General features: G+C 42.9%; 84 protein-coding genes (1 of these 84 running past the window's edge). 45 read left to right on the top strand and 39 right to left on the bottom strand.

The window, feature by feature from the left end:
• The 9 genes from E0F88_RS12105 to E0F88_RS12065 all read left to right on the top strand — a co-directional run.
• On the top strand, positions 1–623 hold the end of the coding sequence (locus tag E0F88_RS12105) for a CusA/CzcA family heavy metal efflux RND transporter (RefSeq protein WP_131958523.1). 3,736 nt of this gene lie to the left of the window's left edge; 623 of the gene's 4,359 nt are visible here — the last part of the coding sequence; the start codon falls outside the window, past its left edge; the stop codon is at positions 621–623.
• 14 nt (positions 624–637) lie between these two features.
• Complete coding sequence (locus tag E0F88_RS12100; protein WP_131958522.1) at positions 638–1,768, top strand: efflux RND transporter periplasmic adaptor subunit; 1,131 nt, start codon at positions 638–640, stop codon at positions 1,766–1,768.
• 59 nt (positions 1,769–1,827) lie between these two features.
• On the top strand, positions 1,828–2,334 hold the full coding sequence (locus tag E0F88_RS12095; protein WP_131958521.1) for a heme-binding domain-containing protein: 507 nt from the start codon (positions 1,828–1,830) through the stop codon (positions 2,332–2,334).
• A gap of 356 nt (positions 2,335–2,690) precedes the next feature.
• Positions 2,691–3,218, top strand: a complete 528-nt coding sequence (locus tag E0F88_RS12090) for a Rieske 2Fe-2S domain-containing protein (RefSeq protein WP_131958520.1) — start codon at positions 2,691–2,693, stop codon at positions 3,216–3,218.
• 15 nt (positions 3,219–3,233) lie between these two features.
• The gene (locus tag E0F88_RS12085; RefSeq protein WP_131958519.1) at positions 3,234–3,671 is read left to right on the top strand and encodes a thioredoxin family protein; all 438 of its coding nucleotides are present in this window, start codon (positions 3,234–3,236) and stop codon (positions 3,669–3,671) included.
• A 1-nt stretch (position 3,672) separates the two neighbouring features.
• Positions 3,673–4,602, top strand: a complete 930-nt coding sequence (locus E0F88_RS12080) for an FAD:protein FMN transferase (RefSeq protein ID WP_131958518.1) — start codon at positions 3,673–3,675, stop codon at positions 4,600–4,602.
• Positions 4,603–4,631: 29 nt separating this feature from the next.
• Entirely contained in the window at positions 4,632–4,829 is a 198-nt protein-coding gene (locus E0F88_RS12075; RefSeq protein WP_131958966.1) for a DUF4266 domain-containing protein, read from the top strand.
• A gap of 21 nt (positions 4,830–4,850) precedes the next feature.
• Positions 4,851–6,068: a DUF3570 domain-containing protein gene (locus E0F88_RS12070; protein WP_131958517.1), complete on the top strand. Its 1,218-nt coding sequence runs from the start codon at positions 4,851–4,853 to the stop codon at positions 6,066–6,068.
• A gap of 335 nt (positions 6,069–6,403) precedes the next feature.
• On the top strand, positions 6,404–6,814 hold the full coding sequence (locus tag E0F88_RS12065; RefSeq protein WP_131958516.1) for a response regulator: 411 nt from the start codon (positions 6,404–6,406) through the stop codon (positions 6,812–6,814).
• A 70-nt stretch (positions 6,815–6,884) separates the two neighbouring features.
• Here the strand turns inward: E0F88_RS12065 and E0F88_RS12060 are convergent, their stop codons facing one another.
• A complete protein-coding gene (locus E0F88_RS12060) occupies positions 6,885–10,892 on the bottom strand; it encodes a hybrid sensor histidine kinase/response regulator transcription factor (RefSeq protein WP_131958515.1) in 4,008 nt (1,335 codons plus the stop codon).
• 222 nt (positions 10,893–11,114) lie between these two features.
• Here E0F88_RS12060 and E0F88_RS12055 point away from each other — a divergent pair, with 222 nt between their 5' ends.
• The 9 genes from E0F88_RS12055 (at position 11,115) to E0F88_RS12015 (ending at position 22,931) form a co-directional block, all read left to right on the top strand.
• Positions 11,115–14,111 carry a SusC/RagA family TonB-linked outer membrane protein gene (locus tag E0F88_RS12055; protein ID WP_229213749.1) on the top strand — a complete coding sequence of 999 codons (2,997 nt, stop codon included), beginning with the start codon at positions 11,115–11,117 and terminating at the stop codon, positions 14,109–14,111.
• Positions 14,112–14,134: 23 nt separating this feature from the next.
• A complete protein-coding gene (locus tag E0F88_RS12050; protein ID WP_131958514.1) occupies positions 14,135–15,862 on the top strand; it encodes a RagB/SusD family nutrient uptake outer membrane protein in 1,728 nt (575 codons plus the stop codon).
• A gap of 27 nt (positions 15,863–15,889) precedes the next feature.
• Positions 15,890–18,883 (top strand): PA14 domain-containing protein, encoded by a 2,994-nt coding sequence (locus tag E0F88_RS12045; RefSeq protein ID WP_131958513.1) that lies wholly within the window; start codon positions 15,890–15,892, stop codon positions 18,881–18,883.
• 412 nt (positions 18,884–19,295) lie between these two features.
• On the top strand, positions 19,296–19,580 hold the full coding sequence (locus E0F88_RS12040) for a hypothetical protein (RefSeq protein ID WP_131958512.1): 285 nt from the start codon (positions 19,296–19,298) through the stop codon (positions 19,578–19,580).
• Position 19,581: 1 nt separating this feature from the next.
• A complete protein-coding gene (locus tag E0F88_RS12035) occupies positions 19,582–19,932 on the top strand; it encodes a hypothetical protein (RefSeq protein WP_131958511.1) in 351 nt (116 codons plus the stop codon).
• Between the two features lie 180 nt (positions 19,933–20,112).
• Positions 20,113–20,883 carry a YqjF family protein gene (locus E0F88_RS12030; RefSeq protein WP_131958510.1) on the top strand — a complete coding sequence of 257 codons (771 nt, stop codon included), beginning with the start codon at positions 20,113–20,115 and terminating at the stop codon, positions 20,881–20,883.
• Positions 20,884–21,094: 211 nt separating this feature from the next.
• On the top strand, positions 21,095–21,817 hold the full coding sequence (locus tag E0F88_RS12025) for a hypothetical protein (RefSeq protein WP_131958509.1): 723 nt from the start codon (positions 21,095–21,097) through the stop codon (positions 21,815–21,817).
• A gap of 24 nt (positions 21,818–21,841) precedes the next feature.
• The gene (locus E0F88_RS12020; protein WP_131958508.1) at positions 21,842–22,318 is read left to right on the top strand and encodes a hypothetical protein; all 477 of its coding nucleotides are present in this window, start codon (positions 21,842–21,844) and stop codon (positions 22,316–22,318) included.
• Positions 22,319–22,331: 13 nt separating this feature from the next.
• Positions 22,332–22,931 carry an immunity protein Imm33 domain-containing protein gene (locus E0F88_RS12015; protein WP_131958507.1) on the top strand — a complete coding sequence of 200 codons (600 nt, stop codon included), beginning with the start codon at positions 22,332–22,334 and terminating at the stop codon, positions 22,929–22,931.
• A 216-nt stretch (positions 22,932–23,147) separates the two neighbouring features.
• Here E0F88_RS12015 and E0F88_RS12010 read toward each other — a convergent pair whose 3' ends face one another.
• From E0F88_RS12010 to E0F88_RS12000, 3 genes are all read right to left on the bottom strand, one after another.
• The gene (locus E0F88_RS12010) at positions 23,148–23,360 is read right to left on the bottom strand and encodes a hypothetical protein (protein WP_131958506.1); all 213 of its coding nucleotides are present in this window, start codon (positions 23,358–23,360) and stop codon (positions 23,148–23,150) included.
• Between the two features lie 109 nt (positions 23,361–23,469).
• The gene (locus E0F88_RS12005) at positions 23,470–23,817 is read right to left on the bottom strand and encodes a hypothetical protein (protein ID WP_131958505.1); all 348 of its coding nucleotides are present in this window, start codon (positions 23,815–23,817) and stop codon (positions 23,470–23,472) included.
• Positions 23,818–24,094: 277 nt separating this feature from the next.
• Complete coding sequence (locus tag E0F88_RS12000; protein ID WP_131958504.1) at positions 24,095–25,252, bottom strand: acyltransferase family protein; 1,158 nt, start codon at positions 25,250–25,252, stop codon at positions 24,095–24,097.
• A gap of 198 nt (positions 25,253–25,450) precedes the next feature.
• Between E0F88_RS12000 and E0F88_RS11995 the strand changes: the two genes are divergently transcribed.
• On the top strand, positions 25,451–25,948 hold the full coding sequence (locus E0F88_RS11995) for a DUF1579 domain-containing protein (protein ID WP_131958503.1): 498 nt from the start codon (positions 25,451–25,453) through the stop codon (positions 25,946–25,948).
• Between the two features lie 48 nt (positions 25,949–25,996).
• Here E0F88_RS11995 and E0F88_RS11990 read toward each other — a convergent pair whose 3' ends face one another.
• From E0F88_RS11990 to E0F88_RS11980, 3 genes are all read right to left on the bottom strand, one after another.
• On the bottom strand, positions 25,997–26,362 hold the full coding sequence (locus E0F88_RS11990) for a hypothetical protein (protein ID WP_131958502.1): 366 nt from the start codon (positions 26,360–26,362) through the stop codon (positions 25,997–25,999).
• Positions 26,363–26,483: 121 nt separating this feature from the next.
• Positions 26,484–27,068, bottom strand: coding sequence for a TetR/AcrR family transcriptional regulator (locus tag E0F88_RS11985; protein WP_131958501.1), 585 nt, complete (start codon positions 27,066–27,068; stop codon positions 26,484–26,486).
• 79 nt (positions 27,069–27,147) lie between these two features.
• Positions 27,148–27,900, bottom strand: a complete 753-nt coding sequence (locus tag E0F88_RS11980) for an SDR family NAD(P)-dependent oxidoreductase (RefSeq protein WP_131958500.1) — start codon at positions 27,898–27,900, stop codon at positions 27,148–27,150.
• Positions 27,901–28,148: 248 nt separating this feature from the next.
• Here E0F88_RS11980 and E0F88_RS11975 point away from each other — a divergent pair, with 248 nt between their 5' ends.
• The 4 genes from E0F88_RS11975 (at position 28,149) to E0F88_RS11960 (ending at position 31,822) form a co-directional block, all read left to right on the top strand.
• A complete protein-coding gene (locus E0F88_RS11975) occupies positions 28,149–28,298 on the top strand; it encodes a DUF2256 domain-containing protein (RefSeq protein ID WP_131958499.1) in 150 nt (49 codons plus the stop codon).
• Entirely contained in the window at positions 28,285–29,766 is a 1,482-nt protein-coding gene (locus tag E0F88_RS11970) for a cryptochrome/photolyase family protein (RefSeq protein ID WP_131958498.1), read from the top strand. Before E0F88_RS11975 ends, E0F88_RS11970 begins: the two co-directional genes overlap by 14 nt.
• A 97-nt stretch (positions 29,767–29,863) precedes the next feature.
• Positions 29,864–30,625, top strand: coding sequence for a helix-turn-helix domain-containing protein (locus E0F88_RS11965; protein ID WP_131958497.1), 762 nt, complete (start codon positions 29,864–29,866; stop codon positions 30,623–30,625).
• Between the two features lie 30 nt (positions 30,626–30,655).
• Positions 30,656–31,822 (top strand): FAD-dependent oxidoreductase, encoded by a 1,167-nt coding sequence (locus E0F88_RS11960; RefSeq protein WP_131958496.1) that lies wholly within the window; start codon positions 30,656–30,658, stop codon positions 31,820–31,822.
• Positions 31,823–31,848: 26 nt separating this feature from the next.
• Here E0F88_RS11960 and bla read toward each other — a convergent pair whose 3' ends face one another.
• The 4 genes from bla to E0F88_RS11940 form a co-directional block, all read right to left on the bottom strand.
• The gene (bla, locus tag E0F88_RS11955) at positions 31,849–32,715 is read right to left on the bottom strand and encodes a subclass B3 metallo-beta-lactamase (RefSeq protein ID WP_374756316.1); all 867 of its coding nucleotides are present in this window, start codon (positions 32,713–32,715) and stop codon (positions 31,849–31,851) included.
• 214 nt (positions 32,716–32,929) lie between these two features.
• On the bottom strand, positions 32,930–34,375 hold the full coding sequence (locus E0F88_RS11950; protein ID WP_131958494.1) for a TolC family protein: 1,446 nt from the start codon (positions 34,373–34,375) through the stop codon (positions 32,930–32,932).
• 34 nt (positions 34,376–34,409) lie between these two features.
• Positions 34,410–35,762 carry an HlyD family secretion protein gene (locus E0F88_RS11945; protein ID WP_131958493.1) on the bottom strand — a complete coding sequence of 451 codons (1,353 nt, stop codon included), beginning with the start codon at positions 35,760–35,762 and terminating at the stop codon, positions 34,410–34,412.
• On the bottom strand, positions 35,755–36,759 hold the full coding sequence (locus E0F88_RS11940) for an ABC transporter transmembrane domain-containing protein (protein WP_131958492.1): 1,005 nt from the start codon (positions 36,757–36,759) through the stop codon (positions 35,755–35,757). The genes E0F88_RS11945 and E0F88_RS11940 overlap by 8 nt, the downstream gene beginning before the upstream one ends.
• A gap of 647 nt (positions 36,760–37,406) precedes the next feature.
• Between E0F88_RS11940 and E0F88_RS11935 the strand changes: the two genes are divergently transcribed.
• Positions 37,407–40,133: a PQQ-dependent sugar dehydrogenase gene (locus E0F88_RS11935; RefSeq protein ID WP_229213748.1), complete on the top strand. Its 2,727-nt coding sequence runs from the start codon at positions 37,407–37,409 to the stop codon at positions 40,131–40,133.
• An 18-nt stretch (positions 40,134–40,151) separates the two neighbouring features.
• Here the strand turns inward: E0F88_RS11935 and E0F88_RS11930 are convergent, their stop codons facing one another.
• The 7 genes from E0F88_RS11930 to E0F88_RS11900 all read right to left on the bottom strand — a co-directional run bounded on the left by E0F88_RS11930 (position 40,152) and on the right by E0F88_RS11900 (position 51,792).
• Positions 40,152–40,562 carry a hypothetical protein gene (locus E0F88_RS11930; protein WP_131958491.1) on the bottom strand — a complete coding sequence of 137 codons (411 nt, stop codon included), beginning with the start codon at positions 40,560–40,562 and terminating at the stop codon, positions 40,152–40,154.
• 621 nt (positions 40,563–41,183) lie between these two features.
• Entirely contained in the window at positions 41,184–42,359 is a 1,176-nt protein-coding gene (locus E0F88_RS11925) for an acyltransferase family protein (RefSeq protein WP_131958490.1), read from the bottom strand.
• Positions 42,343–44,589 (bottom strand): alpha-N-acetylglucosaminidase, encoded by a 2,247-nt coding sequence (locus tag E0F88_RS11920; RefSeq protein ID WP_131958489.1) that lies wholly within the window; start codon positions 44,587–44,589, stop codon positions 42,343–42,345. The genes E0F88_RS11925 and E0F88_RS11920 overlap by 17 nt, the downstream gene beginning before the upstream one ends.
• 117 nt (positions 44,590–44,706) lie before the next feature.
• Entirely contained in the window at positions 44,707–46,323 is a 1,617-nt protein-coding gene (locus E0F88_RS11915) for a RagB/SusD family nutrient uptake outer membrane protein (protein WP_131958488.1), read from the bottom strand.
• Between the two features lie 16 nt (positions 46,324–46,339).
• Positions 46,340–49,603 (bottom strand): TonB-dependent receptor, encoded by a 3,264-nt coding sequence (locus tag E0F88_RS11910; RefSeq protein WP_131958487.1) that lies wholly within the window; start codon positions 49,601–49,603, stop codon positions 46,340–46,342.
• 256 nt (positions 49,604–49,859) lie between these two features.
• On the bottom strand, positions 49,860–51,050 hold the full coding sequence (locus E0F88_RS11905; RefSeq protein ID WP_131958486.1) for a FecR family protein: 1,191 nt from the start codon (positions 51,048–51,050) through the stop codon (positions 49,860–49,862).
• A gap of 148 nt (positions 51,051–51,198) precedes the next feature.
• Complete coding sequence (locus E0F88_RS11900; protein WP_165940050.1) at positions 51,199–51,792, bottom strand: RNA polymerase sigma factor; 594 nt, start codon at positions 51,790–51,792, stop codon at positions 51,199–51,201.
• Between the two features lie 294 nt (positions 51,793–52,086).
• Between E0F88_RS11900 and E0F88_RS11895 the strand changes: the two genes are divergently transcribed.
• Positions 52,087–52,863, top strand: a complete 777-nt coding sequence (locus E0F88_RS11895; protein WP_131958484.1) for a phytanoyl-CoA dioxygenase family protein — start codon at positions 52,087–52,089, stop codon at positions 52,861–52,863.
• A gap of 20 nt (positions 52,864–52,883) precedes the next feature.
• A complete protein-coding gene (locus tag E0F88_RS11890) occupies positions 52,884–54,167 on the top strand; it encodes a sugar MFS transporter (protein WP_131958483.1) in 1,284 nt (427 codons plus the stop codon).
• Here the strand turns inward: E0F88_RS11890 and E0F88_RS11885 are convergent.
• The 10 genes from E0F88_RS11885 to E0F88_RS11840 all read right to left on the bottom strand — a co-directional run bounded on the left by E0F88_RS11885 (position 54,157) and on the right by E0F88_RS11840 (position 71,952).
• The gene (locus tag E0F88_RS11885; protein ID WP_131958482.1) at positions 54,157–55,074 is read right to left on the bottom strand and encodes a helix-turn-helix domain-containing protein; all 918 of its coding nucleotides are present in this window, start codon (positions 55,072–55,074) and stop codon (positions 54,157–54,159) included. The genes E0F88_RS11890 and E0F88_RS11885 overlap by 11 nt on opposite strands.
• Before the next feature lie 38 nt (positions 55,075–55,112).
• Positions 55,113–56,432: an MFS transporter gene (locus tag E0F88_RS11880; RefSeq protein ID WP_131958481.1), complete on the bottom strand. Its 1,320-nt coding sequence runs from the start codon at positions 56,430–56,432 to the stop codon at positions 55,113–55,115.
• A gap of 59 nt (positions 56,433–56,491) precedes the next feature.
• On the bottom strand, positions 56,492–57,292 hold the full coding sequence (locus E0F88_RS11875; protein WP_131958480.1) for a glucosamine-6-phosphate deaminase: 801 nt from the start codon (positions 57,290–57,292) through the stop codon (positions 56,492–56,494).
• A gap of 47 nt (positions 57,293–57,339) precedes the next feature.
• Entirely contained in the window at positions 57,340–60,177 is a 2,838-nt protein-coding gene (locus E0F88_RS11870; RefSeq protein WP_131958479.1) for a TonB-dependent receptor, read from the bottom strand.
• Positions 60,178–60,209: 32 nt separating this feature from the next.
• Positions 60,210–61,460, bottom strand: a complete 1,251-nt coding sequence (locus E0F88_RS11865) for a glycoside hydrolase family 88 protein (RefSeq protein WP_229213747.1) — start codon at positions 61,458–61,460, stop codon at positions 60,210–60,212.
• Entirely contained in the window at positions 61,447–64,053 is a 2,607-nt protein-coding gene (locus tag E0F88_RS11860) for a glycoside hydrolase family 20 zincin-like fold domain-containing protein (RefSeq protein ID WP_131958478.1), read from the bottom strand. Before E0F88_RS11860 ends, E0F88_RS11865 begins: the two co-directional genes overlap by 14 nt.
• Positions 64,046–66,931, bottom strand: a complete 2,886-nt coding sequence (locus E0F88_RS11855) for a hypothetical protein (protein ID WP_131958477.1) — start codon at positions 66,929–66,931, stop codon at positions 64,046–64,048. Before E0F88_RS11855 ends, E0F88_RS11860 begins: the two co-directional genes overlap by 8 nt.
• Positions 66,932–66,960: 29 nt before the next feature.
• Positions 66,961–68,499: a glycoside hydrolase family 28 protein gene (locus E0F88_RS11850; RefSeq protein ID WP_131958476.1), complete on the bottom strand. Its 1,539-nt coding sequence runs from the start codon at positions 68,497–68,499 to the stop codon at positions 66,961–66,963.
• A gap of 425 nt (positions 68,500–68,924) precedes the next feature.
• Positions 68,925–70,802: an ulvan lysase-like protein gene (locus E0F88_RS11845; RefSeq protein ID WP_131958475.1), complete on the bottom strand. Its 1,878-nt coding sequence runs from the start codon at positions 70,800–70,802 to the stop codon at positions 68,925–68,927.
• A gap of 76 nt (positions 70,803–70,878) precedes the next feature.
• Positions 70,879–71,952 (bottom strand): LacI family DNA-binding transcriptional regulator, encoded by a 1,074-nt coding sequence (locus E0F88_RS11840; protein WP_131958474.1) that lies wholly within the window; start codon positions 71,950–71,952, stop codon positions 70,879–70,881.
• Between the two features lie 307 nt (positions 71,953–72,259).
• Here E0F88_RS11840 and E0F88_RS11835 point away from each other — a divergent pair, with 307 nt between their 5' ends.
• Entirely contained in the window at positions 72,260–72,811 is a 552-nt protein-coding gene (locus E0F88_RS11835; protein WP_131958473.1) for a dihydrofolate reductase family protein, read from the top strand.
• A gap of 339 nt (positions 72,812–73,150) precedes the next feature.
• On the opposite strand, the gene E0F88_RS11830 is transcribed toward E0F88_RS11835, so the two are convergent.
• Positions 73,151–74,029, bottom strand: coding sequence for a c-type cytochrome (locus E0F88_RS11830; protein WP_131958472.1), 879 nt, complete (start codon positions 74,027–74,029; stop codon positions 73,151–73,153).
• A gap of 515 nt (positions 74,030–74,544) precedes the next feature.
• Here E0F88_RS11830 and E0F88_RS11825 point away from each other — a divergent pair.
• The 10 genes from E0F88_RS11825 (at position 74,545) to E0F88_RS11780 (ending at position 89,762) form a co-directional block, all read left to right on the top strand.
• Entirely contained in the window at positions 74,545–74,859 is a 315-nt protein-coding gene (locus E0F88_RS11825; protein ID WP_131958471.1) for a hypothetical protein, read from the top strand.
• 31 nt (positions 74,860–74,890) lie between these two features.
• On the top strand, positions 74,891–75,760 hold the full coding sequence (locus E0F88_RS11820) for a response regulator (protein WP_131958470.1): 870 nt from the start codon (positions 74,891–74,893) through the stop codon (positions 75,758–75,760).
• Between the two features lie 257 nt (positions 75,761–76,017).
• Positions 76,018–78,321, top strand: a complete 2,304-nt coding sequence (locus E0F88_RS34990; RefSeq protein WP_131958469.1) for a sensor histidine kinase — start codon at positions 76,018–76,020, stop codon at positions 78,319–78,321.
• A 259-nt stretch (positions 78,322–78,580) separates the two neighbouring features.
• A complete protein-coding gene (locus E0F88_RS11810) occupies positions 78,581–79,204 on the top strand; it encodes a hypothetical protein (protein ID WP_131958468.1) in 624 nt (207 codons plus the stop codon).
• Positions 79,205–79,470: 266 nt separating this feature from the next.
• Positions 79,471–80,424 (top strand): hypothetical protein, encoded by a 954-nt coding sequence (locus E0F88_RS11805; RefSeq protein WP_131958467.1) that lies wholly within the window; start codon positions 79,471–79,473, stop codon positions 80,422–80,424.
• A gap of 6 nt (positions 80,425–80,430) precedes the next feature.
• The gene (locus E0F88_RS11800) at positions 80,431–81,366 is read left to right on the top strand and encodes an OmpA family protein (protein WP_131958466.1); all 936 of its coding nucleotides are present in this window, start codon (positions 80,431–80,433) and stop codon (positions 81,364–81,366) included.
• A 125-nt stretch (positions 81,367–81,491) separates the two neighbouring features.
• The gene (locus E0F88_RS11795) at positions 81,492–83,966 is read left to right on the top strand and encodes a hypothetical protein (RefSeq protein WP_131958465.1); all 2,475 of its coding nucleotides are present in this window, start codon (positions 81,492–81,494) and stop codon (positions 83,964–83,966) included.
• 2 nt (positions 83,967–83,968) lie between these two features.
• Positions 83,969–85,294 carry a type IV secretion system DNA-binding domain-containing protein gene (locus E0F88_RS11790; RefSeq protein ID WP_131958464.1) on the top strand — a complete coding sequence of 442 codons (1,326 nt, stop codon included), beginning with the start codon at positions 83,969–83,971 and terminating at the stop codon, positions 85,292–85,294.
• Between the two features lie 492 nt (positions 85,295–85,786).
• On the top strand, positions 85,787–87,601 hold the full coding sequence (locus tag E0F88_RS11785; protein ID WP_131958463.1) for an OmpA family protein: 1,815 nt from the start codon (positions 85,787–85,789) through the stop codon (positions 87,599–87,601).
• Positions 87,602–87,749: 148 nt separating this feature from the next.
• Positions 87,750–89,762, top strand: coding sequence for a T9SS type B sorting domain-containing protein (locus tag E0F88_RS11780; protein ID WP_131958462.1), 2,013 nt, complete (start codon positions 87,750–87,752; stop codon positions 89,760–89,762).
• Between the two features lie 121 nt (positions 89,763–89,883).
• Here the strand turns inward: E0F88_RS11780 and E0F88_RS11775 are convergent, their stop codons facing one another.
• Positions 89,884–91,242 carry a TlpA family protein disulfide reductase gene (locus E0F88_RS11775; protein WP_131958461.1) on the bottom strand — a complete coding sequence of 453 codons (1,359 nt, stop codon included), beginning with the start codon at positions 91,240–91,242 and terminating at the stop codon, positions 89,884–89,886.
• A 315-nt stretch (positions 91,243–91,557) separates the two neighbouring features.
• On the opposite strand from E0F88_RS11775, the gene E0F88_RS11770 reads away from it, so the two are divergent.
• The gene (locus E0F88_RS11770; protein ID WP_131958460.1) at positions 91,558–96,951 is read left to right on the top strand and encodes a S8 family serine peptidase; all 5,394 of its coding nucleotides are present in this window, start codon (positions 91,558–91,560) and stop codon (positions 96,949–96,951) included.
• Positions 96,952–97,074: 123 nt separating this feature from the next.
• Here the strand turns inward: E0F88_RS11770 and E0F88_RS11765 are convergent, their stop codons facing one another.
• On the bottom strand, positions 97,075–98,736 hold the full coding sequence (locus E0F88_RS11765) for an FAD-dependent oxidoreductase (protein ID WP_165940048.1): 1,662 nt from the start codon (positions 98,734–98,736) through the stop codon (positions 97,075–97,077).
• A gap of 811 nt (positions 98,737–99,547) precedes the next feature.
• On the opposite strand from E0F88_RS11765, the gene E0F88_RS11760 reads away from it, so the two are divergent.
• The 6 genes from E0F88_RS11760 to E0F88_RS11735 all read left to right on the top strand — a co-directional run bounded on the left by E0F88_RS11760 (position 99,548) and on the right by E0F88_RS11735 (position 106,607).
• Entirely contained in the window at positions 99,548–100,306 is a 759-nt protein-coding gene (locus tag E0F88_RS11760; RefSeq protein ID WP_220466278.1) for a glycosyl transferase family 90, read from the top strand.
• Between the two features lie 51 nt (positions 100,307–100,357).
• The gene (locus tag E0F88_RS11755) at positions 100,358–101,194 is read left to right on the top strand and encodes an alpha/beta fold hydrolase (RefSeq protein ID WP_131958457.1); all 837 of its coding nucleotides are present in this window, start codon (positions 100,358–100,360) and stop codon (positions 101,192–101,194) included.
• 231 nt (positions 101,195–101,425) lie between these two features.
• Positions 101,426–102,832: a TlpA family protein disulfide reductase gene (locus E0F88_RS11750; protein WP_131958456.1), complete on the top strand. Its 1,407-nt coding sequence runs from the start codon at positions 101,426–101,428 to the stop codon at positions 102,830–102,832.
• Between the two features lie 418 nt (positions 102,833–103,250).
• Positions 103,251–103,826 (top strand): hypothetical protein, encoded by a 576-nt coding sequence (locus E0F88_RS11745; protein ID WP_131958455.1) that lies wholly within the window; start codon positions 103,251–103,253, stop codon positions 103,824–103,826.
• 2 nt (positions 103,827–103,828) lie between these two features.
• Complete coding sequence (locus E0F88_RS11740; protein WP_131958454.1) at positions 103,829–105,955, top strand: cation:proton antiporter; 2,127 nt, start codon at positions 103,829–103,831, stop codon at positions 105,953–105,955.
• A 211-nt stretch (positions 105,956–106,166) separates the two neighbouring features.
• Positions 106,167–106,607 (top strand): hypothetical protein, encoded by a 441-nt coding sequence (locus tag E0F88_RS11735; protein WP_131958453.1) that lies wholly within the window; start codon positions 106,167–106,169, stop codon positions 106,605–106,607.
• 322 nt (positions 106,608–106,929) lie between these two features.
• Here E0F88_RS11735 and E0F88_RS11730 read toward each other — a convergent pair whose 3' ends face one another.
• The 3 genes from E0F88_RS11730 to E0F88_RS11720 are packed head-to-tail and all read right to left on the bottom strand — an operon-like array spanning position 106,930 to position 109,251.
• Positions 106,930–108,333 carry an alpha/beta hydrolase family protein gene (locus tag E0F88_RS11730; protein WP_131958452.1) on the bottom strand — a complete coding sequence of 468 codons (1,404 nt, stop codon included), beginning with the start codon at positions 108,331–108,333 and terminating at the stop codon, positions 106,930–106,932.
• On the bottom strand, positions 108,330–108,920 hold the full coding sequence (locus E0F88_RS11725) for an HAAS signaling domain-containing protein (RefSeq protein WP_131958451.1): 591 nt from the start codon (positions 108,918–108,920) through the stop codon (positions 108,330–108,332). The genes E0F88_RS11730 and E0F88_RS11725 overlap by 4 nt, the downstream gene beginning before the upstream one ends.
• A 4-nt stretch (positions 108,921–108,924) precedes the next feature.
• Complete coding sequence (locus E0F88_RS11720; RefSeq protein WP_131958450.1) at positions 108,925–109,251, bottom strand: PadR family transcriptional regulator; 327 nt, start codon at positions 109,249–109,251, stop codon at positions 108,925–108,927.
• Positions 109,252–109,946: 695 nt separating this feature from the next.
• Here E0F88_RS11720 and E0F88_RS11715 point away from each other — a divergent pair.
• Positions 109,947–110,267, top strand: coding sequence for a hypothetical protein (locus E0F88_RS11715; RefSeq protein WP_131958449.1), 321 nt, complete (start codon positions 109,947–109,949; stop codon positions 110,265–110,267).
• 27 nt (positions 110,268–110,294) lie between these two features.
• Here the strand turns inward: E0F88_RS11715 and E0F88_RS11710 are convergent, their stop codons facing one another.
• The 5 genes from E0F88_RS11710 to E0F88_RS11690 form a co-directional block, all read right to left on the bottom strand.
• Complete coding sequence (locus E0F88_RS11710; protein ID WP_131958448.1) at positions 110,295–110,753, bottom strand: hypothetical protein; 459 nt, start codon at positions 110,751–110,753, stop codon at positions 110,295–110,297.
• Positions 110,754–111,396: 643 nt separating this feature from the next.
• Positions 111,397–112,758 carry a hypothetical protein gene (locus tag E0F88_RS34985; protein WP_229213746.1) on the bottom strand — a complete coding sequence of 454 codons (1,362 nt, stop codon included), beginning with the start codon at positions 112,756–112,758 and terminating at the stop codon, positions 111,397–111,399.
• A 536-nt stretch (positions 112,759–113,294) separates the two neighbouring features.
• A complete protein-coding gene (locus E0F88_RS11700; protein ID WP_131958447.1) occupies positions 113,295–113,873 on the bottom strand; it encodes a hypothetical protein in 579 nt (192 codons plus the stop codon).
• A 541-nt stretch (positions 113,874–114,414) separates the two neighbouring features.
• Positions 114,415–114,939: a hypothetical protein gene (locus E0F88_RS11695; protein ID WP_131958446.1), complete on the bottom strand. Its 525-nt coding sequence runs from the start codon at positions 114,937–114,939 to the stop codon at positions 114,415–114,417.
• 170 nt (positions 114,940–115,109) lie between these two features.
• On the bottom strand, positions 115,110–115,343 hold a 234-nt coding region (locus tag E0F88_RS11690), incomplete at its 5' end, for an integrase core domain-containing protein (RefSeq protein ID WP_165940047.1).

The following is a 115,343-nucleotide window of genomic DNA, read 5'->3' as shown; positions in this document are numbered from 1 at the left end:
ATGCACCTGAAGCGCTTGAACCGGCCGAAACGGACAGCAAATTTACCCCGGTGATCGCCAACGATTCGGTGCCTTTGGACAATCACCCTCAAATGCGACTGCTTAAACAACAGCAGCGGACCGCAGCGGCGACGATTGATACGGAAAAAACCAAGCTTTTACCACAGGTGAGCCTGGGTTACAACAACATGAGTATGCGCGGAACAGGCGCCAACGACAAAACCTATACAGCTTCCCAGAGATTTCATTCCGGGCAAATCGGTATTGGAATACCCCTTTTCGCAGGAGCGCAAAGGGCCAGAGTCATTTCCGCCAGGATAAATAAGCATATCGCTGATCAAAATTACGTGGCTGAAAATCAAATTTTCAGATCAGAATATATTTCAGCCCGAACCGAATACAGAAAACTCCTGGCAGCGGCACAGTATTATGAAACCGAAGGATTACAGAGTGCCGAAATGATTGTCAGAACGGCCAATGAACAACTTACCGCCGGAAGCATCAATTATCTTCAATGGGTGCAGCTTGTAAACCATGCAACATCTATCCGCAGTCAATACCTGGATGCACTGATGAACCTGAACAGTAAAGCAATTGAGCTAAACGCATATCTGGAAAATTAAAACAGCCACTATTTATGAAAATGATCATATATGCAGCAGTTGCCTTCTTGACGCTGAGTTGTTCAAAAAACAATGAAAAAGAACAAAATGCGCCGAAAACATATGTCAACCAAAATCTTGCGATCCTGACTTTCAAACAAATTCAAAACGCAGGAATAAAAACGGCTTTACCTGAAAAAAAGCAGATTTCATCCACCTTGAAGTTATATGGGAAAATTGATGTCCCTCCACAAAACATCGTTTCAATAAGCGTTCCGCTTGGAGGTTATCTTAAAACCACAAAATTGCTGCCGGGAACACGGGTAAAAAAGGGAGAAATTCTGGCTGTGATGGAAGACCAGCAATACATTCAGCTTCAGCAGGATTATCTGACCGGAAAAGCGCAGTTGAAATATCTTGAAAATGATTATCTGCGGCAAAAAGAACTGAACAAAAGCAAATCGAGCAGTGACAAAATTTTTCAACAGGCTGAGTCTGACTATCAAAGCCAGCAGATAATGATCAGATCGTTGTCTGAAAAGTTAAAATTGGCGGGAATCAATCCTGACAAGTTGTCGAAGGAAAATATCTCCCGAAGTGTCAATATTCTCTCACCCATCAATGGTTATGTGTCAAAAGTAAATGTAAACATTGGCAGATACGTCGCTGCTACCGAAGTGCTTTTTGAACTGATCAACCCAACCGATATTCATCTTGCCCTCAAAGTTTTTGAAAAAGACCTTGATAAAGTTAAGATTGGCCAGCAAATTCTGGCTTACACCAATGACAATCCTGAGAAGAAATACGAATGCGAAATCATCCTGATCAGCAAGGACCTATCCGTGGAAAGAACCGCAGAAATACATTCACACTTCAGGCGCTACGAACCGGATCTGCTGCCGGGCATGTTCATGAACGCTGACATCCAGTTGCAAAACCGGTCGGTGTTAGTTTTGCCAGATAACGCAATTGTTACTTATGAGGATAAACAGTACATCTTTATTCCAAAAGGCAAAGGAAAGTTTGAAATGAAGCCGATTCAGACCGGAACTGCGGAAAATGGCTTTACCGAAATCCGTTCAAGCGAAAAGCTCGGCGGCCAACAATGTGTTGTGAACGGGGCCTATTCACTGCTGATGTTTCTTAAGAATAAATCGGAAGAGTAAAATTTTACTAACACACTAAAACAGGCAGGTCAATTTTCCAATTCTAAATCGTTGATAACATGTTTAAAAAAATCGCCCTTGGTTTGCTGTTGGTGTTAATCACAATCCAGTTTATAAAACCAGAAAAAAACCTTTCTGACAACCAGACGCACAATGTCGCTATGAAGTATCCGGTTTCAAATGAAGTGAAAGAAATACTCGAGCTTGCATGTTACGATTGCCATAGTAACAAAACTACCTACCCCTGGTATGATAACATTCAGCCGGTTGCCTGGTTTCTGGATCACCACGTACGGGAAGGAAAAAGAGAGCTGAACTTTTCCGGGTTCACAAAACTGCCCATCGCCGTTCAGAATCATAAATTCGATGAAACGATTGAAATGGTGGAAAAAAAAGAAATGCCGTTGCAATCCTACACCTTTCTGGGACTGCACAAAGGGGCCAATCTCACAGATCAGCAGCGGCAGGTACTTATAAGTTGGGCCAGGAATCAAATGACGTTACTCAAAAATCAATACCCGGCCGATAGCCTGGTTTTAAGACGAAAGAAAGTAACAACAAAATAAGCTGGTGAGGGATATTAATTTTCAATTAAAATTAAAAAATATTAGACTATTTTATTAGAATAATTCTAAATAAAATAATGGAGTTTAGTCCAAATAAAACAATCGACTATACGGACATATTATTCGTAAATTACTAATAATTAAACACTTACAAAAATAAAATTCTCATCAAATAGAAATCTCATCTCACGTTGACCAGCCAGACAGTATCAGATATATCCAAACTATAAATTGTCACCAAAAGTTGCAACTTAAAACGAGAAGTCAGGGTATTTCAGACCGCCGATGGTGCGCAACAATAACGGGTTGGTATTCGTAATGGCTATACACTGAGGAACAATTAAAAACCCAAATTTATGACAAGGATTGAGTTTCTGAAATCCGTCGGTTTTAAGGGGCCGGCTTTGATGGCGTTGTTGACTTCCTGCGTAAATCAGCAGGACACAGTTGTGGATGCACTTTCCATCCTGGCCACGACCGACACCCAGGTGACAATAGACACGGCAAACATTTCCGGCACAGGAGCGGTTTCGGTGAAGTTTCCCACGAAACTGGCCATAACAACGGATGCATTAAATAAACTGAGCGCAAAACTTAAAATTGACCTTACGACAACTTCTAATGCTGCACTTTTAAAGGTTGGAGGTTATCTTGTAAAAAGCGGCATCGTGGTGGCCCAGTCTTCATCCGGCGTGCTGGTAGCGGCTACCCAAACGTGTTCGCATGAACCTAAAAAAGCAATCATTTTTAACAAAACAGAATTCTATTGCACCCAACACGGGGCCCGGTTCAGCCTGACAGGATCCGGATTAAATACCTATGGAAAAAACGGTCTTACCATTTACAAAGTTGCCACAGACGGCAACACTGTTGTCATTTACTAACCCTGCTGATTTATTATGAAACTGCTGAGTACTATTGTTTTGACTATTATCTCCATCTTTGGCTCAGAATGGAAGCTTGATTTTTCCGAAGCCAAATCTCAGGCCGCGTCCGAGCATAAAATGATTCTGCTAAGTTTTTCGGGATCCGACTGGTGTGGACCTTGTATAAAACTTACGAAGGATGTTTTCGAATCTACTGAATTTCAGACCTATGCCTCCCAGAAGCTTGTGATGGTAAGGGCTGACTTTCCAAGACAAAAGAAAAATCAACTTGAAAAAAGCCAGGTAGCAAAAAATGAAGCTCTGGCCGAAAAATACAATCCCAAAGGCCTGTTTCCGCTGACGGTCCTAATCGACAATAAGGGAAATATTGTCAAAGAATGGGAAGGCTATCAGCCGTCGATTCCAAACTTTATCGCAGACATTCGTTCTCATTCCGGCTCGGTTAATTAGTATGAAAGAAAAGATATTCAAAAAAGTTGTCCGCCTTATGGGCAACCGTTTTGAAATTAGCGTAGTTGACCGCAGAGAGGATTGGGCGATTCAAATTATTGATATTGCCATCACTGAAATTAAAAGGATCGAAAAACTTCTGACCACATTTAGTGATGACAGCCAGACCCAGCTTATTAATCAAAATGCCGGAATATGTCCGGTGCAGGTCGACCAGGAAGTGTTTGATCTTATTGCAAGGGCCAACCGCATTTCAGAGCTGACACAAGGTGCGTTCGACCTTTCTTACGGCTCAATCGACAAGTCACTGTGGAATTTTGATCAGAATATGACGTCTTTACCAACTCCGGAAGTGGCAGGAAAAATGATCCGGCTCATCAATTATAAAAACATCGTATTGGGCTCAGATCAAAAAACGGTTTTTCTGAAAGAAAAAGGTATGCGTATCGGCTTCGGAGGAATTGGAAAAGGCTATGCAGCTGAAATGGCAAAAAGAAAAATGACAGAACATGGAGCATTAAGCGGAGTGGTCAATGCATCCGGCGATTTAACCACCTGGGGCAAGCAACCCGACGGAGCTGAATGGACCATTGGTATTGCCGATCCTGACAAAAAAGACAAGCCCTTTTCCTATATGAAGATCAGCAATATGGCGGTTGCCACGTCGGGAAACTATGAAAAATTCGTAATGATTAACGGCAAAAGATTCTCACATACGATCGATCCTAAAACCGGGCTACCGGTCAGCGGAATCAGGAGCGTAACGATCATCTCACCGAATGCGGAATTATCGGACGCATTGGCTACACCCGTAACCGTAATGGGAGTCAAAGTTGGCCTGAGTCTGATCAATCAGATGGAGAACATCGCATGTATGATCATTGATGACCAAAATAAAATATTCACATCTAAGAACATAAGAGTCACATGAAACGTATACCGAATAACGTTCAAAACGCAATGCTGATTTGTTTCCTTTGCCTGGCAACCCTTGGTTGTGTCTCTGTGAAAGAGTACCAGAAAAACAGAATTAATGATTCTGAAATGGATTTGGCAGCCAGAAAGGCTGAAAAATTTGAGCAAAGTTTTTATTTATACCGCGAAGGTGCCTCGGGAGCGAACGGCGGAAAAAGCGGAGGCGGCTGCGGTTGTAACTGAATCACTTCATAAAATATCCAAATGAAAAAAATCACCCTAACTGTCGCTGCTTTGCTTGGTCTTTTTGGTTCACTGACTGCACAAGTTCAGGATAGTGTTTCGACAGCTTACAAAGCAAAAAAACTAAAGATTGAAGAGGTTAATTTCGTCTCAGCGTATTACAGCCAGAATGGAGATAATTCGGCCATTACCGGGGGTATTGGAACGGAAAAACTGTTTGACATAGCTAATTCGCTTGAAATAAAACTCGTTAAAACAGACAGACTGAACCGCGTTCACAGCATTTCGGCTGACCTGAACATCGACTATTATTCATCTGCGTCTCAGGACAATATAGACCCGCTGACGATTTCCTCCGCATCGCGAACGGATATTCATCTTTACCCGACAATCTCCTGGAACATGAAAGACGACAGGAATCATACCAGCCGTGGCGCTATGCTCTCCTACTCGACCGAATATGATTATAAGTCCTACGGATTTAATCTGAATTTTTCAAAATCGTCGAAGGACAACAACCGCGAAATTACCTTTAAAGCAGGAACATACCGCGACACTTACACAGCTATTCTGCCCTCGGAGTTAAGGCCTAATGGTTATAGTTCAGGTGCAGAGGGAGATAAAGCCAATCTTTATCACAAGCCAAGAAATACCTACAACGGTTCGGTCTCGTTGTCTCAAATTGTAAACAAGCGTTTGCAGGTACTTTTTATCGTCGAACCAACCTATCAGGAAGGGCTTTTGAGTACGCCTTTTCACAGAACCTATTTCACAGACGGGTCGGAAAGAGTCGAAAAACTTCCCGGCAGCAGGTTTAAGATTCCTATTGGCCTACGGTGCAGCTATTTTTTGGGCGACAAACTTATCATCAGGACTTTTTACAGATTTTACGCTGATAACTGGGGCATGAAGGCGCATACCTTCTCTTTGGAAACACCAGTTAAAATTACACCCTTCGTATCTTTGAGTCCATTTTACCGGTTTAGCACTCAATCCGCAATACGTTATTTTGCGCCCTATATGCAGCATGATCCCAGCTCGAAATATTACAGCAGTGATTATGACCTTTCATCTTTTCAGAGTCATTTTGCAGGATCAGGCATCCGGTTTGCTCCTCCCGGGGGTATTGCCGGCATCAGACACTTTGCATCACTTGAAATTCGCTATGGGCATTTTTACCGAAATGCGGGAGCCGGAATGCAGTCAAATATTATCACACTGGCTGCGAAGTTTAAATAATGCTGCTGTTACGCTGATAGCTTTCAAACTTGTTAATTTAGTTTGAAAGTTATTTTGCTGTATCTCAATTGACTTAAATACAAATTACCTTTCTTAAGAGAATCTTAAGGATATATTTAGCATGGGTTACCGGCGAACGAACTACATTTGAAAAGATTCGAGACATGATCTATGTCTCCAGTTACCATTTTATTACAAATAATCCGCAGTTTAGAAAAGAGATGCCAAAATCGGAATCACTACTGATATTGATTTTATAAAGGTTAGCACCTGACTCAACAACCTTCGTTCTGACCACAATCAAACCAGCATATTTAAAAGATTTCGGGGCACTGATGACTGTTGACAAAAAAGTAAAAAGCACGATCTTTCTGGTAGACGATGACGCCGAGGACCGCATTTTTCTTAGAGAAGCCTTTCTCGCTATAACCGAAGACCTGCGGATTATTGAATTTTCCAGCGGTGAAGAATTCCTTGATTTCGTGCCACAGCTCATTCCACAACTACCGCCTTCACTGGTTGTCATGGACATGAATATGCCGAGAATGAATGGCCTGGAAACATTGATTTCTTTAAAGTCTATCCCAACCTGCGGCCAGCTCCCTGTTGTAATTTTTTCCACCGCCTCCAACCAGGTCCACATACAGAAAACATATGCTCACGGCGCGAGTGTATGTTTAAAAAAACCATGCTCTTTTGAAGAATATTTAAAAATTGCAGGGGATTTGATCGTTGATTTCTTATAATATTCGCAAATCCTATAGATGCCTGTTAAATCAGAACCAAAGGTTCTGGCTTTATGTAATTTTTAATACTCTAAACCTTTTGCTGTAAAGAAGCTACATAATGCGAAGGACTCACACCGAACTGTTTTTGAAAATCCCTTGAAAAGTTAGTTGGAATACTGTATCCGACCATATCGGCTACTTCATTGATTTTGTATTTACTTTCTGCAAGAAGTTCCGCTGCCCGTTTCAGCCGGGACAAATTGATAAGCTCATTAGGCGTCATGTCAGAGATCCCTTTTATCTTGCGGTACAAAGTAGGCCTGCTCATGTTCATCATTGAAGAAAGCATATCCACGTCCAGATCACTATCTGCAATTTGCGAAGAGATGATCGAATTAAGCTGTTCTAAAAATTCCTTATCTGCCTTTGAGAAGGCAATTCCTTTAATATGCGTCAGCGGCGAGCGGGCAAAGTATTCTTTAATGATGTTTCGGTTATTGATCAGATTCGTTATCTGAGCAGAGAGATGATCCAGTGAAAAAGGTTTTTCGATATAGGCATCTGCGCCAACTTCGAGACCTTCGATTTTTGAATTGATCGAATTTTTCGCCGTTAACAGTATGATAGGAATGTGACTGAACTGTACATCGTTTTTCATTCTCCTGCAAAGCTCAATGCCATCCATTACTGGCATCATAATGTCACTGATCACCAGGTGAATATTTTCCCGCTGCATCACGTCAATTGCCTGCTGGCCGTCTTCAGCCTTAAAAATGTTATAAGCCGAAGCTAATTCCCGGCTCAGATACATCAGGATTTCCACATTGTCTTCCACAATTACGATAGCAGGTTTTGAGGGATCCAATGCTTCCTGCGTATCGCCGTTCAGAAAGTAACTGGTTTGATCGGTAACACTTTCTCCCTTCAAATCCATTTCATAATCCTGATGAATTGGAAGAGACAATAGAAACGTGTTTTGCTGATTACCCTGCTGTTTGAGTTCCAGCTTGCCTTTATGTAACTCCGTAAGAGAACGTGCAAGCGGAAGACCGATCCCGGTTCCCTCCTGTTTCTGGTTTGCTTCAAGACGGTGAAACGGCTCAAAAATTTTATCTCTGTTTTCGCTTCCAATTACCGTTCCGTCGTTGCTGAACTCAATATGAAAAAGTAAATCATCACTATTAAATGGCAGCAGTTTGATCCTTACGACACTGTCAGCATATTTAACGGCATTATTGATCAGATTTGAGATAATCTTTTTACATGCTTCGATGTCGACATAAGCCTGCAAACCTATTCTGGGAAGCTCAATTTTATAGGAAAGATTTTTCTGTTCAGCAATTGGCCTGAAAGTGGAAAATACATCATTGAGAAGCTCATTGATATCCGTTTTTGTAAAGTTCAGGCTAAAATTATTGGCCTCAGCCTTTCGGAAATCCAGTAATTGGTTGGTCAGATCAATTAACCGATTGGTATTTTTGTTTATCATGTTGAGACTTTCGAGAGTTTGCACATCCGGATTTTTATCGGCAAGAAGTTTATCCAGCGGCATTTTAATTAAAGTAAGCGGTGTCCGTATTTCGTGAGCAACATTGGTAAAAAATTCAATTTTCGCATTGTAAATTTCCCGTTCTTTTCCAATTTGAAAAGCCTCTATTCCCCGCTTATTTTTTTCAGTCATAGCCAGATGGTAATAACGGAATACAATTATTACAATCGTAATTATAACTGTGCCATAAACCAAATAAGCCCAAATAGTGGCCCACCAGGGAGGCAGTATATCAATGTTTATTCTCGTTTCCTTACGATTCCAGAACTGGTCATTGTTGGAACCTTTGATTTTTAATACATAATGTCCCGGCGGAAGTTTTGAAAAAGAAATCTTTCTGCTGTTATTTAAAGTTATCCACTTATTGTCAAAACCTTCCAGCTGATAGATATAACTATTCATTTCCGGGTTTACGTAACTTAGCGAGGCAACATCAAAGCTTAACGACGAACTGCTGAATGGCAATGTGATTGCCTTTGTATGTATAGCTGAGGCAGTCAAAGGGGAATTTTTATCACCAATGAGCAGATCCTGATTGTTGACCTGAATACCGGTTATGTAAACAGGCGGCACATATTTGTTTTTAACAAAAGTCGAAGGATTAAAACTGATCAGACCCGCAACGGTTCCGAAAAACAGCGTTCCGTCGTCATTTTTATAGGAAGAATTGTAGTTAAACTGCTCGCTGGGAAGCCCGTTTGCTTTTGTATAATTGGTAAACTTCCCGGTTTTTGAATCCAGCATTGATAAACCTTTCGAGGTTGATACCCAGAAATTTCCCTGATCATCTTCCAGAACACGGAAAACCTGATTATCTGCCAGGCCCTCTTCTACGCGGTAATTAGTAAATTTTTTTGATGCAGGATCATACCGCGACAAACCGTGCTCGGTACAAAGCCAGATATGTTTGTCTTTGCTCTGATAAAGACTGTTGATATAATTATCCAAAAGTCCGTCCGGCCGCTGCTGATCAAACCGGAGCCTTCCTTTAAGATTACTTTTTTGATTAAAATAATACAACCCTCCCCCATAACTTGCCACCCACAATGTTCCCTGATCATCTTCATGAATTGACTGTACCTGCGATTCAACAAATGGTATCCGGGTAAAGTCATCGGTAAGGCGGTTGTATTTAAAAAGCCCGGTCCAGGTTCCGACCAGAATATCTGAATTTCTGGTTTTATACAAGGTTACAATAAAATTACTGTTGAATGATTTCTCATCGTTACCCGCGTTGTAGTGCCGGATGACCTTCTTTGTTTTCAAATCCATCACATCCAGTCCATGCTCATAGGTACCGATCCACAGCTCGTCTTTATCAGCCACCAGACCATGCAGGTTACGGTAGGAAATACTTCCCTTTTTGCCATCCGCCAAAAATGATTTGAAACGTCCCGTCTGCAAATCAAGCTCGTTAAGACCGGCATCCTCCGTTCCGACCCATAGCCATTTAGGATCATCGCCGTAAATGGTATGAATCAGATTTCCACTGATGCTGTTTACAGGCTGAGGAAAATATTTTTTGAAACGGTTATATTCCAAAGAATAATAATTTATTCCTCCAAACTGTGTACTGATCCAGATACCTCCCTCCCGGTCTTTAAAAATCGTATTAACAATGTTATCGGTAATCGAGTAAGGATTATAATACTCCTTTACGATGTGATTCACCTTTCCCGATTTAAGGTTTAGTGTATACAACCCTGATTCCGTACCAAGCCAGTATTCATATTTGTTCTTCTCAAAAACCGTGTGAATCTGAATCTCATCCTGCAAATGCAGCTCAGCAGACAAATCCCGAAAACTACCCGTTGTAAAATTAAACAGGATCACACGGCGCATCGTCCCAATCATCAGACTTGAATCACCGACGGTGTGTACGATCATGTTGTAGTAATCGTCATTTTTAGGCCCCAGCTTTCCTATATCATATACTTTGAAGATCCCTTTCTTATGGTCATAAACCTTAACTACTCCCTCTCCTGTTGAAATACACACATTACCCTTAGGGGAAATATCCATCGACACAATCCGGCTGCTTTCGCTGCTAAAATCTTTCAGCTGTCTGCTTTTACGGCTGTAACTGTAAAGATGGTTATCAGAAATAAACCAGATGTTATGTTGCTGATCGCTGCGGATACTTCTTACCTCGCCTGCCGGCAATGCCTTGAAAGCTGCAAAATTCTCGGTGACAGGATCATAAATATAAATGCCTTTGTGCGTTCCGACCCATAATTTTTCATCAGAATCTTCATAAAGTGAAAACACCGAATTGCTTCCAATGCTCAGCGGGTCGCCGGATTTGTTTCTGAATATTCTGAACGCTTTACCGTCAAAACGGTTGAGGCCGTTCCGGCTGGCGAACCACATAAATCCTTTTTTGTCCTGAACAATATCTCCTGTTGCATTGCCTGATAGTCCGTCAGAAACCTGATAATTTTTGAAATAAAAGGAATTGCTCTGACAAATACCCGCCAGAGAGAATAGTAAAAAAGAAAAAGTTAACAGGATATTTTTCACCACAACTTCCGACAGCCACCAGGCCATTTAGCGGCCATCAAATTGTTATTTTTTTATAAATATAATCCGCCTTTATCATAGCTAAGTTATAAAAACCAATGTTGAGACATTTTGATTCAAAATTGAGACACACAGATCATTTAGTTTATAAACAAAGCAGGAACTTCGCAAATCTTTAAATTAATCCAATATTTTAATCAGATAGTAACAACTTTTTAACTTAACTAATCTGCTTTACTAATAACTATAATGAAAAACCATTTTTACAAACAAAAACAAAACGCTGAAAAAACAAGACTGATGCAATGGCCGGTGAAAGCTGCGATGGCACTGTTTTGCAGCGTTTTTCTGCTGGCGTCGGTGATGGCGCAGACCCCGGCAGCAACATCAGTTTCCGGTAAAATATCCGATAGCCAGGGCGCGGTGCCAGGCGCTTCGGTTGTAGAAAAAGGTACCAGTAACGGAACCACCACCGATACAGAAGGAAAATTCACATTACAACTTTCGGCTGGAGCTAAAACACTTACTGTTTCCAGCGTGGGTTATATAGCCCAGGATGTGGATGTGACCGGCAAGTCAGATGTGCAGGTCATACTTATGGAAGACCAGAAAACGCTCAACGAAGTAGTTGTGATTGGTTATGGTTCTTTAAATAAAAGAGAAGTTTCCAGCGCGATCACCCACTTATCTTCCAAAGATCTTCTGCGTGTGGGAAGTAATAATCCGCTGATGGCCATTCAGGGAAAGGTGGCCGGACTTTCGGTAACGAACACATCAAGCGCCGATCCGAATTCTTCGCCCAGCATTCAGCTGAGAGGTGCATCTTCGCGCAGTGCTGGTCTGGGGCCCTTGTTTGTAGTAAACGGAATTCCGGGAGGTAACATCGACAACATCAACCAGAATGAGATTGAATCAATTGATGTTCTGAAAGGTGGTGCAGCTTCGGCGATTTACGGAACCAGAGGAAGCAACGGTGTAATTGTGATCACGACCAAAAAAGGGTCTACACAATCCCGGTTGTTTTATGATGGTTATACCACTTTTGATTACCCTACCAACCAACTCTCAGTACTTTCAAAAGATCAGTTTCTGGCAAACAAACGCGGCGTTGATTTTGGAGGAAATACCGACTGGATGAAAGAGGTTAGCCGTACACCTGCATTCTCGCACAAGCATACATTGCAATTTTCGGGAGGAAATGGAAAAACCAACTACTTTTCCTCGATAGATTACAGGGATGCAAACGGAATCGACCTGCGCTCGGCTAAAAGGGAATATGGAGGGCGTGTGAATATCAATCACGCTACGGAAAATAAAATTTTTGAGCTTACATTCAGCGCTGCGCCACGTTACGCAAAAACAAGCGGGGCCGATTACAGCGGTTTCAATTACGCATTGACCTTAAATCCAACTGTACCTGTTCGCGATACCTCCGGCAGATACAATTACATCAACTCAGGTTTTTTTGCAAACAACCCTGTTGAACGTGCTAAAAGTGTTTTGCAGGATCAGGAGATAAAGTACCTGGACATGAACGGGTCTGCGAAAGTGAATATACTTGATAACTTAAACACCATTGTTACCTTTGGTGAGGTAAGTTCATCGTTCCGCAACATGAACTTTACGCCTTCCGATATTACAACTGTCATCAATGGAAACGGACGCAACACGGCATCGCAGTCACTGGACGAAAACGACCAGAAGAGTCTGGAGTGGCTGGGTAATTATTTCCTGGATTTTAACAAGCATTCGGTTAAGTTATTGGCTGGTTACTCTTATCAGCTTTTCACTTCGTCAGGATTTAGTGCATCCAATGAAAATTTTCCTTCCAACGTACTCACCTATAACAACCTGGGCACCGGATTATGGAATCTGGAAAAAGGTATCAATAATGTGGGATCTTATAAAAACAGCTCCAAATTGATTGCTTTCTTTGGCCGTGTTAACTACGATTTCGATCAGAAATATTACTTCTCTGCCAGTTTGCGACGTGAAGGTTCGTCTAAATTCGGTTACGACAACAAATGGGGATACTTTCCGGCAACTTCGGTAGCATGGCGTCTTACACAGGAAAACTTCCTAAAAGATGTTTCCTGGCTTAACGAGCTGAAACTGCGTGCGGATTATGGCGAAACGGGTAACCAGGATTTTGGAAACTATCTTTCGCTGGACACTTATGGTGGCTACGGTTACTACCAGTACAACGGAACATCCTACCAGGTTTGGGGCCCGAGCCAAAATACCAACTACAATCTGCGTTGGGAAAGAGCCATCAACTTTAACGCCGGTCTTGACTTTGAAATACTAAGCAACAAGATATCGGGTAGTCTGAATTATTATGTAAGAACAAATAAGGATTTACTTGGCTCTTACAATGTACCGAACCCGCCAAACATTCAGGGTTCCACATTTGCCAACGTGGGAACCATGCGTAATACAGGTCTGGAATTACAGATCAGTGCTGCTGTGATCAATAAAGCTGATTTCTCCTACAATCTGGGTTTAACCGGCGCTTATAACGATAACAAATTTGTTTCGTTTTCCAACGAGCTTTTCAAAGGACAGACTTACATCGACGTTGTAGGATTCCCTGCTCCGGGAAGTCCCGGTAACATTCAGCGTTTGCAGGAAAACAAACGGATCGGTAGTTTTTATGCACTTAAATCTGCCGGTGTGAATGACAACGGTGCCCTGCTGGTTTATAACAAAAACGGAGATATCGTACCTGCCAATCAGACCAACAACGACGACAAGCAGTTTGTTGGCAACGGTCTTCCAAAATTCACGATGGGACTTTCCAATTCATTCAGATATAAAAACTGGGATCTGAGTGTGTTCCTGCGGGGTGCTTTTGGCTACAAGCTGTTTAACACCTACGCTTTCTATCTGGGTACACCGGCTACACAGGAAAATGCAAACGTGCTGACTTCTGCTTTTGACGGCGGTAAATATTCGAAGCTGACCAGCCCGACAACCTATTCATCACTTTCGGATTATTTCCTCGAACCGGGCGGCTTTGTTAAAATTGATAATGTAACACTGAGTTATACCCAGCCAATCAAAGCCAAATTCATACAGTCGGCGCGCGTATACGCAACAACCAGAAACCTGGCCACCTTCACCAAATATACCGGTGGTGATCCGGACCTGGTGCAGGTAAACGGATTATACCCGGGGGTCAACAACTCTCTGAACTATTATCCTTCGACTACGCAGCTTCTGCTGGGTTTACAGCTTACATTTTAATCTCCGACATATCAATTGTTAAAATGAAAAAATACCAGATTTCTAAATATATATACCGTTTCGCCGCCTGTGCATTGCTTTCGGTGACCGCCGGCTGCACCAACCTCGACGAGGTTTTATACGACCGGATCACTTCGGAAAACTTTTTGCAAACCCGTGCTGACGTTACCAGGGATTTTCTCAGAGCGTTTGAACACAGCTATTGGAGCATTCAGGGTGGCAGCACATTCATGCTGCAGGAGAACAGTTCCGACGAAATGATGACCATCAACCGTCAGGGTGACTGGTTTGACGGCGGACAGTTTCAGCGCGTACATTACCACACCTGGACGCCGCAGGACGGTTTTACGACTGATCCATGGAACGCACTTTATGGTGGTGTGACTTTGGCGACCAATTCGCTGGAAGACCTTGAAGGGATCACGGATCCAGCCAAATTTGAAATGACGCGGGCAGAGCTAGATGGTATGATCGCCGAGCTGAAAGTACTTCGCGCCTGGCTGAATATTCGTTTGCTGGATTTTTACCGCAACATTGTCATCGTAACCAAAGTAAAAGGACAGACCAGCGGCGGTCCGCAGGTTCCGCCTCAGGAAGCATTTGCATTCATTGAGCAGGAGCTGAAAGATGCGCTTCCGAAATTGTCAACAAATACGACGCTTGGCGACAACGTGGTCGGACGCTGGACACAAGGCGGAGCAGCTTCTCTTTTGGTTCGTCTTTACCTAAACGCAAAAGTATATACAGGTACCGACCGATTTGCCGATTGTGCAAAAATGGCTCAGGACCTCATTGATGGGAAATACGGAAGCTACGCGCTGGAAAGCCGCTGGGATGCACCGTTTGATTATACCAACCCGACTTCCAAAGAAACGATTTTCGGATTTCCCGGAAGCTTTGCTCAAACGCACTGGCAGTACGACGGCGGCATGTATTTCTGGATGCTGCCAAACCTGGCACCAAGCTACTTTGGCTTTACTGATTTTGGTAATGCAAACCCGAAATACGCCATGCAGCCGGGCCGCGATGTGGATAGCGTCGAATACAGCTTTACACTGGGAAAACCCTTTATCAAATTCCAGAAGTATAACGATGATCTTCGTTTGAAAAAATACAAAAACCTGGGCAACAGCAAACGTGAGGGAATGTTCCTGTTTGGTTATCTGCCTTACACCAATCCACAGGGACGAGCTGATACCGTAAGAGGCTTCAAAGGTCCATATGCGCTCTTTTTACGTGACCAGGTTGGTAAATTCCTGGACGCAAAACCCGGAACAAAAATAGCCGACAAAGTTTCCAACATGAATAACGGGGATAACAATTCGGGTCTTTATCCGGTGAAATATCCTTACTACCCAAGCACTGATCCAAACAAGATTTCATCTGCTTATGCAGAGGTACGTTATGCTGAAATTTATTATTCACTCGCTGAGTGTAAATACCGTGCAGGCGACAAGGCGGCAGCGGCTGAATTACTGAATACGGTTCGTAAACGTAATTATCCAGCAAGTTCACCAAGTCTTTACAAAGTAGACGGAAGCCAGCTGACCGACCAAGAAATGCTGGATGAATGGATGCGCGAGTTCCTTGCAGAAGGCAGAAGAAGAACGGATCTGGTTCGTTGGGGCGTGTTCAGTACAGGTGTGTGGTGGGATAAAAAGCCGGATGCCGACAACCATACAGACATTTTCCCAATTGGTCAGAATGTACTGAATTCTTCACCGCAATTAAAACAAAACCCTGGCTACTAGAGCCGGCATCATCTTAAAAAAGTTAAAATGAAATCATACAAGTCTATGGCTGTTCTGAGTACCGCAATTTTGTTTGCGGTACTCGGTTCTGCTTATACCTTTATTCATACAAAACCTGCTCAGAAAACAGATGAACAAAGACCCAGACAGGAATGGGTACTGCGTTCGGTACTGGATGCCAAACCAAGAATATTGAGCATCGCTCTAAACGATAAACTTTGGCTAGCCTACAATACAAAAACAGCATCATTGTATAAAGCCTGGATCGGAAAAATTACTTTCGGAGGGCCGGTTTACACCTCATCACACGGACCACAGCCGATCTCTTCAGGAACAACCTACATGGAAGAACCCGATGAAAATCCATGGCGGATTCAGGTGGACGGCAAGCAGCTTACACCGGATGTGAACTACAAAGGACACAAAATCGTCGACAATCAGGTTACGCTGAAATATGAACTGGCTTTTCAGGGCAAAAAAATTACCGTTGAAGAAAAACCGGAGTTCTTTGATGCCGCACATGGCAAAGCGGGTTTTGAACGTGTCTTCACTGTTGCCAATATTCCGGCCGGTACTGAACTGTCTTTGATGGTGCATTTAAATTCACTGTCTGCTCCTACCGACTACAAAACGGATGGAAAATTTTCTATCACCGATCAGCATGATGAAACGATTGAAAATCAGCCCTTCAAGGCCGTTACCGGAAAACTGGTTCTGAACAGCAATGGAAAAACAACGCTTTCTGTTTATTTAACAAAAAAACCTGAGCAGATTCAGTCGGAACAGAAAATGAGCAGATCAGATATGATCGCCGGACTTTTTGCCAAAAGCGATTGTAACACCTGTCACAACCAGGAAGTAAAAACGGTGGGTCCTGCCTACAAGGCCATTGCCGAACGTTACGAGAACAATGAGCAGAACAAAAATGCACTGGTTGCCAAGGTGATCAACGGCGGCGCAGGGAACTGGGGACTTATTGCGATGTCTCCGCATCCTGACCTGAAAAAAGACGATGCAGAAACGATGGTTTCCTACATTCTGAATCTGGATGCAGAAAAAGAAAGAGCACAGGCAGCCAGCAAGCTGATGCCAAAACCTGCTTATCCGGTTACACTGAAAATGGTCAATCCGTCCGGTGTTGCTACAGCAGCAGAAAAACCCGGTATAGCGGTTAACGTCTACCAGTTTTCTTCGGGGTTAAACAGTGTACCGGAGATCAATGATGAGATGCTGCCGGTAAAATCGGGGTCCATTAATGCGCTGCATCTGGATGACAACGACTTTGGCGATCTGAAAGATAATTTTGCCATTTATGCAAGTGGCTATATTAATATCAAAAAGACCACCAATATCGTTTTCCGGCTGGTTTGTGATGATGGCGGTAAATTGTTTATTGACAACAAACTCATCACCGACAATGGTGTTAATCATGCCTTACAGCCAACAGACGGCGAAATTATTCTAAAACCTGGCAAACATCCTTTCAAGGTGGAATTTTATCAGGGTGGATATGGGAAAGGCCTTTCGCTTCAATGGAGACCTTACGGCACCAAAGCATTTGTTGTGGTGCCGCCTTCCGTTTTCACCTACAAAGGTGCCGACATTAAAAGAACCGGTCAGGCGCCGATTGAGGTAAAAAAAGACGATTTCCCTGGTGACAAATCGCCGCTGGTTGCCGTGCATCCAAGCTTTACACTTTCGCAGGCACGTCCTGATAACTTCCAACCCAAAGCAGGCGGAATGGATTTCCTTTCAGACGGAAGAATGGTGATTAGCACCTGGGATTCGCTGGGGTCGGTTTACATCGTCGATGGCCGAAAAGCCGCCACGCCTAATGACATCAAGGTCAAACGCATTGCATACGGACTGGCCGAACCGCTGGGTTTAAAAGTGGTCGACGATGAGATTTACATCATGCAAAAGCAGGAACTGACAAAACTGGTGGATCTTAACAAAGACGAGATCATTGACGAATATCAGACCATCTGCAACGGCTGGAAGGTATCTGCCAACTTTCACGAATTTGCTTTCGGACTGGTTTACAAGGACGGATATTTCTACGGAACACTTGCCACAGCCATTAATCCCGGCGGAGCAAGCACAAAACCACAGATCCCCGACCGGGGAAAGGTAGTTAAAATCTCTAAAAAGGACGGATCTTTGACTTTTGTAGCATCGGGACTGAGAACACCAAACGGGATCGGACTTGGCGTGGACAATGAGATATTTATAGCTGACAACCAGGGCGACTGGCTGCCGGCAAACAAGATCATTCATCTGCAGGAAGGTGCCTGGTATGGTTCTCGTTCGGTGGATTTTGAGGGAACAGCCAATACAAAGGAAACGCCGCCCGTTGTGTGGCTTACCCAGGACGAGATTGGTAACTCTCCAAGTCAGCCGGCAAGGTTGAATGTGGGGCCTTACCAAAACCAGATGATCCATGGTGATGTAACCCATGGCGGGATCAAACGCGTGTTTGCCGAAAAGATAAACGGTGCTTATCAGGGAGCCGTATTCCGATTTACCCAAGGACTGGAAGCAGGTGTTAACCGACTGGTTTGGTCTCCGGACGGATCGCTTTACGTTGGCGGCGTAGGTTCTACGGGCAACTGGGGGCACAGCGGCAAATTGAGCTATGGCCTTCAAAAACTGACTTTTAACAACAAAGTAGCTTTTGAAATGCTGGCAGTGCGGGCAAAATCCGATGGGGTGGAAATTGAGTTTACCGAACCGTTGAAGGAAGGTGTCGGCGAGCTGGCATCGGATTACGACATCCGCCAGTGGTGGTTTAAACCGACAGCAGATTACGGTGGACCAAAGCTCGACAACGAAAGCCTGAATGTAAAAACAGTAAAAGTATCTGCCGACAGAAAGAAAGTAACCTTACAACTGGCAGGCATGAAAAACAAACATGTGGTGTATATTCACCTGAACAGAAAAACAATTACCAGCCAAAGCGGCAATACCCTGTGGACCACCGAGGCATGGTATAACATGAACAAAATACCGGGAAATATCTAAACCCTTAACCCGGTATAAATCAAGGCCATCATACCAGGGAGTGTAATGCTTTTTGGTGTGGTGGTTTTTTTGTTTTTGATGGAGTAGAATTATTGAATTGGCTTCTCTCCGTATGTGAGTTAACGGTTAATAAGATTATTTTGTGAGGAGTTCGTACGGCAGGGAATAATTTGTTGTTTGCTGGAAGGATGTTAACGGTTCTTGATGATGAAAAATTTTTGGTTTTGACTAGGCCAGCGGGTTCTTGATTGTGCTTTGTATAGCGACGTTTTGTAAACGTTGATTGGGTATTTGGCTTGTAAAAAACCATTGTCTTTGTATCGATAAAATTATACCAACTACTTACAAAACCCAAAATGAATACAGGAATTAATACAAAGCTTTTGTATCTTCCAGAGTTGTGCGCAATAGTATGACAGAGACCCTAATAATTCAAAAAGCGACAGAAGAGGTTTTAATCAAAAAGTTTGGTGTGACTGAACAATTCTTAAAAATCCATCAAGTTGTATTTATTGATGATAAGCCCAAAGGTGCAAGGGTTGACAGAGAGATAGACGACGGCAGTGCAATAGTTTATTTTCCAGTTGTCGACGAAAAATTTTACTTTGCCGTTTACCTTGACACTAAGCCAGAAGTTATGGTCCGTTTTTCGGGACAGAACCATATCATAATTTATTTATCCCCTTTCTTGACCTAAAATGATACTAAAAAAAATAGCTACATGTTTTAAGCGTCTTAGTAAAGTGGCCATAACTCTGACACTTGCCAGTTGTTTTCCTTCCTGCGACTGTTATCAAAACGTTAGTGGAATTGTTATTGACAAACGTACAAAACAAGTTGTGGATAGTGCCTACGTTCAAAATGTAAATAGAAATTATAATAACTCATTTACAAATGAAAAAGGACATTTTGAATTAAAAAGTATTTCCGGAGGTTTCAGAAATTGTCCACCAATGACAGTTTCAATAACGAAAGCTCACTACGAAATAAAAACATTAGAAATAGAAAACCGCGGCAATGACACAATCTACTTACAAAGAATCAATTGAAACGAAGCATAAAGCGGGGACAAAACCATCGTGCAATTTGGGTTTGGTGCCATGGGGCCAGCAAACATGGGCTGCAGTTCAGTATTTCAATTTATCTTTAGTTATGGCTGAGCAGATGAGCCTCGATTTCCACCACAGCACCAGGCCATTTACATTGCCTGCTATAATAACCAACCAGGAATGACAAACATTGATGACATAATTTCAAATATTTCTCACAGACCTTTTGAACTGCCAGTTGGACAATGGAAATATTATCAGGAATGGAATAATGCTTTGTTTTTTCATTGGACAGTCCCTTATCATATCTTACGAAAATGCGTTCCAGAGTATTTTAATATTGACACTTTTGACGGGCAATGCTATGTTTCATTAGTTGCTTTTACAATGCAGAAAATTAGACCAAAATATTTGCCTTCTATTTCTTTCATTTCGGATTTTGCCGAAATAAATGTAAGAACCTATATTAACAACGAAAATAAGAAAGGTGTTTATTTTTTGAACATCGAGGCAGAAAAATCCCTTTCTACTTTTATTGCAAAAATTTTATCGGGACTTCCGTATGAGAAATCGAACATTAAACGGACAGACAAAAAATATACATCCACAAACAACAAAAAGGGCTTTCACCTTGACACAGAATTTGAAATTAAGCAAGAATTAGAACAGAAAACCGAGTTAGATAAATGGCTTACGGAACGATATTGTCTATACCTTGACAAGGACGATCAATTTTATCGCTATGACATTCATCATAAAGAATGGAAGATAAAAAACATAGAAATTAAGAGGCTAAATTTAAATTATAAAATTGGTGAAATAAATTTAACGGACAGTCAGCCAATCTTGACACATTATTCAGACGGTGTAAAGGTAATAGCGTGGGGACGACAGAAAGCAGAAAAGTTCAGCAGGCAACATGGGTTTGACGTTATAGGGTCTGAAGAGTAAATGCTCAAGTTTAGTTTTTCAATGACATCGGCCATCCGACCACCGGTGGGCGTAGTTTCCAGACTACGTCCAGTTGTCATCGGTTTCCGACCGATTTCAACTATAAATAGCAGATTGCAGCTAAGGCCAGTAAGACTAAGCGTAACATAGATTTTATATTATATTATCAACATTACCATCTAAGAATACCGTTTAATCCAATCCCTTAAATATGTATAGTACTTACTTGATTAAAGCGGTATCTTTTTTACTTTGTTTTAGTCAACTTCATATTCTTTCACCTGAAAAACCGTCAGTTACTTTAAAGAACCAAGACCTTGTTCTGAACAAAACAATTACAGCGTTAAATAGTATTAAGAAAATAAAATATCAGCAAAAATTAAGTATAAATTCAGCAACCTCTGGTAAGTCAACCGAATTGATGTATGATATCTACATAGAATTTTTAAAGGAAGACCCGATTATTGGATTCAAGTTTTATCAAGATGCAATAGATCACAGTACTATATATGATGGCACAAAGCTTTTGTCCGTAGATAAAAAAAGAAGCAAAAAAAATCTGATAGAAAATCCGAATAAGTCCAATTTTAAAAGCTTAACCTTTCTTTTCAACTCCATTATTACGATTCGTTCGAATCTTTTAAGTATATCAAAAAATGAAAATATTGAAAAGGATATTAAAACGATCCATTTAAAAGGAAAGGATTTATATTCTATATCTTTTGTTTTGAAAAACAGCGCCTTGGATAGGCTTGGCGGTATAATGGCTACCAACAAAAATGAGATTTGGAATTACGAAATTTTAGTCGATCAAAAAACTTTTATTCCAGTTGAAGTCCGGCAGTCTGATATCCGTAACAAGGATTACTACATCACAACTTTTTCAGATATAGAAATTGACAAGGATTATGGATACCTTATCAGCAAAATTTAATGTAGTATTATAAAACTCAACCACATGAACTTCAAACAACTACTCATTGGGCTACTACTAGGCGCAATCCTGGGCTTCGGTGCAACAAAATATTTTACCAAACCAACAACCACTGACAATCCGTCATCTTCCGCAAAATGGACCTGGCCCGACAGTTTGGATGCGGCAAATGCGGCGCCTGAAAACCACCATGTTGTTTACGAAGATAGCACCGTGCGGGTCTTGCAGGTGCTTTTGGACGGGCATAAGGAGGAACCCATTCATACCCACAAATGGAAAAGCATCATGTGGATTTCAAAACCAGCCGATCCCTGCACCATTTACCAATACGATTTGGACAAAAATGGAAAATTCGCGGTTACAGACAGCGTAAACGTACCACACATGGACACCGACATCGGATTTCCAAATGACGCCGAAGGCCCGACAGGAATTAAAAATCTGGGCAGCGACAATGGTATCGCATACCGGGTTGAGTTTAAGAAGGAGTTTAAACCGTAACACTTTACCTTAGATGACCGTTACAAGACAAAATTTAATAAATATCTGCGACGATTTTATAATTGGAAAAGTTGACAAAGCCTTCATTAAGAACTTTGCATCTCACGCCCTGGTCATTGATGCGATCGAATGGGGCGAAGATGAAATTATAACAGAAACAATTTTTGATTGGGACAATGAAGACATTGGGTTCGAAATAAACAAAATCAACATTCAGCTTTGGAAAGACAGGCTTTCGACGGGTCGGGACGATTTGGTCAGTTACAATTCCTGGAATTCTCATATCATTAGTCAGAAACAAATCTGCTTGGCTCATGATTCTGAATGGAAGCCTGTAAACAAAAAACTAAAAGTTAGTGTCTCTGTAAACCTTGACACAGATCCGGTCAACGGTCTGCGAATTCCAGGCGAAAAAGGATCAACAGGTTGGTTCATTTGGTCGGGCGATTATTCAGAGCGTGAAGATTTTTTCAAACCCATGTGTGCCGAACATTTGTTACAAAAAAGACCTGATATCGTTAAATATTTGGGTCTGGATATCGGCTTTCGCTTTCTCGCAGATAGAAGTGACTATGGGGAGGTCTGGTTTGATGAGAAAATTGCTGGTACGTAAAGACGTCTGGTGAAATAGGTTACACATCAATAACACTTTATCAAAACGACAAGGCATAAAAAAAACGCACGGTTTTGATGTGCGGTTTTTCATTGAAGTGAATCTGTATAACTATTAGTCGGCATCTTTACCAATAGCAGAAATTTGTCGTTGGTTTATGTTTGATAAGATTGTTATGTTACAATTCTCACGAAACAACTTTATCAAAGTTGCTGATCATTTGCCAGAATTACCGGCGGACAATCTGGTATCTTCCTTTTCGCCCGCATCCTCTTCTGGTGAGGTCTTTTTCGCATTTTCTGCGGGATCATTGGGAAGCGATCCGGAATCCTCGCTCCCGGCTTTTGAATACGTTCCATCCGGATCGTTGTCATAAACCTCATTAACGTTTTTAATATCCCGTCTCTCGTTTTCGTGAGTCTTTTTCATACTGCTTTGATTTAAATGAATGTGATGATAAACAAAAAAATTTTGTGCCAATACATTGAGCTGTTGTTAGTAAAAGGTATCTGAACGTACCGATCACTGGTAATTGACATTATTGCTTTTCAAGATTTCCGACCCCTCGCAATGCCGCTGCAAGTCCTGCCAGCAAAGACGGCATTTCTCCTTCTGCACCGATTTCCGGAGCAATTAGTAAAACTTTCGCAGCCAGTATACCCATTTGAACAAAAACGTCAGCCGAATTGGTCGGATTAGCGCTAATCAATGTTTTTAGTTTTTGTAATTCATGGGCGATAGGCTGTGTATTTTCACTTTCAGAGAGCGGACTAATCCACTGATCAATTAAAGCGATCCCAGCCTCCGCAGTGACAGATTTTTCGTCGCCCATGAGCATGCTGGTTGTAGTCTCCATTAATTGGGTAGTATCTGCGAGGCTTTTCATATTTGGTTAATCTGGTTTCTTTGAGATATAACATGTGATAAGTTGCCGGTCATATCATTAAAGAGACAGGATACTACAAATTTGACGCCAGCAACGAGCCTCACCGGAATTCACGTGTTTGCGGATTGATTAACCCATTCTGTTCTTCCTGGCTACGTCTGAGACTACGCCTCACATAGGCACAATCGTAGCCATACGGAGCAAAATGTTCTACAAAACACGTTCGCCGGTAACCAACCAAGTCCGACCGCTAAAAAGAGAATTACGGCAAGTTGTTCTAAACGACTTTGTTTACACCGGGAATTTTAACAACAACATTACCCAGTAAGAAGGTAAGTATCACACCAAGCGGTGCTACGATCAGGAATTTAACAGCCGGATCTACTGCCAGGCTTTCGAACAAGACCGACAGCACAACCAGAACCAATGGATGGAGAATGTATACGGCAAAGGCACAACGAGCCATTTTACTCATAAATTCGGAGCATGTATTCAACCTCTTTTTTCCGAAAGCGAGTAATGCTGCCATGATGGCTATTCCAATAATTTGTTCCCAGCATGCATAAACAAATGCAGCTATGTGCCACCCGCCAACAAACCAATCGAGTGGTTGACCCAAAACGGCTTTAAAAGAATAAATAGCAGGAAAACCGATTAAGGTCATACAAAGGATGAAAATATTTAGCTTCCGGTAATGTTGCTGGTCTATCTGTCCGATCCATTTGTTTTCAGCGGCAATCAATCCAAAAATAAATACGGTAATGTATTGCGGGAAATGCCCCAACTGAAAACCCAGCGGTTCTAAAACCCAGCCCACCGGAAAAACAGTCCTGACCAGAAAAGTTACCAGTCCAAGCACAACTGCGAAAAGTATTACTTGTTTGAGTGAAGGCAATCTGAGGGCTTTGACATTATTCTTCATGATTTTTGTCCACCCAACATAACACGCTGAGAAAAGTAATAAGGCTAAAACAAACCAAAGCACGCCTACGTTAATCCAGCCGTCGTAACCTGCTAAAAACTGTACAAAGGTAATATTATGGTTCTCTGCATAACGGTAAACAAGGAAATTCATAACCGTCGCCTGCACGAAAGAATAAAAAATCAACGGGATACCCAGCCTGAAAAGCCGGTCTTTCATAAAAGCTGTAGCTCCCTTGCGTTTCAGCGATGCAGGAATGAAGAGTGCAGAGAGAAAAAAGAAAAATCCCATAAAGAAGGACTGGTTCACACTGACAGTCATTGTCATCGGAATGACAGCGCCCGCCAATTCTGTTTTCTCATAGTAGTACCATCCACCGGGAGCTCCGTAAGTTACCAAAGCATGATGTACGATTACAAGGGCGGTCAGCAGCACTTTCAGATTGTCGATGTAAACGATTTTGCCCTCATTATTCTGACCGGGCAATGCAGATTGAGCGCTTGAAACGGACATTTATTTCATGTTAATAGGAAAGCGCTGCAAAATACAAAAAGAAACAACGCCAAGTGATTCAACGAACTTCGGATCTTACACCACCTTCCAAAAGTATTGTCAAATCTTCAATGCATTGCGGCTTGGGTAGTCAGTAACTTTTGCCAGACTTCGTACTTTGATAACATATTATCAATGTTCATTTTCAATCAAGAAAGTATGTCCAAATCAAAATTTGAAATCTCGCTGGAATCCGGCATTCATCAGCACATTCATGCAATGGTTGGGAACTGGGAAGGTCTGACAAAGACCTGGTTTGAACCCAATGTTATTGCGGATGAATCTACGACGACGGGAAGTATCCAATCCATTCTGGGCGGCAGGTTTTTAGTGTACCAATATCAGGGCAGTTTGAGCGGCCAACCTTTTGAAGGCTCAGCGACAATCGGATATGACCTTGCAAATAATAAATTCCAGGTGTCGTGGGTCGACAGTTTTCATATGGGAACGGCAATCATGCTTTCCGAAGGAAGCTCCCTAGAACATGGATTCTCTGTTCTGGGAAGTTATGGCGGTCCGGATATTCCGATTCCCTGGGGCTGGCGGACGATGTTTCAACTTCATAAGCCGAATCAACTCACCATCACGGCCTACAACATTTCTCCCGAAGGCCAGGAAGACAAAGCGACTGAAACGGTTTACAGCCGTGTTGATTGACGGTTAGAGTTGAGTTACAATTATACTTTTAAATAGAAGGCGATCTAACTACTCCCCTCTGGATACCTGACGCGCGTCGGAAGGTTCTTCTTGGAAAGGAAGCTGGTACTGCTCATTCCATAAATAATCCCGCCACCGCCAAACCTTCCAGTACTGTTTGGTAAAATTCCTGTATAACAATGTATCAGAAGGATGGCGTTCTTTATATTTTTCAAACTGCTCTTGTACATCTTGGAAGCCTTTTCTGGACCAGACCGAGAAACCCTTTATATCATCACCGCTGCTGTAATGATAGTTCGTTTTTTTATACTGCGTATCTTCCATCATGACCATAATTCCCAGGCTTACTTTGGGAAGGTTGAGTAAGGTCAAAACGAGTAAAGAGATCAAAAACAGGATTATAAATCTTCGCATGCATTCTCCGATTAAAAAATCAAAGATCTTACCTAATCTGGTTAATTCCTTTGATAATTATCAAAAGCGTTCTTTTTGAGAAGATTTTTGTGCCGAATAATGCTGACAGCCAGCGCGGCCATCACTTTTTCAAAGCCGCCAGACAAACATTTACAATATCTTCAAACATCTTTTGATCAGCGTCAAACTTGACCGTAACCCGCAGGCCGTTAATGGCATTGACAACAAATCTTGCCAGTGAACGTGCGGGATATTGCGTTGTAAAAACACCTGCATCCTGACCTTTTTGTATGGCTTTGCTAACAGCATTTTCGGTATCATGCATGATCGAATTGGCAATTGTGGCCACCTCCGTATCAACTGGCGCCATCTCAACCGCTGAATTTACCATGAAACAGCCGATGGAGCTATTTTCTGCAAGCGCCTCTTTTTTAACCAGCTCAAAAAAATTCCGGATGTAGGCTTCGGCATCTTCCGCGCTATCTACCTCTTTTATAACCGGGTCAATACGCTCCTTTCGGTATTGTTTGAGGGCTTTTACAAAAAGTGTATGTTTATCGCCGTAGGTGTCGTACAAACTCGAACGGCTAATACCCAATGTACTTACCAAATCCTGAGCAGAGGTAGCATTGTAGCCTTTTTGCCAAAATAAATTCATGGCCTTGTCCAATACCTCTTCCTCATCAAATACTTTTGTCCGTGCCATAAAAAATCTTTGTAAAGTAGCGAACCACTCTACAAAGATAAATATTACGGAACGAATGTTCCGGTTTTAGTCAAAAAATTTATAACCGAAATGCATTTACCGATGCTCCCCCATCAATAGTAATTTCCGCACCCGAAATAAAGGAAGCGTCATCAGAAGCTAGAAAAGAAACTACCCTGGCCACTTCTTCGGTTTCTCCGTAACGCTTAAAGGGCATTTTACTTCTGATGTATGTATGGATCTCTTCGCTTGCGAATTGTCCCTTATAAATGGCTTCCGTCTCCGTCATGGCAGGCGCCACAATATTTACCCTGATTTTTCTGTCTGCCAACTCGCCCGATACACTTTTACTGTATGCCGTCAAAGCGGCTTTACTTGCAGAATAAATAGCCGTTCCGGTAGCAAATGTGAATGCGCTGACAGAAGTCATGTGGATGACCGAAGCGCCGTCGCTTAGAATCGGAATGAATTTTTCGGTTGTAAAAACAGCTCCTTTGAAATTGGTGTCAACGATCGTATCAAAGGTGTCTTCCGTAATTTGACCAACAGGCTCCTGTAAAGCAACTCCTGCGTTTACAAAAAGCACATCGACCTTTCCAAACCGGGATTTCACCTCAGCAACCAGATTTTCAGTATCCCTTAGATTGGACGCATCGGCACGGATCCCCGTTGCGTTACCTCCTAATTGCGCCACCGCCTCGTCAATCGTCTGTTGATTACGGCCGGTAATAATCACCTTTGCTCCCTGCGCAATAAATTCCTGAGCTGTGGTAAAGCCAATACCTGCACTTCCACCTGTTACCACGGCAACTTTGTTTTCTAACTTACTCATTGTGTTTTTTATCTTTTTACTTGATTAACGGAATGATCATTCCGCAAATCTAGATATAACGGAACGATCATTCCAAATTTTTTATCATTTATTTTAAAATGATAAAAAACATAGTCATCCAGCGGGTGTCGGAATTTGTGTTGATTTCAACAGGCAGCAGCCGGGTATAGAAATTGTATGATTTCGACATTAAAGAAGGATTCATTATATCTCCAAAACTCTTACCGGAATTCACACAAACTGCCTGGATGAAAAAAGCACATTTACCCGAAAAAAGATGTATCGTCTGCGGAAGGCCATTCGCCTGGCGAAAAAAATGGGAAAAGGTCTGGGACGAAGTTAAGTATTGCAGTGACAAATGCAGGGGTAATAAAAATAGAATTCATGAAGGCAGTTAATATCATTTTTCCGCATCAGTTGTTTGAAAATAGCCCGATTGCAGAAAACGGTTTTTCGGTTTATTTGCTGGAAGAGACATTGTATTTCAAACAGTTTACCTTTCATAAACAAAAAATAGCTTTTCACCGGGCAACTATGAAGTGGTATGCTGACTTTCTAGAATCAAAAAATATACAAGTGTTTTATATCGAATCGAGTAATCCGCTTTCCGATTTACGGAAGTTGGTTGCAGATTTACAGTCAAAAAATATTGAGACCATACATTACATCGACCCTACCGATAACTGGCTCGAGCAGCGTTTGGTCTCCGCTGCCGGCAAAGCAAACATAACACTCATTCAATATCAAAACCCTCTCTTTCTGAATAAAAAAGAAGAGTTAGGCGTATTTTTCCAGCAGAAAAAGAAGAAGTTTTTCCAGACAGAATTTTACATTCAGGAGCGAAAAAAACGTAAGATTCTCGTTGATGATAAAAACCAACCGGCTGGTGGTACATGGACTTATGATGTCGACAACCGTAAGAAATATCCCCGTAAAAAGGAGCCTCCACACATTAGCTATCCTGAAACGAATGAATATTACGAGGAAGCTAAAACCTATGTCCAGGCGCACTTCAAAGACAATCTGGGCCTGCTTACTAAATATTGCCTTTATCCGGGAGATCATACTGCAGCAAAAAAATGGCTGAAAGGCTTTCTGGTTAGTCGTTTTGCAGAATTCGGGCCTTACGAAGATGCGATCGTCAAAGAGGAAAGCATTTTGCACCATGGCATGTTAACGCCTATGCTTAATGTCGGACTTATTACCCCGCAGCAGATCGTAGATGCCGTGCTTGAATATTCGGAACATAAAGACATTCCGCTGAATTCTACCGAAGGTTTTATTCGTCAGATTATTGGCTGGCGGGAATTTATGCGTGGTTTTTATGAATGTAAAGGCTCGGTTTCCCGGACAAAAAACTACTGGAACTTCACCCGAAAAATACCAAAGTCGTTTTATGACGGGACAACCGGAATTGAGCCAGTCGATAGCACGATTAAAAAAGTTCTGGAACGGGGTTATTGCCACCATATTGAGCGTCTGATGGTTTTGGGTAATTTCATGTTATTATGCGAGTTTGATCCGGATGATGTGTATCAGTGGTTTATGGAATTGTTTATCGACGCTTACGATTGGGTAATGGTGCCCAATGTATACGCCATGAGCCAGTTTGCAGATGGGGGACTGATGGCAACCAAACCCTACATAGCCGGCAGTAATTATATTATGAAGATGAGCAATTACGAAAAAGGCCCGTGGCAGGAAATCTGGGATGCACTTTTCTGGCGTTTTATGCATGTACACCGGAGCTTCTTCCAGCAGAATCCGAGAATCGGCATGCTTCTTGGCAACTTTGACAAAATGGAAACCGCAAAACAAAAAGCCTTACTGAATACGGCACAAATTTTTTTAAATTCGGTGGATTAACAAGTGATGTTTGCGGGTTTGAATTCTTGCTCAACAAAATGATATTTATATTTGCGCCGCCATAATAGCCTCTGCAAACGTTTCAACGCCGCGACATTTGAGAACACCCGACTCAATAAAATACAAAGTTATAAAACCAGAACCTGCGCTCTCTGATTTTGTTGAAGGCGTGTGGATGCTTGAAAACACAGCAGATACAGCTCACGATATTGTTGTGTTGCCTAACGGCAGATTTGACATTATCTTTCTCATCTTGCCAAACGGGCCCTATCATGCTGCTCAGATGGGACTAGAGACCGAACCCAGCCAGGCCTCCATTCCGGCCAAAGCGATCCTGTTTGCAATCAGCTTTAAACTGCTCGCCATTGAATATTTGCTGGATAAAAAAGCGGCATCCATTGTAAATACAGCCGTTGTTTTGCCAAATGATTTTTGGGGAATTACAACGGCCAACCTGAACAGCCTCGAAAACTTTTATGAAAAGGTTTCTGTAAAAATGATTTCGCTCATTAAGCCCGGCATTGACAGCAGAAAGCAAAAATTATTTGACCTGATCTATTCTTCAAAAGGTGTGTTGTCGGTAAGAGAATTATCCGAAAAGGTATTTTGGAGCAGTCGTCAAATCAACCGCTACTTCAATGAGTTTTTCGGAATTTCGTTAAAGTCTTACTGCAATATCTTACGATTTGAGGAGTCGCTGCCATACATCACGGCCGGCAAACTTTTTCCTGAATTAAATTTTACCGATCAGAATCATTTCATAAAAGAAGTAAAAAAGTATTCGGGGGTTATACCAAAAGAATTATTCAGAAACAAAAACGACCGATTTTTACTATTCCATCCCATGCCGAAGAAATAGATTTGCAAGCACAAAACAAATTCTGAAAGCATGTTATTACAAAATAAAAAAATAGCAATTATCGGTGGCGGTCCGGGCGGACTCACACTTGCACGTCTTTTACAACGCAAAGGAGCTGATGTAAAAGTTTATGAAAGGGATGAAAGCAGAAACATAAGGGTACAGGGTGCAACATTGGATCTGCATTTTGAATCGGGTTTGAAGGCATTGGAAGAAGCAGGTTTGAAGGACGCCTTCAAATCCAATTACCGACCTGGCGCTGACAGGCTTCGGGTTGTGGATGAAAATGCAAAAATTTTCTTTGATGAACATAGTGAAGAATCAACCAGCGATTTTGGAGATGAATGGTTTAGACCAGAAATTGACCGTGGCCCGCTAAGAGATATTTTACTGGATTCGCTGCGGCCCAATACCGTTGTTTGGGATAGCCATATCGTGTCTTTAACACGACCTGATAAAACCTGGGAAATTATTTTTCAAAACGGCAATACTGTTAGTGCTGATATTGTCATAGGCGCAGACGGAGCTAAATCTAAAATTCGCCCGTTTGTTACGCCTATCAGGCCTCTTTATTCTGGTGTTACCGTATTGGAAGGCAATATTTATAATTCTAAAAAGAATGCTCCCAAAATTCACGACTTATTACAGGGCGGAAAAATTATGGGGCTTGGCGATTCAAAAACAATATCTGTAAGTGCCAAAGGTGACGGAAGTCTGGATTTTTATACCGGCTGGAAAACAGACGCCAACTGGATTACAGAAAGTGGAATTGACTTTAAAAATAGCAAACAGGTTTTGGAATGGTTTAAAAAAGAGTACTCCAGTTGGGACCAAATCTGGCTTGAACTATTTGAAGCTGAAAACACAAATTTCACTCCAAGACCTCAGTATTGTATGCCGCTGGATCAAAAATGGGAAGCTCAGCCGCACATCACATTGATCGGCGATGCAGCACATTTGATGCCACCCTACGCCGGCGAAGGCGTAAACATGGCGATGCTGGATGCTTTGCAACTAAGTGAAAGTTTAACCTGTGAAAAATTTACAGATTTGAAATCTGCCATAGCTCACTACGAACAACAGATGTTTACAAGATTTGCCGAAATAGGCAAAGAAACGTTGCACAACACCGGGTTCATGCACGCACCTGAAGGTCTGCAAAAATTGCTGGAAATGTTTACAGAATCACCAACCTGAAAATACGGATGGAGTTATTCCTGCTGTTATTCCTTAATACGTTTATTATAATTGACTTCAATTTCGGCCAACGTTTTGTCATAATCCTGTCTGCCGAAGAAAGCTTCGGGACGGTAAGGATCACCGGGTTGGTGTTTTTTCTGCAGGCTAAATTGACTTGCGTGAGAGGCTAGCCAGATGTCGAACCGTTCCTTTTTCATTACTGATATAGTATAGCCATAATCTTTTCCTACCTGCACATACCCAGGCATACCCGAGAGTTTTGTTTCATCCAGAATCGTTGGAATGTTGGCGATCAGTACTTTGTAGGAACGTTTCTGATCTTTAACGGTTAGTGAAAAACTGCTCGCGCCTGGCGTATGTCCAGGATGGTGCAAAAGTTTAACAGAAGCGCCGCCGAGTTTTACAATGTCCTGATCTTTTAAAATCCGGTCGGGAACAACGGCTGCAAAGGTTGCACCATCTTTACCGAGAACCGAGTCTGATTTTCCGCCGTCCTTCATAAACTGAACGTCGGCCTGCTGGATCATTAAGGTGGCACCAGTCGCCTTTTTGATCGCTGCCATTGCTGCAACGTGGTCGTAATGCGCGTGTGTTGCCAGAAGGATTTTGATGTCTGAAAACTTAAATCCCAATTTCTCCACATTCTTTTTTAGCTCCCCGACAGACTCTTCCAGGCCGGTATTGATCAATATGTGCCCTTCTTTGGTCGTTAGCAAATAGCTCGCAAGATCATCTGTTCCAACATAATACAGGTCTCCGGCAATGCGGAAGGGCGGATAACTTTTAGTCCAGGCAGCTTGTTTGAAAGGTAATTTATATTGTTGGGCAAAACCAACAACCGGAGCGGTTGCTATTATCGCCAGAATAAATAATTTGAAGACGTTTTTAATTACAGACATGGAGCTAAAAGATTTAGCCGCGAAGATACATTGCGTCGCGGTTTTAGCAAGTTGATTATGTTTATTTTACTTTTTTAGTCACATACTGATTGTTTATGTTTTAGCAGACCGCAAACGACACGTGAAATCTTTGTTCGTGTAATTTACCCTGGTAAAAAGAAGAAGCAATCCAACAGAATATTTGCTTTTTATCAGCTGCGATTTTTTAAAGTTCACCGTTTGCAGTCGTTCCGGCGTAATAATATAGCTCAGCAATTGATTTTTGATAACTACTTACAAGCTCAGCGAGTTTAACTTTCATGTCAATTAGCTTGGTCTCACGGCTGTTGATCAGAAAAAGCGTGCTTTCTCCCAGTTCGAATTTGGCAAGCTCACCACTAAGCAGTACCTGCTGATTTTCAATGCTGCGGGATTGGATTGCCAGCTGCGATTCATACGCCAGCAAAGTGTTATATGCACTTAGGACCCTGGTGTTGATCTCCCGACGGGTCTGCTGAATATCAAACCTGAGCGAGCGTTGTTTAACCTTCGTTTCCTGTAGCTTTCCCCGCTCCGCTCTCAAAAATAATGGAAATGAGAAATCCACACCCAGCTTGTAATTATTCCAGCGAAGATCATAATATTCAGGAACATACGATCCGAAATCTGTTCTGCTGGTGATAAGTGATGCACTTAAACCAAGCTTTGGTTTGAGCATCTCTCTTCGATAATTTCTTTCCAGCTGAAGCTGCGTACCTTTGCTGTTTAACATCAGCAGCTCAGGGTGTCTGCTCGATGCGTTAGCAAGCAGGTCATCAAGCTGTTTTTTGTAAAAATCTTTAACAGACGGTTCTGTTTGTTGAGGACTTGCGCTGTCTGGCAACTCAACAGGTTCTTCTCTGGCGTTCCAAAGATGATTTGATATAAGCAGCCGGGAATTATTTAGCTCGACTTTAATCTTTTCGAGTTGTAGGCTGCGTTCCTGAAAAGTAATGGCTGCTTCGACAGAATCAATGGCAGGTTTATCACCAATCAAAGTTTGTTTTTTTACAAACTCAAATCTGTTGTAGGCAAGATCGGCTCCTTCTCTTACCAATACAAACTGCCGGTAAGCATAAAACCAGCTCCAATAATCTTTCACTGCTTCTAGCCATACCTGATTGATTTGTTTTACCTTTTCAGCTTCGGCATAAGCCACCATTACCTTGGCCTGCCGGAGTGTATTTCTCCTTGAATCAATCAGAAATCCTTGCCCAATGGGTAAACTTAGACCTATTCCTGCAAGCCCGGGATTACTTGTTCTTGTTTCAGGATTTGTGTAAGTACCCACAAAACGGTCGTAGCCTACTTTCAGATCAGCCCCTGCCAGCCATAAAGGGACTTTCAGTTCATTTGACCAGTTGTTATAATACTCTGTATTTCCAAAAGTTTTTCTTCCGAAATGACTTTTCAGAGCAGGGTCAAAACTTCCCCACGCCTGCTGTACCTTTGCTTGGGCTTCCTCGCTTAGCAGCGCTGCCTGTTTTACAATGGGATGATTGGTCAGAACGATCTGTTCAAAATCCCTTAATGTGAAGACAACTTCGGAGCCGCCGGTCGTGTCAGTTTGGGCAGAACTTTCAGCAGCACCCAAAAATAACCAGAACAACAAAAGGCAGACTATTTTTTTCATCAAATATTTCTTAATAATCATTGTAATCTATCGCTTACTTAGCGCCAACCTGGACAGCTGGCTCCGCTTCCAAACTTGGCGGAAAGCCATTAAGCAGTCGCCATATCTCATACCACAGCGGAACCGACTGGAGAATAACCCGTCCATAAACCCCCGATCCCTGACGTAATTGCTTGGGCCAGGGCTGATCAATTTGGGGAACCGGTTCTGTTGGCCGTACAAGCAGCCGGTATTTTCCTCCCTCACTGCTTACCAGGTCAATCACAGAGACTTTTCCTGCAAAAGTTCCTACTGCCACAGATGGCCAGCCCGAAAACTGCACCGATGGCCATCCTTCAAACTGAAGACGGACATCGCTATTGTTTAGGATCAGCGGAACGTCCATTGCGTCCACATAAATTTCTGCTGCTACAAGTGGAGATTCGGGTTGCAGTGTTGCGATCGACTCACCTTCTTTAATATTCTCACCAATCCCGGCTTTCAGGGTTTTAACCACAAAACCACTTTGTGGCGCCCTTACTACGTACAGCCCCCTTCGTATACTTGTATTAGAAATTTCATTACGAAGTTTGGATATCTCTCCCTGGGCGCTAACCTTTCCTGAAAGCGCTGAGCTCAACTCAGATTGCGCTTTTGCGAAAGACTGCTCATACTCAGCCCGTATGTTATCAAGCTCAATACGTGCGTTCTGCAACGACTGAATAGAATTATTCAGTTTGTTTTGCTGACTGATCACCTTTGCATTGTCTTCCTGCAACTTAAGTCTTCTGGATTCAATATCAGTCAGGGAGAAAAGTCCATTTAGATAACCCGCTTCATAACGTTCAAGCCGCGACTTGGCAATCTCATAAAAACGCTGGACGGCTACCAGGTCTGCGCTGTCAATACTAACATTATTTTCTGCCTGTCTGACCTTATTGGTTGCTGAATTTAACTTTATCCCAAGCCCTCTCTGCATTGCGTTCATCTGCGAAGCAGTGGCAGCCATTTTTTGGGAAGCTGCACTCTCACTACCCTTTTTGGCCATCAATTGCTCCTGTAGCCGCACTGGTAATTCTGGATCAAAGTAAGACTGGGCTGTTTCAGAAATGATCAGGATCGTATCACCCCGCTTTACTTTTTGACCTTCTCTAACTGCCCAATGTTCAATTCTTCCACCGATTTGATTCTGAACTGTTTGCGGTCTGTCTTCTGGTCTTAATGCAGTGACATAACCCCTGCCCGGAATGGTTTGTCGCCAGGGCAAAAACAAAATAATTACAAAAATAACCAGCAAGGCAAGCATGATCTTTCCTAAAAGTCTGGGGCCCCTGGTAGCCAGGATTTCATGTCGGGAGAGAATGCCCATTTCCTCCCATTTCCCTTTTTCATTTGAATGCTTAGCCATTTGTCACCCCACTTTCCTCTAGTTCAAGATCTGTTACAACGGCTAATTTTTCACTTCCGGTAACCATATCAAAAATTGTATTCAAACTAGTCATAAATTTTTCTACAGCGTAGCTGATTTGCACAATAATTACTTCTGCGGCTACGAATTGACCAAGCGTCATCTGACGTTGAACCACATAATAAGAACCCAGCAGTAATAATCCTCCCATCAGAATCGTACGAAGCACAACCGAGCTTGCAAAGAATTTCCTTAATATCTTAAAGTGATCATTGCGGGCTCTGAGGTATTTGGCAGTGATTTTGTCTGTTTCAGAAATCACTTTTTTTAACTGCTCGGGCTGATTTCTGTAATCATCGAGGTTGTCAGCAACCTTTTCAAGATAAGCTACAACCTCATATTTGTATTCTGACTCATCGATGCTTGTATCTACCCCTCTTTTATAAAACAGGCCCAGCATCAAGAGGATAATGAGCACTGTAAATACGCCAAAAATGATAAATACAGGATGATAGAAGGAAAGAAGAATAGCAGCAAAAAATATTTGAACTGTCGATGCAACCACATCGACAAGCAGCTTGGTAAGTCCTTTTTGAATGGTAATAACATCAAAAAAACGATTGACCAATTCCGGAGGATGCTCGCCGTCAAATTCCTGCCTTTTGATACGGGGAAAACGGTAAGCAAACTCAAGGGTCGCCTTTGCGAATATCTTCTGTTCAACAACTTCCACAAGTGTCAGTTGAGCAATCAGTAAAAAGCCACCAAGCACAACACCCAACAAAACAATTCCAATTAGTATATAGGTGGAGCTATACAAAGCACCGTTGGAAAGGAAATTGAAAACTGCGGTCGTTCCCAAAGGAAGCGTAAGACCAATCAGACCAATTAAAATGGCATAAATGAAGATATAATTGATAGTCGTTCTTTCAACATAAAGCATCGCGATAAGCCGCTCCCAGGGTGTGGGAACATCGATGAGCCGTTTCTTTTTCATTAATTAGTAATAGTTAAACATAGCTGTCAGACTTTATATCTAGACAGGAAGCAAGATATTTCCGAAAGTCAGAAGCTGCGCACAAGGACTCAAAATCGCGAGCGGTGCGGAACTCATTCTGTCATACCCTCTTTGCAAGACATCCAGAAAAAAATATGCCAGCTACGTATAGATACATCTAAAACCGGCAAAATTGTCTTTGATCGCAGATGATTTATATAGATTCAAAATAAAATGTAGTATATAAACATATATATGACTCTACCTCTGTTATATGACTCTGCCTCTGTGACAGAAATAGCAAAAGACTGACATTTGTTTAATGTGATTAAATATGCGAAAAAACATACATCCGCATCGCGGTAAAAGCAGATTATTTAACAGAGGAGAATATTGTTAGTAAATCCTTTTGGTTTATATCTGGGCTGTACGTAAGAAGGTAATGTTATCAGTGAGCTACATGGTTGGTTTAGAATAATTTGCTTAACCGGTTTGATGGCAGTTCATCCTGATGAAATATAGGATTCTGTTCTTATTCGTTTTGTATTCTTGCTTTTATCAGAATAAAACTATGGTTTGTAGTTTCAAAGATAAAGCCACGCAGCATTCGGCCTAACCTAATATTTTCAAACTAAACCTTAAAAAAATTGATCAGTTTTAAAACCTGGACGGCCGGACTTATATCGCTTTCCACCTTGCTGCTTGAAGGATCAATCACCGAAAAAAATGCCCTGACTTATTTCTCAAATGGCCGCGCAATGGCCATTGCAGATTCGGTCAGCACGCGCCCGGACAGTACACGCTTTACTTACAGCACGCTGGCCTCGGGATTTGATGAGCCCATGCAGATGGCCATCCTGCCAGATTACAGCGTGCTTGTAGCTGAGCGAAAAGGCGCGCTCAGACTGTATGATTCCAGACAAAAAAAGCTTTCGACAATTGCTCATTTAAATGTTTTCAGCGGCATCGAGGATGGTCTGCTTGGCATTGCGGCAGATCCTGGCTTTGCCGAAAACAACTGGATTTATCTTTACTATGGCCTGGGTGGAGACAAGCACGTCAGCGAACTGGCCCGCTTTGAGTATAAAGACGGTATTTTCAACACTGCTTCTAAGAAAGTATTGCTTGAAATCCCCACCCAGCGGACTTACTGCTGCCATTCAGCAGGTTATCTTACCTTTGATTCAAAAGGGCTGCTTTATCTTTCGACTGGCGATAATACTAATGCCGAGGAGATCGAAGGTCATAACCCGACCGATGAGCGTGCGGGCCGAAAACTTTCCGACGGACAGGGCACTTCTGCCAATACGAATGATCTTAGGGGAAAGATTTTAAGGATTAAACCCCAGCCGGACGGCTCCTACACTATTCCGGATGGCAATTTACTTCCCAGGGACGGATCACAGGGACGGCCGGAAATTTATGTGATGGGCTGCCGCAACCCGTTTAGAATGTCGGTCGATGCCAAAAACGGATTTGTTTACTGGGGCGATGTAGGGCCCGACACCGAGGTAGCCGCCCAGGAAGGAAAGCTCAGTTACGATGAGATCAACCAGGCCAGAAAACCGGGTTTTTTTGGCTATCCTTATTTCCTGGGTGCCAATGAAGCTTTCCCTAAATACGATTTTGAAACAAAAAAAGAAGCCCCGGGACAAAATCCGGATCATCCAACTAACAACTCGCCCAACAATACGGGTATAAAGAATTTGCCGGCAGCCCAGCCGGCATTGATCTGGTATGGGAAAGGCCCCTCCAAACGCTGGCCAATGGTGGGCCGCGGCGGAGCAAGTGCGATGGCAGGGCCGGTTTATTACAGTGATCTTTATCCAGATGCTCCCTATAAATTACCTTCTTACTACAACGGAAAACTTCTAATCTATGACTGGATACGAAAATGGATGATGGCTGTCAGTCTGGACCAGAACGGAAATTATCTTAGCATGGAGCCATTTTTGCCTCAGCTGAACGTAGTCGCGCCGATGGACATGCAGATCGCCGCTGATGGCGCGGTTTATATTCTGGCTTACGGAACCAACTGGTTTGCTAAAAATACAGACTCAGGAATCATTCGCGTTGAATATAGTGAGGGAAACCGCCGGCCGAATGCTGTGGCGACAATCTCCGAATCGGTGGGTGCTCACCCGTTAAAGGTCAGTTTATCTGCCGAGAAATCCTCAGACTTTGACCCCGGCGACAAGCTTACTTACAGCTGGAAAATTGGTAAACAACAAATCAACGGCAAACAGATTTCCTATACCTTTTTAAAACCCGGTATATATGATGTGTTGCTAACTGTGACTGACTCCCAGGGCGCACAGGCAAGCACAAGCTCGCAAATCCGGGTGGGAAATGATCGGCCAAAAGTCAGCATCCAGACTGTCTCAAACCAAAGCTTTTACTTCGATGATCAGTTGTTTGACTATAAGGTCGTTATAGCTGACAAGGAAGACAAACCCCTCTCAAAAGAGCGCGTTCGCATCTCGTTTGATTATCTGCCTTTCGGTAAGGATCTGGCCAGTGTGCTTTCAGCATCCGACGACGATCTAAAATTTGCACAGACCCGCAAGCTTTATCTGAGTCTGGACTGCAAGGCGTGTCATACCGTAGAGACAAAATCAATCGGTCCGTCCCTGAAAGCGATTGCAGCCAAATACCAGGGACAGAAACAGGCAATCGAGAAGCTGCCAGGCAAAATTATATCAGGCGGAAGCGGAAACTGGGGAAGCTACCCCATGCCGCCTCATCCGGATCTGTCCACCGGGCAGGCAGTTGCGATCACAGACTATATCATGAGTCTGAATGCAACATTACAGTCGCTTCCGCTAACGGGCAAAGAGCTTCTTTCGGCCCACAAAGGAAAAGGAAACGATGGTGCATATGTGCTACAGGCTTCTTACACCGATGGTGGCACCCCAGCCAGCGAGCCTTTAAAAACCAGCACCTTTATAGCCCTGAGAAGTCCCCGGATAGAAATGGAAGATTATTCCGAGGGAAATGTCAATGTAGTGATTGCTACGTTAAACACAGGGTACGTTTCTTACATTTCAAATATTAAAAACGGCAAATTTGTCCGCTTTGACGATCTGGATCTGACCTCAATCAAAGCCATCAGCCTGCGCGTGCAGCAGCATGGTGCCGGGGGGCGTATTTCAGTGCGTTTAGACAGTAAACAGGGCTCTGAAATTGGTTCTGTGACTATACCAAATGGGCAACAACAAGACCTAAAAACGGGCTGGCAGGATCAAAGCATACCCATTAAGGCTACCACGGGCAAGCATGATGTTTATTTTGTCTTCGAAAATCAAAAATCGGATGTTGCTTTGTTTCACATCGACAGGATGGTGTTTGAGCCCGCCGGTATCAGCAAAAAATAGGTACTGGATGCCAGAGAGTTATTTTTCAAGCGCTTCCAAAATCTTTTCAACTACCATTTCGGGTGTATAGGTCAGGTCCGAGGTACCTGAGTTGTCCAAAACGTCTCTTCCTATCAGGCGACGCGTTTCAGGGTTTGTCACAAAACTAAACGCGTTACCACCGTTTTGTGTAAAGTGCCGGCCACGGCTGGAAAAACGCCCGTTTAAGGATTTGTGATTGGTCTCATCCAAAATAAGCTCAGGAAGCACATATACTTCCAGGATCCAATCCATGTAGTAGCTCATTTGTACGCCCTTGGGATGTTCAGAATTAACTACAAAACTAAGTACCGCCCCGTTTCCGTCATTTGGGTCATCGGAAGGCATCAGATCATAGTCAGGCCACCGAGTGAAAATTTCGGATTTAATCTTCTCAAAGAGTGCTAGCATTGGGGGAATATCGGAAAATTTTAATCAACTCAAAAAAGACAGACTGAGTAGCCAAGTAAAGCATAAACAGAATGTTTACTCTAATAAGCACTAAACAGGCCACAAATAATCAAAATATACGTCGATATCTGTCTTTTCAGATCAAAATTCACCAAGATTTTCAAAAAAAAGAAAATAATCAAGAAATTTTAGTTCAACAGCTTTTCAGCAGGCGATGGATTTTAAAAGGTTTTACTACGTTTATATGCGTTTTTTAGTCCAGAGAATAAGAGAATGATTACAGTTCTCTATTACAAAATAACTGTTACGTTTCCAGAGAAAAATACAATCTGCTCAGTGAGATCTGAGACTTCGGCACTGATGTAGACCATGACCCCAAAACAATATAAGTGAAAAGGCTTTCACAAACTAACCTGAGCAATACATGACAATGTTAATCACGAAACCATCTTTCGGGAAACAATTTTACCGATCAGATCTCGCGAGGATATCGAGTTATAACTCTTATTTTTCTCAAGCAGGTACCTTTAGTTATAAGGCAACTTCTATCCGGTCATCTCAGCGCAGCCTGCTAGTCTGAGAAATACCGGATAGAAAAGGCCAATGCAGAAGAAAATAGATTCAGATCCTTAAAAAGATTTTGTTTTTATAAAGTAAATAAAGAAAAGCCAACTCTACGGCCATTAATGACACAGCACGGAGTAAATCGCTGAAAGGCCCTGAGCTTAGATTGATCAGGCCTCCAAAAATGAAATTTGCAGTGTAACCGAAATTTACCACTCCTTCCACAGCCAGGTAAATTAAAATGGAATTTGTACCGATCAGAACGAAAGGGAAAGTCCATGTTTGGAAGCCTAAAACATCAATAATCAGATAAAATAACGCAAAAAAAGCAATACTGTAACCACCGACAAAAAGCACAAAAGAGCTGCTCCACAGCCGTTTATTAATTGGAAACGATAGGTCCAAAAGTAGTCCCAGCAAAATCAGACCCAGCGAAAGCAGAAGCAAAAAATAAACACTTCTGAGCGGTGAGAAACGCTGGTCTTTGATGAAAGTACCTGTAAATATGCCAAGCAGCCCTGTTGCAATGGCGGGAATCGTAGACAGAATTCCTTCCGGGTCATGCACTTTGCTATGCAGCCGGCCTGGCAGAAATAGCCGGTCTATATAGGATTCCAAAGAGCCTTCCATCGTTAGATTTCCGGCACCAAAACCCGGTACGGGAACAAAGATCATGGCAAGCCAGTAACCTATCAGTATAAAGCAAAACCAGATCATCTGTTTTCGCAAATCAAAATTCAGGTATATTAATCCGGCAAAAAACCAGGCAAGTCCGATTCTCCCCAAAACGCTTGCGAATCTGGTATTTTCATATCCGTTAAACTTAAACAACCCGTTGACGACCAATCCCAGAAAAATCAAGATCAGTGTTCTTCTGATCATGGTTTTATAAAGCTGTTTTTTCACCGCTGCCGGAAGCTGAAAGCCGTAGCCGACTCCGAACTCGGTGAACTTCCTGCCAAATGAAAAAGGCATCGATACACCGGAAATAAAAAGAAAAAGCGGAAAGATCATATCATAAAACGTGCAGCCATTCCAGACGGTATGGTGCATCTGCACAGACAGCCAGTTCATCACAGGCCATCCGGTCAGCTCAGCAAGAGCATGAATGATGTGCTCGCCACCGATAATCCAGAACATGTCAAATCCCCTTAGCGCATCAAGCGATAACAGCCTTTGCGACTGCTGCGCTTTAATCGGTAAGGCCTGCGTCGGGTTAATTTTTGTAGTCATTGCTGATTTGCTGATGATATTTTTTGTACAGTTTCACAGCCGTTTCAATACTGTTTCCTTTTTCTGTAACCGGAAAAGATTTCTGCTGATTCACCCACTGCCACTCCCATTGTGCAATACTTTTTTCAAATGATTTAAAGTCAGCTTCAGATCCGTTTTGAAGAGATGAGTTGAGCATAACAAAGAATTTCTCCCAGCGAACTTTATAAAAATCACTTAACAGTCCGCTCCACTGACGGTTTGAATACTCATGCAGCGGACTATCCGCATCTCCCCAAAGTGTGATCAAATCTCTTGCATTTTGTTCGTAGAGTGCTTTTTGCTGGTCGTTTGACCCCCATTTGCGCGCGTCTTCGATCCATGGCCCGAGAAGAAAATCCTTTCTGGTTGCCAGCAGCAAATCCATGTCACTGATCAGATCAATAAATGCTTTGCTATGTTTTTGCAAAGCGGCTTTATCTCTTTTTTTATAGGCAGTGACCCATTTTTTCTGAACAACTAGTGCATAATTGGCAAGAACCTGTCTTGAAACGTCCACCAGATCATAGCTGAATCCGTCCGCTTTTTTGCCTGCATTCGCAGATTTGACAAAAAGATTCCAGGCGGGCAGTAGCGCTGCCGGCGCATAATTCAATTTCGTTCTGGTCCATATTGTGGTAGAATCCAGCGTTGGTCTGCCGGTAATGATCGATTCGGCACCGTCACGAATTTGTTTGCCGTTGTATACTGTTTTTCTTAAAATCTGCCAGGCCTGATTAAGATCAGCGTCTTGCTTTCCATACCTGTTTCTGGCGTACTTTTTCAGCCACTCGTCCAGGTCAATCGGTGTGGACTGCCAGGTATGGTCCATCATCAGCTCATATATAACAGGGTTTTGCTCAATGGCTTCCATGGTCAGACCGATGCCTTCCAGCCGCTTTTTATCCGGATCATTGAAGACTTCGGCAGGCCCGCTTGCCACTGCTTCCATCCTGCCAAACAGGTTGACATTACCACCAAAATTGTTAAGCATATTCCATATCCAGGGCTTACCATAAAACGCACCGGTTCTTTTCCAAATTGGCTCAATTTCTGCTGCAAGATCAAGCAGAATCATTTTATCATCCGGCACTGCTTTTAAAAGCGCTTCAATCTGGGGTGCTTTCCAGAATTTTCGGTCGCTGTAAAATAGCCATCCCTGCATGACCCATACGGCATCCGGATCAGCCTGACGCATACCGTCATAAATCCTTTCGCTCAGTTTTGATAAATATCCAGGATCGTCTGTGGGTGGTTCGTTTTCGTTAAAAGTATCGGCTGAGTACAAGTGATCAGTGCCATAGAGCTGGGTCTGCTTGTCCAGGAATTTCTTTCCGATCTGGGCAAAAAGCGGATCCTGCGAATCCAGGATATAAGTATCGCCAAAACCATTGGTCCAGTTTGTAGGCTTTAATTGCGCTTTTGGAAACTTCTTTTTAAAAGCAGACGGAACGTGCCCGGTAAAAGCGGGCAAAACCGGTTTCATTCCCAGTTCACGTTCTCTTTTGAGAATTTGTTGTTGTAATGTTTTATGGCTTTGCATCCAATCTAATGGCAATGGGCCACCCCAGCCATCCAGATTTCCCATCCAAAACCAGCCAAAATAAGCAGGCCCGCTGAAAAAATCCTTCAGCTCATCTTGATTGAAACCCATGTCCTTGTAGACCTCCAGCCAGGTATATTCCTCGCCAGTAATAGCCAGCGGCATGTTGATTCCGTGCAGCGCCATCCAGTCGATCTCTTTTTGCCAGCGCTCCCAGTCCCACCAGCTCATGCTGTAATTGAAGGTGCAGTAATTGAGGTTATAACGGTAATTATAAACTGTCGTTTTGCTGATTTTCTCAGCAACAACAGGAAGTTTTGCAGGCAGGGCCAAGTTGGTACCATTCCAGGTGATCTGGCAATGTGCGTAGTTTGTCAGATAATGGTAAAGAGCAGATGCTACGGCAACTCCGCTGGAACCACGCAGGATAATTTTACTATTTTTGCTCTCTATCTCAAACTGATCTTTTCCGGATTTGGAATTCAATTCTTCCACCTGAAAGTGTGAAGCATGAGAGGGAACAACTCTTGATATCAGCGATTTACCTGAACTTACTATGGTTTGTGCTTTTGTTATTTGTCCTAAAAAAATAAAGTAAAACACAAGACAAAACCGGCTGACCCTCCTCGAAAATTCAGGAGAAGAACAACCTGAAAGGATGTTATTCATTTAATAAGATTGTTGAAATTTAAACCGCTTGTTATGAATGTTTGGCGGAAGGGCAACCCGGAAGAATTAAGAATTTCTCCGTATCTGAAAAACAGATACGGAGAAAACGGCAACAGATCAATAACCTGGATTTTGAACCAGCATTGGATTTAGCTGCAAAGCCACTCTTGGTATTGGAAAAATACGGTGATTGATGTCCGAATCAGTTTTGAAGCCCCATTTGCCTTCAAATTTTCCAAACCGGATCATATCATTTCTTCTCCACCCTTCCCAGGCAAATTCACGCGCTCTTTCGGCGTAGACAAATTCAAGATTAACACTTGTCAACGCTGCTGAGGTTGTACGTTGTGCCCTTAACTGATTGACAAGAGACAGCGCAGTATGACCCGATGTAGCTGCACCTCCCCGCAAAATCGCTTCGGCTTTCATCAAAATGATATCCGAATAACGGAAAATAGGAATATCATTATTCTGATTTCTGTTCAAAGAAGTAGCATCGGGATAAAACTTCATGTTGCGGTAGCCCATATGCCAGGCGATTTCATCGTTACCGGCGTCAAATGCTGATTGACTCTGTCTTAAAACAACCTGTGGCGTAATGTTAACCTGGTAGGTAAATGGTGCCGACGGAGCGTTTCCGCTATAAAACTGATCATAACCGATGTTTGTTGTTGTTACTGTAACCGGCGTCACACCATCATTCATGAACTGCAGGCCGGTAAGCCATTGTTTGTTTCTGATATCACCTTCATCGTTGAAGTTGGCGTAATATTCCGGCAATGTACTCGCGCTGCCAGCCGGCGTAAATGGCAGGCTGAATTTCTTCACCTCACTTCTTGGAATGTCGTAACGGGAGCGGTTGTTGACACTTCTGAATGGAAAAGTATTGGTTTGCGCCGGATCATATGGTATGGCAAAAATAAATTCCTTCATCTGCGGTCCATTATTAGGATAAAACATGTTCAGATAAGTACTCCTGGCTTCAAGGTTATACAATCCTGAACCGATGATTTTATCGCAGGCAGCAATACAGTCGTTGTAACGGTTTGTTCCGGTGTAGTACTCAGCGTTCAGATACATTTTTGCCAGCAAGGCGTAGGCTGTCCATTTGTTGGCTCTTCCATAGGTGGAAACGCCTGAAACTTCACTCAGATTGGGAATGGCATCGTTGATCTCTTTTTCAATAAAATTGAAAACCTCCACTCGGCTCGAGTTAACTTTGGGAGTAAAATCACCGTAAGCTGTATAGATTGGCACATTTCCAAAACTATCCATCATCATGAAGTAAGCCAGGGCCCGAACCATTTTGATTTCCGAAATATTGGTTGCTTTTGCTGCTCCTTCGGGTTGTTTTTCTTCCAGAATAGAAATTGTCTGGTTGGTAACACCAATAATGGTCGACAGCCACGACCAGTGACCGTTCAGATAGGTGTTGTCCACCGTCCAATTGTGAAGGTGAAGTGTCTGATTCTGACCACCATCATACCAGTTGCCTCCTCTTGCGGGCATGATGCCTTCATCGGTGCTGTAAGAAGCAACCTGAAAAGCTTCTGCACCAAAATTACCGCGGAGCGCAACATAGGCAGGTCCGGAAGCGGAAACAAACTGCTCAGTCGTACTTGGAAAAACGTCGGTCGTAAGCTCTGTGGTTACAGGTACATCCAGATCGTGACAGGATAGCATTGTAGCGGCTACCAGTGTTGAAAAAAATATATTAATGTATGATTTTTTCATGATTTTACGTCGAAAATTAGATTGATACATTCAGGCCAAAAAGAAATGTGCGGGTCTTGGGATAGAAGTTGTTATAGTCAACTCCCGGCGCGATACCACCCTGATTTACTTCCGGATCAATGCCTTTGTATTTGGTGATAACAAACAAGTTATTAACCGAGGTATAAACCCGCAGGTTTTTAACAAATGGCCCCAGTTTCTTGAAATTGTATCCCAGCGTTGCATTATCAAGTCTTACAAAACTTCCGTTTTCAAGAAAGCGCGAAGAATAAACATAAGCATTAAAATCCTTTACAGATTCATTGGCTGCATCGACAAGGATATTGCTGTACTGAGCAGTACTTGGCCGGAACAAATCAGCGCGCGTGGCGTTGAAGATTTTGTTTCCAAATGCTCCTCTGATAAATACATTCAAATCAAAGTTTCCGTATCTGACACTGTTGTTCCAGCCCATCATCAGTTTCGGTTGCGAGCTGCCCAGGTAATGATAATCCTTTCCCACAACCGGTGTTGTTGTCAAGCTGCCATCTCCGGCAACAAACTGAGAAACTCCGCTTTCATTTTTTCCTGCATAAAGAAAAGAGAAGAATTGACCCAAAGGTCTGCCTGACTTCAGGATTTGAAGTGATCTTCCTGACTGTCCGCCACCCTCAGGCCGGGATAAAAGAACCGAGTCACCTCCTGCAAACAAGGGATTCGTCAAGCTGGTAATTACGTTTTTGTTGTGGGCAAGATTAATACCACTCGTCCAGCTGAAATTTGCTTTATCTATGATTTTTGCACTTATATTAAACTCGATACCTTTATTGTTAACGCTTCCGCCGTTGGCAACAATAGTACCGGAAGGAACAAGGATCGGGTCGACAGTGTAAGAATAAATCATACCTGTGGTGTTCTTGTCGTAGATCTCCAAAGATCCGTTGATCTTGTTTGCTAAGACAGAGAAGTCAAGGCCGATGTTGGCAGTTGCTGTTTTCTCCCATTTCAGATCCGGGTTTTCAGATTTTGTCGGGCCGTAAGCACCGGTGAGCGATCCGTTATAATAATACGTTCCCAGACTTCCGGATATGAACTGCGCGGTGTAGGCATTAAATCCCGAGGCATTACCTGTAACACCATAGCTTGCTCTGAGCTTTAGGTCACTAAACAGATTTTGGCTTTCCATAAAACTTTCCTGACTGATTCTCCACGCCGCACCCACAGATGGGAAATATCCCCACTGATTGTTGGTGCCAAACACCGAGCTTCCGTCCCTTCTGATCGAACCTTGCAGTAAATACTTGCTTTTGTAGTTGTAATTGAATCTGGCAAAATCAGAGATTAATTGTGTTTCCTGATAGATACCGTCTGGTCCGAAATTGATCTGGTATCCTGTTACACCATAAGGGTTACTAAGCGCCAGGTTGTTGTAGGCAATATTATCAACCGGCAAGTTGCTTGTCGTCACCTGAAAACCTTCGCCAATTTTGTTATTCTGCCATGAATAACCGATTACTGCATTGAGTGAATGATCTCCAAACTCTTTATTCCATGTCAAATAGGTCTCTAATATTTTGTTTGTATTCTGATACGAGCTTCTGCTTGCCTGACCATTTTTCCCAAACGATTGCACCGCATGAAAACCCACACCCGGATCGGGATTGTCATACATGTTGTTGTAATTGTTGGTAAAATACTTATTATAATACGATCCTTGCAGCGTAGTTGAATTCAGATACGAGATGTCCACATTATAGGTAAGACCGAAAGGCAGTTCGACCTGGGTCTTGAAGCTTCCAATGAGATTATTCGATTTTGTATTCAACTGGCTATTATTTATCATCGCCACGGGATTGTAGTAATTGGTATTTTGAAAGTTTTCAAAATAGCTTCCGTCCGCGTTCTGAATGGGCGATACCGGCAAATAAGAAGCCGATTGAAGCAAAACCGTGTTACGATAGGGTATATCGTTGGCGTTGCTGTGAGAATTCGTTACAGAAAATCCGAATTTAAGTTTGTCCTTCAAAGCACGCTGCTCGATTGCCAAACGACCGATCACTCTTGAAAGATCACTATTTAGCAGGATACCGTCCTTTTTTACATAATTCAGACTCGCGCTGTAAGTAGTATGCTCACCACCACCGTTGAAAGACAGATTGTGATTGGTAGATATAGCGGTTTTTTTCTGGATAGACGACTGCCAGTCCGTATTGGCACTTTTGTCATCTGCCGGCGTAAAACCAACGTCATTTTTTTCCAGAAATGCCCTCAACTGGTCAGCTGTCATCATATCAAGTCTGCTTGATACTTTTTCGATTCCGATGTATGAATTGTAAGAAATCTGCATCGTACCTGGCTTTCCCTTCTTGGTCGTTACCATGATCACACCATTTGCAGCGCGGTTACCATAAATAGCGGTTGCAGCTGCATCCTTCAAGACATCGATCGAAGCAATATCATCAGGAGCGATCGTAGATATATCTGCCCCGGGCACGCCATCAATTACATAAAAAGGTCCCTGTGAACTGTTGATGGTAGACGCACCACGCATCACAACCGCTGCTGGTTTGTTAGGATCACCGCTGGCGGTGATATTCAGGCCCGGAACCTTACCCTGAAGTAATTGTCCAACGTCTGTAATCGCGCCATTGTTAAGCTCTTCTCTTTTAATTGTGCTCACCGCACTGGTCAGGTTCTTGCGGGATTGCTGCCCGTAACCAACCACGGCAACTTCATTCAGGGTTGTATTACTTTCAGAAAGCGTTACTGCAATATTGCTTTGTTTACCCACAAGCATCTCTTTGGTATCAAAACCGATGTAGGAAAAAACCAGTACATCTGTATCTGAGGCGTTTACTGAGAAATTCCCTTCTGCATCGGTCGTTGTTCCCAGCTTGCTGGCCTTAACAATAACAGTCACACCAATCAGCGGTTTGCCATCAGAGCCAAGAACCTGACCTTTAATTATTTCCAGAATTTGTTTTACCGGAGTGATTATTTTATTCTGTTTTTTGGCTTGCAAAACAACAGTTTGATCGACGATGGAATATTCGACCGCCTGGTTTTTCAAAACCTTGGTCAGCGCTTCCTGCAAATCGCTGTTTTTAATTGAAACAGTGATCTTCTCTGATTTTGAGATAAGCTCTGATTTATACCAAAAAGAATAACCGCTTTGTCGTTCAATGTCGCGCAGCACATTCTGCAAGGAGGCATTTTGTGCCACGAGCGTAATTTTCTGCGCTGAGCTGCTGGCACTAACCTGCATACAAATAGCGAGGCAAAAAATAAAGATTAGTTTCATTACCAAAAATGTTTTGGTTGCCAGAAGACTTCGGTACCTATCGCCTATATACGACAGACCTTGCCTCTTTTGGATAAAAGAGTTGTGATTCATACTTTTGTTTTGAGTTGGTACTAAACGGTTTGAGATAATTGTTAAGTAATGCCGGCTCTTTTGAGCGGGAGCGGTTGCAACGTTCCCGTTCTTTTTATTTAGAGTCGGCACCTGTAAGTTTGATTCTTAACGGGTCGGTTCTGTCATAGATGTTATTTTAGGTTTAAGGGGTTACAATGATCGACTTTCCTTCTATTCTGAATTTGACGCCGCTGAGTGATAAAATCTTTAAAACTTTTGAAACATTACCGTTTCTGGGCAACCGACCTGTGAAGGTTTCTTTTCCCGGATTTCCCTCGTAGGTCACATCCACATCGTACCATCTGGAAATTTGTCGCATAATATTTTCCAGATTATCATCCTGAAACTGAAAGTAACCGTTTTTCCAGGCCATCTCTTTTTCGGTATCTATATTGTCAAATACACCGATATGATCCGAGATCATTTTTACACGTGCCTGTTGGCCTGGTGAGAGCATGGCCGATTTCCCTGCCCTGCTTACCTTTACCGAGCCCTGAAGCAACGTGGTTTTCAAAACTTTTTCATCCGTATAAGCCATTACGTTGAAGTGCGTACCTAAAACAGCAATCTGCGTTTGCCCGGCCTTAACCACAAAAGGCATTTTCTGATTGTGGGCCACCTCAAAATAAACTTCACCGGTAATTTCCACGGCCCGTTCTTTGCCGTTGAAAGCGGTTGGGAACCTTAGGCTCGAAGCCGCATTTAACCAGACCTTTGAGCCGTCGGGCAGAATGATGTGGTATTGGCCGCCCTTAGGTGTGGTAACTGTATTAAAGACCACATTTTGATCCGCACTGCCCGTTGGGTTGTTGTATACGAGTTCTCCTTTTTTTGATTTGGTAACGCTGGTATTTCCCTGACTGGCCAAATTACCATTCTGTGCGCTGTCAAGAATAATACTAGAACCATCACCAAGTGTGAGCACCGCTTTATTTGTCCCTGGCGCAATATCTGCCGGTTGCGCTGCCGGTACAGACAACCTGGCGAGCTGCCCCTGATCTCTGCCTGACCACCAATATAGGCCAAGCGACAAGATAAGCACAGCCGCTGCGGCAATTTTTGCCCACAGATACCGCCTCGCAGTTTGATCTTCAAGATCCTGATGCTCAAAAGTTTCAACTGTGGAAGGTAGGATATTACTTAAAACCCTTTCGGAAACCTGCGAAGACATTTTAATTTCGCTCTCAAAGCTCTCCCATTCATCTTGCAGCGCCACAGCAAGTATGTGATCAGGATTTTGTTCGATCCACACAGAAAGCTCCTTTTTTTCTTCTTCGGTGCATGCGCCGTCGAAGAATCTTTTTGTCAGATATTTTATCCGGTCGGTATACATAATCTATATCTGTATTGCTCAGGGTCACTTATTTTCTGTTCTGCAATTTTGAAATTTGACAAATGTTTTAAACATCAAAATTCAATTACTCCAAATAAAAGACAAATGACAGAGAGCAAGGGACTAGCCGGAAAGAAAAAAAACAGAATTATTTTTTCAAAGCCGCTATACCGGCCAGAATCAGAAGGGTGTCCGAATGACGGCGCAGCTGGGTGCGGATAGTCGACATTGCCTGAACAATGTGGTTTTTAACGGTATTGGGCGAGATTTTCAAAAGGTTGGCAATTTCGTCATGACTTTTACCGTCCTGACGGCTGAGTTGATATACCGCTTTTTGCTGAGCAGGAAGTTTCTCGATAATTTCGCCCAGAATTTTTTCAGTTTCTTTTAGCGCGATCATGTCCTGGGTTTCATTGTGGGCAGAATCATTTAGCTGAAACATTTCAGCAATAATCAGCGTCTCATGCGACATTCTTCTGAAATGGTTAATGACATGATTTTTCGACATCCGAAAAAGATAACTTCCGAAACTGTCAATCTCTGAAAGCGAGCTGCGATCGTTCCAAAGTTTCATAAAGACGTCCTGCACAATATCCTCAGAGAGCATTTCCGATTCAGTGAGCCTGAGAAGGTAGGCGTATAATTTGTGTTTGTAGAGGTGAAACAACGCAGCAAAAGCATTCTCGTCTGACTCAGAGGAGCGCACCAATAATGCCCGTTCGTTATTTACAGTCTGTTCCAACACATTTACAGTTACAATATTAGGATAATGCAAATATCAAAATAACAGTATTTAATTTTAATATAATAGAAAAAACCCAATTAACATTTTATATTCATCAGTACATAACTGAAAACGATGCTATCTTTTAGCTTTTTGCCAGGTGTTATAACCGGATGTTCAATTTAGTACTTCCCTACTAAACCATAATTTTTGCTAAAAGCTTCTGAATACATTTGTACAAACAGCAGGCTGTTTATAGCTGGCTATCCATTCAATTCAATATTGATCCCATTACCTCTAACCATCAAGAACATGGATACAAAAATAACACTTACGCAACCACAGATCGAGTTCTTTGCTGCAAATGGCTATCTGGTGGTAGAAAACCTGATTTCCTTAGAGGAGGTCGAGCGATACAAGACGCTCTACGACGAATTTTTAAGCGGCACGATTAACGTCGGAGCAAATCGGTCGGATTTAGGTGCGAACCTGGGCGATAGCGACAAAGTTGAAAACATCACCCAAATCATGTGGCCAAGTGATTTCCGCCCCGAACTGCTTGAGATGTCTTATCATCAAAAAGCACTTGAGGTCAGCAAACAACTCATGGGAGAAGATCTGGAAATGGATTTTGACATGCTGATCAACAAATCTCCGTATACAAATACCATAACACCCTGGCACCAGGACGAAGCATACTGGCTGAATGTACCCGATAAAAGAGCTGCCAGCTGCTGGCTGTCGCTGGATCACGCCACATTGGAAAGCGGTTGTATGTGGTTTGTTGCCGGCTCAAATCTTAAAGAGGTAAGACCGCATACCTTTGCAGCCAAAAAAGGCGGCGCTTTGATGTGCACGGCCAGCGAAGAGGAAGCAATAGCGATAGAACTAAAACCTGGCTCATGCACCTTTCACCATGGAAGAACCTTGCATTACAGCCGGGGAAATTCGACCGATGGACAGCGCCGTGCATTCATTGTTAATTTCCGCCCTGCTGAGATGATCCGCTATGAAAGGGCCAACGGCTTTGATCACGGCAGACAAAATGCAGCAGACCGTCAGTTGAAAAACGATGAATTCATAAAATAACCGGTAGCTCTGATCGCGAAATGGTAGATTCAATCAATTTTACGGAAGGCAAACAGTCCAGATACATTGTCATCATCGGCACGCTATTTTTTGTGTTTGGTTTTGTCAGTTGGCTTAATGCAGTACTGATTCCATATTTTAAACTAGCTTGTCAGCTCACCACACAGCAGGCGATGCTGGTTGCATTTGCCTTTTATATTTCCTATCTGATCATGGCCCTGCCATCTTCTTATATCATCAAAAAAACCGGATATAAAAACGGCATGGTGCTTGGTTTATGGATCATGGCAGCCGGCGCGCTTATTTTTATTCCCGCTGCCGCGGCCAGAGCATATAGTCTTTTTTTATTAGGACTCTTCGTGCAGGCAACCGGTTTGACGCTGCTTCAGACAGCTGCTAATCCGTATGTGACCATTTTAGGACCGATCGAGAGCGCGGCGATGCGTATGAGTGTGATGGGGGTTTGTAACAAGGTAGCCGGCGCCATTGCTCCTTTGCTGCTGCTGAGTGCTGTCTCAAAGGACCCTGACGAGATTGACCGGCTTTCGGCTGCCCTGCCAACTTTATCGATCATTCAGCAAAATCAAATGCTTGACGAGTTGGCCGCCAGACTGATTGTTCCCTACATCGCTTTGACGATTGTGCTACTAACTCTGGGTATTCTGATCAGGCTTACAAGTTTACCTGATATTGCCGATGAGCCCGAGATCGATTTCACCGATGATCAGACCGCAAAAAAAACCAGTCTGTTTCAGTTTCCACACCTGATATTGGGGGCCGTAGCTATTTTCTGCGGCGTGAGTGTTGAAGTGCTCGCAGTAGATACGATCATCAATTACAGTGAGTTTCAGGGAACGTCTTTTAAAGAAGCTAAATTCTTTTCAACCTACACGCTGCTGATCATGATTATCAGCTATATATTCGGAATTTTTGCCATTCCTAAATTCATCAGTCAACGCAGGGCTTTGCTTTTCTCAGCAGGCATCGGGATTCTGTTTACAATCAGCGCGATGATTTTGACCGGTAAAACCTCTGTTTGGATGATTGCTTTGCTGGGATTGGGAAACGCGCTGATATGGCCCGCAATTTGGCCGCTTGCTATGCAAGGACTGGGAAAATTCACCAAGTCAGGATCTGCTCTTTTGATTATGGGTATCGTTGGAGGGGCGGTCTCTCCGCTGTTTTATGGACAACTCAGTGACAGTTTTAACCCTCAGATTGCATATATACTTCTGCTGCCTTTCTACCTGTTTCTTTTGTATTATGCAACGTCGGGCTACAAGGCTGGAAAAGCTACGATTTAAGCCGGGAATCGAAATTTCTTTCAGCCAGAGTTAACCTTTTGTATTCCAAAGGAGTGATTCCGGCATACTTCTTAAAGACGGTAGTAAAGTATTGGCTGGAAGAAAAATTTAGCTCAAAGGCGATATCTGCAATCCTTCTATCGGTCTTTTCGCACAAAGTTTTCTTGGCCTTTTCAATTCTTTTTCTTTGGATGTAATCCATCGGTGTGATGCCAATGTGTTCTTTAAACCATTTTTTGAAATGGGATTCAGAAATATGATGATGATCTGCAAGAATTTGAATCGACAGATCGCTCTTTAAATGATCATCGATATATTTTTTGACTCTCTCAAGCCGCAAGTCATCACCTGCCGCAGCTCCGGTTACCTCTGCGGCGGCGGCGGCACATTCAATAATGCATTGCAGCAAGCGCGCAAGCTGGACATGAACAGACAACACCGAATAAGGGCTCATCGGCGATTGGCAAAGCTGAAAGATTTGCTCAAATCCATTTTTAATCAGCGCATTGCCCTTAAAATGCCGGCATGGGAGCGACAATAACTTACCAAGGAAAGCCTGCGCGTTTAAACCGGCATATCCTAAAAATTCAGCTCCACTTTCCGGGATGCGGATCTGTAGCCAATAAATTGCGCCTTTTGCTTCGGGATGATTAGCGCTGCTGTGTGGCTCGCCGGGAAAGGTGACAAAAACATCTCCGCCGTGCACTTCGTATTGCTGCTGGTTGACCTCGTAGACCTGGGCGCCGTTATCGCAATATACAAATTCAATGATGTGCTCATGAGCATGCGTTTGCAGATGGCTTCGCGCGCCATTGTAAACATATTTTCCAAGCAGCACCGCGCTTTGAATGCCCAGTTCTTTCAGATTTACGATACTGCGTTCCAAGTCAGTCCCAACCGCTTTCATTCTATTCGCTTTTACCCGGTATTTAAAATTCTTTTCTGTTAAGCGTTAACTTCCACGGGCTCAATCTTGGGTGTCAGTAAATGTATCGCCAGCCAAGCAATAAGAAAAGAAACACTGCAGACGAGAAATATGACATTATAGCCTGCTACCAAATTGCCGATGCCTTTGTAATAATCCAGTATAACACCAATAAACAAAGGAAACAGCACCCCGCCGATCGCACCGGCCATCCCGCCAATACCAATTACTGAGCTGACAGTATTTTTGGGAAGCATATCAGACACGATGGTATAAATGTTGGAGCTCCAGGCAGCATTTCCCGCAACAGCAAGGCCGATCAATCCCACCGCTGCCCAGACATCACTCACAAAGCGTGCGCCGATGATAGGCACCACACACAGCGCTGCAATAAACAAAGCCGCTTTTCTTGATTTGGAAACACTCCAGCCTTTTTTGATAAACCATGATGAAAGAAGACCTCCCCCAACAGCGCCCAGAGTCGCCGCAGAATATACAATCACCAGTGGAAGTCCCGGCTTTTTAAGATCCAGATTGAAGGTTGTACTAAAATAAGAGGGCAGCCAGAAAAGGAAAAAGTACCAAATCGGATCGGTCAGAAATTTACCGGCGATAAAAGACCAGGTTGCTCTTAAAGAGAATAGCGCACCCCAGCTGATTTTATGTTTGGCAATGCCGTTGCTCAAATCCGTTTCTGCCTGTTTTTCCGACTCGGTATCATCGATTCGGATATAGGCCAGTTCGGCAGCGGACAATTTGGGATGTTTTTCTGGCTGCTTGTAAATTAGCCGCCATGCAATCAGCCATAAAAAACCAATGGCGCCTGTAATTATAAAAGCCGCTTTCCATCCATAAATTCCCAAAAGCCAGGGCACCATAATCGGTGCGACGCAGGCTCCGATGTTGGAGCCTGAATCGAAAATCCCTGTGGCCAGCGCACGTTCTCTTTTAGGAAACCATTCGGTGACCGTTTTGACAGCTGCCGGGAAGTTGCCCGACTCGCCAATACCCAAAGCAGCCCTTGCAATACCAAAACCCAGGGTACTGTTTACCAGCGCGTGGCACATGGCAGCAATGCTCCAGATGGTCACCGAAATGGTGTATCCCGATTTGGCCCCTATCTTATCGACAATCCTTCCAAAAACAACCAGCCCGATCGCATAGGTCGCAGAGAAAGCCATGACGATATAGCTGTAATCACTTTCTGTCCAGTTGTACTCGGTTTCCAGCACCGGCTTTAGAAGTCCAAGAACCTGTCTGTCGAGATAATTGATCGTTGTGGCAAAAAATAGCAGCGTGCAAATCGCCCACCTGTAACTTCCGGTTGTATTGTTTATCATAATCAGATTAAGAAAGAGGCTTTAAAGGCTTAAGGTACCGACAATTCTTGTTAGAATCATCAATCAAAGGTGAGTACAGACGCCTGTGTCTGTGCATCCAGGTCAGCTGCACTTTCAGTATCTAAAAACAGATACGCATTCGAAAGTGTGCGCAGAATTGTCGAAGGATATTTCACGGATATCTCATCATTTAATGTATGGAACACGGCCTGTGCTTTTGAAGGACCTGGTACCATACTGTAAATGGCCTTTGCTTTCAGTAAAGCAGGAACCGTAAGCGTGTAAGCATACGAAGGAACCTGACTTACATGTTCAAAACAGTCCTCATTGACCTGCTGTTGTCTGCTTTCGACGGCCAGCTCGACAACCTTGACGAGTCTGTTTTCATTAAAATCTGCCATATAAGGATCATTAAAGGCCAGATGCGTATTTTCTCCGATGCCCATGCAGGTAATATCGGTCGGATATTTCATCAGCAGTTCACTGTAACGTTCACATTCGGCCTGAGTATCCTCTGTGCTGCCATCCAGACAAAACACGTTGGCAAAAGGAACCTTATTGAAAATCTGCTCTCCTAAAAAGTAAGAAAAATGCTGTTTGGCACCTTTTGGCAGTCCGATGTACTCATCCATGTGAAAAGCGTTGATGCGCTTCCAGTCTACTTGCAGCTTGATCAGTGTAGCAAGAAATTCATTTTGTGAAGCCGCGGCGGCAAAAATGATATTGACCATTTGCTGCTTATCGAGCAGTTCATTTATTTTTTCTGCCACCATTTGTGCGGCATATTCTCCCAGCTGTTGTCGGTCTTCAAAGATCATCACATTCAACTGATCCGCTGTTGCTTTTTTAACGATTGACATTTTTTGTGTATTTTGATTTATTGTCTTATTCTACTTTGTACTTAGGATCAGAATCTGAATTTTACACCCGCGCGGCCCCAGAAAGAATAAAATTGCTTCTGATAAATCCGCTCACGCTCGCCGAAGTAATCCGTTTGCGGCGCTTTGGTAAGGTTTTGTGCTTCGGCATAAATAGAAAATCTCTCGGTAATACGGTAGGAGGCGTTGGCATCGATCTGAATTCTGTCATGACGAACGACATCGGTTGCATCCTGATCACCCAAAAGCACCGTGTAAGCACCGTTATAGTTTAGGTTACCCTGGATCGTAAACTTTTTATGGTTGAATGAAAGCGATCCGTTGGCGGTGTGATCAGCCTGTCCGGGAAGGCGAAGATCCTTGCGGAACTGGGCATCTGCACTTGAATGGGTGTAGGTGTAGTTGGCAAGCACGGAAAGTCCTTTCAGAATACCTGGCAAAAACGTAAGATTGGCCTGAACATTCAGCTCTACACCATATACATTGGCATTGTCACCATTAAGTGTTCTGAACCATCTCCACCCTTCATACCGCTGCGCACCCTCGAATTCATTTCCTGCCAGGGCAAAGACGCTGTTGTATTGAAACTTATTGATTTTTTTGTAAAACACTCCTCCTGAAATAATTCCTAGGTTGTTGAGGTATTTTTCATACATCAAATCAAGATTGGTAGCAAATGCAGGTTTAAGCTCGGGGTTACCGTCTGTTACCGTTTCGCTGAGAATACTGATCATGCGGCCTGGTACCAGGTCGACGAAATTAGGCCGCGAATAGCCGTAAGTCAGCGCAGCACGTAACAAAGAGGATTTATCAAGATCGTATTTGAACTGGATATTGGGAAGCACCTTGATGTAGTCATTCTTTTTTCTGTTCGGGGCTGTCGATACCCAGTTACCCTCGGCGTTGGTTTCAATGATGTTTCCTTTGTAGTCTACATTGGTTTTTTCAATGCGAGCTCCCAACAGGAACATGAGTTTATTAAACTGGATCCTGTTCATCACATAGGCCGAAGAAACTGTTTCGACTGCATCGTAATAGTAAGAATCAATGCTGTTTCTTGTCGCGCCCACATTGATGGGGAAAAGGCTTGTACCTAAATTGGCATCCAGAAAACTGATCGTTTTGTCCTTATCCACACCCAGACCAAAATTGGTATTGCCATCAAGCAGCTCAGATTCAACCTCGGGATTTCCGCTGAAATTCGTTAGGCTTCCTGCCGCAGCAGCACCTGCATAGGTCGTAACGATCGTTTCATTAGGACGGAACCTTTGGTTATGCATACGCTTTAACTTGGCTCCAGCCTTAAAGAATGCTGTGTTAGAACCGATTTTGTAAGGCACACTCGCGTTCAGACGGGCGGTAAAATTCTTTCCGTTTGTCGTCCACCAGTCTCTTTCCACCGTGTTGTAGGTGTATAGAGAGGCGTTGTTTTTCCAGTCGGTGCCGTATGCAGAAAGATAATCCGTGCTGATATCGGAGATAGAGAGCGGAATATTACCGGTAATGAAATTGTATATACCAGACTTGTTTACAAACTCTGATTCGTTCATAAAAACGCCCGCATCCAGTTTCACAGCGCCGATGAGAGTTTCTCCCTGGATATTAAAGTTCAGATTGCTGTTGTCTTCTGTCGCTGCTTTGATCTCATTGTATCCCCGCCCTCTTGAATTTGTATATTCACCCTTTTCATTGAGCACGTTTCTGGCCGTCTGCATTCTGGTACGCTTGCGGTAACGAGTCAGCTCATTGTTATGATTGCTGTACATCACATTGGCAACAATGCTGGTAGTGGGGCTGAAATTGTAATCGATTGTAGCCGATGTACCTGTTCTGGTGCGCTGGTTTTCGACGTATAAAAGGCGGATATCGGTCGGAAAATAAATGCTTCCTTTTCCGTAATCATTGGCTTCCCAAACTTGCGAGCGGATTTCGTCGTAGCCGTTTTTAGTGCGAAAATAACTGCCCGTTGCCATAATGCCCAGTTTTCCGTTCGGATTTCTATCATCGGCAAAAAACCTTTTGCCGACAGATATATTTCCGATCCCGTTCAAATTGCTACGCAGATTGTTATATCCCGCGCCCAAATCAATTGATAATCTTGGTTTTAAAGAAGTTGCCGTAGGTGTTTTCATATTTATCACACCAGCAATCGCATCACCGTCCAAATCAGGTGTCAGGGTTTTAACCACTTCCATCGAAGCAAGTACATTGACCGGAATCACATCGAGCTGCGCGTTACGCGAACCATCTTCCTGGGTTCCCATGATCTGTTCGCCGTTGACGTTGATGTTGGTAAAATTGCCAGGCGTTCCCCGCATCTGTACAGTAGCTCCCTCTCCGCTGCTGTTTCTTCCGATCGTCACACCCGGAAGACGCTGCAAGGATTCAGCAACGTTCAGATCCGGAAATCTTCCCATCAGATCAGCCGATATAACCTGTTTGATGTTATCTGAATTCCTTTGCTGGTTAAGTGCTTTTCTTTGTCCTTCCTGATTGGCCGTAACCGTCACCTCACCCAGATTCAGATCCGCCGATTTGAGGTTAATGTTTAAAAAAACGGTTTTTCCGGCAACGACGGTAACCTCTTGCTCGGAAGGCTGGAAACCCATGTAATTCACAGAGATCGTCTTGACGCCTGCCGTCAGATTCAAAAGCGTGTAGTTGCCTGAAAGATCGGTGGCCACACCCACAGTGGTTCCTTTTAAAAAGACTGAGGCACCTGGTAAAATCTCACCATTGGCGCCTGTGATCTGGCCTTTCACATTACCCGCCTGCTGGGCCATGGAGGGATTAGCCCAGAAAATAATCATCAGCGCCGTGAGCATCCCCACTGTGAGGGTACAGCATTTTTTAAGTAGATTTTTCATATACAGAATATTGGGATAAAGGATTGTAAGATTTATTTGAATTTATAGGCGATGTAATCCACCAGGAAACGAAGGGCAAAGATGCTTCCCGTATCGCGGTTGGTCAGCCATACTTTACCGTTTTTGAACCGGGTGCGTGTTTCCAGCACAGCTCCTCTCAGATTCGGATCCGGGTGATTGGAAGCGTACCGGTTTTGCAAAAGCCAGCTTGCGGATTTTTCAATGTTTTTATCAAACTGTTTGTATCCGTTTTCGGAGAGCTGAATCCAGACAATACCTGCCAGGGCAGCTGCCGAGCCTGTCACAGAGCCTTTGTCTGGTTGTCTGCCGTTGAGGTAATTGTCATAAAGCATCGTTCCGTCCTTCTGCTGCGCCTTGGCGAAAACCTGAGCTGTTTTTGCCGCAGCATCGAGGTATTTTCTGTCTCCGGTCAGTTTAAAGGCTTCAATCAGCGACTCTGCATACCATAGCGAGAACCGTGGGTGAAACGATCTTTCCTGGGCAGAATTGGGCATAAAACTCATCCAAACACCCTCAGAGCCTTGTTTCTCAAGCAGACTGTTACAAAGGTTGATGAAGGCATCTTTGAATTTTTTGTCCCCTGAAAATTCAAACGCATCTTTAAAAAGCCAGCCTTCTGTATTGGGCCGTGAGACATCAAACAACTCCTGCTTTTCTTTTCCCTTCCAGAATGGACTGTATTCTTTAAGTACTTCTCCGGTTTTGGCATCTACATTATCATAGCAAATCCCTTTTTCCGCATCGTACATATTTTTCATCATCCAGTAAGCAGCAGAGGTCGCCACCTTGGCATATTTGGGATTTTTAGTCACCCTTGAAAGCTCATAGATACCAGGCGTTCCGTCTGAAACAGTTGCAAAAACGATAAAATCCTCGCCGATCGAATCACCATGACGGGCGTTGACCATGCCCTTTAAAACAGGATGGTCTTTAATCTGCAGTCCTGCCCACCAATCACCTCCCCGCGTTGCTGCGGCCAGATATTTTTTATTACCGGTTTGTTTGTAGGCTGCAAGCAGCGCATTGACGGCCTGGCCTGTATGCCAGGGCACCTCATAGTCATACCATTTCCCTTCGGTGATGTTGTAATCACATTTTGATTTACCTTCCGCATCCAGCATCACTTCGGAAACATATTTTGCGATCTGGTCGATGGCCAAAACCACATCCTGCTTTTTTGTCTGGGCGTTTGCCGAGCATGTCCCCAGGACAAGCAACAGCAAAAGTGTCCGGTAAAAACTCCGGTTACTATTCTGCATCATACGTTTTGTTTTTAGAATTGGTCTGATATTTATGTTTACTGTTTACCACCTGCACACCATCTGCCAGCCGCATGCTGAAACGCCAGGGCGCGTCGTTTCTGGCCGGGATTTTCAGCAGAAAAAGATGATTTCCCTTACTTAAGGAAAGTGCAATTTTCTGCTCAGCCGGCCCTTTTTTCCGGGCGGATATCACCGCTACTTTTTTTCCATCACAGAAAACTTCGCTGCCGCCAGGGGCGTTCACAAAGGCCTCGGTGACATCCTTTCCCGATACATTCAAAGTGCAGTAAGCATAGGCAGTGGCCGGCGTTTTTTTTCCGAAATATTCAGTCAGATCAATCATCGATCCACTTTTTGAAGCGAATTTATGCCAGCGGTAATTCTTGCCTTTGTAGACTGCTATACCACCCGGAATGGGCGGCTTGTTATACTCTGCATTTTCTGAGTACATAAAAGCTGGAACAGTTTGCTTGGTCCCGGAGGGAAAAGGTCCTGTCAGCAACCAGTACTGAAAATACGTGTACGGGGTTTGGTAAATAGCCAGGCCGATCTGATCAGCGGCAGGCAAATTCAGTTTAGCGCCGGCAGATAAAGCGGTATTTTTTAAAACCTGCTCCAAAACGGCGATCTGCCCGATTTTTGTATCGTAAGGTGCCGTAACCACATCCAGCCAATACTCCTGGTTTTCCGCTCTCCAAAGCTGGCGGAAATTATCCCGAAGAATCACATATCTGTCTTTAAGCTGTTTTAAGGTATCCGAAGACTGTATCAGCAGGCTCCGTGCCTGCTCCAAACGGATGTCTTTTAGTTTGATCGCCTGACGGTAAACAGCGGCCTGACTGGCCAGAAGCCTACGGGTATCGATCATGATTTTGTATTGTGCTATCGTGTGGGCAACGGCCGTAATATCGCTGGTGTTGAAACTGGCCATACTGCCAGCGAGAAGATCAGAAGCCTGATCAAGGATCTTTTCTGCTTTTTGCAGATCTGTGTTGTTTAGCCAAAGCTGCTTTCCTTTTTCAGGCACAATCTGCTGCTGCCATAAAAGATCGTTTAGATTGTAAGTCAGCGGCAAACTTCTGAGCTCCAATAATTTAAAGACGGCCTGGACATAATTGTCATTATCTGAGCCATAAGCAGCCTTACTGTATCTTAAGTCGAATGATTTTTCGTTGGTTGTCTTCAGATTCCAGCTCTTTTCCGCCGCGGCGTACACCCCATACCAGTCAGCTGAGAAAAGATAAGCACCTCCATCGTCCCAGAGCGTGGTGAAAGCACCCGTAGCGCCATTGGCTTTACCCTGCTGGATAAACCCTTTGATATTGGATTTGGCCATGAGCATGTCGGGAAACATCCGGTAAGAATTTAAAACACCCGGGCAAACCATAAATTCTAGTCCGCGGCTGGCAAAGGGCTTGATCCATTTGTCATATTGATCGTTCGAGCCATATTCCCACGTGAGATAAACCACATCTTTTGGCAGCATGTCGGGAATCTTCTCGTACTGAATGGCCACATCACCCCACAGCATCATCTTTTTATTATGAGCCTTTAAAATGCCATACAAAAAGTTAAGATGATCAGCATAAAACCGGTCTGCTCCGATGCTGTCGATGTAGGCCTTCGACTTTCCCTTGTTCAGATCAAAAGTCTCATCGCAGTTCACATTAAACCACGGCGCGCTAAAAGCATCACAAAGCTCGCCGATCACATCTTTCAAAAATGCCTGGGCTTTCGGGTCAACTGGCGAGATCAGCGTGCCGGTCTCGCCCATTGAGCTATATTGGGGCAATGCCAGAATCTTTTCAAAATGGCCAAAAGACTGAAAGCTGCCGATGAGCTTGATATGAAATTTCTCAGCATAGGCTGATAATTCCCTGATCTGATCGATAGTTAGCTTTCCGTTTTCAGGTGCAAAATCGGGATGGGAAAGCGGCTGGACGACATGTTCGATGTAAAATGAAAGGTAGTTGATCTTCAACTCTGCCATCCTTGCAATTTGTTCTTTGATAAAACCAACTTTGGAAATGGGCCCTCTGCTGATATCATCAAAGATGACTCTTGTGGCAAAAGCGGGCCAGTCCGCAATAAAAACCTCATGCTTCCATTCTGCGCGAGTCAATTGCCGAAGACTTTGAAGACCATAAAAAAGACCTGTTTCGCTGTTGGCGGCAATCATTATTTTATTTCCGGCTGCCATCAGTATATAACCTTCATTGCCGATGCTATCCTGATAGCTTTTTGCCCGGGCCCAAAATTCCGGCTGCTGTTTTGCGTCTTTGATAAAAAACAGCTCAACACTTAGCTGCCCTGACTGGCCGGAAGTTTCCATCTGAGACTTAAAATCTTGCCAGTGCGACCGCAGCCTGTCTGACTGCTCCGGGCTAAGCGCTGTTGTTTTAAATGCTATGTTTGACGTGTAATTAAAAACGCCGGCAGTCTGGGCTACAAACTGAGGATAAGGCAAAACGGGCAGCATCTGCGCTTCGCTATTTTGAGCGGGCAGTACTTGCGAAAGCCTGCCTGACGCTACGGCAAGCTGGGGTTGCAGCAGTACAAACTGAAAGAGTAAAAAAAGAATCTGCCTAATCATGATGTTGTCTTTTAAAACCAGGATGTGTGTAGCTTACGGCCGCTGTATTGTTATATGAATTCACTTCCTGCTGAGCATACTTTACCTGAATGGTGATCTGGTAGCTTCCTGGTTTTGGTGTAAATCGAAAAACAGAAGTCCTACTGCGGGCAACAAGATCGTTTGGCGCCTGAATTGCTTCAAGCCGGCAGCTATCAGCCGGCAAGCCGTTTGTGATCAGATAAACCATCGCGGGAGCCGAAGGCGCGTTGCCAATGTTATGAACCGTATATCGAACCTGCTGATCCCCTATCGTTTGATCAGATTCGGAAACAACGATATCGGCCCTGGCGATGGCGATATCTGGCAGCGCTATTGCGTTTTGTACAATCTGACTTTTTCTGGTTATTTCAACTAACACCTGCCGTTTTGCAGCAAGCTTGATTTTCACCTTCCCTACCCGCTCAGTGATCGTAACCAGTTGCTCACTTACTGACTTGTCAGCTACCGCGTCATCATTTTCATCCAAGCCAACACTGACTTTATAAACACCCGGCGTAAGCATCCAGGTATTCATTTCCACCTGTTTCTCACCGCCGGCATTGTAAAGAGAAACCAGGGCCGAAGACTTATCTCCCCGGCGGACAAAAACAGCAACATCCGGTCCTGTATTTTTCCAGCTGGCCACCATCGCTGGATATTCAAATCCACGCCCGAAGTGGCCGGTATACATGCCTGTGAGTAAATCACTTCCTCTTACGTAAACCCGGTCTGTGAATTTGGCTTCGCTGGTTAAAAGTGGAAAGTTGTATCTGAGCGAGTTTAAGATGACGTCAAAACCTGCCAGCAGTTGATTCTGATTACCAGTCAGCTGAAATTGATTGTAGGGAGAAGCATATTGTTTGATCAGATCATCATACCGCTCATCGCCGGTCAGCCTGGCCGTCATTGCGAAAATATTGCCAAATGGATTTGCGCCTGCCGTCTTATCCTTCCCTCCGCTGCGCAGCGTATTTTTTACCCATTGCAAAGAGCCCGGTTGGCAGCGGCCAACTTCGCCGTCTTTTGAGCCAGAACGCATCAGGTCGGCGACTTTATTGACCGGATTTAAAAACAAGCTATTGCCCGTAAGCGCGTGCATGCCGGATAGAAAACTGTAAAGCTCACTGATATGGCCAAGATGGTCCCAGTTGTAATAACTATACCTTAAACCGGGCTCATACCATTTGTTTGACTTAGCTGTGATCTTATGCTTTCCAAACCATACAGCAGCTGGGATGATGCCGGCAGGTTTACCGTTTTCCGGTTTGGCGGCATGCTCAACCCAGGCCTTGGCCCACTGTGAAAACTGTTTTAGTAAAACCGGATTCTGGTTATACCACGCTGCCCAAAGCCCGGGTAACAATGCTCTTGCGTTCAGCGGCACATCCGCCCCGTAAACCGGCCCTGTAAGCGTCTGGGTCGCTGAGAGATAATAAGATTTAAAATGCCGGTGTCCCGAGCTGGTGAATGCTGACCAAACAGCGTCGAAATTCTGCATGCTGATCATCGCCCTTTCAACGTAGGCAGGATCTCCATAACGAATCAGAAACATACCCGTGTGTGAATCCCTGAAAAGCTCGGCTGAATGCTCAACATCATCTATTTTTTTATCATAACCCCGCAACAGCGCGCCGCTGTTCCAGATTCCGTCCGCCAGACGTGTGTAGCCGGCCCGGGCCAGACTGTCGTCTGCTCCCAGAATGGCAGGCAGCCACCAGCGGAGCATTTCCACATCATCGGCATACTTGCCTCCAAGCTCTCCGTTTTCAGCCTGGCGGTGCTGCACCCACCAGTGAATTACTTTCAGCATACGGCTGATCGCCTCGTGCTGAAGTACTGCCCACTTTGGAGCATGCTTCATGTTTGCATCCGGCGTGAAGCTATCTTCTATCTGCTGGCCTTTATACATTCTGATCAGCTCATGCTGCGGAAATACGCCGGCCAGCTTATCAAAATACAGTTGCGATCTGTTTTCGTCAAGCAGGTCTGTGTCCTCTTTTGAGAGCCAATAATGTATTTTCGCAAGAAGGTACAATGCTTTATGGTACAGATCATCTGAGGGGTCGGCAACGATCTGATCCAGAAGGTCAATGGCAGCATACATGCGCTGTATCTGGTTCATTTTTGTTTGCGTGACAGACCAGGACCAACCGGCCAGCTCGAAGTAGCGTTCTGCGGTCAATAGCTTTTGCAGTATATTCAGCCGGTTGGCCAGTGCGGTATTGGCCGGGTCGCGGCGTAGCCGCGCATGAAAGGTGGCTGCAATAGCCGTCATCTGTTCCGTTTCAGTTTCAGGTGTATCTAAGAAAATGCTTTCGCTTTTTTCAGAAACAGACCTGAATTCTACGCGGTGTAAACCAATCAGATCAACCTTGCCTACTGCCTTTAGCTCCACAACCGCTCCGGCTTTTCCAATCCTGATCTTTTGCCGGATTGAGCGGTAAGGAAGCCGAAACCATGGAGCCGATAGATTTTCAGTCAGCACCTGACCATTTACAGTGATCATTACCTGCATAAGCTGCTGGCCGGGATGACCGACTGTGATCAACACAAAATATTCGCCGGCTGGAATGTCGGTTTTAAAAGTCATTGTTTTTTTACCGATAACTCCATCACAGAACAAGGTGTCAGCGATTCTGTTATAGAGTGTGTCAAAAGCACTTTCCGGCAAGGCCAACCAGCCATATCCGCGGCCATTACTATAAGCTGCATCGGGACTCACCCGGATAAATCCCTCTTCAAGCCTTGACGAGCTCGTTCCCATATCATACAGGAAGTTGCCCGCCTGCTGTGCGTGCACAGCACAAACACAGAGCAGACTTACAGCCAGAAGATATGGTAAACAGGCTAACCTCAATTGATATACGTTTAATAAAAGTTTACTTCTTACTCCGTTTTTGCCGTAATGTTTTTTGACAGCCTGTCCTTTTGAAGAAAATTAGCTGCCGGAAAATTATATGACTTCGCTGAAATCAACCCATTGGAGCTGTTTTCAACGATGGCCATGACTTGCGATCCGTCACCAGGTTTTACATCATTATCCAATATGGAGAAATCATCGGTATCTGATAGGAAAAATGCCGGGCGCTGTTCGTTGGTCTTGTAGTTTAAAGTAATGCCTGAAATTTTAATCTGTCTGGCATGACGAATGTAAATTCCAAACGCGGGAAGTTTTCCAAACATGGTCCCCTCAGGGTAGGCATCTTCCAATTCCTCTACAACGCGTTTGGCGTCAGCGGCAAGCCCGCCTCCTTGAAAGCTGATGCTGATGTTGCGAAGGGAAATATTTTCAATTGGCGATTTACTTATTCCTGTAAATGAGCAGCCTGTTAGACCTGCGCCGGTTGCGAGCACATTTGAGATGCTGATATTTCGGATTTTACCCAGCCCGGGCTTTGCAGCAGATTCGATGTGTTTGCGGGCCCGGTTTCCCAGCCGGACAAAAAGCGGTACCTCCGCGCCATCTATGACCAGGTTATTGACCGTTACCTGCTCCATGATCCCACCATCGACAATCTCCATGGCCAGCCCGCCAATACCAGCAGGTTTGCCGTAAATGGTCGTAAGCTGAGCCGAAGGCTTGATCACGCAGTTGGTAATAGCAATATTTCGAAATCCGCCGACAGATTCTGTGCCAAACTTGATCGCACTGCAGTGGCTGCTGAGCACGCAGTTGGTAATCGTAATGTGCTCTGATAAAAGCGGCGAAGTGCTTTTTATGGTAATGCCGTCATCATCTGAATCACCGATCACGTTCGATATGGTCACATAGGAGCAGCCATCGATATCGATCATATCATTGTTCTTATTGGAGTGATTCCAAATTTTAATACCGTCAATACGCAAATTTTTGCACCCCAGATAGTGCTGCATCCAAAACGCTGAATTCTGCAGCCGAACATCACGTACCGATACGTTTTCACAGCCGGCAAACCAAAGCAGATACGGCCTGTCCTTGTAGCGGTCGGGCTTTTTTAGGGTAGTTGTTACAAACGAGGCCCCCTGTCCATCAATTGTCCCCTGCCCCTCGATGGCCACATTCTTTTGCCCCTTACAAAATATCAGCGCCTGTTTTGCCCAATCTTCTCCATAAAAGCGGATGCCCGCATTCTGATAGGGATAAAACTTTGTGTTGGGCTGTCCCAGAAGCGTTGCGCCAGCGGATACATGCAGTGTTACATTACTTTTTAAAATCAGTGTACCCGATAGATAAACACCTTTGGGAATATACACCATGCCGCCTGTAAGTGCGCAGGAATCGATTGCTTTTTGAATAAATGCCGTGTTATCCGTTACCCCGTCACCGACCGCTCCGCTTTGGCGAATATCATAGGTCTGCGCGCTAAGCTGTGTTGAAATGACCAACAACAAAGCCGATAAAATACCTATGCTTAAACGTTCAATATTTCTGGTGAGTCCTCTCATTTGTTTCAATAAATTTTTATTAGCGCCCGCTGTAAGCCAAACCAACTAACCCAGGGCTGCAATGTTTTCCCTACATCTACATAAAAGTTTCCAGCATTTATTAACACGCCTTATCCAGTGACTCTTCTTTAATTAATCTCTATTCAAAGTTCGGTCAATCAAAATCGGGCACGTACCCGAAACTTGGTAAAAATAAAATCTGCTCGGATGATTTCAGTTATAAAACAAGAACGAAATAAAAACCGGGCACGTGCACAAAATTAAAATAAAAAATCCTCTGACCAAATCATCGTTATCTAATTCACTAAAAAAAGGTTGAAAAAGAATACCAAATCAGTATTTGACAATAAATAAACTTACTAAAAAGCGGATTTGCAGCCGACAGAGGCATTTTTTGATAAGCATGTAATGTTTAAAAGTTTATTTCAATTTTTTACTGAAATTCTATAAACAATTGTTTTTTGAAAGCCTTCCGATGGAGGAGCTACAAGCAATTCGACTGGAAAGGCTTTTAAAGCCGGATACGGTGCCCAATAATGCTGCGCATCTTTGCCCGTTATCAGGGTAGCTGCCGCCGGGTTAGTTGAAAAAACAAAGTTCTTCGCAGTGCCGTTTATTAAAACAGTTGAATCATTATTGCGGATCATCTCAGCGCCCGCTTCCAGAATAAAAGGCTCAGTGATCGTGATCACAGGAAAAGCATCATGATAAGTGAGGGTGATTTTTTTTTCGAGAAAATCATCGGCAAATGTATAGTCAATGCTGTAGGCCACACCGCCATTAATCCAGTTTCTGTTTTTAAGCTCACCTTTTGCCTCTAGGCTAAAGCTACCCGCTAAGGCCTGCTTCGTTTTCAGCCGGGCATCGAACTCAAACAGATTGGTAAAATAGCCGGATGAATCCGCATAAGAGATCCGGGGCGTTAAACTTTTCACGCCGGGCGCCTCAGGAAAACTCATTGGCTCGGGCCGCGAGTACTCTGTCACACTCGAAGCCTGAAGAGCCCCATAACCTTCGGCCCATAAATAGGAAACCACCCCGCCGCTGGGCCGGAACATATATTTGCTTTTAGCGCCGGCCATCTGGTCTTTGTAGCCGTAAGCTGTTACAGTAGCCATGAAATTTTTTGTTCTGATCTGCACTACATCCAGATTCTCAAAATACCTCAGCCAGCCCGTGTGCTCAGAAGGTATTTTAACATTAGGACGGCTGGCCTTTTCTTCCAGCTGATAGGCCAGGGCCAGATTTTTAGCCTTTGTGAAGGTGGGATAGATACACGGCAGGCTCTCAAAAACCTTTGCATGATGCGGCCCGTAACCAATAAGCCCGCCGAACAGAATATTTTTTCTTAAATACAGCAGATTTTTGTAGGAAGCAGCCGCATACCTTTCATCATCGCCGGCATACAGCGACAGCAGCGCCTGGCAGCCATCAGATGTAGCTCCTCCATACATTGTCCATTTATTCGAGCGTATTCCCCAGGAATTATCCATCGATCCATCCGGGTAGATGAAATACAGATGTTCTTTAAGTGATTGACGCACACGGTTGTCTACGAGCGTATCGCCGCTAATCCTGGCATAAAGTCCAAGGCCCCACAGAGACATTTCCATTTCGTATCCCAGGTCAATGCCAAGTTTGGAGCCTAAGCCCCTGCCACCCTCTCCATTGATAAAACCCTTGTCATCCATTTTGGAAATGGTCCGGTGAGCAAGTTCACGGGCTTTTTTGCTGTAACGTTCAACACCTGTCAGCGCATAAGCCTTCGCCAGCGTGGCGGTGGTGGTGGCTACATAGTTGATACTTGCAAATTCGGGCTTCATCACATTATACAGATAATCGGCTGCCTTCCCGGATGCATTCATCCAAAGGTTTTTTTCCTTGGTGCCGAGTTTATCGGAAATCACCTCATATGCCAGCAGTAACATCAAAAGCTGGTCTGTTGTCGTGCCGGTCCACTCTTCGGGTGTTTCCTTCCAGCTGCCGTCAGCCTGCTGCTGGCGAATCAACCAGAAAGCTGCATTTTTTGCTGCTTTTAAATATCGCTTTTGCCCGCTGATCCTGTAGGCAACCGCAAAAGGATAAACCGATTCGGCCGCCCTGGTGTGCAGAACATTACAGTTTTTACAGGCCAGTGCGCCGCAGTCGGTATGTGTAGGCTGATCGATCTGAAGGTCATACAACGTATTGGTTAGCTCCAAAAGCGTTGAAGCATATTCCTTTTTAATCTGAATAGGCTGGCAAACCGCTTCGACAGATAAAAAAAATAAAATCAATATCGCAAAAACACCGGCATGCTTCATAATATAAAGCGGGTTGGAAAAGAATTAGAGACACAGGGCACGTGCACGAAATTAAGAAAAAATAATAGATGCTCGCTTAGTTTCTGTAATAGCGATAGTTGGCGCTGGTGATGATATCGATCGGGATCAGATAATCTTCCTTTACAAGCGTGCCAAAAACCAAAAACTGAAACAAGGTCATCACACTGCGGTAACCCTGTTCCTGCGGCTTTTCACAAAGCAGAAAATCGATAACTCCTCTTTTTAAAAACTCAATGTTTTGAGCCAGATAATCATAGCCAATCAAAATAATATCACTTCTTCCGATCGATTCGAGCCATTGGGCAACTAGCGAAACACGTGAATTGGTAACGTAGATCACACCAATGTGACTTTCAAGTTCCAACAGCTCGTTAAGCCTGGCAGCGACAGCATGATGACGCGTGTCAGTTGTATTAAGTGCCACCAGAAGCCTTTCAGAGAGCTTTTCCTTAAAATAGGCAAGAAACCCTTCTTCCTTAACAAGGATGGCCGCATTGTTTTCAATTTCCCTGGCAATATTGACAATCATCACTTTTTGCTGGTCCTTGAGACAATAATGTACCAGCTGCGCAGAAAGATACCCGCTATCAAAAAGCTCCGGGCCGATGTAACAAAGTCTGTGCTGGCCGGCAATGTCTGAATTCATCAGCACGCAGGGAATCTTTTTTGTTTTGCAATACTCGAGAAGCCGGATCGAGTCAGGCTCAAAAGTGGGCGTTATCAGCACCCCATCCGGATTATTTTCCATGATCTGCTGGACCTGAAGGGCAAATACCGACTGCACATTCTGATCAAAAAAATAGTAATCCACCTGCAGACCGTATTGTTTTATCTCCGCCTCGGCTTTATTAATTCCTTCCAGCGGCGCTTTCCAGTATTCAGTTTCTTCCGAAATATCAGGTAGCAAAACTGCAAGCCGGATGATACCCCTTGATGTCAGCGCCAGCCGTTGGGCCAGCACATTAGGCTGGTAGTCAAGCTCCTTTATTATGGCATTGATGCGGTTCTTGGTTTTGACTGATACACCGGGTCTGTTGTGGATCACCCGGTCAACAGTTGCTCTGGAAACCTTTGCCCTTCTTGCAATCTCCTTCACCCCTGAAAGCAGGCTATCTTGTTTTTCTTCCACTATGATTTTGCCTAAAATGATTGTCAAATATAAACAATCGGCGCAAACGCTGATTAGAAATTGACATACGAGTAAATGAAATCCGGCTCAGAGATGCTGAATTGATGTCTGCCGGGCCCGCATACACAGTATTTCTCTGTATTCAGAGATCAGACATAGCACAAACATTTATCATAATCCTGATTTCCCATCACCGACCGTCGTTTGGCCCAAAAGGCCCCTTTTTTGACGCAGATTGCCCGCATAATATCTGGTAACATCTCCTAATTTTGACTAATATTCTTACATCCAAACGAGAACCAACAAAATGAGAACCGTAACATTTGCAATGAATATCAGTTTAGACGGGTATTGCGACCACACAGTCTTTAATCCCGGTGAAAGTATTCATGACTATTTCACACAGACGATGGATGATGTGGATCTGCTTTTTTTCGGCCGTGTCATGTATGAGCTGATGTTTCCGTATTGGTCCGATGTTGCAGCAAATCAATCCGGCACCGCAGACGAAATTAGATTTGCAGAAAAGCTTACTTCAATTGATAAAGTTGTTGTTTCAAAATCGTTGCAGAGCGCCGGGAATAATACACGGATCATCCGCGGGAACCCTTCCGGGGAACTTCTGAAATTGAAACAGCAACCCGGAAAGAAAATTTCAGTAGATAGCGTCAGCCTGCTTCCGGAATTAATGGCAGCCGGACTGATCGATGAATTTCATTTGGTGGTACACCCGGTAATTGTGGGCAGAGGAAGACGTTTACTCGATCAGGGCAGTCTTGACGAAAATCTTAATTTAAAACTGGTTGATACACTCGTTTTTAAGTCCGGGGCTGTTGCGCTTCATTATTTAAAGCAATAAAGGAAAAACCAATCCAAAGCCCGAAAGAAATGGCAGATCAGATTATCAACAAAGACAGAGGGCTTTAAAAACAGACCCCATTTCTATGGCTTTCGCTGCTACTTTCTGATTTGATTTAGCCCGCCAGGCTTTTTGACCAGTGCATCCATGTCCGGCCTGAAGTTCTTGCGGCGGTCTGCTCTCGTAGCTTTTTTACCTGTTCAGGCTTATGATAACGCCATTGATATAGCTATCGCTCATATTTTAGGGAAGCTGCGCATGCAAAGATCATAGCGTACATAACTAAGCGCCCAAGCAATCCATCCATCGCTGTTGGCACCCATCGGCGGCATCTGATCACTAGAGGTTTGCTGATCTACCGGACCACGCAGACCATGCAACATGGATTTTAATCACTACATCTTTTTTCTCTATGAGTTTGAATTTACCGATCAGCGCCGGAGCGGTTTTCTCTGGCAACCCCTGGCCTTCCGGCCCGTGGCAGCCTGCGCAAAGCGATTGAAATATATCCGTTCCGTCCGGTATGGGTTTGCGTGCGGCTGGCGGCAGACCAGCTAGCTGATGCCATATTTTCTGGTTTCCCTCATTTTTGATTAAACTCTTTTGAATACCGCTTAGCAGCGGATCTGCCAGGATCTGTTCTGCTATTTTTTTGAAAATATCCGCTGATTGTGTTGAGCCGGAAACGCGCAGTGATAAAAGAAGCTGTGACAATACATCCCTGCTGATGTAGTTGGCCATCGACTGTATGGCTGTCAAAAAAGACGGATCTTGTTTGGCCAGATAGGGCTCGGTCATACGCATAGACGCTTTACGGATCTGAACATAGGGATCTTTGATCTCTGTGAGTAAAACAGATTTTGAAATTGAACCAAGTCCATTCAGAGTCCCGAGCGCATGAAGCCTGCCCAACGCAGATACCTGTCTATTTTGGTGTGTTGCCATTTTTTCTAAAAAGCTTGCGAGGGATTTATCTGAGCGAACGAGCAGCTCCTTTTGCGCATTGTCTCTCCGCCAGCCGTCGGGATGATCCAGGTAACTGACCGGTTTGCCTGATGGCTCATCAAGCATTTTGGGTTTAGGCCCAGGCTTGATTCCCTCAGAAACCAAACAGTAGATCCGGCCGTTTTTAACATTTCCTTCAAGGCCTTTACTGATGATCTGTACATAAAGAAAGGTGCCGGGCTGCGCCAAGGTCGCCTCCTGGATAATGCACATAGACTAGTTGGTCAAATTCTTCCGATAAAAACATTATGCTAATAATAATGCAGCCAACGGCGACATGATGCCGCTCCCGGTTCTGCTTCGCAAGGCCAACAGCGCAAGGTCTGAATCATTGCTTTCTTTACGTCTGGCATACCATCGAGAAAAAAATCCGTCCTAATAATTGTTGGTAACTAATCGAACAGAATTATATTCTTTTTGATCAGCTTCCTCACGCAATTTCTTCACTCGGAACACAAATTGCCCATTTGGGAACACGAACTGGGTACTTGGGAACACCCCGAACGGCAGATATTGAAAAAATCCGTTCTTTTGAAGCACCTATGAGCTCAACGAAAAATATCTCTGTAAAAGCTACGATGCCTACCGGCTTTAAAACCATAAATGCTGTTTTCGACTATCAGATAGCCGCAGATGCAAGCGACATTCAGTGCACAGAAAGCCAAAAAGCTCACGGCCTACCATAACTAGTTTTCGCGCTAAACCATTAAAAAATAAACCTTTCATTTTTGTCTCCTTTAAGTATGCTTACCGCTGTGCCCGTTGCGAAAACACTTGTTTTGATTATCTTATCAGCACTTTTTACAGTCTTCTGCGACGGCAAGGATGAGGATACTTCTATAAATGGATTTTTTATCAATCTTAAGGCTGACGGAAATCAGTTTGTAATTAAGGATACGCAAGCCGCCGATTTGGCATACTGCACTTTATACAACCGCAACCCCATTTCTAATGCTGGAAAAACGCACTGTAAACTCGCTTTAAGCGGGCTTGGTCATCAGGGTGGTCCTTACCCCATTCTGAATATGACCATCGAAAAATAACGAATTACCCACCCGATCTGTCTTTAAGTTCATGGCCTCTAACAATAAGGTTTTACTTGTCGAGGATGTATATATTCTCTTTGAACAAGTCCAGACGTTTCTGACCCGGAAGGGACTTGAAGTACTTGAAATTGAACAAGGTGAAATAGTAAACAGCTATGAGAAAGGCGTAATACTGTTCAATCAGCACAAGCCGTCGCTTGCAGTTTTGGACATCGAAATTAATGGTGAAAACGATGGAATTGACCTTGGAACCTACATCAGAGGGATTTCTGATATTCCCATTATATTTCTATCTAAGTACTACGGAGATGCCTATCTGCAGCGAATAAAGGTGATCCAGGGTGCCAACTTTGTTTTAAAGGCTAAAAAACCTTTTGACATGAGGCAACTTTGGATTCAAATAGAAATTGCAAATTCTCAGCAGAAGCATTATGTCGATCAAAAAAATGACCTTGATAGCCGTTCCGAACAACAAAAAGCAATTGATTTAAAAAATGAGGTTATTGTTTTAAAAGTTATAGAATTGAATAGCGGCATGACTCTTCCTGATGATGAAGCTGCACCTTCTCATGTGGAGCGTACATTCCATTTTGACCAAATCACTTTTATCCAGAGCGCCAACAAGACCAATAGCGATGGAAACAACAACGTTGAAATAAATCTAAAAGATAAGCGGGTCTTTCGTAACCGACAGACAATTAAAGGCATAGGTCAACTGTTACCCGAATTTATGGTCAAATGCAATCAAAGCGTTATTGTAAACGCAAATTACATTGACTGCACCCTGAAGGCTTCCAATCTGGTAAGACTTACTGTCAACAAGCAATTTACCGTTGCAGTAAATTGCCGCGAAAATGTATTAAAACAATGGCAGCTGGCAATTGCAAGAAAAAAATAATATCCCGGAAATAAGCTGATTATCCCGCATTTCTAATAATAATTATTTCGGCAGCCATCTTTGTTACACCGGTTTCAAACAGAGACGTATCCATTGAAGGTAAAGAAGAACTTTTTCAGTATTGCACTATTATACATAACCATTATCAGGCAATTGAATGACATTTTAGAATTTACACCAGACAAACAAATCCAAGAGACAGCATTTCTTTCTGACAGAGCATCATAATACAACTACCTACAACGCATTAACCCGAAATGAAAAGGTTTAACTGGTTTCTCACTATGATTTTGTTGCTGCCATTATTAGTGTCGGCACAGCTTAGCAGAACAGCTGCCGGTAAGCTCAGAAATAAAGCAGAAAGTCTTATTTTGCTTGCCGATCAAACAGGCAGGTCCAGACCAGAAAAAGGAATTGAGCTCCTTTTACAAGCAAAATTATTAGGTAAAAATCTTCATGACACGCGAATTTTAGCTAAATGCAGCATTCTTTACTCGGAACTGATTTATCGTCTTTACGATTTGGAAAAGTCGACGAACAGTTTTCTGGAAGCTTTTGAAACGGCCCAGCGCTCAGGTGACTCACTTTTGATGTTTTCAGCTTCGGGTAATATGCTTCTGGCCACCTTGTCTAAACCCAATCCATATCAAAAGGCCCAGCAAGAGATAATCGAACATTTTCTTCATGGAGGCCGCAATGATTCAATACGGGGATGGGCGCGCTATCAAAAGGGACTGATTGTGCACAACAATTTAAATGAACGGGCTAATGCAGCTAAATACTTTCAAAACAGTATTCAAATTGCTAACAAGTTAAAAGACGCAAAACTATTGGCGATGTCCAAATCGGCACTATACAACAATTCCGTTCGACTGGCCAAAAGAGACTCATCTGACCAGCTCATTTTTGAAGCCATGGATTACTTCAGAAAACACGGCTACATCAAAGAGCTTGCACTGGCCGAAAATTACCTTGCTGATCGCTACCGCTTTAACGCAAACTTTGCCAAGGCCTACGAGCATTACAATAAGGCGCTGGCTTTGTCGGAAAAGATTCACGACAAGATTACCCAAGGGGTAACCTATACAGGTCTGCTCCAGAACAGCCTTGCCGAGAGCAACTACTCGGCGATGCTGCCATACATTGAAAAAACAGAAGTGATTTATAAAGAAATTAATTATTCTTTTGGTTGGGCGTTGATGCAGAACTTTCGTGGAAAGTACTATGCCGGACTTGGAAATCACCGTATAGCATCCCGCTATTATGCACTTGTTGACAGTCTTAACCGGACGATAAAATCAGACCTGCTGGCTTTGATCAATTTTGGCGCTAAGATGACCCGGTCCATACAAACAGGCGAGACGATAAAAGCCGATTCGTTGTTGATCAGGTCGCTGAAAATGGTAAACGAGATGGTGCCCAAATCACTTCAACAGGAAGCAGACAGAAAAAATACGCAGCTACAAACCTTAATGGGCGTTTCAAAAGAAGTCCGGCAGGTAAACTCAAAAATTTTTCTTGACAGTACTTTCCGGAAAAACTTTTCAAAAAAAAATCTGATCACTGATCTTAAAACCGTTCGGTTTGCAGCTGACTCTTTAAATACATCAACCGGGCTACCCAAAAGTCTGGATTCGATAATTGCGATAACAAACAGCAATAAATTAGCAGAGCTTGAAACAAGATATGGCGTCAAACAAAAATCAGACAGCCTTAGAATAGAAACCCAGGCGCATCAGATAACTGAAACCAAACTGGAACAGCGAAATAAAATTATAGGGCTTTCCATCATTTTCACAGCCATTTTGTTAAGCTTTATGTATATGCTTGCCCGCAGCCGGCATCATTTACAGACCAGTAACGAAAATCTCATACTCAGCCAACAGCAGTTGTCTGCCAGCTATGAACAAATTCAGAAAGATCAGATCATCATCGAAAGACTTTATGGTGAGATTAATCATCGTGTCGATAACAATTTCGGAGTTGTGAGAAGGTTTGCGGAAGTTGCAGCAGAAAAAATGTCGGATCCGGATCCAATGGATCAGCTCCGGTGCAGGGTTTACACTTTTGAACTGCTACACGAGCAACTCTATAAAAACGATAATAAACCGGGAAGAGTGGGAATGCAATACCATTTGAGAAGCCTTTGCGATTTGATAAATCAGGCCTACAGCGTTTCCGAAAATGTTCAAATCCTGATTGATGCCGATGTGGACCTGGAAATACATTCGGCGCTTAGAACCGGAATTATTGTCAATGAATTGGTCACAAACAGTTTTAAGTATGCTTTTAACGGAGCCCCTAAGAAACAGGCATTCATTTCAATTACCTTGACAAAACAGGAAAACAGCGAATGCCTTCTTACCGTAAAAGATAATGGTCCCGGGTTCGACATTTCGGTGAAACACAGTAGCTACGGTTTCAAACTTATTAAAGGAACTGCATCCGAATTTGATGCAAAATGTAAATACACTAATGAAGAAGGAGCACGTTTTGATATGAAATTTACGGATATACCAAAGCCGGTAAAAAAAATTGATCTGGTTGAAAATTTGTCTTGATAAATTATATCTTTCACGGATTATAAATTTTAAAAAACACATTATTAAATTTCAACTATGAAATATGTTATTCTTTTTTAATTCTTCCAAAACAACCAGAGCTATCAGATAAAATTACGTATCAACCGATAAATTTTCACTAAGACAGCTAGCTATAAAACCTACAATTATGTATATTGAATGATTATTTATTTCTCAAAATATTGTTCCTTTAGGAGATAAATATAAACCCCTGTAACCTCTAAATAAACCATACGTTATGATTCTCGGAATAAACATTACCCCATCAGAAGGAGAGCAATCCGTCAAGTCCTATCAGTGTACTGAATTTGTTTCACGTTTTTTTGGCATTAATTCGAAGGGATACCTGGAAGTTACCAATAAGCGTTTATTATTTCAGGCCCTTGGTCAAAATATTCGTGGCTGGAGTGTTATCCACAAAGAGGTTTCAATTTCAGAAGTATCCGATATTAAAATCTACAAGGGCAGCACTTTTAATTTGTTGCTGTTTATAGCAGGTATTTTACTCGATTTATTTGTTTCAACCGTAGTATACCGCGGAGTTGGGTCATTTACCTCCGATGGATTCGGAATGTTTTTTGCCATAGGAGCTTTCGCTTACGGCGCGTATCTTGTATACATTTGGTGTAAAAAACAGGCATTTTCCTTAATCATAAATACTAAGGGCGGCACAGGAAATGTAGTTTATCTGGCAGGAATATCTCCTTTTAATACCGGCAATTCAGCAGCTTCCCGAGCGCTTATTTATACAAAACCGGGCGCAGATACCGAAATAATGCTTCGGGAAATTGGCGCCGTTATTTTGGATGTCCAGAATCTGGGTGATTATGCAATAGAAAAATGGAAGCCATCCGTCGTTTAATTTTTCTTTGCAACAATCTTTTGTTATAAATCCTATTTCCCAAATACAACTTTCTGATGTATTCGATAACATCCTGCGATATCCGGGATTAGGTGAAAACGTCACAAACAATCGTAAAATTAACAGCTTACATTTTTTAATTGCGGTATTACGTATTGTTATTTAATACAGATTACCGCTAAAATCAACAGTAATTTTTTGCACTACTTTGCAAATGATTACTGGTAATTTTTGGCTTCACTTTTATATAATTACAAGTTAACGTTATGGCTCGGTATAATGTAAATAACATTATTGACAACCGGTATCTGCTCACCGAAAATCTGTCTTATGATGCACTTTCGGGAAGACAGGTTTGGGCGGCAAAAGATAATCATACCGGAAAAAGGTTAATCGGCCGCTTTGAGCCCAACGGGCGCGTAGAGTGGTATGATGATAACCGTCCGGTAAGCAAAGCTCCTGCTCCAAAACCTACACAAACTTTCTCAGGGCCACCGAAATTAGATCAACTGGCAAAGAAATCCAATCGTTTCAGATCGCTATATCCGATATTCTTTCTGCTTGGCGTATTAGTGATTGCGCTTGGTTATTATAGAAAAGATCAGTGGCTGGATCGTTTTAAAGAAACAACAGACAAATGGGGTGATCAATCGCCAGCACAGGATTCTCACCAGCCGACGGAAGAGTTTGCAGATACCACAGCCGTGTACACACAGCCTTTCGCAACTGAACAAGAGACGGAATCCCTTCCTGGAGAGGACAGTGAACAACCAGAACCGATCAGCGAAGAGACCTATGAATCCCAGCCGCAGCCAACGGGTTATCCCATGAATTGGTCAAATGCGGCTGTGCAACTCAAGTTTGCTGACGAGCTCAGTGTCAGGGATCGTCAGACGCTTTTTGCCAATGCAGCGGATGCATTTGCAAAGCTTAGACAAAGTGGTTCGAATCGAAAAATAATCGATTCGCTCTACATAGTTTATAAGGCGAGAGGGGCCAAATATTTCCTTGTATTTCAGAATGATGCAAGTTCCGGTTCCAGGCAAAACGCCGTCGCCTGGTATCAGCTTGCGTATAGTTTAAACCCATCCCGGGAATTAAAAGAACATATGAGATCGCTGGAAAACCCAACGCCCGTAAACTCCTCAAAGAGAGCCAAAACTGTTCAGAAGAAGAAACAGCACGGCCCTACCTTTCTACCAGATCCCGAAATTAAATAACAGATTATGAAATATTTTATACAACTGTCTTTGTTGATTTTAGCAATACTATTCTTCTGGGGCTGCAGTCCGAAACCAAAACCTATGGACAATCTGATGGCAGCACTGGAAGCAGCTAAGGAATCCCAGGAACGGTCTTTAAAAACACTGGCTGCGCTTTCATCGCAGGCAGACAAAGCGGCAAGCGAAGGAAGCATAGCCGAATCGGCTAATACGGAAATTCAGGAATTTGTTAAATCAGAAAATGAAAAGATCCAACAGCAAAAACAAGCTTTGCAGGAAGCAGAAAAAGAAGCAGATGATTTCAAAGCAAAACGGAGTAAAAAAAGTCAAAAACAAGTTGTCGATCAACTAAGCCTTGCAGTTGCAAACGCTACAAATGATGTCAGGATTCTAGATAAAAAAACGGAGGTTGTCGTAGACTTTCTAGGAAATGTGACATTTAGTAAATCTGAGATCGGTGCTTTGTTTAGCCCTGGTGAATATAATCTGATACCCGAGCAAATCAAGGAAGGCGAGAAACTGTTTAAACCTATTGTAGAAAAGCTTTACACGTTTGCAGGTAAGTATAAAGGTTCTTTCAAAAACCTGAAAGGCGAAATCATTGTAACCGGCTATTCGGACGCCACGTCCATTGACAAAGGTTCGAAGTTATACAAGGATCTGGCCCGTAGAATTCAGAGTGAGGATGGCGTTTCTTCTGAACCCGGCAGTGCCCGTCTTAATCAAAAACTTTCAGAATTAAGGGCCACGGCTGTTAAGCAGCTTCTTGCTAAAATTATCACGAAACGTAACGAGAATACGGCAGACCAGCTTGAAATTACTATCAAAGTGCTTGGCAGAGGAGAACAAATCCCCAGAGGTCTTCCCGCAAATGTTTCCAAAAGTGACCACAGACGTCGGGTGGTGACTTTTTACTGGGTAGTGCTGCCAAATTTGTGATTGGTTGGAGAGATAAAAAACTACGACCGATAATTTGAACCTCTAAAAAAATTTCAGATGAACCCCTTGGTGTTAGACCTGGGAAATGGACAGAAAATGTTCAACACCTTAGATAATTTTCTGATATGTCTAAAATAAAAGATTTTCTAGCAGGTGCGTATACCGGAACTTCTGCGGGCCTTGCCGTAATTATCGCTGTTTCTGCACCTGTGTCATCCAATAATCAGGTACTCAAAGCACACAGTTTAATAAATGAATCTCAGCGTCAGGAAGGAGCAAGCAAGGTTCAAGCTTACTGTGATTCAAAAAGTCCTGAGTCCAATGCTCATTCTTCTCAGATCCTAACAGACCGGGCTAAGACAGACGAATTATTTGAAAAATTAAAGTCTTTGGATGAAACAAAAAAAGACAAAGACCAATCCTTTGAGCAAGTAGAAGCCATGTCTGAAGCAAAAAGACGAAAAGAGGAACTGCAAGACGAGGCTGACTCTGATCTTCAGACGAAAGCATATGAACGAAAACAAACACAAGAATTTGATAAGCCGGCCAACAATGAAAAAAGCTCATCGCCGGAAGCAAATGAAAGCAAGAAGGCTTCGTCCCCTGAAAATTCAGAAAACGGAAGTGATGAGAAAAATTCAGAAAATTCTTCAAAAATTCAGTCACAAATAGAGAAGGTTGGGGAAAATTCACAGCAGGATTCTAAAAACGACGCTCCGCAGGCAGAAGGAAAAGCCGAGAACCACTCTCAGCAGTCTAACGACCAGAACCATTCAAAGCAAAAATCTGTAAACGAAAGCGAGCAGGCAAAAGGAAAATCCGAGAACCRCTCTCAGCAGTCTAACGACCAGGACCATTCAAAGCAAAAATCTGTAAACGAAAGCGAGCAGGCAAAAGGAAAATCCGRGAACCACTCTCAGCAATCTAACGACCAGGACAATTCAAAACAAAAACCTGTAAACGAAAGCGAGCAGGCAAAAGGAAAATCCGAGAACCACTCTCAACAGTCTAACGACCAGGACAATTCAAAACAAAAACCTGCAAACGAAAGCGAGCAGGCAAAAGGAAAATCCGAGAACMACTCTCAGCAGTCTMACGACCAGGACAATTCAAAACAAAAACCTGTAAACGAAAGCGAGCAGGYAAAAGGAAAATCCGAGAACAACTCTCAGCAGTCTAACGACCAGGACAATTCAAAACAAAAACCTGTAAACGAAAGCGAGCAGGTAAAAGGAAAATCCGAGAACCACTCTCAGCAATCTAAYGACCAGGACAATTCAAAACAAAAACCTGTAAACGAAAGCGAGCAGGCAAAAGGAAAATCCGAGAACCACTCTCAGCAGTCTCACGACCAGGACAATTCAAAACAAAAACCTGTAAACGAAAGCGAGCAGGCAAAAGGAAAATCCGAGAATCAGGCAGCGCCGACCAGGGAGGACAATTCTAAGCAAAATTCTAAAAACGAATCTGAGCAAGCTGTAAATCAAACTCAAAAAGGAAAGGATCAGAGCAGTTCACAGAATAACTCCGCAAATAGCGAACAACAGTCGTCGGCAGGACAATCAAAAATTCAGTCACAGCAAGCCAAAGATCAAGGCGGTTCCCAAAACAATGCCGGCAATTCAGATCAGCAGTCCGGGAATTCGTCCAGGCAGGGAAAGGATCAGAGCAGTTCACAGAATAACTCCGCCAACAGCGAACAACAGTCGTCGGCAGGACAATCAAAAATTCAGTCACAGCAAGCCAAAGATCAAGGCGGCTCCCAAAACAATGCCGGCAATTCAGATCAGCAGTCCGGGAATTCGTCCAGGCAGGGAAAGGATCAGAGCAGTTCACAGAATAACTCCGCCAACAGCGAACAACAGTCGTCGGCAGGACAATCAAAAATTCAGTCACAGCAAGCCAGAGATCAGAGCAGTTCTCAAAGTAATACCGGAAATTCAGATCAGCAGTCCGGTAATACATCCAGGCAGGGAAAGGATCAGAGCAGTTCACAGAATAACTCCGCCAACAGCGAGCAACAATCGTCGGCAGGACAATCAAAAATTCAGTCACAGCAAGCCAGAGATCAGAGCGGTTCTCAAAGTAATGCCGGCAATTCAGATCAGCAGTCCGGTAATACATCCAGGCAGGGAAAAGATCAGAGCAGTTCACAGAATAACTCCGCCAACAGCGAGCAACAATCGTCGGCAGGACAATCAAAAATTCAGTCACAGCAAGCCAGAGATCAGAGCGGTTCTCAAAGTAATGCCGGCAATTCAGATCAGCAGTCCGGTAATACATCCAGGCAGGGAAAGGATCAGAGTACTTCCGGTAGTAGCGGTCAGCAGCCTTCAGGTGAATCAAGAATTCAGTCACAGCAGGCAAAAGATCAGGGAAGTTCTCAAAATACCGGCGCAAGTCAACCACAGACAGGTACCGGCCAAGGTAGTTCTGGCTCATCAAGCAGTCAGGGTGGTTCTGGCTCATCCGGCGGGCAAACTAGTTCTGGTTCCTCAGGAGGACACGCAGGTTCCGGTTCATCCTCAGGTAGTTCACAATCTTCGGGCTCAGGCAGCTCGTCATCAGGAAATTCTAATTCACAAGGATCAAACAGATAATAATGAGTCACTTACAGAATCACATCACGCATTTTGCAGGTCAGGAGCTGATTACCGATCATAAAAAAATAAAGCTGCCTGATTCAAAACCCAGATGCACCATCACCGGGCATGATGCAATCGGAGCTTCTTTTAAACTACCTCTTGATGATGCACTACTAAGCAAGCATCTGCTTTTTTTGGGCAATATCGGAACAGGCAAAACAAACGCCATTTCACAAGTCATTTCTCAAATCAAGGATCAGCTTACTGATGATGACTTGATGATCGTTTTTGACACCAAAGGGGATTACTATGATCAATTTTACAGTGACGGGGATATCGTCATTAGTAATGACACCACAAGGTTTAAAGGATCTGCCGAATTTTGGAATATTTTCTCGGAATTGACTATTGATAAAACAGATCAAAGTATTACTGAAAATGCGATGGAAATTGCTGCAAATCTGTTTGTCGATAAAATTAAAAATTCCAACTCACCTTTTTTTCCGCAGGCTGCAAAAGATATACTGGCCACATTCTTAACAGTGTGCGCCAAGAAACTTCCTGAAGACCTTCATAACAATGAAGATTTAATTGAATATTTCGAAATCTCCGGAAGGCAGCAATTACAGGAGTTTTTTGAATTATATAAACAAAACAGGGTTTCAAGCTACATCTCAAAAGACGCATCTGCCCAGGCAGATGGTGTGATCGCAGAGTTGAATCAGCTTTTAGGCGAAATCTTTATTGGGGATTTCCGTAAAAAGGGCAACCTATCGATTAGAGACTTAGTAAGAAACAAAGGAGGAAAAACAATCTTTCTGGAATATGACATTTCGGTTGGTAATGTATTGACGCCGATATACAGATTATTGTTCGACCTGGCCATTAAAGAGACACTCAGTTCATCTAAAACAGCAAATCCCAAAGGAAATGTTTGGTTCTTTATCGACGAGTTTAGTCTTCTTCCAAATTTAAAATATCTTGATAATGGTGTGAATTTTGGGCGAAGTCAGGGAGCAAAGTTTATAATCGGGGTGCAGAATATTCCGCAAGTGTATCACGAGTATGGCGAATATCTGGGTCAAAGTCTATTATCCGGAATTCGGACAGTTTTTTCGTTTCATATAGATGATATAAAATCCCGTGAATTTATTCAAAACAGATACGGCCTGGCACAAAAAAAAGTGTCTTACTCAGACCCTTTTGGAAAGTCTTCCTTAGATGTGGTTCCACTAAAAGTGATCGAAGACTGGGAGATATCAAATCTGACAATTGGAAAAGCTATTGTTGGGCTACCGGAAGGCAATCCATTTATTTTTCAGTTTGGCGAATATCAAACTTAGTTTTATCCATTTTATTTATTGTCATCCAAAATCTTTTTATAATCCTTGACTGCCTTATTAACTCAACAATGATACCCTGAGCTAATAGATCAGCTCCGGGTGCTTTTTGGCTTTCCTGCTAAGCACATTTTACTTTTTTATCCCGGAAATACAGTGAATATCCCGTTCTCGAAAAAGATTATATTAACATTGAGATCTTTGGCAAGATCACAATATCTCTGTAATAAATTATGTATCGCAACGGAAATTTAAACAAAGTATGAAACCCGGACTGTTTTGAGGCAATGTATTTGAAATTCGAAATTTTCAGACAAAAATATATTGCAATTGGTTTTTGGGGGAAACTATAAAGAAAATCCAAGCCTATTCTGGTACTGATCCTGAAATAACTATGCTGGTTTTAAAAACATATACTCGCTGAGGATCAGCATTCATATAAATCATTTGAAATAATTTAACACTCAATGTGAAACACCCGTTTTACCTTTTGCTATGAACATGCGATCAATTCTACTACTTGCAGCAATGCTGTGCTCATCGATCTGCAACGCACAAAATCCTTATCTGGGGCTTTGGCAGGGATACTTCACCTATGTATTTGCTAACAACACTACTAAAACGAGCAAATTTCAGCTTCAGTTTCAGCAAATGAACGCAGATACCCTATATGGAAGAGTTATATCATACAGCGACACCGATTCTACCAAAGTGTCCGGTATATCCGGTACCTTTTCCGCTGGATATAAAAAGGATGAAAATATGTTCTATTATTTCGGTCTGGCAGATAAAACGACAAAGAAAAAAATAAAGGGCGTATATGTTTTCAGATTTTCCGGTACGGGAAATCGAACGATTATCGGTGAATTTTACCCGGAGGTAAAAAGAAAGGACGATCCCAGGGTTACAGCTGCCTTTCATAGGCTTGACTCTCCCGAGCAGCAAATCCTGTTCGCTTCTAATTTCCATGAAAAGCTCTACGAGACAAAAAAGAGAAATCCAAAATATCTGGATTGCGAATGTGACGACAAAGTATATGGAATTATTAAAGGAATGATCGATGAGCCTTTAAACGACCGCGTTAATCCAATCCCTCCAGGTCCTTATAGTCACGGGCAAAGCATTAGAGAAATCAGCAAATTGGAGCCAGAGGCTGTGTTGACCAAAATACATCGGGAGGTAATTCCATTTCCTTCAGTAGCACTTGCAAAGGGTTTCGACAATATTCTTTATACCGTAACGTCCAATTCTACCGATAAACGTCAGCCGGTATACGCATACAATCCTGCAACAGGCAGGGGCGCTTATACTAGCTGGACACTTCCGGTTCCGACTGTGGACGGTCACTGGTATGCCCAATGGCTGTCGGGCGGTACGGACAATAACGGAAATTTATACTTCCTAACAGAACAAGCCGATAAGCTGGTAAAAATCGACCCGGTAACCGATGAAGTCACTACAATTTGGGAAGTCTGCCCTTTAGGAAAACCTTCTAATGCTTACAACAAGAATCCGTTTTTACAATACGATACCGCACTTGGAAACTTTTGCTTCGATGAAAACGGATACATATGTCTTGTTAGTAATACAACCGGAACAATCACAAAAATTGATATCTCAGGTGTGCCTAGAATTGTTGAAATGTTTGCAATAGAAGGTTTACCTTTAACTGGGTTTCTAGGCACTGGATTTGGCTACGGCGATATTCTTATTCAAAAAGACGCACAGGGTGTTAACCGGACCTACGTCACGGGAAGATTTGAAATTTTCGAAGTCGATCTGGTAAGAAGAAGGCTCGTAAAAGCGGTTGCGCAGTTCCACAACGCAGATTTGGCGGGCTGCAATATTTTCAAAAAGCCTTCAATTAAGCCCTTTGAGCCTGAAAAAGTACTGGTATCAAATCCTCCTGTTGCAACCGTTTTAAAACCGGCAGACGCACCTAAGCATTCCGAGTTAACACCTGAAAAACCTTCGATTCTCAACATCGTTTTCGTTCAGAGTAAAGATGAATTCGTAGACCCGCCAGCGGCCAACGCTGAAATAAATAAATGGATCGAAAAATTGAAGATCAATCCAAACATGACAATTAAGGTAAGCGGGCATACTGATGACGTAGGAAACCCGGAAAAAAACAGATCGCTTTCCGCGTTAAGAGCTATAAAGGTCAAAAGCTACATGCTTAGCAAAGGCATCCAGCAAGGCCGCATAGCCGTCGAAGGATTTGGAGGCACAAGGCCAATGGTACCCAATACTTCCGAAGCAAACATGGCCAAAAACAGGAGGGTTGAAATTGACATCATCTCTAAATAGTTAGGACCACTGCCGGAATTCGTCGATTAATTTCTTATAGACAATCCATAGGCTTAACAGATCCTTACTAAGGTTACGTGACCTCGACCTGGCTTTGCTTACTACCAAGCCTAATTTTCTTTACTCTCCGACTGATCTCAGCAATGCAATGAAAAAACTTCTGTTCAAACTATTTTTACTTACACCGCTGCTGACAACAGCGCAGGAGAACATCGGTTTTGAACGTAGTAACTTTGACGGCTGGGTGCTTTCACACGGACAGGTTTTTGCTAGTTCGGCAGGTATGATCTTTAAAAATGAAGTAGCCGGAACCCTCAATGACGGTCACAAAATCATGTCTTTGGCAGATGGCCGCGACCCAAAAGTTGGCATCGCTACGGTCGCTCCAGGCAGCCGCTATTCTGTGCGTATCGGAAACGCCCAAAATGGCAACAATTTTGACAAGATCAGTACTAGTTTTTTTGCCACGGAACAAAACAGTTTATTTCGCTATCAGTTCGCTGTCGTCATGGAGGATCCGGGTCACGACAAAGAACAGCAACCGGCATTTTCAATCACCGTACAGATCGATGGACAAACAAGCCCATGTGGTTTCTATGAAGTGGCATCAGGCAGAGGAATACCCGGTTTTCAGGCGGTTAAAGAGACCGTTTTCAGAGACTGGACAACAGGAAGCATCGATTTAAGACAGTATATTGGAAAACGGGTTACGATCTCCATTCGTACCAATGATTGTACCCAAGGCGCGCACTGGGGTTATGGTTATTTTGACTCAGAACTTACCAAAGCAGAGGTAAAAACGGTCGTGTACTGTCAGGAGGACTCAACAGTCGTGCTCAGCGCGCCGGAGGGATTTTCCGGCTATGAGTGGTTTAACGGCCAAAAGACCAGACAGATCAAAACAAAGGTTGTCAAAGACCAGACCATTTTTGTAAACCTTTTGCCATTCTCAAGTTTAGGCGAAGATTGCCGCTTCCGTTTGGACTTCAAACCCGTGCTGCCCCTGGAACCCGCACCGATTACTGTTTCTGGCTGCGAAGGGGAAACGCTGCTAATTGCAAACAAAAAAATCAAAGCCGTAAAATCTGAAACAATCTACATTCGTATTCCCAGGGCCGGCTACTGCGATTCGATCCAAACGGTGCATCTGAACATTACACCAAGGCCTGTAACCAATCAACAGCTAACGATCTGTGAGGGGGATTTCATTCTCGTCGGAACAAAAAGGCATAAACAAACAGGAATTTACAGCGATACCCTAAAAGTAACAGGCAGATGTGACAGCATTGTCAATACCCAGTTGACATTGAAGCTTCTGGCGCGAAGTACTGTAAATGTTTCAATTTGTGAGGAAGAATACTATACTCTTGGCGACACGCTGATTAGTCACAGCGGAAGGTATACACGTCGCATCCACAGATTAAACCTTTGCGACAGTATTGCAACTGTCCATCTTTCAGTCAAGCCCATTGCAAGAACGCAGATTGAAAGATTGCTTTGCCAGGGCGATAGTATACTGATAGGAAGCACCTTTCTTAACGCAGCTGGCACCTTTACCGTACGGATTCAAAGATCATTTGCCTGTGATAGTATTGTCACAATCTCAATTCAAATGCGTGATAAAATTCCGTTGTCACAGTCCGCGCCGCAATCTCAGAATTTTACCCTCACGCTCGGTCAAAGCAGACAGCTGTCGGGTGAAATAAACGCTGCTGGAATATTTACATACAACTGGACGGCAGATAAGGGAATACTGGATTGTGCCAGCTGCCCCAGTAACACGGTAAGCCCCATACACACAACCAACTATGTGCTTACTTATAATGAAGGTTCAACCTGCCAGAGCTCCACTGCTATCCGGGTTGTAGTCAAACCCTGCCCGATGTCATTTCCGGATGTTTTTACACCAAACGGTGATAATAAAAACGAAGTGTTTCAAGTCTTTTGCGATTGTATCGGGCGAATTGAAAACTATCAGGTCTACAACCGGTGGGGAGAGGTCATTTATGCGCTGCGAGATACGGAATTCAAAAATAATTTATGGAACGGGTTTACCAACTCTCAACCCGCCCCTATTGGCCTTTATTACTTTACCATCAAGGTAAGGTATTCAAATGGAGAGCAAGGAGAAGAAAGGGGTGCTTTCAGACTTGCACGTTAGATAATCTTGTTTGAATAAATAAACAGGATTATTTATTGCAGATAAAGTCGGACCGTTATTTAAAAGCAGCCTACGGAATAAATAAATTTTTACCAAAAACCAAGCAAACTATTTGTAAGAATCAATTTTTCAGCATTTTATCAAACACAGCTCTAATTTTGAACTCCGAAGGGCGAAGCGCGTTTTCCTGTATGATTTTGCCGTCCTGATTCATGATCATATACCGGGGAATACTGCTAATATCAAATTTTTTGGCAACCGCAGACATACTCGAAGAGGGCATCAGATAACTGTCCGCTTGCGGAATGCCCAGCTTTTTTCCTGCCCTTTGCCAGGCAGCCGCGTTGTTATCGATTGAAACATAGACAAAGTTTATCCCTTTTTCTGCATACTTTTCTTGAAGCCTTTTCGAATAAGGCATCTCTGCCATACAAGGCTTACACCAGGATGCCCAAAAATCGATATAAGTAAGCTTTCCTTTGCTGATCTGATTGAAGTTTAGCCTTTTACCATTTGAACCCAGTATCTGCTCTCCTGTTAAAACGAGCGATTTGAAAGCATGGATCCCTTCGACGTGTTCTTTGTATGCAGACTGACGGCTTAGTGATAACAAATTGGCAGTGATGGACAGAATTTCACTTGCAGAGAGCTTTATCAGTTCCTGGTCTGAATGAACTACAGCGCTCGCACTGACAAAGTCTTTTGTGTCATTGGCAAATGTCTGATTGATAATATCGCTGTAAGAACGGGCGTGATCTAATTTTTTAATATCATACAAAAGCAGGTTTGAAGCGTTTCGGTAATTGCGCAGAAACAAAAGATCATCCCGTTTTAAACTGACTATGGCATTTTCAATGATTTTGCGCACATAATTTTCAGGAAATATAAGGTGACCTAAAAACAATTTCCTTTCGAGTATTTTATATTTGATTACATCTGTATGAAAGCTAAAAAAAGCCTCCGACAACCGGTGTTTATCCTGATATTGTTTTAGAAAATCAATTTCCTTCTCGTATTCCTTAGCAAGCAGATTATCGCGTAATTGCGGATTGTCAATGTATTTTTGTTCGACAAAAGTCCGCTCATAAAACGAGCCGGTATAAAACTGGATCTCAAATTTTTTGAAATATTCTGTTGAAAATAAAAGCTCCTGATTCCGAATAGAATCTCCGGTATCAAACTTGGCAAAACCACCCTGCGGTAAAATCCTGATCATCTCACCCCTTTTCAAAAAATAAGAAATCTTATATCTTCCGTCAATCAGCTCAAAGTAGGGTTTATCAACTACAAGTCTGCTCTCCCCTTCCAAATAAGTTACATTTCCAAAATCGTCGGGATAATAAAATCTGTCTTTTTGTTTAGATTCAATTTTTATTATTACTGAATCGCTTTGATCGATAAAAGCATCTGGCGTTTTAGCAAGCGTGTATGAATTACATGCAAGATTTATATAAAACAGGCAGAGGGTAAAAATTTTCATATAGAATGGGAAGGCGTGATTAGCGTAGCAAAAACTTTTTCATAAAATCTTTATGCAACATAGAAAAAATCGAGGTCAGTTAAAACATTAACGTTTTTCTTTGACAAGGAGATGCTGTTTTATGCAGCCAATCTGGTAATCATTTAATTAGTAACCTTTTATTAGCGGTTTGCTGTCTCCGACTGTCAGAATTGTTCTATTAAATTAGATACATGTAAGCTCTGCGTTGATATGTCTTCTTACAGGATTAAAAGATGATTTGTAAATATTTTATAGATTTGATGAAAGAATACCCTTTATAAACCTTCTTCACGCATGCCTTTGTTGAAATCATACTTATTCTGGCTCTTTTTGCCAGTATTTTGTATCCATCCATTTATTGCTCAAAGCCAAAAGTTATATTTAAGAAATGGCGTTGTTACTCCCACGCAGCAAACCGGTTTGCCTGATGGCAAAATAGATTGGAAAAGCTTTTCTGATCCGATGGGTAAATTGGTTATTATTCAGTTTAATTCGATCCCATCAGAAGAAAATGTCCACCTGTTAAAACAAGCAGGAATAGAGCTTCTGGAATATATTCCCGACAACGCCTATACGACCGTGCTGAAAGGTAAACCGGATGCTGCCCTGTTAAAATTACATGGTATAAAGTACATTGTTGAATTATCTCCGATACAAAAGATTCAACCTCAGTTGCTAGGAGATAACCTTCCATCGTATATGAGGAAGGTTAGCGGAAAAATGGATGTTCAGGTCAGCTACCCAAGATCGTTCTTTATTGATGATATCAGGTCTGATCTTGAAAAGAATAAGTTTGAAATTATATCCGAAAGTCTGATCGATTATCAATTTCTGGAAGTCAGGCTCGATACCAACCGCCTCGAAGAGCTGGCCGCTTTGCCCTGGATTCAGTACATAGAAAAGATAACTTCGCCTGAGGAGCCGCTCAACGACAAAAGTCTGGCAGGGACCAGGGCTAATTTGCTTTCCTCAGACAGAGGTTTCAATTACGAATTGAATGGTCAGGGAGTAGTGATCGGAATCGGTGAAGCGGGAAGCCCTTCTACGCATATAGACGTGAGTGACCGTGTGCTTAGTAATACAACTAGGTATATGGATCCGCATGGGGTCCATGTAACAGTCACCGCAGCAGGCGCGGGTATTGTTAATGAAAAATATAAAGGATATGCACCTAAGGCAGATGTTATTATGCGTACTCAGAAAGAAGTATGGCAAGAGGCGAATGCTCTGGTTCGCGATTTCGGTATGGTCCTGACCAATAATTCTTACGGGACTAGTGAGGGGGGAGCTGATTGTCCGGGGTTCGGAAGTTACTCTGGTTATTCAGGGACTCTTGATGAGCAAGCACATAACTTCCCTTATTTGCAACATATATTTGCAGCTGGAAACAGCGGTTATGCGGCCGCCTGCAATGGATTTCCTGCCAGATTTGGCAATGTGCTGGGCGATTATGCTTCGGCAAAGAATGTGCTAAGCATCGGCCAGACATTCGTAAACGGCGTTATTGCGATTAGTTCCAGCAAAGGGCCTGTGCAGGACGGACGCATTAAACCGGAATTAGTTGCACCAGGCTCATCTATTTATTCCGGTATACATGATAATAAATATGGGGCGTTAACCGGAACAAGTATGGCTGCACCCGCAGTCACCGGAGGCGCGGCACTACTTTACCAACAGTACCGGCAACTCCACAACCAACAAAATCCAAAAAATGCACTGATTAAGGCCCTGCTATGCAATGGGGCATCAGACAGGGGTTTGGCTGGTCCTGATTTCAGTTATGGTTTTGGAATGATAAACCTATTGCGATCTGCGGAGATGCTAAAAAAAGGGTGTTATTTTAGTGGAAAGCTGGGAAACGCTGCCATAAACGAATTTCAGATTCAAATTCCCGTCGGCACTTCGCTGGCAAAAGTAATGGTCTATGGGAATGATCCGGCAACTTCCACAATAGCGGGCGGAAAAACACTTGTGAATAACCTTGATCTAAAAGTCAAAACCCCTCAGGGTTCCGAGGTGTTGCCGTTATCGCCAGATGCCACCAACGTTTATGCTGCTGCCATATCACAAGTTGACAACATTAACAATGCAGAACAAGTTGTCATAGAAAATCCCATTGCCGGAACCTATACCTTCCAGGTGACCGGGTCGGTTGTGCCACTGGGACAGCAGGAGTTTTTCCTGGTTTATGATCTGATTGAACAATCCGTTTTGCTGACTTATCCGGTTGGATCAGAACGGTTAACAACTGACGACAACATCAATATTCATTGGGATAGCTATGGAAACCCGGCCAGCACATTTGACGTTTCCTTCTCCCTGAATGGCGGCACCGATTGGACAACAATTAATTCGGCTGTGCCAGCACAGACCACCCAATTGAGCTGGATTGTACCTAATGCTACCACAGTTTCCGCCAAAATCAGATTGATTCAAAACGAGACAGGGGTAGTAAAAGAAAGCGACGCGTTTACAATTATGGAGGTTCCTACTATTTCGTTGGCGCCTGTACAATGCGAAGGCTATGCATTAATTCAGTGGAGTGCTGTAAATGGTGCAACCGATTATGAAGTTATGCGGTATAACGACGGAGAAATGAAGCCGGTGACAATTACAAAGGAATTGACATACACTTTCAGTGCTTTATCCAGCGACACTACCTATTATTTCTCAGTGCGCCCACGAATCAGTGGAATACCTGGCAGGAGAGCGATCGCAATTGGCCACAAGCCGAGCGGTGGTAGTTGCGAGGGTACAATCTCTGATAATGACCTGGGCATCATTTCAATTATTTCACCCCTGAAATCTGGCAGGGAGTTAACATCAAGCAGTTTAACGGCCTCTGAGCCAGTTGCAATTCGTATCCAGAATTTTGACGATCAGCCAGTGAAGAAGCCATTTGAGCTGGGATATTCAATCGGCGGAGAAAATGCTCAAATTCATTGGGAGACAATTAGCTTAGAAATCGCGCCACAGGCAACTCTGGAACATACTTTTACCAACAATGCAGATTTACATATTGCCGGGACTTATACATTCAATTTTTACATAAAAATGGATGGAGATATCGTACAGAAAAATAACCGAAAGACGATTGTTATAAAACAACTTCCGAACAGCCCAGTTTCATTGCCGTATCTGGAAAGTTTTGAAGCAATGCCGGGCCAAACATTGCAATTCGATCAAATAGGTCTGGAGAATGCCGATAAATATGATTTTATTTCTCAGAGTAATATAGGCAGGCTGAGAACCCTGACGGATCCGGAAACTGCGTTTTCGGGGCGTAAGGCATTACTGTTTGATGCGGATAGCTGGGGCACGCATGAATACTTTACGACACTTGTAGGCACTTACAATCTTGCTGATCTCAGTACCGGGGTTGATGAGATGCTTCTAAAATTTCGGTTTCGTCCATATAACGGCTACTATTACGGAGATGTAGGCATATATATCCGGGGAAGCGATGCGGATTCCTGGATTTTCGTGTCTGATTATCGCGACACACAACATTTGAGGTTAGACAATAATTATTACCAAAAAACGGTAGAGATAAGCAATCTTTTACAGAAGAATTCTCAACGTTTCTCAACAAGCTTTCAGGTAATGTGGCGCCAAAAAGCCAGGTATCCTGCGCAAACAGACGGAATTATCATTGATGATATAGAGTTGGTAAAAGCTGCAAGTGATATTGTATTGGTTGAAGTCGCGCCATTATCCCTTCCTGTATGCACAGAAACTTCGCAAAAACTTAGTGTGCGCGTAAAAAACCTGGGAACTGACGATTGCTTTAATGTGCCTGTGCAGGTTTCGGTTGACGGACTTAATGTGAGTTCTGCATTTATTCCTGTTGTGAGAGCAGGCAGCGAAGCAAGTTTTGCTTTTAGCATAATTTCGAAGCTGCAACAAGAGGGGGACCATTTGATCAGGGCTTCGCTTAGCAAATATCTTGATTTGAAGCCAGACAATAATGTTTCGCACCTTCAGGTCACTACCCCGCCGACTATCACAAAGTTTCCTTATTTTGAAGATTTTGAAAATGGACCTGGAGGCTGGCAGACTTTTGGTCAAAATTCGGCATGGCAATTCGGTTATCCTAACTCCTCCAAAATAAAGGGTGCTGCCAGCGGGCTAAATGCATGGAAGACAAATCTGGACGGGCCTTACCAAAACGATGGCATTTCCTATCTATACTCGCCGTGTTTTTATCTTGGTGATAGCAACAGGGGAAGCATTATGCTGAGCTTTAGCAGCTCCTTAGATCTGGATCCATGTGATGAAGGTGGCTGTGATATTGCATACGTGGAATACAGTACTTCATCGAATTGGCAAACATTAGGCGGATCAGACTGGAGTACCAATTGGTATAAACCCACCGTTGGAAAGGTTCTTGCCTGGAATTCTCAGGATTATACCCGTTGGCATGTGGCTAGTGAGCTTGCCTTACCCTGGTCGGTCGGTTATATCAGGTTCAGATTTGTTATCAAAGGAAATTCTTCAAACCATAGGGAGGGTTTTGCAATCGATGACGTTCATCTCTATGATAGGGATCCGATCTATGACTTCACAGGTCAGATTACCGGACAGCAACCAAATCAGGGTTTCGCATCGACAGATCATGTCGAAGGAAATCAATGGATATCATTAAAGGTCGGTTCCTCTTTGATAGCTGCGGTCAATCCTAACAACCAAAAAATGGGTAACGTTTCCGTTTCAGCTTACAAAAACATTTCCCCAACTCCTGTTACAAAAGGCCAATACTACCTTCCCCGCAATTTTAGTATTCAAGCTTCGCCGCAAATTTATACCGAGCCCATTGGAATCAGGCTGTTTTTCAAAGATAAGGAAGTTGAAGGGCTGATTATGGCCACTGATAATACAGGAGTTAGCAGGCCGGGTTCTGTATATGATCTTTCACTGACGAAGTATTCAGGGATTAACGAAGACGGAATTTTGGAGAATAACGCAGAATCAACCTGGACTCATTATCCCAAACAGATGGTGAGACTTATACCTTTTATGGACGGTTATTATGCTGATTTTGAGACAAAAAACTTTTCCGAATTCTGGTTTGCAAAAGATTACATTGGCTCTGTTCAGCCTCTGCCTGTGTCAATTGTCAGCTTCTCAGCTCAACATCAGCTTTACGATTTCGAGAAAAAGGAGTCTGTATTATTGGAATGGAAAACATCGGACGAGAAAACTTTTAGTCATTTCGAAATTGAAGTTGCCATCACTAAGAGTGAATTCCAACAAATGAAGTTCGTAAAAATTGGGCAGCTCACCGGGCATAAGGAAAGTCTAAAACAAAGTGCCTATTCTTTTACAGACCGCAATCAATTTATTTCGGCAACTCGCTATTACCGGCTTAAACTGGTAGACATGGACGGAAGTTTCCAATATTCTATTATCCGGGCGGTGAACGTCAACGCTGAAAAAGAATGGAAGATATTTCCCAATCCGGTCAAGGAAAAAATTTCAGTACAATTTGAGCAGCAACCCGGCCTTCTTGTAACATGCAGTATTACAGATATGAATGGACATATCTTACAGACTGAGGAATTTACTTTGAATGAGTCTATTCCACAAAAAGCAATAAGTATCTCTGTCCGAAATTTCGCTCCTGGTTTATACCTGATTAGAATTACTTCGGGCCAACGGGAGAAAGTTTTCAAGTTTGTGAAAGAATAGTCAAATCATTGAATCGATGGAAGTACATAAACATGCTGGTGTAGGTTCGGAAATTTTTTTTAACCCGATTCCCATTAGAAGCTTCGGAGCAAACAAGGCTATTGGAATTGAAGTATGAATCTATCAGTCTTCTGGCATTCCTACATGATCCGGATCAACGAATGCCCCATGCAGTAAAAGCTCGTGTTTTAGTTGGATATAGCCCACATCCTGCACCGCTATTTTTGAATCGATTGCAAGAACCGCTGCCAACGCGGCGGCTTGTCCGAGTGCCATAAATGTCCATTCAAGCCGGACTGCTCCATAGGCAATATGGCTTGAAGATAAACAAGTCGGGGTCAGCAAATTGGTACACTGCTTTCTTTTGGGAATCATCGAGCGGTAGGAAACCGGCAGCGGGCGCCAATAATTTCCTCCAAACACAAAACCCTCATTATAAGCATAACCATCTTTCACAATCCGGCGAACACTATGAACATCAGTGGGCCAATATGCAATACAGACAGGATCTGACACCTTAACGGGATTATCCTTTCTGACATGGTGCTCGGTTATCACATAATCAGACACCATCCGGCGTGCATCCCGAACATAAAACATCCGGGGAAAACCATTGTTGTCGGTAAATTCGTCTTTTGCATATCCCCAACCCGCCCATTCATTCTGAAGGTTTTGATCCAACATGCCCACCTGTGGATCTGTGGCTAAAAAATAAAACAATCCTTTTGTGAATGTTTCATGCTCGAGAAGAATCTGTTTACGTCTGGCATCACTGCCCTCTGGATACGCTACGTTCATTCCGTACAAATTATGTGAAAGGTCGTGCCAGGCGCCAAGATCCGTTTTGCCGTTGGGCAGATTAGCTGAAGGTTTATACAACTTTCCACCTGCCCTTAAATACCGCAGATAAATTTCATAATTATTACGGTTGAAACCTGGAGGTTTATAAAACGCTATTTGATTATCTTTCTGTTTTGTCAGACATACCCGGAAACAAAAGGCCTGCAGGTTTTTATCCGCCGCACCAGGCGTTCCAAATGGTCCTTGCTGAATGGTGGCAATCAAACCACTTTTAGGCTCACGGGGTGTTTTAAATGGATCTACTTTAACATCAAATTGCGCATGGGTTGTCTCTGCCCGAATGCCGTTAAGCGTCTCGTTGTATACGCTATTGGCTTCCCGTCCAACCGTGTAACTCACCGATGCGGCTGCCAAAAGGTCACCCTCTATGCTGGCATCGATAAAAATACTGCCTTGGAAAATCTGACCGGCTTTGGTTTTTAAACTAATAATTTTACTGCCTCTTTTTACCACTGAATTCTTTGCGTCACTGAGCGGGTGGTTGCAAAATAGCACGACATGAGATTCAGCCAGCCAATCTTTGATTACCCTTTCTGCTACGCTGGATTCCATGCGCCAAAGGGCTGGGTTCTTTTCTTTATTTCGAATCATTTTATCAAACGCCTGCTGACGGCCATATGCTTTTGCAACCCGGGAGTAAAACTCCAAAGCAATCCCTTTAACAGCCAAACTGTTTTGAAACTCTTTATGGTTGTCAATATCTGTCCCGCCAAGACCCTCTACAACATTGCCTCCGATATGACCGCCGGGCTCGATGATGGCTACTGTTTTCCCTTGACGTGCAACCTGTATTGCGGCAGAGTAACCGGCAGCTGTTCCGCCGTAAATGATGACATCAAATTTCTTTTGACTAAAACCGTTTAAGGACACCTGCAAAGTGATCAGCAACAAAAGACAGCTTCTCAGTTTTCTATTTTTTAGCATCTGTTGTATTTCACACCTGGTGATCATATTGTAAATTATGCGCTTTCTTTCGGTTTTTTCCAAGGTTTTAACCAGCAGCAACCAGTTACAACAAGGCTGGAAGGTGTTAAATTTCCTCTAAAAAAATGGGAATTCTTTTGTTTTAGCTCCCAAGTAAATTTACTCAATGATGTTTAAAGACCTCGCTCAGCGTCCGCCACCTGGTCACAAGTCTGATAGATCTATCTTTCGGAGTCTTGCTTACCATAAAGTAAAATCAATCAAACTAATCAATGACCGCACCCAGTCTACTAAATTTGGTGAAAAACTGTTTGTATCCGATACTTTGCAGCTCCGGGCATTTTGCGTGTTGCTGCCCCTTAAAAGTTATTTGATTGTAAGTAATGTTAGGTGTATATTGTCTTGTCTATAAAATTTATGTATGGTTATTTATATAGCATTTTATAGTTTGTAAAGACAAATATTAAGATTTACCAGCCCAATTCATCGATCCGGAAAAATACATTTATTGAAAATCGCTGGTTGCGACAAATTCAATTCTCAACTTTTTATTACAGTTATTAAGGAAGCTCAAAAAATACACATGATATTCAACAAGATTTTCCTATCAATTAGAAAAAACAAAGTAGTATATTTTATAACAAATTATTCAAGAGAGCTTATCCCTAATAAGCTGTATCAAAAAACTTTACGAAGAAAAATCCTGTCTTCAAACAATTACGATCTTCATTACCTGAATAGTCGGTTAAAATATTATAATAAGTTAAGTTATCAGAAAGAGTTAGGAGAAAATGCCGTGTTACTGTCCGAAATGAATAAGATTAAAGGTCCTAGTGCCTACTATTTCGACACCCGTGAGCACACCAGATATTTTAAACAATCTTTAAAGGCGAATTTTTTATTTAAAGATGTAATACATATTCCGGATGTACCAACTTTACAAAAAAGCAGACCCGTTGGAAACAACAACGAAAACGCCGTGATACTGAAAATGGATAAAAACAGACATTTCTTTTTTGTTAAAGATCCATATCAATTTACTCAAAAAAAAGATATTTTGATCGGGCGGGGCTCAATTAGCGCACCAAATTCTCCACAGCCACACCGTGTCCGATTTATGGAAAAATACTTCGAACATCCGTTGTGTGATCTGGGTCAGGTAAATAAAGTAGGTGGAAATCCGGCCTGGCTGAAACCGAAAATATCCATTATTGACCATTTAGAATACAAGTTCATCCTCAGCCTGGAAGGTAATGATGTAGCAACCAATCTCAAATGGATCATGTCCTCAAATTCTATCGCCGTGATGCCTGAACCGACCTATGAAACCTGGTTTATGGAAGGGACACTTATTGCTGATTTTCACTTTATTTGTATTAAAAAAGACTATTCTGATCTGGAAGAAAAACTCCGATATTATATAGATCATCCAATAGAAGCGCAGAAGATTGTCACAAATGCAAATACTTATGTCAAGCAATTTCTGGATAACAAATTAGAAGACCTTATTTCTATTTTGGTGCTGCAAAAATATTTTCATTATACCGGGCAGCTTTCTGACCCGATTTGAATGGCATAATTTACTCCGTAGTAACTCTTACACCAGAATTATCTGTCATTTATGCGTGCCTTACTGATCGCCCTGCTGTTTTTTGGTTGCACTTTGGAAATCTTTGGTCAAGATGGTTTTGTAAAAGGCCTTCCGCAACTAGCATATTGGAAACTAGGTGATAAATCACAGGTAATTATTGTTTTACATGGCGGGCCAGGTGTTCAGCATGAATACTTGCGTCCAGAGTTAGACTCCCTCAATAAATTTTGTACTGTCATATTCTATGATCAGCGTGGCTGTGGCCGCAGCCAACAGGATACCACTTATGTCTGGCAGGAACATGTAAAGGATTTGAAACGGGTTATAAAGACTTTTTCACCTAAGAAAAAGGTATTCCTGATTGGCTCATCCTGGGGAAGCACATTAGCTATGATATATGCTTACAAAAATCCAGAGGATATCCGGGGTATTATTCTCACTGGTACATATCACTGGCAGGGAAATAATGAAGTTTATCGAAAAAAATTCTACCAACCCTTGGTTCAATCTCATAGACAGATTGTAACCGAAACCGGGACCTTACGTCGAGATAACATTGACGGATCAACCTGCGAGGAAACCATAACCATTTTCAAAGAAATTGAAATGTATACAGACGCTCCTTCTTTTGAAACAAGAGAAAGTTTTGTATCAGCACCTATCGTAGATAGCCTCCGCAGCGTTATAGTTCCCGTTCTTATTTTTAACGGCAGCAAAACCTGTCAAATAGATTGTGCGGACGAATACATGAACATCTTTGCGAAAGCCGAATTATTTACGATTAAGGGCGCATGCCATGATCCCTGGATGAGTGATCCAGCGCTATTTGTAGCGGCCTGCAACCGGTTTATTTCTAAAAATAAATAGATAATTTTTTTTCGTCGCGCCCAAATCTCATCAAAAAAATCACCTACCGATTTCAGGCTAACTTTTTCAAACTGCTGCTGCCAAATTCATTCTCTTAAAATAAAATGGAGATGTTTGGAACAGAATCCAACTTGCGGGCATTTTTCGCTACACTGTTTTTGTAATAAGTATAATTCTGAATTTCAATGTTTTAATATTAGATCATACTTGCTTCCCTCAAATTGTAAAGACATGAAACGCTATAAACTTATCCTAATATTCCTGGTTTTTTATATTAGCCTTTCTGCCCAGCCGCCAAAAAACGATCCGGAATCACCGTCGTTTCTCTTTAATCAATTTCAAAAATTCAGCTATGAGAATGCAGACTCTTCTTTTTACTATATCCGCAAGCTTGCTTCTAATAAGAGAAAAGGAGATCTTCTGACAGACCTGCTGCATAATCAATTTGCTCAGAAAATTATGCAGTTCAGTCCTACCGATAACCAGGGCCCGGATATTTTGGAAAAGAAACTAGCCCGGACAATTGCACTGGATGTTCTGGCAAAAATAATGAGTGATACCACACGCCAACTTCTGCAAAGTGCTCACCCTCTTTTTTTGCTGGCAGAAGTTCACAACAATCGGGATGATCCCAAAGCCCTGAAAAATCTTGTAGAAGAATTTATTAAAACTGAGATTGAAGGAAAAGATATCTATCAGCACAGGGCCGGTCGGTATGGATTGATGATCAGTCAGATAATAGAGAAACAACCAGCTTTAAAGCCCTTGCAAAAAAGGCTCATGGCTTTGACTCGAAATGATCTAGAAAAAAATCAGATACTTCCAAAAGATGCAACGAACAGATCTTTAAGCGGCAAAAGGGCATGGTACCGCTATTTGTATGCTTATGTAAATTTTTCTGAGGCTCAAAGGGAAGATGACCTGAATAAAAAGAAAGAATACCTTAAAACAGCTTATGAGTTCAGCCCTGATTTGATCGACAACGGCAATAAACCCGGATTTTATTATGACATGCATTTTCTCTCTGAGGAGCAAAACGCAAGTTTTCAGGATGAATATCTGGAATTTCTGATCAGCGATTCTACGGACTCGAAACTCGTACTATCTACACTGCTACAAATGGCGCTTATCAACCCTGAGCTTAAGCAGCAACTGCAAGACTTCTACGGCAAATCATCCCCAGCTAAAAACTTTGATTCTTACTGGTCCGAAGCAATTAATGAACAGGCCAAACCAGCTTTTCCTATTATGCTTCAAGCAACTGACAAGCAGGCATTTTCCAGCAATAGCCTTCTGGGCCGGTGGATTCTGGTTGACTTCTGGGGAACCTGGTGTGGACCGTGCAGACAGGAACATCCCGACATGCAGCGGTTTTATGATACAACCGTCAAAAATAACCCCGATTCTCTGACACTGATGACGATCGCCTGTTTCGACCAGCAGGAAAAAGTAGCGGCTTATATGAAAGAGAAAAACTTTTCTTTCCCGGTAGCCATCTCAGATAACCAGATCGAGAAAACCTATGCCGTTCAGGGATATCCTACAAAACTACTTATTACGCCGGCAGGCAAATATGTTACCGTCCCTTTCGGAGTAGATTGGATTGTTTTTGTTAAAAAATATAGCGGATTAAAGTAACGCTGATTGACAGGAAAATGCAGAGCAATCCTTTAAAGCCAATGGCAGCAAACCTTCCTTTAAATACTTTCAGGCTCAATAATCATTGAAGGTTATCTTTCAGGAAACCTTATTTTTTATGCATCTGATCTGACAAGTCCCCGGGCTAGGACTTTGCAAACCAGGTTACTGGCCGATTCATGATTTGGGTTACCAAAGATTAGTCAGGTTCTCACACTACTTAAATCCTCGCACTGCACTACTTGAGCTAAAAAAAGTCTGACTTAAAATTTAATAAAATTGATCCCGGCATAAAGTAACAAAACCCTGGCTCAGCCGTACAAAGAACTTTGGTTTTGTATTTCAAATTTTTAACTTGGGCGAATAAGTTCTTCGATATTGCAGAGCCGCTATGGCAATAACCATTGATCTACTCAATATGCAGATACATAAACGTTACCTTATTTCATTGTTTTTATTTCTGATGCTGTTAGCCTGTAAGGACAATCAAAAGCAGCAGCAGCTTATGCAGCGTGAACAGGCTCTAACAGAACGGGAGAAAGAATTTGCTATGAAGGAAGCTGATTATTACGCACTTCTGAGAATGCGTGATAGTTTGCTTACCAAGAAGGATACGATTTTTATCCAGCAGTGGCCACAGTCTATTGCCGGATTTTGGAATGCAAAATCCGTCTGCCGCGAATCGGACTGCAGCGATTATGTCATCGGTGATCAGCGGTCAAACGTTTGGGAATTTGTTAGTGATTCAACAGGTCTGCACACACGGGTTACAGATAAAAACAACAACTTAGTCCGCATCTATAAAGCCCATTATGATACCACCGGAATAAACTTACAGTTTGTGAGTGACTCTTCAGCGAGAAAAAAAATTAATCTCAGCATTGATCTGACCACAGTCTTGCCAGAATTAATAAAAGGTGTGCAGACAAGCAAATCTGATCAGACCTGCACTGCAAAATTTTCCATCGAACTTACACGCTCTACCAGTCGCTGATTATGCCATTATTAAATATACATGTGGGCAGTTTGCCGATTGAGGATCCGGTATTAAAATTTCTGATCGAACTGGTTATTATCTTAGGTGCTCCGCTGCTGCTCAACAAAATAAAGGTCCCGCATTTGCTTGGTCTTCTGATTGCCGGAGCGGCCGTTGGACCAAACGGCTTAAACCTGCTGGCCAGAGACAGCAGTGTGGTTGTCACCGGAACGACTGGCCTGCTTTACATCATGTTTCTGGCTGGCCTTGAAATCGATCTGGGTGACTTCAAAAAAAACAAGTGGAAAAGTGTAACTTTTACTTTGTATACCTTTGTAATTCCGTTTGCACTCGGCTTTCTGGGTGGATTTTATCTTTTGCACTTCGAGATTTTAACTTCAATACTTTTTGCAAGCTTATTTTCTTCTCATACACTGATTGCGTATCCTTTGGTGAGCAAATTGGGTGTATCCAAGAACATCTCCGTTAACATCACCGTAGGCGGAACAATGCTTACCGATGTGCTTTCGCTTCTGGTGTTGGCTGTAGTGGTCGGTATGACGCAGGGAGATGTTAATAGCGCTTTCTGGACCCGGCTTACTTTATCGATCGTCGCCTTCGGTCTTACGGTCCTTTTTGTGTTTCCGATTATCGGCCGATGGTTTTTTAAAAGGGTAGATGATAAAATTTCCCAGTACATTTTTGTATTGGTTATCATTTATCTGGCCGCAGTGCTGGCCGAACTCGCTGGCATTGAAGCGATCATCGGTGCATTTTTTGCCGGTCTGGCCCTGAATAAGCTCATCCCGCATAGCTCGGCGATGATGAACCGGGTGGAATTTGTGGGAAATGCCATTTTCATTCCCTTTTTCCTGATTAGTGTGGGTATGCTCATCGATTTTAAGGTATTCGTCAAAAGCCTCGACACACTGGCAGTAGCTGCTGTCATGGTGGCTGCTTCCATTGGCGGCAAGTATCTGGCGGCGGTTGCCACCCAAAAAACTTTCCGATTATCCAAAGATGAAGGAACGCTAATTTTTGGACTCAGCTCGGCCTCAGCAGCAGCTACGCTTGCTTCTGTAATGGTCGCCTACAACATCATTGTTTCCGAAACCGCAAGCGGAGAGCCTGTCAGACTGCTCAGCGAGCATGTTCTAAACGGAAGTATCCTGCTGATTCTGATTTCATGTACGGTGTCCTCGTTTGTGTCCATGTCGAGTGCACAACGGGTTGCAGCACTGGAAAAAGATGAAAATGCTTCGGCAATCAGTTCCGAATCCGAAAATATTCTGCTTGCAGTCAATTATGAACAGACCGTCGAAAAGCTTGTCAACCTAAGCTTACTGATTAAGGCGCATCACGGCGAAGACAGCGTTGTTGCCTTAAATGTTATTAACGATCAGAAAAATGAATCTTCTGTAAAAAATGCTCAAAAGACGCTCCAAATAGCTGTTCAGACGGGCGCCTCTGCTGATGTAGTTGTTAAGCCACTGACAAGACACGACCACGATTTAGCCACAGCTATCAGTAATGTCATTAAAGAGCAGCAGATCACCGATTTGATCATTGGCCTGCAGCCTCACAAAGGTTTTACTCCTTCCTTTGTTCATAATTTACACAATGGGTATCTGCAAAATAACAATGTCAACACCCTGGTTTACCATGCATCGCAGCCTGTTTCAACAATCAAGCAACACCTGGTTCTGATTCCGGCCAAAGCCCAGCAGGAAGCCGGTTTTTTCAGTGCCCTGCTGCGGGTGTGGAATTTAGCCAAAAATTCGGGAGCTATGATGCGTTTTTACGCTGACGCATCCATCATCAGCATCCTGCAAAGTGTAGTCAGTAAATCTAATATTGAAATCTCGCTACACACGATCACAGACTGGAGTGAAGCTGAAAATGCCGCTTCGCATCTTTCCGGTGATGAAGGCCTGATTGTATTTATGGCCAAGCGGGGAATGACTTCCTACACTAATCAGTTAAGTTTGATTACCGACTTTTTGAACCAGCACATCAAAGAGAACAACTTTCTTTTAATTTATCCATCCAGTCAAAAGCGCCTGGATAAAAAAGAAAAACGGGCAGTAAGCAATCATGACGACTTTGTTGAAATTGGCCAGCTTATTGGTAAAATGTTCTCGCGCTGACCACTACGGCATTGACTACAAACGTTTAGAGCGGCCAGCAGCACTTGAATGTCCGCCGCATTTTCCACTAAAAAAAGCCATAATTAAAACTGCTCAGTAAGCACAATATGGGCTGTCTGTATGAGCGCGCATGGGGTATAAACCGTTTCAGACAAAAACTGGTGGCACAAGTTTAGTAGAAATACGGGTAGGCTTAAAACTATTACAGAAGATGTCAATGATAAAAATGATCAACCCTTCCGCACCTATTTTGTTTCGATACCTATTGCTATTTGTTATGCTGATCGCTTTTAGCTCCTGCAGCAAAAAATTTATATTTACTGAATCTGCCATTGTTCCGGCGGCAAACGGAACAATTAAAGTCAAAAAAGATAAAAATGAAAATTACCAGGTAGACTTAACGGTCACAAACCTTGCACCGGCCGATAAACTGGTTGAATCCCGCAACACCTACGTGCTGTGGGCGAATACATCGGGAAATGGAACCAAGAATCTGGGTCAGTTAAAAAATGTGAAGCGTCTTTTCTCTAAAACGCTTCGAAGTGAGCTTAAAACCGCTACCCCTTTCGAGCCTGAAAGCTTTTTTATAACCGCAGAAAATAAAGCAGATATAAATTATCCGGATGGTCAGGTTGTTCTAAAAACGAGGTAGATGACCAATCAGAAGGCTGCCACTGTTGCAATGGTTCAAGACTTGCTGGCGATATTTGACTGATGAAATTCCAATGTATTTCCATGGGTGTATTCTTGGTTTCACTCCCCATGCGCTTCCAGGGCGGCATAAGGTTACCTCTTTATCAGGTAGATCAACCCTTGCGAGTTCATAGTTTCGCCGGTCCAAACCCGGTCACTTCCCCTACCCTTAGCAGCAACATTAGGCAAAACGCCACGAAAGTCTTCATATTCCCATGATCAGCACAGCTAGACTTTGGATCTGAAAACTGAACCAACATAACAAACCCGTATGGTTTATTCTATTTAACAGTTCTTAAAATCCATTCAGACACCTCATTTAATGCAACAGGTGAAAAGGTTTGTTCTAAAACCGCATATTCTGAAGGGGAACCGGTTTTACATTCCTGGAAAAGATGATTTAGACCCACCAGTTCTTTGATAGTAACTTTCTTATTGCCTGCTTTTTCCAAAGCAGCTTTGATAGCTGATAAGTTTTCTTTTGAGGGTACCTGCAAATCTTTTTCTCCATTCACAGCCAGCACCGGACATTTTATATTTTGTAAAGCAGGCGCCGGATCATATTTAATAAAATATATCATCCATGGCTTGGTCAGTTCTTTCACCTGCAGGCTGACAAACTGCTCCTGACTCAGTCCAGAGGATTTACTCCACTCAGGATTGTCCACGACTTGTTTATTCATAAACGTTGTCAGATCCGTTTTCAACTTTTCGGAATCAGAGGATTTGCCAACAATATCGTAGGCTGCTTTGTTGACATTTTTTGCTGCCGCCAGGCTCTGTTCACTAAGACCCGATGCTCTTCCGATTAGTTCCTGCTGCAACAAAAGCAGTTGATCTCCTGGTATGCCGGTTCCTGCCAGCATCACAATAAAACTTACATCTTTGGATTCTGACGCGACCATCGGAGCAATAATTCCTCCTTCGCTATGTCCTGCCAGGCCGATTTTGGCTTTATCAATTTCTTTTCTGGTTAGCAGGTAGCTCACTGCGGCTTGTACATCCCGCGCAAGATCCCGGGTAGTCGCCGTTTGAAAATTCCCTTTCGACATGGCTGTTCCCCGGTCGTCAAAGCGTAGTACAGCAATCCCGCTTTTGGTCAGATGGTCAGACAAAACCAGGAAAGGCTTATGACTTAAAAGCTCCTCATCCCGGTTTTGCGGTCCGCTGCCGCTGATTAAAATCACAGCAGGAAAATTACTGCCGCCCTCTTTGGGCAAGGTGAGCGTGCCAGCCAGCACAATGTTGTCGATCCTATTTTCAAAAGTTACATCTTCACTGTAATAAGGATAGGGTTTTATCGGCTCCTGTGGTCTGGAAATTTTTTCCTTATCCGGCATTTTAGAAGATAAGTTTAGCGCTATGGCTTGTCCGCCTTGTTTAAAAGTTCCAACGATGACGTTTGTTTTATCCATTGTACCTTCATAGGAAATGCCTGCATTGGCAATGGTGAGTTTCAGAACCTGATTCTCAAAGCTGGTCGTGGTTACAGGAATACCAGTTGCTTTCTGATCCGGACTGTCCAGGGTTGACACATACCCCTTGTCAGACCTGGTAATATTAAATACAATCCGAAGCTGCATTCCCTGAACTTTTAAGATACCGTTCCATTGTCCGGCAACATCCTGAGCCCGCAATGCAAGCGTACTTAAAGCAAAAAACATTACGATAGATAAATTTTTCATTGCAGTATTTTTTTTGTGGTTTTTGTGATTCTCAACAGCAGGATCATAAAGGCATAAATAACGGCAATCATCACCAGCATGAACGGAATGACTGCATTGCCAAGCCATTCCCGCGATCCTGATTCTTCAGGGCCATATCCCAAATAAAAACCGCCATGTTTATTTGTAAAAAATCCGATGCGCTCCGGATAGATCAGTTCCAGCACAATCAGGACCGGCAGAGAAATCTCAATCACAAACAAGAAAAACAGGATGATATAAATAAAGCCATTGGATAAATTTAAAAATATGGCCTCAAGCAAATGTACCGGATTAAACGTTCTTTTGGCCTGTTCAACTTTTTTTGTGGCAACCAGCTCTTTGAGCATTTCTTCCGGCGGACCAAGCCGCGCCAGTACATTGAGCAAAGCTTCGGTTTGGTCATCGCCTTTTTCAGCTGACAGATACTCAAAAATATGGCTGTTAATTTCAAGCAGACAATCCTGTTGATCGTTCTGTGGCAATATTTTTACAGCTTTTTTACAGCGGTGTATATAATCATTGTAAATCCGCTGGGCCGATTTATTTTCTAACGTAATAGATTTCATGGGTTTAGCCGTTGATTTTCGTGATAATTAAGTTGGTGTATGCCTTCATTTCCGCCAGATTACTTTTTCCGACCGCAGAAATTGCATAGTATTTCCTGGGAATGCCCGATGGCTGTTCTACCCACTGATGTGTAAGTAGCTCTTCTTTCATCAGTCTGATCAGCAGCGGATAGAGCGTCCCTTCTGCCACATCGACACTGAAAACGGCCTTGATGTCCTGGATCAATTCATATCCATAACATTGCTTTTGATCCAGAATGTGCAAGACATAAAGCGGAAGCAACCCCTTTCGCAATTGAGAATGCCAGTTTTCTAAGAATTCGTTTTTCATGAAGCAAACTTACACACAATACATAGTATAACAATGTATTTTTAAGAATAAAGTATTTTCAAAATAGTTCAGTCGCTTAAAGAGCGCGGATAAAATCTGTGAATGGGTAAAACTGTGTGAAGTTGTGAAGCCCGTAGCGCGTTTAAACGCTTTGTTTTATGTTGAGGATTTGAATCTCTAACCGCCGTTTTTTCAAACGATGTTGATATGCACTCATTTATAAACACGCATGAGTCTCTCAACCTTTAATCAGCAGAGTGATTCACTGGCCTGATTTTAGCGCATAACCATGACAGTTTTCCGAGTAATCGCAGTTGCCAGACTCCACTACTTTGAATATCTGCAAATATTGGCACCCCCTCAATATAACACGTTATGAGATTTCATGAAGAGCAATTTTGGATGCAGGAAGCATTGAGTCTTTTAAACAAAATAAAAATGATGGCGCGTATTTTAGATCAATAACCGGGAATAATTCATTTTATAACATCAAAACCGACTTCGAAGGTAACCATACCTATTTAAACCTTGTCTTTTGCAGGAAACTTGAACTTGAAGCAGAATAGTGGATTGGAAAGAATTCACTGAGCCTGATCATGCCGGTTGATCAGGCTGTTTGCATTGAAACAGTAAATCTGTGTTCTGCCGGCCTGATAAGGCGCGCTGGGTAATCGAGAAAGCCAGTATCCCATGGGATGCTATTAACGCAATGGGAATTTGCAATATTAAATGATAAGCACGACAATCCGGATGAACTCCGGTGTATCGGTCACGATATAACGCCGCTGATTTTAAAACAGCAGAAACTTAGAAGTCTGGTCGATATTGCAGCCGAACATAATAATCGTTTGGTGAATTTTATCTATATCATCTATCATAACATCCGCTTCAAAGTAGCCAACATCCTCAGAATTTTAGACATAAACGAGCAGTTGGAACATTACAAGGTGGCGCCGGACTTGATTAACGAAAATACAATAAGCTTGAATGAGTGCGGCCGGAGTGTAAAAAGTTAGTCAGCTAAACTCCATTTGCAATTCTGCCTAATTGGTTTTTACAGGAAACATTTTCTCATCAACCTCTGTACCCTGGCCTGCTACCCGGCACCAGCCGCTGGTTTGCTTGTGAAAAACTTCCAGTCGCCTCACTTTGATATTAACATCGCGCCCATCAACCAAAAGCTGGACATCAGCCAGAAAATTCACAACAGCTGTCTTACCGTCATATATGCGTATAAATTCATGACCCGGTATTGGTCGCACAGCTTTAAAAACCACCTTTTCCTTGGCCTGTACACCTTTCCACTGTTGGTTTGAAAAAGAAATGTCCCCTTTGGGCCCAACTGCTATCAAATCGGAGCAGTCTATTGGCACATCCGGTTTTCTATGATGAATAAGATCTTTGATTTGCTGTCTTTGCTCGGCGTAGCTTGTTGTATCAATTTGAGCAGCAGCATGGTAGCCACATAAGATAATCACAAACAGGATTGATATTTTTCTCATATATGTCTTTTCGTAAAGATAATTATGGCTATGAAAAGAGATCGAAGAACAGTTCTCTTTTTTAAGAACGATCGCGCTTTTCATATTTGATCTGACCTTTTACTTTTGAACGTTAACCTTATACCCAATACAAATATAATATGAGAAACTATAACATTCGCTATGAATTTCAGCGCAGACCGATAGTATGATCACACCATTTTTAGCCATGGCCCCGGTGAACCCCTTGACTATTCACACAAACTTTGCACGAAGTAGATCTGCTTGTTTGGCCAGCTTATGTTTACTTATTGGATTGGCCCGAAGTTGATTTTTGGCATACATGATCGAACTTCCATTAGTCGAAATTGTACCTATTTGGGCACACAGATGACAAGAGAGATCCAGCGAAAAGTTTATAGCTGTCGGTTGAGCGAGTGAAGCTTGTAAAACAACACTTGGCTGACAATCATAAGTCTGCCGCAGGAATTATCTCGCGGATTTGATGGTAGACAACCAACAGAACCAATTCATTCTAAGGGAAATAGAACGCTTAATGACCGTGCAGAGACCATGGTAATCATTCATTAGGGCGGCCTTCTGATTGTTATAATTCTCTTCGTTCAACAGAGCGTTGCATTTATCGTATATGAACAGAGTTTAGTCAGGGTTCGGGTACATACCAAAACGGAATGGTTACCATTTCGTCAGCCTGTTTTTTTTGGGGGTCTTGCAATGCCACGCGAAGCAGGTTATGGCCAATTTTCAGATTGCCCGGTACCATTACCGTTTGCCAGCCACTTTGCTCATGAAATCCGGTTTTGGTAAATAGCAGATCAGGTTGGGCATAGGTCGAGTCATTGACTGTGATGCGAATCAGTTTATTGATCTGCTGGCTGCTCCAGATCGCATACTGCTGCCGGCGCGCTTGCCTCGATAGCGTATCGCTCCAGACTGGTTCCGGCGCAATTTGTTTGAGCTTCGTATCGAGCGCTTTGGGATAGGCAATGAACAAGCGCAGGTAGGGCTCCCGAATCACGTCTGACTGGATGGAAGCCGCGCTGACAAAAGCTCCCTCAGGGCGTTGGTTGTCATAGGCTGTAGGCTCGATGTAAAGACTATCGACACGGGCCGAGTAGAGATGTCGGCTGTTAAAAAGAGGCATACGTCCTCTGGTACGCGAGAGATCGTTGGTGTATTCAAGGAAGAACACCCCAAAAAATACTAAAATGAAAATCGTTGCCGTCTGAAATAACTTGCCACGCCGGATATTGCTGTAAAATGTGTTGGTAACGTAAGAGGTGTGTCTGTACATGCCCATCATCATCAATTGGCCCACCTTCATAAAACGGTAATTGAGCTGCATGCCCCTGGGGGTTTGTTTTACACTCTTCTGATTCAACAAGAAAATGGTCAGGTAGAACACGGCCGCCAACACACCTAAAGCAATTTTGACACCAAACCAGACATTGGCGGGTACGTTGGGTTGTACAACTAAATAAATCAGTAAACCAAGCATGTAGAGTATGGCTACTATGACCAGCAAGAACACGAATTGAAAGGCAAGGGCAAATACGATGTTGCACCGTTTGTCGAGCCATAAAATGTAGCGGTCAAGTGGTCCAAGCTCGTCGGCAAGGCGTTGCTGGGCATAAGGCGTAGAGAACGGAATACGGTCGTAATGGATTCCCGACGGAAAAACAGCCAGCAGACCGACCAGACCCACCCAAAACGCCCTCATCACAAAATTGGCCAGAAAAGCCGCAAACAAAACATGACAAGTGGCCCTTATCAGGCTATATACCATCAATGGCAACATGACCGCTGCACCCTCGGTGTGGGTCATGTAATTATACTGGATGTAGCTAAAGGCTGACTCCAAAAGATCGGGCAGCTGGAGGATGGCGAACATAGCAACCCCGGAGATGGCTAATTCGAGGTTCCAGCTCTGGGTGGTTAATTCCCGGAGCTTGTCTTGTTCGTCAGGTGTAAGTGACGAAGCAGTTGTTGGGTTTTTCTCGGACATGAAGGACGTATATACTGATGGTTTTAGTCTCAGTTTTATGATCAAGCGTTATGATGTTTCAAAACTCACTTTTATAAACATGCCTGAACTGGAGTTGACAGGTCAATCTTCGGATATCAAATGGCATGATGCCGACATTTGCGCTCCCCTTTTCGAAAGATAATTCGGCTTCTCTGTATGGCTCTCACAGAAGGGTCAATATTGGCATAGTTTCATAACATATAAGTACCAGATAACAACTCCCCAAAAGTACAAATTAGCTAAGAGGTTGCAACTACCAAAGCAGGCCAGATTTGAAATATGGATATCACTGGTTTTTGAGAATGAATGATTGTTAACTCCTGCGCGGGTCACTGCTTGGGTGGGGGGGAGAAATTAGTTGTATATCAGGTTTGATTCGTTCGTTTTTTAAGACTAGCGACAGAGTATCATCTTATTTACCGGACGTGGCAAATTAGGTTTAGTATCTATTGTTGGCAAGCAGCAAACCGTTGGAATAGTCAATTTTAATAGCCCTTTTCAACAGTAAAAAACTGTTAAATTGATCGGATAGCCGAAAAACTACCTTCCGTTATTAGAATCTTCGAATTATCCGTCTCGCTATAAAGAGTACCGGAAAAGGTTCCTTCAACGCGCTCATTAAAATGCTTCGAAATTTTAAAAGTTAGGTTCTTGTCTCCTGAATACGTATCAAATTTCTTTGCATCCCCACTTATCGGAAGTCGTGCAGATATGGAAATGCGAGGATTCAAATTGTTAATATCATCCGACTTGTACTCTCCTTCCTCGAAGTATTTGGTGCTGGCTGCAACAAGTGTTAATGCTGGAAAGCCATCACTGGCTACCAGCCCCGTAATTTGAAATTTGTAAAAATCCGGAACAGGTCTGCTTGATATAATGGTATAGACGTTCACAATATTAGATTCCTGTTTAAGGTAATACTGTTTTCCATTTGCCTTGAATTTTACATAAGTGTCCAATTTAACTATATAATCTTCATCCCCTCTCACTTTACCCGTTTCTTCGCACGAAAAAAAGAGCATTATTGAGAGAATCGTCATGAAAAAAAATGGGAATTTTTCCGCTTTTAAAAGATTTCTTTTTGTCAGGATCATAAACTTTAGCGATTTTATTGTAAGATAAAACAGATTTGCCGTAGCGTAATAATATCGTAAACCTACAAAAAATAAGAATAATAGTGATGTGAATACCATTAACCAAAAAGGTAGTAATCGTAATACTCGTCTCTGATACGATCTTGGGTTATTGACAAAACCGGCCATTAGTATTGATGCAACTAATGACATTGCAAAAATAAAAAAATACTAAGCCTATTGAGTCAAGGAGCTGTGGCAAAAGGCTCTGGTGATCAATTGGGATTCCAATTACTTAATCGATCAAAAAACTGCTAATTAGGAAAATGGCAAGAAGCAGTAACACCAATAGCCAAGTTATATTTATTCTACGCATGTCGCTGACAAATGGCTTTGCCTTAAAAGTTTTACCTTTAATTATAGAGAACTTGAAATCCTTTTATATTGAGACAAAATACTCATCACTTTTTGAGACAGAAAAATTCTCCCGCTTTTCAGGGAACACTTTCAATTTAGACGCCCGCCTTGCGACAAGGTGCTGCTGATGCAGTTGTTACATTATCTAAGGGTTCTTCACAAATATAGAGGTAGCCCAGGCAGTTTTTGTGCCATCTGAAATGAAGTTTGGTTCGCCATTTTTCCAATAAATGGCCCTTTCAAATGGAGTGCCGGTGCCTGTCCCAGCCACGTAAATGTCATTATTAAATACGAAAATACTCGAAGCGGTAGTGCCTGAAGGCAGGGGGCCTGCAACTCCGTTTTTCCAGATTTTGGCTTCACTTGTTACTCCACCCTTTTCCAGATACTTTTCTACATACCCTACTATAAAAACATCATTGTCAATGATTACTATGTCTTTAGCAATAGAAAGATTTTCGGATTGATCGGTTAGAAAGACTTCGACGCCATTCTTCCAGTATTTGGCGTACAAATGTCCATTGGGTTTCCCACCCCAACCCACTACATATACATCGTTGTCTTTTACCACAATTGCCGTTGCCGCCGACATATCCGTATCTTTTCCCAGTGTTACCCGAACCCCATTTTTCCAGTACCTGGCAACTCCATTCTTACCATTAGAAGCCATGCCAGCAAGGTACACGTCACTTCCGGAAAGGAAAATCCCTCCTGCACTACCATTAACAGCATCAGCTAAGAAGACAGCTTCGCCGTTTTTCCAGTAAGCTGCGTAGTTTGACGTGGTTCACTTTCGGTTTACACTTTTCGCAGGTTAGTTAAATAATTACCACTGAAATATCATCCTGTTTTTTTGTAATACAAGTTTTCAAAGGCTACTGGATTTAAATAATTTAACCCGGAATGTAACCTTCGGATATTGTAATATCCATCGATGTATTCGAATAAAACAGTTGTTAGGTTTTCAACACTTTCATAACCTCCCTTAGGCATTTCTAATTCCGCCTTGAGTCGGCTCCAAAGAGATTCAGCCCAGGCGTTATCATAAGGATCGTCAGCGCGTGACATACTCTG

Origin of the sequence: Dyadobacter psychrotolerans (assembly GCF_004349265.1) — a bacterium.
Taxonomy (GTDB): domain Bacteria; phylum Bacteroidota; class Bacteroidia; order Cytophagales; family Spirosomataceae; genus Dyadobacter; species Dyadobacter psychrotolerans.
This window is presented reverse-complemented; position numbering and strand designations above follow the sequence as displayed.

What these genes read in the sequence shown, in the direction of transcription:
- E0F88_RS12045 (WP_131958513.1), top strand. Translation starts at nt 15,890, where the DNA reads ATGAAATCATACAAGTCTATGGCTGTTCTGAGTACCGCAATTTTGTTT.
- E0F88_RS11925 (WP_131958490.1), bottom strand. Translation starts at nt 42,359, where the DNA reads ATGACTACAAAAATTAACCCGACGCAGGCCTTACCGATTAAAGCGCAG.
- E0F88_RS11805 (WP_131958467.1), top strand. Translation starts at nt 79,471, where the DNA reads ATGGCTCGGTATAATGTAAATAACATTATTGACAACCGGTATCTGCTC.
- E0F88_RS11730 (WP_131958452.1), bottom strand. Translation starts at nt 108,333, where the DNA reads ATGAAAAATTTATCTATCGTAATGTTTTTTGCTTTAAGTACGCTTGCA.
- E0F88_RS11695 (WP_131958446.1), bottom strand. Translation starts at nt 114,939, where the DNA reads ATGGCTTCTAATGGTAAGAATGGAGTTGCCAGGTACTGGAAAAATGGG.
- E0F88_RS11870 (WP_131958479.1), bottom strand. Translation starts at nt 60,177, where the DNA reads ATGAAAAATCTACTTAAAAAATGCTGTACCCTCACAGTGGGGATGCTC.
- E0F88_RS11845 (WP_131958475.1), bottom strand. Translation starts at nt 70,802, where the DNA reads ATGAAGCATGCCGGTGTTTTTGCGATATTGATTTTATTTTTTTTATCT.
- E0F88_RS11985 (WP_131958501.1), bottom strand. Translation starts at nt 27,068, where the DNA reads ATGGCACGGACAAAAGTATTTGATGAGGAAGAGGTATTGGACAAGGCC.
- E0F88_RS34985 (WP_229213746.1), bottom strand. Translation starts at nt 112,758, where the DNA reads ATGTCCGAGAAAAACCCAACAACTGCTTCGTCACTTACACCTGACGAA.
- E0F88_RS12090 (WP_131958520.1), top strand. Translation starts at nt 2,691, where the DNA reads ATGACAAGGATTGAGTTTCTGAAATCCGTCGGTTTTAAGGGGCCGGCT.
- E0F88_RS12075 (WP_131958966.1), top strand. Translation starts at nt 4,632, where the DNA reads ATGCTGATTTGTTTCCTTTGCCTGGCAACCCTTGGTTGTGTCTCTGTG.
- E0F88_RS12080 (WP_131958518.1), top strand. Translation starts at nt 3,673, where the DNA reads ATGAAAGAAAAGATATTCAAAAAAGTTGTCCGCCTTATGGGCAACCGT.
- E0F88_RS11755 (WP_131958457.1), top strand. Translation starts at nt 100,358, where the DNA reads ATGCGTGCCTTACTGATCGCCCTGCTGTTTTTTGGTTGCACTTTGGAA.
- E0F88_RS11885 (WP_131958482.1), bottom strand. Translation starts at nt 55,074, where the DNA reads ATGAAAGCGGTTGGGACTGACTTGGAACGCAGTATCGTAAATCTGAAA.
- E0F88_RS11725 (WP_131958451.1), bottom strand. Translation starts at nt 108,920, where the DNA reads ATGAAATCTATTACGTTAGAAAATAAATCGGCCCAGCGGATTTACAAT.
- E0F88_RS12060 (WP_131958515.1), bottom strand. Translation starts at nt 10,892, where the DNA reads ATGGCCTGGTGGCTGTCGGAAGTTGTGGTGAAAAATATCCTGTTAACT.
- E0F88_RS11915 (WP_131958488.1), bottom strand. Translation starts at nt 46,323, where the DNA reads ATGAAAAAATCATACATTAATATATTTTTTTCAACACTGGTAGCCGCT.
- E0F88_RS11775 (WP_131958461.1), bottom strand. Translation starts at nt 91,242, where the DNA reads ATGAAAATTTTTACCCTCTGCCTGTTTTATATAAATCTTGCATGTAAT.
- E0F88_RS11940 (WP_131958492.1), bottom strand. Translation starts at nt 36,759, where the DNA reads ATGAAAAAGAAACGGCTCATCGATGTTCCCACACCCTGGGAGCGGCTT.
- E0F88_RS12030 (WP_131958510.1), top strand. Translation starts at nt 20,113, where the DNA reads ATGACAAACATTGATGACATAATTTCAAATATTTCTCACAGACCTTTT.
- E0F88_RS12050 (WP_131958514.1), top strand. Translation starts at nt 14,135, where the DNA reads ATGAAAAAATACCAGATTTCTAAATATATATACCGTTTCGCCGCCTGT.
- E0F88_RS12000 (WP_131958504.1), bottom strand. Translation starts at nt 25,252, where the DNA reads ATGTCCGTTTCAAGCGCTCAATCTGCATTGCCCGGTCAGAATAATGAG.
- E0F88_RS12040 (WP_131958512.1), top strand. Translation starts at nt 19,296, where the DNA reads ATGACAGAGACCCTAATAATTCAAAAAGCGACAGAAGAGGTTTTAATC.
- E0F88_RS11875 (WP_131958480.1), bottom strand. Translation starts at nt 57,292, where the DNA reads ATGTCAATCGTTAAAAAAGCAACAGCGGATCAGTTGAATGTGATGATC.
- E0F88_RS11920 (WP_131958489.1), bottom strand. Translation starts at nt 44,589, where the DNA reads ATGAATAACATCCTTTCAGGTTGTTCTTCTCCTGAATTTTCGAGGAGG.
- E0F88_RS11890 (WP_131958483.1), top strand. Translation starts at nt 52,884, where the DNA reads ATGGTAGATTCAATCAATTTTACGGAAGGCAAACAGTCCAGATACATT.
- E0F88_RS12095 (WP_131958521.1), top strand. Translation starts at nt 1,828, where the DNA reads ATGTTTAAAAAAATCGCCCTTGGTTTGCTGTTGGTGTTAATCACAATC.
- E0F88_RS11930 (WP_131958491.1), bottom strand. Translation starts at nt 40,562, where the DNA reads ATGCTAGCACTCTTTGAGAAGATTAAATCCGAAATTTTCACTCGGTGG.
- E0F88_RS11735 (WP_131958453.1), top strand. Translation starts at nt 106,167, where the DNA reads ATGTCAATGATAAAAATGATCAACCCTTCCGCACCTATTTTGTTTCGA.
- E0F88_RS12035 (WP_131958511.1), top strand. Translation starts at nt 19,582, where the DNA reads ATGATACTAAAAAAAATAGCTACATGTTTTAAGCGTCTTAGTAAAGTG.
- E0F88_RS11990 (WP_131958502.1), bottom strand. Translation starts at nt 26,362, where the DNA reads ATGCGAAGATTTATAATCCTGTTTTTGATCTCTTTACTCGTTTTGACC.
- E0F88_RS34990 (WP_131958469.1), top strand. Translation starts at nt 76,018, where the DNA reads ATGAAAAGGTTTAACTGGTTTCTCACTATGATTTTGTTGCTGCCATTA.
- E0F88_RS11970 (WP_131958498.1), top strand. Translation starts at nt 28,285, where the DNA reads ATGAAGGCAGTTAATATCATTTTTCCGCATCAGTTGTTTGAAAATAGC.
- E0F88_RS12070 (WP_131958517.1), top strand. Translation starts at nt 4,851, where the DNA reads ATGAAAAAAATCACCCTAACTGTCGCTGCTTTGCTTGGTCTTTTTGGT.
- E0F88_RS11995 (WP_131958503.1), top strand. Translation starts at nt 25,451, where the DNA reads ATGTCCAAATCAAAATTTGAAATCTCGCTGGAATCCGGCATTCATCAG.
- E0F88_RS11910 (WP_131958487.1), bottom strand. Translation starts at nt 49,603, where the DNA reads ATGAAACTAATCTTTATTTTTTGCCTCGCTATTTGTATGCAGGTTAGT.
- E0F88_RS12020 (WP_131958508.1), top strand. Translation starts at nt 21,842, where the DNA reads ATGAACTTCAAACAACTACTCATTGGGCTACTACTAGGCGCAATCCTG.
- E0F88_RS11710 (WP_131958448.1), bottom strand. Translation starts at nt 110,753, where the DNA reads ATGAGAAAAATATCAATCCTGTTTGTGATTATCTTATGTGGCTACCAT.
- E0F88_RS11785 (WP_131958463.1), top strand. Translation starts at nt 85,787, where the DNA reads ATGAACATGCGATCAATTCTACTACTTGCAGCAATGCTGTGCTCATCG.
- E0F88_RS12010 (WP_131958506.1), bottom strand. Translation starts at nt 23,360, where the DNA reads ATGAAAAAGACTCACGAAAACGAGAGACGGGATATTAAAAACGTTAAT.
- E0F88_RS11750 (WP_131958456.1), top strand. Translation starts at nt 101,426, where the DNA reads ATGAAACGCTATAAACTTATCCTAATATTCCTGGTTTTTTATATTAGC.
- E0F88_RS12015 (WP_131958507.1), top strand. Translation starts at nt 22,332, where the DNA reads ATGACCGTTACAAGACAAAATTTAATAAATATCTGCGACGATTTTATA.
- E0F88_RS11720 (WP_131958450.1), bottom strand. Translation starts at nt 109,251, where the DNA reads ATGAAAAACGAATTCTTAGAAAACTGGCATTCTCAATTGCGAAAGGGG.
- E0F88_RS12005 (WP_131958505.1), bottom strand. Translation starts at nt 23,817, where the DNA reads ATGAAAAGCCTCGCAGATACTACCCAATTAATGGAGACTACAACCAGC.
- E0F88_RS11895 (WP_131958484.1), top strand. Translation starts at nt 52,087, where the DNA reads ATGGATACAAAAATAACACTTACGCAACCACAGATCGAGTTCTTTGCT.
- E0F88_RS12025 (WP_131958509.1), top strand. Translation starts at nt 21,095, where the DNA reads ATGTATAGTACTTACTTGATTAAAGCGGTATCTTTTTTACTTTGTTTT.
- E0F88_RS11715 (WP_131958449.1), top strand. Translation starts at nt 109,947, where the DNA reads ATGCTATTAACGCAATGGGAATTTGCAATATTAAATGATAAGCACGAC.
- E0F88_RS11810 (WP_131958468.1), top strand. Translation starts at nt 78,581, where the DNA reads ATGATTCTCGGAATAAACATTACCCCATCAGAAGGAGAGCAATCCGTC.
- E0F88_RS11905 (WP_131958486.1), bottom strand. Translation starts at nt 51,050, where the DNA reads ATGTATACCGACCGGATAAAATATCTGACAAAAAGATTCTTCGACGGC.
- E0F88_RS11860 (WP_131958478.1), bottom strand. Translation starts at nt 64,053, where the DNA reads ATGATTAGGCAGATTCTTTTTTTACTCTTTCAGTTTGTACTGCTGCAA.
- E0F88_RS12055 (WP_229213749.1), top strand. Translation starts at nt 11,115, where the DNA reads ATGAAAAACCATTTTTACAAACAAAAACAAAACGCTGAAAAAACAAGA.
- E0F88_RS11830 (WP_131958472.1), bottom strand. Translation starts at nt 74,029, where the DNA reads ATGTGCATTATCCAGGAGGCGACCTTGGCGCAGCCCGGCACCTTTCTT.
- E0F88_RS12100 (WP_131958522.1), top strand. Translation starts at nt 638, where the DNA reads ATGAAAATGATCATATATGCAGCAGTTGCCTTCTTGACGCTGAGTTGT.
- E0F88_RS11760 (WP_220466278.1), top strand. Translation starts at nt 99,548, where the DNA reads ATGAATAAGATTAAAGGTCCTAGTGCCTACTATTTCGACACCCGTGAG.
- E0F88_RS11980 (WP_131958500.1), bottom strand. Translation starts at nt 27,900, where the DNA reads ATGAGTAAGTTAGAAAACAAAGTTGCCGTGGTAACAGGTGGAAGTGCA.
- E0F88_RS11850 (WP_131958476.1), bottom strand. Translation starts at nt 68,499, where the DNA reads ATGAGAGGACTCACCAGAAATATTGAACGTTTAAGCATAGGTATTTTA.
- E0F88_RS11800 (WP_131958466.1), top strand. Translation starts at nt 80,431, where the DNA reads ATGAAATATTTTATACAACTGTCTTTGTTGATTTTAGCAATACTATTC.
- E0F88_RS11880 (WP_131958481.1), bottom strand. Translation starts at nt 56,432, where the DNA reads ATGATAAACAATACAACCGGAAGTTACAGGTGGGCGATTTGCACGCTG.
- E0F88_RS11770 (WP_131958460.1), top strand. Translation starts at nt 91,558, where the DNA reads ATGCCTTTGTTGAAATCATACTTATTCTGGCTCTTTTTGCCAGTATTT.
- E0F88_RS11960 (WP_131958496.1), top strand. Translation starts at nt 30,656, where the DNA reads ATGTTATTACAAAATAAAAAAATAGCAATTATCGGTGGCGGTCCGGGC.
- E0F88_RS11700 (WP_131958447.1), bottom strand. Translation starts at nt 113,873, where the DNA reads ATGATCCTGACAAAAAGAAATCTTTTAAAAGCGGAAAAATTCCCATTT.
- E0F88_RS11950 (WP_131958494.1), bottom strand. Translation starts at nt 34,375, where the DNA reads ATGAAAAAAATAGTCTGCCTTTTGTTGTTCTGGTTATTTTTGGGTGCT.
- E0F88_RS11975 (WP_131958499.1), top strand. Translation starts at nt 28,149, where the DNA reads ATGAAAAAAGCACATTTACCCGAAAAAAGATGTATCGTCTGCGGAAGG.
- E0F88_RS11835 (WP_131958473.1), top strand. Translation starts at nt 72,260, where the DNA reads ATGAGAACCGTAACATTTGCAATGAATATCAGTTTAGACGGGTATTGC.
- E0F88_RS11740 (WP_131958454.1), top strand. Translation starts at nt 103,829, where the DNA reads ATGCCATTATTAAATATACATGTGGGCAGTTTGCCGATTGAGGATCCG.
- E0F88_RS11820 (WP_131958470.1), top strand. Translation starts at nt 74,891, where the DNA reads ATGGCCTCTAACAATAAGGTTTTACTTGTCGAGGATGTATATATTCTC.
- E0F88_RS11790 (WP_131958464.1), top strand. Translation starts at nt 83,969, where the DNA reads ATGAGTCACTTACAGAATCACATCACGCATTTTGCAGGTCAGGAGCTG.
- E0F88_RS12085 (WP_131958519.1), top strand. Translation starts at nt 3,234, where the DNA reads ATGAAACTGCTGAGTACTATTGTTTTGACTATTATCTCCATCTTTGGC.
- E0F88_RS11780 (WP_131958462.1), top strand. Translation starts at nt 87,750, where the DNA reads ATGAAAAAACTTCTGTTCAAACTATTTTTACTTACACCGCTGCTGACA.
- E0F88_RS12065 (WP_131958516.1), top strand. Translation starts at nt 6,404, where the DNA reads ATGACTGTTGACAAAAAAGTAAAAAGCACGATCTTTCTGGTAGACGAT.
- E0F88_RS11765 (WP_165940048.1), bottom strand. Translation starts at nt 98,736, where the DNA reads ATGCTAAAAAATAGAAAACTGAGAAGCTGTCTTTTGTTGCTGATCACT.
- E0F88_RS11945 (WP_131958493.1), bottom strand. Translation starts at nt 35,762, where the DNA reads ATGGCTAAGCATTCAAATGAAAAAGGGAAATGGGAGGAAATGGGCATT.
- E0F88_RS11745 (WP_131958455.1), top strand. Translation starts at nt 103,251, where the DNA reads ATGCAGATACATAAACGTTACCTTATTTCATTGTTTTTATTTCTGATG.
- E0F88_RS11865 (WP_229213747.1), bottom strand. Translation starts at nt 61,460, where the DNA reads ATGATGCAGAATAGTAACCGGAGTTTTTACCGGACACTTTTGCTGTTG.